97 protein-coding genes, 1 tRNA gene and 1 riboswitch (2 of these 99 running past the window's edge) are annotated in these 115,343 nt (G+C 71.2%); of the genes, 57 read left to right on the top strand and 41 right to left on the bottom strand.

Translation table 11 applies throughout. The features are described 5' to 3' along the window. From ACIO3P_RS20245 to ACIO3P_RS20235, 3 genes are all read right to left on the bottom strand, one after another. Positions 1 to 577, bottom strand: the 5' end (the start) of a protein-coding gene (locus tag ACIO3P_RS20245; RefSeq protein WP_329821604.1) for a beta-N-acetylhexosaminidase. The gene continues 1,355 nt to the left of window position 1, outside the view; 577 of the gene's 1,932 nt are visible here — the first part of the coding sequence; the start codon lies at positions 575 to 577; the stop codon falls past the left edge of the window. A gap of 124 nt (positions 578 to 701) precedes the next feature. After that, on the bottom strand, positions 702 to 1,703 hold the full coding sequence (locus ACIO3P_RS20240) for a hypothetical protein (protein ID WP_401852764.1): 1,002 nt from the start codon (positions 1,701 to 1,703) through the stop codon (positions 702 to 704). After that, positions 1,700 to 2,083 carry a PadR family transcriptional regulator gene (locus ACIO3P_RS20235; protein WP_329821606.1) on the bottom strand — a complete coding sequence of 128 codons (384 nt, stop codon included), beginning with the start codon at positions 2,081 to 2,083 and terminating at the stop codon, positions 1,700 to 1,702. The genes ACIO3P_RS20240 and ACIO3P_RS20235 overlap by 4 nt, the downstream gene beginning before the upstream one ends. A 155-nt stretch (positions 2,084 to 2,238) precedes the next feature. Between ACIO3P_RS20235 and ACIO3P_RS20230 the strand changes: the two genes are divergently transcribed. Beyond that, positions 2,239 to 3,042, top strand: a complete 804-nt coding sequence (locus tag ACIO3P_RS20230) for an exodeoxyribonuclease III (protein ID WP_401852762.1) — start codon at positions 2,239 to 2,241, stop codon at positions 3,040 to 3,042. Between the two features lie 19 nt (positions 3,043 to 3,061). Here the strand turns inward: ACIO3P_RS20230 and ACIO3P_RS20225 are convergent, their stop codons facing one another. After that, entirely contained in the window at positions 3,062 to 3,709 is a 648-nt protein-coding gene (locus tag ACIO3P_RS20225; protein WP_401853246.1) for a MerR family transcriptional regulator, read from the bottom strand. 177 nt (positions 3,710 to 3,886) lie between these two features. Between ACIO3P_RS20225 and ACIO3P_RS20220 the strand changes: the two genes are divergently transcribed. From ACIO3P_RS20220 to ACIO3P_RS20205, 4 genes are all read left to right on the top strand, one after another. Continuing rightward, complete coding sequence (locus ACIO3P_RS20220) at positions 3,887 to 5,437, top strand: NAD(P)/FAD-dependent oxidoreductase (protein ID WP_329821608.1); 1,551 nt, start codon at positions 3,887 to 3,889, stop codon at positions 5,435 to 5,437. Then, the gene (locus ACIO3P_RS20215; RefSeq protein WP_329821609.1) at positions 5,434 to 6,336 is read left to right on the top strand and encodes an alpha/beta hydrolase; all 903 of its coding nucleotides are present in this window, start codon (positions 5,434 to 5,436) and stop codon (positions 6,334 to 6,336) included. The genes ACIO3P_RS20220 and ACIO3P_RS20215 overlap by 4 nt, the downstream gene beginning before the upstream one ends. After that, positions 6,333 to 7,268 carry an SDR family oxidoreductase gene (locus tag ACIO3P_RS20210; protein WP_401852759.1) on the top strand — a complete coding sequence of 312 codons (936 nt, stop codon included), beginning with the start codon at positions 6,333 to 6,335 and terminating at the stop codon, positions 7,266 to 7,268. The genes ACIO3P_RS20215 and ACIO3P_RS20210 overlap by 4 nt, the downstream gene beginning before the upstream one ends. Before the next feature lie 103 nt (positions 7,269 to 7,371). Continuing rightward, the gene (locus ACIO3P_RS20205; RefSeq protein WP_329821611.1) at positions 7,372 to 7,551 is read left to right on the top strand and encodes a hypothetical protein; all 180 of its coding nucleotides are present in this window, start codon (positions 7,372 to 7,374) and stop codon (positions 7,549 to 7,551) included. 136 nt (positions 7,552 to 7,687) lie between these two features. Here the strand turns inward: ACIO3P_RS20205 and ACIO3P_RS20200 are convergent, their stop codons facing one another. Continuing rightward, complete coding sequence (locus ACIO3P_RS20200) at positions 7,688 to 11,209, bottom strand: S41 family peptidase (RefSeq protein WP_401852756.1); 3,522 nt, start codon at positions 11,207 to 11,209, stop codon at positions 7,688 to 7,690. A gap of 198 nt (positions 11,210 to 11,407) precedes the next feature. On the opposite strand from ACIO3P_RS20200, the gene ACIO3P_RS20195 reads away from it, so the two are divergent. Both ACIO3P_RS20195 and ACIO3P_RS20190 read left to right on the top strand, forming a co-directional pair. Then, complete coding sequence (locus ACIO3P_RS20195; protein WP_329821613.1) at positions 11,408 to 11,980, top strand: TetR/AcrR family transcriptional regulator; 573 nt, start codon at positions 11,408 to 11,410, stop codon at positions 11,978 to 11,980. 157 nt (positions 11,981 to 12,137) lie between these two features. Continuing rightward, positions 12,138 to 14,387: an MMPL family transporter gene (locus ACIO3P_RS20190; RefSeq protein WP_329821630.1), complete on the top strand. Its 2,250-nt coding sequence runs from the start codon at positions 12,138 to 12,140 to the stop codon at positions 14,385 to 14,387. A 75-nt stretch (positions 14,388 to 14,462) separates the two neighbouring features. Here the strand turns inward: ACIO3P_RS20190 and ACIO3P_RS20185 are convergent, their stop codons facing one another. Next, a complete protein-coding gene (locus ACIO3P_RS20185) occupies positions 14,463 to 14,912 on the bottom strand; it encodes an SsgA family sporulation/cell division regulator (RefSeq protein WP_329821614.1) in 450 nt (149 codons plus the stop codon). 347 nt (positions 14,913 to 15,259) lie between these two features. Between ACIO3P_RS20185 and ACIO3P_RS20180 the strand changes: the two genes are divergently transcribed. The 6 genes from ACIO3P_RS20180 (at position 15,260) to ACIO3P_RS20155 (ending at position 20,607) form a co-directional block, all read left to right on the top strand. Further along, complete coding sequence (locus ACIO3P_RS20180; protein ID WP_329821615.1) at positions 15,260 to 15,523, top strand: hypothetical protein; 264 nt, start codon at positions 15,260 to 15,262, stop codon at positions 15,521 to 15,523. Further along, positions 15,520 to 16,464 carry a hypothetical protein gene (locus ACIO3P_RS20175; protein WP_329821616.1) on the top strand — a complete coding sequence of 315 codons (945 nt, stop codon included), beginning with the start codon at positions 15,520 to 15,522 and terminating at the stop codon, positions 16,462 to 16,464. The genes ACIO3P_RS20180 and ACIO3P_RS20175 overlap by 4 nt, the downstream gene beginning before the upstream one ends. 119 nt (positions 16,465 to 16,583) lie before the next feature. Further along, positions 16,584 to 17,642 (top strand): energy-coupling factor ABC transporter permease, encoded by a 1,059-nt coding sequence (locus ACIO3P_RS20170; RefSeq protein WP_401852753.1) that lies wholly within the window; start codon positions 16,584 to 16,586, stop codon positions 17,640 to 17,642. Position 17,643: 1 nt separating this feature from the next. After that, positions 17,644 to 18,405 (top strand): cobalt ECF transporter T component CbiQ, encoded by a 762-nt coding sequence (cbiQ, locus tag ACIO3P_RS20165; RefSeq protein WP_329821618.1) that lies wholly within the window; start codon positions 17,644 to 17,646, stop codon positions 18,403 to 18,405. 41 nt (positions 18,406 to 18,446) lie between these two features. Next, positions 18,447 to 19,259: an ABC transporter ATP-binding protein gene (locus ACIO3P_RS20160; RefSeq protein ID WP_329821631.1), complete on the top strand. Its 813-nt coding sequence runs from the start codon at positions 18,447 to 18,449 to the stop codon at positions 19,257 to 19,259. Positions 19,260 to 19,389: 130 nt separating this feature from the next. Continuing rightward, on the top strand, positions 19,390 to 20,607 hold the full coding sequence (locus ACIO3P_RS20155) for a serine hydrolase domain-containing protein (RefSeq protein ID WP_401852751.1): 1,218 nt from the start codon (positions 19,390 to 19,392) through the stop codon (positions 20,605 to 20,607). 45 nt (positions 20,608 to 20,652) lie between these two features. Here ACIO3P_RS20155 and ACIO3P_RS20150 read toward each other — a convergent pair whose 3' ends face one another. Further along, a complete protein-coding gene (locus tag ACIO3P_RS20150; RefSeq protein WP_401852749.1) occupies positions 20,653 to 21,741 on the bottom strand; it encodes a DUF1259 domain-containing protein in 1,089 nt (362 codons plus the stop codon). 129 nt (positions 21,742 to 21,870) lie between these two features. After that, on the bottom strand, positions 21,871 to 22,278 hold the full coding sequence (locus ACIO3P_RS20145; RefSeq protein ID WP_401795498.1) for a Dabb family protein: 408 nt from the start codon (positions 22,276 to 22,278) through the stop codon (positions 21,871 to 21,873). 163 nt (positions 22,279 to 22,441) lie between these two features. On the opposite strand from ACIO3P_RS20145, the gene ACIO3P_RS20140 reads away from it, so the two are divergent. Further along, positions 22,442 to 23,071: a TetR/AcrR family transcriptional regulator gene (locus ACIO3P_RS20140; RefSeq protein ID WP_401795501.1), complete on the top strand. Its 630-nt coding sequence runs from the start codon at positions 22,442 to 22,444 to the stop codon at positions 23,069 to 23,071. Between the two features lie 122 nt (positions 23,072 to 23,193). On the opposite strand, the gene ACIO3P_RS20135 is transcribed toward ACIO3P_RS20140, so the two are convergent. Then, positions 23,194 to 24,783: a putative glycoside hydrolase gene (locus ACIO3P_RS20135; protein WP_401852746.1), complete on the bottom strand. Its 1,590-nt coding sequence runs from the start codon at positions 24,781 to 24,783 to the stop codon at positions 23,194 to 23,196. A gap of 320 nt (positions 24,784 to 25,103) precedes the next feature. Here ACIO3P_RS20135 and ACIO3P_RS20130 point away from each other — a divergent pair, with 320 nt between their 5' ends. After that, positions 25,104 to 26,111, top strand: coding sequence for a polysaccharide deacetylase family protein (locus ACIO3P_RS20130; protein ID WP_329821624.1), 1,008 nt, complete (start codon positions 25,104 to 25,106; stop codon positions 26,109 to 26,111). A 115-nt stretch (positions 26,112 to 26,226) separates the two neighbouring features. Here ACIO3P_RS20130 and ACIO3P_RS20125 read toward each other — a convergent pair whose 3' ends face one another. The 3 genes from ACIO3P_RS20125 to ACIO3P_RS20115 are packed head-to-tail and all read right to left on the bottom strand — an operon-like array spanning position 26,227 to position 27,922. Continuing rightward, positions 26,227 to 27,303, bottom strand: a complete 1,077-nt coding sequence (locus tag ACIO3P_RS20125; protein WP_401852743.1) for a protein-L-isoaspartate O-methyltransferase — start codon at positions 27,301 to 27,303, stop codon at positions 26,227 to 26,229. 11 nt (positions 27,304 to 27,314) lie between these two features. After that, positions 27,315 to 27,548, bottom strand: coding sequence for a hypothetical protein (locus tag ACIO3P_RS20120; RefSeq protein WP_329821626.1), 234 nt, complete (start codon positions 27,546 to 27,548; stop codon positions 27,315 to 27,317). Next, the gene (locus ACIO3P_RS20115) at positions 27,545 to 27,922 is read right to left on the bottom strand and encodes an ATP-binding protein (protein WP_401852740.1); all 378 of its coding nucleotides are present in this window, start codon (positions 27,920 to 27,922) and stop codon (positions 27,545 to 27,547) included. The genes ACIO3P_RS20120 and ACIO3P_RS20115 overlap by 4 nt, the downstream gene beginning before the upstream one ends. Positions 27,923 to 28,244: 322 nt before the next feature. Here ACIO3P_RS20115 and ACIO3P_RS20110 point away from each other — a divergent pair, with 322 nt between their 5' ends. Both ACIO3P_RS20110 and ACIO3P_RS20105 read left to right on the top strand, forming a co-directional pair. Then, the gene (locus ACIO3P_RS20110) at positions 28,245 to 29,126 is read left to right on the top strand and encodes a helix-turn-helix domain-containing protein (RefSeq protein ID WP_401852738.1); all 882 of its coding nucleotides are present in this window, start codon (positions 28,245 to 28,247) and stop codon (positions 29,124 to 29,126) included. A gap of 3 nt (positions 29,127 to 29,129) precedes the next feature. Beyond that, complete coding sequence (locus ACIO3P_RS20105; protein WP_401852737.1) at positions 29,130 to 29,348, top strand: DUF397 domain-containing protein; 219 nt, start codon at positions 29,130 to 29,132, stop codon at positions 29,346 to 29,348. Positions 29,349 to 29,355: 7 nt separating this feature from the next. Here ACIO3P_RS20105 and ACIO3P_RS20100 read toward each other — a convergent pair whose 3' ends face one another. Continuing rightward, the gene (locus ACIO3P_RS20100; RefSeq protein ID WP_401852734.1) at positions 29,356 to 30,660 is read right to left on the bottom strand and encodes a helix-turn-helix domain-containing protein; all 1,305 of its coding nucleotides are present in this window, start codon (positions 30,658 to 30,660) and stop codon (positions 29,356 to 29,358) included. A gap of 249 nt (positions 30,661 to 30,909) precedes the next feature. On the opposite strand from ACIO3P_RS20100, the gene ACIO3P_RS20095 reads away from it, so the two are divergent. Further along, positions 30,910 to 31,488, top strand: a complete 579-nt coding sequence (locus tag ACIO3P_RS20095) for a hypothetical protein (protein WP_401852732.1) — start codon at positions 30,910 to 30,912, stop codon at positions 31,486 to 31,488. Here the strand turns inward: ACIO3P_RS20095 and ACIO3P_RS20090 are convergent. The 4 genes from ACIO3P_RS20090 to ACIO3P_RS20075 all read right to left on the bottom strand — a co-directional run bounded on the left by ACIO3P_RS20090 (position 31,485) and on the right by ACIO3P_RS20075 (position 38,379). Continuing rightward, positions 31,485 to 31,889, bottom strand: coding sequence for a hypothetical protein (locus tag ACIO3P_RS20090; protein WP_401795516.1), 405 nt, complete (start codon positions 31,887 to 31,889; stop codon positions 31,485 to 31,487). The two genes, ACIO3P_RS20095 and ACIO3P_RS20090, sit on opposite strands and share 4 nt — an antisense overlap. Positions 31,890 to 31,943: 54 nt before the next feature. Further along, positions 31,944 to 33,596, bottom strand: a complete 1,653-nt coding sequence (locus tag ACIO3P_RS20085) for a penicillin-binding transpeptidase domain-containing protein (protein ID WP_401852730.1) — start codon at positions 33,594 to 33,596, stop codon at positions 31,944 to 31,946. Positions 33,597 to 33,734: 138 nt separating this feature from the next. After that, positions 33,735 to 36,524, bottom strand: a complete 2,790-nt coding sequence (locus tag ACIO3P_RS20080; protein ID WP_329823370.1) for a SpoIIE family protein phosphatase — start codon at positions 36,522 to 36,524, stop codon at positions 33,735 to 33,737. A gap of 130 nt (positions 36,525 to 36,654) precedes the next feature. Beyond that, positions 36,655 to 38,379 carry a phospholipid carrier-dependent glycosyltransferase gene (locus ACIO3P_RS20075; protein WP_329823372.1) on the bottom strand — a complete coding sequence of 575 codons (1,725 nt, stop codon included), beginning with the start codon at positions 38,377 to 38,379 and terminating at the stop codon, positions 36,655 to 36,657. A 101-nt stretch (positions 38,380 to 38,480) separates the two neighbouring features. On the opposite strand from ACIO3P_RS20075, the gene rsmI reads away from it, so the two are divergent. From rsmI to ACIO3P_RS20035, 8 genes are all read left to right on the top strand, one after another. Then, positions 38,481 to 39,401, top strand: a complete 921-nt coding sequence (gene rsmI / locus ACIO3P_RS20070; protein ID WP_401852729.1) for a 16S rRNA (cytidine(1402)-2'-O)-methyltransferase — start codon at positions 38,481 to 38,483, stop codon at positions 39,399 to 39,401. A 128-nt stretch (positions 39,402 to 39,529) separates the two neighbouring features. Beyond that, complete coding sequence (locus ACIO3P_RS20065; RefSeq protein ID WP_329823375.1) at positions 39,530 to 40,033, top strand: hypothetical protein; 504 nt, start codon at positions 39,530 to 39,532, stop codon at positions 40,031 to 40,033. 69 nt (positions 40,034 to 40,102) lie between these two features. After that, a complete protein-coding gene (locus ACIO3P_RS20060; RefSeq protein ID WP_401852726.1) occupies positions 40,103 to 40,972 on the top strand; it encodes a TatD family hydrolase in 870 nt (289 codons plus the stop codon). Between the two features lie 125 nt (positions 40,973 to 41,097). After that, the gene (locus ACIO3P_RS20055) at positions 41,098 to 42,291 is read left to right on the top strand and encodes a ubiquitin-like domain-containing protein (protein ID WP_329823548.1); all 1,194 of its coding nucleotides are present in this window, start codon (positions 41,098 to 41,100) and stop codon (positions 42,289 to 42,291) included. Between the two features lie 95 nt (positions 42,292 to 42,386). Then, a complete protein-coding gene (gene rsmA / locus ACIO3P_RS20050; RefSeq protein WP_401853243.1) occupies positions 42,387 to 43,232 on the top strand; it encodes a 16S rRNA (adenine(1518)-N(6)/adenine(1519)-N(6))-dimethyltransferase RsmA in 846 nt (281 codons plus the stop codon). After that, complete coding sequence (locus ACIO3P_RS20045; protein ID WP_401852724.1) at positions 43,229 to 44,164, top strand: 4-(cytidine 5'-diphospho)-2-C-methyl-D-erythritol kinase; 936 nt, start codon at positions 43,229 to 43,231, stop codon at positions 44,162 to 44,164. Before rsmA ends, ACIO3P_RS20045 begins: the two co-directional genes overlap by 4 nt. 148 nt (positions 44,165 to 44,312) lie before the next feature. After that, positions 44,313 to 44,927: a hypothetical protein gene (locus tag ACIO3P_RS20040; RefSeq protein WP_401852722.1), complete on the top strand. Its 615-nt coding sequence runs from the start codon at positions 44,313 to 44,315 to the stop codon at positions 44,925 to 44,927. A gap of 103 nt (positions 44,928 to 45,030) precedes the next feature. Further along, positions 45,031 to 46,407, top strand: coding sequence for a hypothetical protein (locus ACIO3P_RS20035; RefSeq protein WP_401852719.1), 1,377 nt, complete (start codon positions 45,031 to 45,033; stop codon positions 46,405 to 46,407). Between the two features lie 83 nt (positions 46,408 to 46,490). Here the strand turns inward: ACIO3P_RS20035 and ACIO3P_RS20030 are convergent, their stop codons facing one another. Further along, positions 46,491 to 47,582, bottom strand: coding sequence for a hypothetical protein (locus tag ACIO3P_RS20030; RefSeq protein WP_329823382.1), 1,092 nt, complete (start codon positions 47,580 to 47,582; stop codon positions 46,491 to 46,493). A 310-nt stretch (positions 47,583 to 47,892) separates the two neighbouring features. Between ACIO3P_RS20030 and ACIO3P_RS20025 the strand changes: the two genes are divergently transcribed. Further along, complete coding sequence (locus ACIO3P_RS20025) at positions 47,893 to 48,228, top strand: hypothetical protein (RefSeq protein ID WP_329823383.1); 336 nt, start codon at positions 47,893 to 47,895, stop codon at positions 48,226 to 48,228. Positions 48,229 to 48,571: 343 nt separating this feature from the next. Here the strand turns inward: ACIO3P_RS20025 and ACIO3P_RS20020 are convergent, their stop codons facing one another. Further along, the gene (locus tag ACIO3P_RS20020; RefSeq protein ID WP_329823384.1) at positions 48,572 to 49,453 is read right to left on the bottom strand and encodes a glycoside hydrolase family protein; all 882 of its coding nucleotides are present in this window, start codon (positions 49,451 to 49,453) and stop codon (positions 48,572 to 48,574) included. A 61-nt stretch (positions 49,454 to 49,514) separates the two neighbouring features. Further along, positions 49,515 to 50,267 (bottom strand): thaumatin family protein, encoded by a 753-nt coding sequence (locus tag ACIO3P_RS20015; RefSeq protein WP_329823386.1) that lies wholly within the window; start codon positions 50,265 to 50,267, stop codon positions 49,515 to 49,517. A gap of 608 nt (positions 50,268 to 50,875) precedes the next feature. On the opposite strand from ACIO3P_RS20015, the gene ACIO3P_RS20010 reads away from it, so the two are divergent. Continuing rightward, positions 50,876 to 51,520 carry a hypothetical protein gene (locus ACIO3P_RS20010; RefSeq protein WP_401852717.1) on the top strand — a complete coding sequence of 215 codons (645 nt, stop codon included), beginning with the start codon at positions 50,876 to 50,878 and terminating at the stop codon, positions 51,518 to 51,520. A gap of 9 nt (positions 51,521 to 51,529) precedes the next feature. Here the strand turns inward: ACIO3P_RS20010 and ACIO3P_RS20005 are convergent, their stop codons facing one another. The 3 genes from ACIO3P_RS20005 to ACIO3P_RS19995 all read right to left on the bottom strand — a co-directional run bounded on the left by ACIO3P_RS20005 (position 51,530) and on the right by ACIO3P_RS19995 (position 53,983). Beyond that, positions 51,530 to 51,994, bottom strand: coding sequence for a hypothetical protein (locus ACIO3P_RS20005; protein ID WP_401852715.1), 465 nt, complete (start codon positions 51,992 to 51,994; stop codon positions 51,530 to 51,532). An 83-nt stretch (positions 51,995 to 52,077) separates the two neighbouring features. Continuing rightward, positions 52,078 to 53,673, bottom strand: a complete 1,596-nt coding sequence (locus ACIO3P_RS20000; protein WP_401852713.1) for an alpha/beta hydrolase — start codon at positions 53,671 to 53,673, stop codon at positions 52,078 to 52,080. A gap of 10 nt (positions 53,674 to 53,683) precedes the next feature. Continuing rightward, the gene (locus ACIO3P_RS19995) at positions 53,684 to 53,983 is read right to left on the bottom strand and encodes a hypothetical protein (protein ID WP_401852710.1); all 300 of its coding nucleotides are present in this window, start codon (positions 53,981 to 53,983) and stop codon (positions 53,684 to 53,686) included. A 195-nt stretch (positions 53,984 to 54,178) separates the two neighbouring features. On the opposite strand from ACIO3P_RS19995, the gene ACIO3P_RS19990 reads away from it, so the two are divergent. The 8 genes from ACIO3P_RS19990 to ACIO3P_RS19955 all read left to right on the top strand — a co-directional run bounded on the left by ACIO3P_RS19990 (position 54,179) and on the right by ACIO3P_RS19955 (position 65,753). Continuing rightward, on the top strand, positions 54,179 to 55,993 hold the full coding sequence (locus ACIO3P_RS19990; protein WP_401852709.1) for an ABC-F family ATP-binding cassette domain-containing protein: 1,815 nt from the start codon (positions 54,179 to 54,181) through the stop codon (positions 55,991 to 55,993). 251 nt (positions 55,994 to 56,244) lie between these two features. Continuing rightward, positions 56,245 to 58,149, top strand: a complete 1,905-nt coding sequence (locus ACIO3P_RS19985) for a PQQ-binding-like beta-propeller repeat protein (RefSeq protein ID WP_401852707.1) — start codon at positions 56,245 to 56,247, stop codon at positions 58,147 to 58,149. Positions 58,150 to 58,230: 81 nt separating this feature from the next. Continuing rightward, positions 58,231 to 60,105 (top strand): PQQ-binding-like beta-propeller repeat protein, encoded by a 1,875-nt coding sequence (locus ACIO3P_RS19980; protein ID WP_401852704.1) that lies wholly within the window; start codon positions 58,231 to 58,233, stop codon positions 60,103 to 60,105. 252 nt (positions 60,106 to 60,357) lie between these two features. Beyond that, positions 60,358 to 61,086 carry a LuxR C-terminal-related transcriptional regulator gene (locus ACIO3P_RS19975; RefSeq protein WP_329823392.1) on the top strand — a complete coding sequence of 243 codons (729 nt, stop codon included), beginning with the start codon at positions 60,358 to 60,360 and terminating at the stop codon, positions 61,084 to 61,086. A 211-nt stretch (positions 61,087 to 61,297) separates the two neighbouring features. Next, entirely contained in the window at positions 61,298 to 62,341 is a 1,044-nt protein-coding gene (gene galT / locus ACIO3P_RS19970) for a galactose-1-phosphate uridylyltransferase (RefSeq protein WP_329823394.1), read from the top strand. Then, positions 62,338 to 63,315: a UDP-glucose 4-epimerase GalE gene (gene galE, locus ACIO3P_RS19965; protein WP_401852701.1), complete on the top strand. Its 978-nt coding sequence runs from the start codon at positions 62,338 to 62,340 to the stop codon at positions 63,313 to 63,315. Before galT ends, galE begins: the two co-directional genes overlap by 4 nt. 76 nt (positions 63,316 to 63,391) lie before the next feature. Next, positions 63,392 to 64,549 carry a galactokinase gene (galK, locus tag ACIO3P_RS19960; protein WP_329823550.1) on the top strand — a complete coding sequence of 386 codons (1,158 nt, stop codon included), beginning with the start codon at positions 63,392 to 63,394 and terminating at the stop codon, positions 64,547 to 64,549. A gap of 310 nt (positions 64,550 to 64,859) precedes the next feature. Continuing rightward, entirely contained in the window at positions 64,860 to 65,753 is an 894-nt protein-coding gene (locus ACIO3P_RS19955; RefSeq protein WP_329823551.1) for a response regulator transcription factor, read from the top strand. A 23-nt stretch (positions 65,754 to 65,776) separates the two neighbouring features. Here ACIO3P_RS19955 and ACIO3P_RS19950 read toward each other — a convergent pair whose 3' ends face one another. Then, complete coding sequence (locus tag ACIO3P_RS19950) at positions 65,777 to 66,274, bottom strand: MarR family transcriptional regulator (RefSeq protein ID WP_329823396.1); 498 nt, start codon at positions 66,272 to 66,274, stop codon at positions 65,777 to 65,779. 124 nt (positions 66,275 to 66,398) lie between these two features. Here ACIO3P_RS19950 and ACIO3P_RS19945 point away from each other — a divergent pair, with 124 nt between their 5' ends. Next, positions 66,399 to 67,241 carry a trans-aconitate 2-methyltransferase gene (locus ACIO3P_RS19945; RefSeq protein WP_401852698.1) on the top strand — a complete coding sequence of 281 codons (843 nt, stop codon included), beginning with the start codon at positions 66,399 to 66,401 and terminating at the stop codon, positions 67,239 to 67,241. A 133-nt stretch (positions 67,242 to 67,374) separates the two neighbouring features. After that, positions 67,375 to 68,010: a Uma2 family endonuclease gene (locus tag ACIO3P_RS19940; protein WP_401852697.1), complete on the top strand. Its 636-nt coding sequence runs from the start codon at positions 67,375 to 67,377 to the stop codon at positions 68,008 to 68,010. A 207-nt stretch (positions 68,011 to 68,217) separates the two neighbouring features. On the opposite strand, the gene ACIO3P_RS19935 is transcribed toward ACIO3P_RS19940, so the two are convergent. Further along, positions 68,218 to 68,913, bottom strand: a complete 696-nt coding sequence (locus ACIO3P_RS19935) for a TetR/AcrR family transcriptional regulator (protein ID WP_401795814.1) — start codon at positions 68,911 to 68,913, stop codon at positions 68,218 to 68,220. Continuing rightward, positions 68,913 to 69,902: a fatty acid desaturase gene (locus tag ACIO3P_RS19930; protein ID WP_329823400.1), complete on the bottom strand. Its 990-nt coding sequence runs from the start codon at positions 69,900 to 69,902 to the stop codon at positions 68,913 to 68,915. Before ACIO3P_RS19930 ends, ACIO3P_RS19935 begins: the two co-directional genes overlap by 1 nt. Positions 69,903 to 70,181: 279 nt before the next feature. Here ACIO3P_RS19930 and ppc point away from each other — a divergent pair, with 279 nt between their 5' ends. Then, positions 70,182 to 72,911 (top strand): phosphoenolpyruvate carboxylase, encoded by a 2,730-nt coding sequence (ppc, locus tag ACIO3P_RS19925; RefSeq protein ID WP_329823402.1) that lies wholly within the window; start codon positions 70,182 to 70,184, stop codon positions 72,909 to 72,911. Positions 72,912 to 73,074: 163 nt separating this feature from the next. On the opposite strand, the gene ACIO3P_RS19920 is transcribed toward ppc, so the two are convergent. The 7 genes from ACIO3P_RS19920 to ACIO3P_RS19890 form a co-directional block, all read right to left on the bottom strand. Beyond that, positions 73,075 to 73,599: a hypothetical protein gene (locus ACIO3P_RS19920; RefSeq protein ID WP_401795566.1), complete on the bottom strand. Its 525-nt coding sequence runs from the start codon at positions 73,597 to 73,599 to the stop codon at positions 73,075 to 73,077. Between the two features lie 76 nt (positions 73,600 to 73,675). Continuing rightward, positions 73,676 to 74,272, bottom strand: coding sequence for an aminoacyl-tRNA hydrolase (gene pth / locus ACIO3P_RS19915; protein WP_401795569.1), 597 nt, complete (start codon positions 74,270 to 74,272; stop codon positions 73,676 to 73,678). Positions 74,273 to 74,429: 157 nt separating this feature from the next. Continuing rightward, positions 74,430 to 75,014, bottom strand: coding sequence for a 50S ribosomal protein L25/general stress protein Ctc (locus ACIO3P_RS19910; protein ID WP_401852694.1), 585 nt, complete (start codon positions 75,012 to 75,014; stop codon positions 74,430 to 74,432). A 224-nt stretch (positions 75,015 to 75,238) separates the two neighbouring features. Next, positions 75,239 to 76,216 carry a ribose-phosphate diphosphokinase gene (locus ACIO3P_RS19905; RefSeq protein ID WP_329823405.1) on the bottom strand — a complete coding sequence of 326 codons (978 nt, stop codon included), beginning with the start codon at positions 76,214 to 76,216 and terminating at the stop codon, positions 75,239 to 75,241. Positions 76,217 to 76,346: 130 nt separating this feature from the next. Then, positions 76,347 to 77,795: a bifunctional UDP-N-acetylglucosamine diphosphorylase/glucosamine-1-phosphate N-acetyltransferase GlmU gene (glmU, locus tag ACIO3P_RS19900; protein WP_401852691.1), complete on the bottom strand. Its 1,449-nt coding sequence runs from the start codon at positions 77,793 to 77,795 to the stop codon at positions 76,347 to 76,349. Between the two features lie 109 nt (positions 77,796 to 77,904). Next, positions 77,905 to 77,976 (bottom strand) — tRNA-Gln (locus ACIO3P_RS19895). Between the two features lie 14 nt (positions 77,977 to 77,990). Next, a complete protein-coding gene (locus ACIO3P_RS19890) occupies positions 77,991 to 78,863 on the bottom strand; it encodes a hypothetical protein (RefSeq protein ID WP_401795575.1) in 873 nt (290 codons plus the stop codon). Positions 78,864 to 79,019: 156 nt separating this feature from the next. On the opposite strand from ACIO3P_RS19890, the gene ACIO3P_RS19885 reads away from it, so the two are divergent. Next, positions 79,020 to 80,360, top strand: coding sequence for a histidine kinase (locus ACIO3P_RS19885; protein WP_329823409.1), 1,341 nt, complete (start codon positions 79,020 to 79,022; stop codon positions 80,358 to 80,360). Between the two features lie 21 nt (positions 80,361 to 80,381). On the opposite strand, the gene ACIO3P_RS19880 is transcribed toward ACIO3P_RS19885, so the two are convergent. The 4 genes from ACIO3P_RS19880 to ACIO3P_RS19865 all read right to left on the bottom strand — a co-directional run bounded on the left by ACIO3P_RS19880 (position 80,382) and on the right by ACIO3P_RS19865 (position 86,327). Next, positions 80,382 to 81,398, bottom strand: coding sequence for an ImpB/MucB/SamB family protein (locus tag ACIO3P_RS19880; RefSeq protein WP_401852688.1), 1,017 nt, complete (start codon positions 81,396 to 81,398; stop codon positions 80,382 to 80,384). Then, positions 81,395 to 84,868: a DNA polymerase III subunit alpha gene (locus tag ACIO3P_RS19875; RefSeq protein ID WP_401852686.1), complete on the bottom strand. Its 3,474-nt coding sequence runs from the start codon at positions 84,866 to 84,868 to the stop codon at positions 81,395 to 81,397. Before ACIO3P_RS19875 ends, ACIO3P_RS19880 begins: the two co-directional genes overlap by 4 nt. 350 nt (positions 84,869 to 85,218) lie before the next feature. Next, complete coding sequence (locus ACIO3P_RS19870; RefSeq protein WP_329823413.1) at positions 85,219 to 85,734, bottom strand: SUKH-3 domain-containing protein; 516 nt, start codon at positions 85,732 to 85,734, stop codon at positions 85,219 to 85,221. A gap of 2 nt (positions 85,735 to 85,736) precedes the next feature. After that, positions 85,737 to 86,327 carry a YwqJ-related putative deaminase gene (locus ACIO3P_RS19865; protein WP_401852684.1) on the bottom strand — a complete coding sequence of 197 codons (591 nt, stop codon included), beginning with the start codon at positions 86,325 to 86,327 and terminating at the stop codon, positions 85,737 to 85,739. Between the two features lie 383 nt (positions 86,328 to 86,710). Between ACIO3P_RS19865 and ACIO3P_RS19860 the strand changes: the two genes are divergently transcribed. The 4 genes from ACIO3P_RS19860 to ACIO3P_RS19845 all read left to right on the top strand — a co-directional run bounded on the left by ACIO3P_RS19860 (position 86,711) and on the right by ACIO3P_RS19845 (position 92,316). Beyond that, positions 86,711 to 87,688 (top strand): SMI1/KNR4 family protein, encoded by a 978-nt coding sequence (locus ACIO3P_RS19860; protein WP_329823415.1) that lies wholly within the window; start codon positions 86,711 to 86,713, stop codon positions 87,686 to 87,688. 5 nt (positions 87,689 to 87,693) lie between these two features. Then, positions 87,694 to 90,336 carry an SUKH-4 family immunity protein gene (locus tag ACIO3P_RS19855; RefSeq protein ID WP_401853240.1) on the top strand — a complete coding sequence of 881 codons (2,643 nt, stop codon included), beginning with the start codon at positions 87,694 to 87,696 and terminating at the stop codon, positions 90,334 to 90,336. 156 nt (positions 90,337 to 90,492) lie between these two features. Then, positions 90,493 to 91,350 (top strand): cellulose-binding protein, encoded by an 858-nt coding sequence (locus ACIO3P_RS19850; protein WP_329823418.1) that lies wholly within the window; start codon positions 90,493 to 90,495, stop codon positions 91,348 to 91,350. A 732-nt stretch (positions 91,351 to 92,082) separates the two neighbouring features. Continuing rightward, positions 92,083 to 92,316, top strand: coding sequence for a hypothetical protein (locus ACIO3P_RS19845; RefSeq protein WP_401852681.1), 234 nt, complete (start codon positions 92,083 to 92,085; stop codon positions 92,314 to 92,316). A 27-nt stretch (positions 92,317 to 92,343) separates the two neighbouring features. Here the strand turns inward: ACIO3P_RS19845 and ACIO3P_RS19840 are convergent, their stop codons facing one another. Then, complete coding sequence (locus ACIO3P_RS19840; RefSeq protein WP_401852679.1) at positions 92,344 to 93,894, bottom strand: MFS transporter; 1,551 nt, start codon at positions 93,892 to 93,894, stop codon at positions 92,344 to 92,346. Positions 93,895 to 94,506: 612 nt separating this feature from the next. Here ACIO3P_RS19840 and ACIO3P_RS19835 point away from each other — a divergent pair. Together ACIO3P_RS19835 and ACIO3P_RS19830 are read left to right on the top strand one after the other, a co-directional pair. Beyond that, positions 94,507 to 95,295, top strand: a complete 789-nt coding sequence (locus tag ACIO3P_RS19835) for an ABC transporter ATP-binding protein (RefSeq protein ID WP_329823419.1) — start codon at positions 94,507 to 94,509, stop codon at positions 95,293 to 95,295. Further along, positions 95,292 to 97,874 (top strand): ABC transporter permease, encoded by a 2,583-nt coding sequence (locus ACIO3P_RS19830; RefSeq protein WP_401852676.1) that lies wholly within the window; start codon positions 95,292 to 95,294, stop codon positions 97,872 to 97,874. The genes ACIO3P_RS19835 and ACIO3P_RS19830 overlap by 4 nt, the downstream gene beginning before the upstream one ends. 203 nt (positions 97,875 to 98,077) lie before the next feature. On the opposite strand, the gene ACIO3P_RS19825 is transcribed toward ACIO3P_RS19830, so the two are convergent. After that, a complete protein-coding gene (locus ACIO3P_RS19825) occupies positions 98,078 to 99,181 on the bottom strand; it encodes a methyltransferase domain-containing protein (RefSeq protein ID WP_401852675.1) in 1,104 nt (367 codons plus the stop codon). 410 nt (positions 99,182 to 99,591) lie between these two features. Here ACIO3P_RS19825 and mfd point away from each other — a divergent pair, with 410 nt between their 5' ends. Next, entirely contained in the window at positions 99,592 to 103,140 is a 3,549-nt protein-coding gene (gene mfd, locus ACIO3P_RS19820; RefSeq protein WP_401852672.1) for a transcription-repair coupling factor, read from the top strand. 91 nt (positions 103,141 to 103,231) lie between these two features. Beyond that, the gene (locus tag ACIO3P_RS19815; protein ID WP_401852669.1) at positions 103,232 to 104,164 is read left to right on the top strand and encodes an aldo/keto reductase; all 933 of its coding nucleotides are present in this window, start codon (positions 103,232 to 103,234) and stop codon (positions 104,162 to 104,164) included. 33 nt (positions 104,165 to 104,197) lie between these two features. Here ACIO3P_RS19815 and ACIO3P_RS19810 read toward each other — a convergent pair whose 3' ends face one another. Beyond that, positions 104,198 to 104,722, bottom strand: coding sequence for a MarR family transcriptional regulator (locus ACIO3P_RS19810; protein WP_329823426.1), 525 nt, complete (start codon positions 104,720 to 104,722; stop codon positions 104,198 to 104,200). A 121-nt stretch (positions 104,723 to 104,843) separates the two neighbouring features. Between ACIO3P_RS19810 and ACIO3P_RS19805 the strand changes: the two genes are divergently transcribed. Together ACIO3P_RS19805 and ACIO3P_RS19800 are read left to right on the top strand one after the other, a co-directional pair. Continuing rightward, positions 104,844 to 106,070, top strand: coding sequence for an FAD-dependent monooxygenase (locus ACIO3P_RS19805; protein ID WP_401852667.1), 1,227 nt, complete (start codon positions 104,844 to 104,846; stop codon positions 106,068 to 106,070). Between the two features lie 62 nt (positions 106,071 to 106,132). Further along, a complete protein-coding gene (locus ACIO3P_RS19800; protein WP_401852664.1) occupies positions 106,133 to 106,939 on the top strand; it encodes an HNH endonuclease family protein in 807 nt (268 codons plus the stop codon). A gap of 49 nt (positions 106,940 to 106,988) precedes the next feature. On the opposite strand, the gene ACIO3P_RS19795 is transcribed toward ACIO3P_RS19800, so the two are convergent. Beyond that, positions 106,989 to 107,906 (bottom strand): class I SAM-dependent methyltransferase, encoded by a 918-nt coding sequence (locus ACIO3P_RS19795; RefSeq protein WP_401852663.1) that lies wholly within the window; start codon positions 107,904 to 107,906, stop codon positions 106,989 to 106,991. A 244-nt stretch (positions 107,907 to 108,150) separates the two neighbouring features. Between ACIO3P_RS19795 and ACIO3P_RS19790 the strand changes: the two genes are divergently transcribed. The 7 genes from ACIO3P_RS19790 to eno all read left to right on the top strand — a co-directional run. Then, positions 108,151 to 108,576: a GtrA family protein gene (locus ACIO3P_RS19790; RefSeq protein WP_329823429.1), complete on the top strand. Its 426-nt coding sequence runs from the start codon at positions 108,151 to 108,153 to the stop codon at positions 108,574 to 108,576. A 99-nt stretch (positions 108,577 to 108,675) separates the two neighbouring features. Continuing rightward, positions 108,676 to 109,332, top strand: coding sequence for a SurA N-terminal domain-containing protein (locus tag ACIO3P_RS19785; protein ID WP_329823430.1), 657 nt, complete (start codon positions 108,676 to 108,678; stop codon positions 109,330 to 109,332). Positions 109,333 to 109,464: 132 nt separating this feature from the next. Continuing rightward, the gene (locus ACIO3P_RS19780; protein ID WP_401852661.1) at positions 109,465 to 110,529 is read left to right on the top strand and encodes a MazG family protein; all 1,065 of its coding nucleotides are present in this window, start codon (positions 109,465 to 109,467) and stop codon (positions 110,527 to 110,529) included. Positions 110,530 to 110,650: 121 nt separating this feature from the next. Then, positions 110,651 to 111,916: a cytochrome P450 gene (locus tag ACIO3P_RS19775; RefSeq protein ID WP_329823433.1), complete on the top strand. Its 1,266-nt coding sequence runs from the start codon at positions 110,651 to 110,653 to the stop codon at positions 111,914 to 111,916. A 145-nt stretch (positions 111,917 to 112,061) separates the two neighbouring features. Further along, positions 112,062 to 112,907 (top strand): transglycosylase family protein, encoded by an 846-nt coding sequence (locus ACIO3P_RS19770; RefSeq protein WP_401795618.1) that lies wholly within the window; start codon positions 112,062 to 112,064, stop codon positions 112,905 to 112,907. 880 nt (positions 112,908 to 113,787) lie between these two features. Next, a riboswitch (cyclic di-AMP (ydaO/yuaA leader) is annotated at positions 113,788 to 113,960 on the top strand. Positions 113,961 to 113,968: 8 nt separating this feature from the next. After that, on the top strand, positions 113,969 to 114,712 hold the full coding sequence (locus ACIO3P_RS19765) for a transglycosylase family protein (protein ID WP_329823556.1): 744 nt from the start codon (positions 113,969 to 113,971) through the stop codon (positions 114,710 to 114,712). A gap of 224 nt (positions 114,713 to 114,936) precedes the next feature. After that, on the top strand, positions 114,937 to 115,343 hold the 5' portion of the coding sequence (gene eno, locus ACIO3P_RS19760) for a phosphopyruvate hydratase (RefSeq protein ID WP_329823435.1). Its footprint extends 886 nt past the window's final position; only the first 407 of its 1,293 coding nucleotides appear in the window; the start codon lies at positions 114,937 to 114,939; its stop codon lies beyond the right edge, outside the window.

Below are 115,343 nucleotides of genomic sequence, written 5' to 3'. Positions count from 1 at the left end.
TCTCCAGCCAGGCCGGGGTGATGTGGATGTAGCAGGCGCAGACGCCCGCGCCCCGCTCCTCGTACGCGGGTACGTCGACGGTGCGGCCCGCGGGGATCCGGTCGGCCGCGGCGAGGAGCTGGAGCAGGGTGCGGGTGCCGTAGAAGGCGCCGGCGGCGGTGGCTCCGGTGATACGGACCCGGTCGGTGACCTGGAGTTCGTACCCCTCGGCCTTGAGCGTCCCGCTCCGCCCGGGGTCGGTCCCGATGCTGACGTCCCCGGGGCGGCCGGAGCCCCGTACGGCGGCGACGGGGACGGCGCCCCGGCCCGCCGCGCGGAGGTCCTGCGCGAGGGTGTCCGCGGTGCGGCGGGCGGCGGGGTCGTCCGGGGCGACGATCAGCCGGGTGGCGGTGGTGAAGGTGAACTCACCTTGTTTCGCTGTCCAGTTGGTGAGGGCGGGGACGGTACGGGGCGGGGCGTCCGCAGTCGCGGCGGTCGCGGGCGGGGCTGCGGTCGCGGGCGGGGCGGCGGTCGCGGTGGGCGCGACCCCCGTGACCAGCAGCAGCGCTGTCACGAGGATCCCGGCGAGGCGGGCCATCCCTCGGATCTCTGATGAGGTGGATGTTGCTCTGGCGCGGTGGAGCATGGATACAGCACCTCCTGAGGAATCAGGTCATCCGATGTGTACCCGTCGGAGGTGGCTGATGCCCCGGTGCTCGCCCTCAGGATGACGGCTTGTCCGGTACCACCTTCGCGACCCAGAGCAGGGCGACGGCGGCCACCCCGGCCGTGTTGACCCAGAACACCCGGTCGATGTCGCCCTGGGCGAGGCGCACCGCCCAACTGGCGGTGATCAGTGAGCACATGACCGGCAGCCACCAGCCCGAGCGTGACCACCAGGTGCGGGGGCCCGCGTGCTCGGCCAGGTGGAGCGCGTACACCTCCACGGGGCCGAACTCCTCGGCCGGTGAACTCCCGCTCGCCGCCAGGTGGTCACGGGCCTCGGTGACCAGCTCGGCGGCGCGGCCGCGGGGCAGCTTGTGGCGTCCCCGCAGGAGCGCTTCGAGCCGGCGCAGCCACTGCTCGGGGTCGGTGGGGTCGGGCGCCGCGGTGGCGCGGGCGGCGTAGCCGGGCCGCAGGCGCACGGTCAGGGCGTGCAGCGCCACGCAGACCGGGATCAGCGCGAGGGTCGGGAAGCGGGCGATCCGGTCGTCCGGCAGTGACAGGAAGGCGACCGCGGAGCCGATGACCAGCGCGGCGACGGCGCCACCGGTGACGGCGGCGGCCCGTATCCGGCCGTCGGCGTGCAACCCCATGCCGAACCAGGCCAGTTGGACGAGCACGGCCATCAGCGCGACCCCGCTCAGGCCCGAGACCGTCACGTCGAACCAGAGGCCGTGACGGAAGAGGGCGAAGACGGCGAAGACCGCCAGCATCCCGGTGACGGTGATCAGGCCCGTGGGCCAGAACTCCGAGGGCGTCCGGAAGGCCCAGTCGCGCCGCGCCCGCTCCTCGACGGGCACCCGGTCGCGGGCCGCCTGGACGGCGAACTCCTCCGGCGAGCCGAACGCCTCCTCGGGGTGCCGGCCGGTCTCGGCGCAGTGCGCTGCGACCTCGTTCAGCACCTCGGTGATCGCGGCGCGGTCCATGCCGGGCTCGCCCGCCAGCCGGTACTCCAGCCGCTCCGACCACTGCGCCGCGGTCCTGCTGTGTGTCTCGGTCATCGTTCCCCCTGAAGCGATCGATCGGGTATGTGGGCCACGGGCGGCGCCTCGGACAGCAGCCCGTGCATGAGGACCGAGAAGCGCGCCCACTCCGCCCGCTGCTCCCCGAGCCGGTCCCGGCCCGCCGGTGTGAGCGCGTACACCTTCCGGCCGGGACCGCCCTCGCCCGGCTCCCAGTTCGCGGTCACCACGCCGTCCCGCTCCATCCGGCCCAGGACCGGGTAGAGCGCGGCGCCCTTGACCTGGCCGAAGCCGTGTTCGTCCAGTCGCTGGGCGAGCGCGTAGCCGTGGCCGTCGCCCTCGGCGAGGACGGCGGCGAGGGCGAGTTCGAGGGCGCCGCGCAGCCAGCCCGCCTGCCAGTCCACCGGTTTGCCCGGCATGCGGCCTCCCGTCATCCGTTTGTCGAGTAGCCGGTAACTCCGACTAGTTCGAATTCAGACTAGCAGGAGGTGCGGGGCCCTTCCAGGGGGCGGCCGGATAGGCTGCCCGTCTGTTCTGAGTCTGTTCTGTGCGACGTGCGACGGAAGATGATGTTTTGTACACCGTGACCAGCGTGAATGTGAATGGGCTCCGCGCCGCCGCGAAGAAGGGCTTCGTGGAGTGGCTCGCGGCCACCTCCGCCGATGTGGTCTGCCTCCAGGAGGTACGGGCGGAGCCCCAGCAGCTCCCCGACGCCGTACGGGCGCCCGAGGGCTGGCACGTCCTGCACGCCCCCGCCACCGCCAAGGGCCGCGCCGGGGTCTCGCTCTACGCACGCCGGGAGCCGGAGGCCACGCGGATCGGGTTCGGCGGCGCGGAGTTCGACGCGAGCGGGCGGTACGCGGAGATCGACCTGCCCGGGGTCACGGTCGCGAGCCTCTACCTGCCCTCGGGCGAGGTCGGCACGGAGCGGCAGGACGAGAAGATCCGCTTCATGGACGCGTTCCTGCCGTACCTGGAGGGGCTGCGGAAGCGCGCGGCGGCCGACGGGCGCGAGGTGGTGGTCTGCGGCGACTGGAACATCGCCCACCAGGAGGCCGACCTCAAGAACTGGAAGGCCAACCGCAAGTCCTCCGGCTTCCTCCCCGAGGAACGCGCCTGGCTGACCCGCGTCTTCGAGGAGCCGGGCCCGGGGTACGTCGACGTCGTACGCGCCCTGCATCCGGACCAGGCCGGCCCGTACTCGTGGTGGTCGTACCGTGGCCGCGCCTTCGACAACGACGCGGGGTGGCGCATCGACTACCAGATCGCGACGCCGGGGCTGGCGGCGCGCGCGGTGAAGGCGTACGTGGAGCGCGCCGCCTCGCACGAGGAGCGGTGGAGCGACCACGCGCCCGTGACGGCGGTGTACGACCTGTAGCCGCGGGCCCTCCGCCGCGTCAGGCGGCCGGCGGGTCCGGGTTCGTGTCCGGGTTCGTGTGGAGGCGGCGGTCCAGGGCCATGGAGAGTTCCGCCTCCACCACGCTCCGCGCCAGCGGGCGCAGCTTCGCCGGGTCCGCCGCGGGGGCGTGGGTGTGGAGGGTGGTGGCGAAGAGGTCGGCCATCGCGTCCGCGTGGGCGCGGACCCGGCGGGCCGCTGCCAGGACGGCGGCGAGGGGGACGCCCTCGCGGACCAGGGCCGAGGAGACGTCCAGCAGGCGGCGGCTGATGTGGACTATCTCGTCGCCGTCCGTGGCGAGGTAGCCGAGTTCCAGCGCCGCCGCCAGGTTCTCCGGGGTGACCTCGTCCTCGAAGTAGTCCGCCAGTTCCTCCGGGGAGAGGCGTACGGGGGTCTCCTCCGTCGGTTCGCCGAGGCCCAGGACCTCGCCGACGTCGCGTCCGCTCTCGAAGACGGCGGCGAGGTCCGCGATGCCGGTCAGGGTGTGGCCGCGTTCCAGGAGGGCCGCGACGGTACGGAGCCTGGCCAGGTGGTGGTCGTCGTACCAGGCGATCCTGCCCTCGCGCCGGGGTGGCGGGAGCAGGCCGCGTTCGCGGTAGAAGCGCACGGTGCGCACTGTGATGCCCGCCGCGCGGGCCAGCTCCTCCATGCGGTATTCCATGGCGGGAAGCCTATGTCGTACCGCCGGTAACTTGGTTCGGTCCGCCCCCTACCCATGGGTAGCCCGCTGCTCTACTCTCACCACCATGCCAGTGATTACTGGCGTGATGCGGGTGTGTGGACGCGTGTGTGACGGATACGGCGGGGAGGGGTGGTCAGGGTGGTCGTGGACCGACGTGACGGGACCCGGCACGTGCGGGTGGCGGTGATCGGATCCGGGTTCGGCGGGCTCGGTGCCGCCGTCCGGCTGCGCAGGGAGGGGATCACCGACTTCGTCGTCCTGGAGCGCGCCGACACCGTCGGCGGGACCTGGCGGGACAACAGCTATCCGGGGTGCGCCTGCGACGTGCCCTCGCACCTCTACTCGTTCTCCTTCGCGCCCAACCCCGACTGGCCGCGCACCTTCTCGGGGCAGCGGCACATCAGGGCGTACCTGGAGCACGTCGCGGACCGCTTCGGGCTCCGGCCCCATCTGCGGCTCGGGCACGAGGTGCGGCTGATGCGCTGGGACGGGGACGCCGCGCACTGGGAGATCGAGACCTCCCGGGGGACGTTCACCGCCGAGGTCGTCGTCTCCGCGACCGGGGCGCTCTCCGACCCGAAGATCCCGGACATCCCGGGGCTCGACGGCTTCCCCGGCACGGTCTTCCACTCGGCGCGCTGGGACCACGGCTTCGACCCGCGCGGCAAGCGCGTCGCCGTGGTCGGCACCGGCGCCTCCGCGATACAGATCGTGCCCGCGATCCAGCCCGACGTGGCACGACTGACCCTGTTCCAGCGCACCCCGCCCTGGGTGATGCCGCGCGTCGACCGCGCGATCTCCCCCGCCGAGCGCGCCCTGCACCGCGCCCTGCCCTTCACCGGGGCCGTACGGCGCGGAGTCCTGTGGGGCATCAGGGAGTTGCAGGTCCAGGCGTTCACCAAGCGGCCGGACGAACTCGGCCTCGTCGAGTCGCTGGCCAAGGCCAACATCGCGCGGGCGATCAAGGATCCGGCGCTCCGGGCCAAGCTGACGCCCTCGTACCGCATCGGCTGCAAGCGCATCCTGCTCTCCAGCTCCTACTACCCGGCGCTCGCCCGCCCGAATGTGGATCTCGTCGCCTCCGGGCTGGCCGAGGTGCGCGGCTCCACACTCGTCGCGGCGGACGGTACGGAGGCGGAGGTGGACGCCGTCGTCTTCGGGACCGGCTTCCACGTCACCGACATGCCGATCGCCGAACGGGTGGTGGGCGAGGACGGCGTCACGCTCGCCGAGTCGTGGAAGGACGGCATGGCGTCGCTGCGCGGCGCGACCGCTGTCGGCTTCCCCAACTGGATGACGATCGTCGGCCCCAACACCGGCCTCGGCAACTCCTCGATGATCCTGATGATCGAGTCCCAGCTCGCCTACATGGCCGACTACCTGCGGCAGTTGGACGGTCTGGCCGGACGCGGCGGAACCGGCCGCGCCGTCCTCACCCCGCGCCCCGCCGCCGTCGCGGCCTGGAACCGGCGGGTGCAGGAGCGCATGCGGCGCACCGTGTGGAACACCGGCGGCTGTACGAGCTGGTACCTGGACGCCGGCGGCCGTAACACCACCATCTGGCCCGGCACCACAGGGGAGTTCCGGCGCGCCACCCGCCAGGTCGACCTCGCGGAGTACGAGGTGGGCCGCGCCGGCCCGGGGGTGCCCGGACAGAGAGCCGCGACGACGAGGAAGAAGGAGGCCGCGCGATGACACGGCCGCACAAGGAACGCGAACTGACCGCCATATCCGCCGACGGCACCCCTCTCCACGTCGAGGTCCACGGCGAGGCCGGCCGCCCCGCCGTCGTCCTCATACACGGCTGGGCCTGCTCGGTCGCGTTCTGGTCAGCGCAGCTCGCGGAGCTGGCCGCCGACCACCGGGTGATCGTCTACGACCAGCGCGGGCACGGCCGTTCGGCGGTGCCCGACCCCGCGCACTCCGCCGGATACGGCACCGAAGCCCTCGCCGACGACCTGGAGGCCGTACTCCGCCTCACCCTCGGACCGGGCGAACGCGTGGTGCTCGCCGGGCACTCCATGGGCGGCATGACGCTGATGGCCGCCGCCCGCAGACCCGCCTTCCGGGAGCACGCCGCCGCCGTACTGCTGTGCAGCACGGGCAGTTCACGGCTGGTCGCCGACTCCCGGATCGTCCCGCTGCGCGAGGGACCCGTACGGACCCGGATCACGGCGGCCCTGCTCGCCTCCTCCCTCCCGCTGGGCCCCGTCACGCTGCTGTCGAAGAAGCTGCTGCGGTACGGGACGATGGGGGCGGGCGCCGCGCCCGCACGGGTCGCCGAGTGCGCCAGGGTCGTCCACGCGTGCCCGCGCGTCGTCCGGGTCGCCTGGGCGAAGGTGCTCGGCACGCTGGATCTCGACGACGAGGTACGCGAGCTGCGGGTACCCGCAGCCGTCGTCACGGGCGCCGACGACCGGCTCACCCCGCCCGTCCGCTCCCGCGCCCTCGCCGCGACGCTGCCCCACTGCACCGGTCTCACCGTGCTCACCGGGGTCGGGCACATGACCCCCGTGGAGGCGCCGGAGGCGGTCACCGCCGGCGTCCGCGCCCTGGTCACCACGTACCTGAGCGCCAAGGAGGACGTCGCATGAGGGAACAGGCCGGCCGCCTCGACGGGCGGGTCGCCGTCGTCACGGGTGCGGCGCGCGGCGTCGGGGAACTCCTCGCCCGCAAGCTCTCCGCGCGCGGCGCCACGGTGGTCCTCGTCGGCCTGGAGGCGGACGAGCTGAAGGCGGTCGCGGGCCGGCTGCACACCGCGTGCGGCCACTGGTACGCCGATGTCACCGACGACGCGGCGATGGCCCGGGTCGCCGAGGAGGCCGTCGAGCGCTTCGGGAAGGTGGACATCGTCGTCGCCAACGCGGGCGTCGCGACCGGCGGCCCCGTCGAAGGATCCGACCCGGAAGCGTGGCGCCGCGTGATCGAGGTGAACCTGATCGGCGCCGCGGTGACCGCGCGCGCCTTCCTGCCCGCGCTCAGGCGCAGCCGGGGCTACTTCCTCCAGATCGCGTCGCTCGCCGCGATCACCCCGGCGCCGATGATGAGCGCGTACTGCGCCTCCAAGTCCGGCGCCGAGGCGTTCGCGCACTGTCTGCGCGCCGAGGTCGCCCATCAGGGCGTACGCGTCGGCGTCGGCTATCTGTCCTGGACGGACACCGACATGGTGCGCGGCGCGGACCGCGACGACGTGCTGCGCGAACTGCGGCGCCGGCTGCCCTGGCCCGCGAACCGTACGTATCCGCTCGGCCCCGCCGTGGACCGGCTCGTCGCCGGGATAGAGCGCCGCTCGCCGCATGTGTACGCGCAGTGGTGGCTGCGCGGGACACAGTCCGTACGGGGCTGTCTCCCCGGGGTGATCGCCACGGTCGGCGGACGCGAGATGCGGCGCCTCGCGCCGCGCCTGGCGGGGCGGGCGCACGGGACGGGGCAGGGGCTGGGGCAGGGGCTGGTGGGCGCGGGCGGGGCCGCCGACGAGGCGGCGCGTGGCGGTGCCCGGTCCAGGGTCGACACGGAGCGTAACTGACCGAAATGCGCGGAATGTCCGGTCATGTCAGGCTGGTCGAGGCCCCACTCAGGGTGCCTTCACACGCAGACCTTCAGGTTCTCAGCTCAGGAGTTGACCTTTCATGGGTATTGCCGATCAGTTCAAGGACAAGGCACAGCGCATAGCGGACCAGGCCAAGGAGAAAGCGGGCGACAAGGACACGGCCGACCGCGCCCCCGACGCCAAGGACCGCGCGAGCGACCAGGCGAAGGACAAGGCGCGCAGCGCCCGCGACGAGATGGACGACCACTTCGACTCCTGAGCCCCCTCCGGAGCCGAGATGGACAGCGGAACCCTGTGAATGAAGAGGCGCACCCGGTCCGCCGGGTGCGCCTCTTCTGTGCCTCCCTTGCGCCTTCGGCGGCTGCCCCCTTGCGCTTGGTTGCGCTTCGTCGGGACTAGCGCGGCGGCAGCTTCGGGCGGCGCAGGTCCGGGACCGCCCCGTACCCCGGCGGGGTCGACGCCGGCTGTCCGGCCAGCAGGTCCAGCGCCACCCACACCGCGTCGTCGAGCTGCGCGTGCCGCCCCTCCGCCCAGTCGAGCGGGGTGCGCAGCGCCTCGATGTCCGGCTCCACGCCGCGGTTCTCGACGGACCAGCCGTACGCGTCGAACCAGGCGGCGTTCATCGGCACCGTGATCACCGTCCCGTCGCAGAGCCGGTGCCGGCCCGTCATCCCGACGACCCCGCCCCAGGTGCGCTGGCCGACCACGGGCCCCAGGTTGAGCAGCCGGAACGCCGCCGTGATCATGTCGCCGTCGGAGGCCGTCGCCTCGTCCGCGAGCGCCACGACCGGACCGCGCGGCGCGTTCGAGGCGTACGAGACGGGCTGCGCGTCCCGGGTCAGGTCCCAGCCGATGATCCGGCGGCTGAGCTTCTCCACGACGAGTTCGCTGATGTGGCCGCCCGCGTTGCCCCGTACGTCCACGATCAGCGCGGGCCGCGAGACCTCCAGGCGCAGGTCCCGGTTGAACTGCGCCCAGCCGGAGCCGCCCATGTCGGGGATGTGCAGGTAGCCGCACTTGCCGCCGCTGATCTCCCGTACGACCTCACGGCGCTTGGCCACCCAGTCCTGGTAGCGCAGCGGCCGTTCGTCGATCAGCGGCACGACGGCGACCCGGCGGGGCCGGCTCTCGTGGATGGCGGGCGAGCCCTCGCGCTCGGCGGGCCGGAAGGTCAGCTCGACCGTGGTGCCTCCGGCGGCGGCGAGCAGCGGGTACGGGCCGGCCACCGGGTCGACGGGGCGGCCGTCCACATGGGTGAGGACGGCGCCCTCGCGGATCCCCGTACCGGCCAGCGGCGAACGGGCCTTGGAGTCCGAGGAGTCACCGGGCAGGATCCGCTTGATCATCCAATCCCCGTCCCGGCGCACGAGGTTGGCGCCGAGCAGGCCCATGGGGCGCTGGTAGTGCGGCGGTCCCTCGTCGCGGCGGGCGGGGGTGACGTACGCGTGGGAGGTGCCCAGTTCGCCGAGGACCTCGCGGAGCAGATCGGCGAACTCGTCGGGGGAGGCCACCCGTTCGACCAGCGGACGGTACTGGTCGAGCACCCCGTCCCAGTCGATGCCGCACATCCCCGGCTCCCAGAAGAACGCCCGGATGATACGGCCCGCCTCCGCGTACGCCTGGCGCCACTCCGCCTCCGGATCGACATCGTGCAGGATCCTGCGCGGATCGAGGAAGACGGTCGAGTCGAGGTCCCCCAGCTCGGTCGCGGGTACGGCGCGCAGCTCGCCGTCGTCCACGACGACGAGCCGGGTGCCGTCACCGCTCGGCGCGAACCAGTCGAGATGGGCGACGAGTTCGCTCTTGCGGGCGCGGGCGATGTCGAAGTGTTCGAGGGTGGGGCGCCCCGACATGTCGGAGGGGTTCGCGAAGGTCTCGCCGAGCGCCCCGGAGATCGGCCAGCGCAGCCAGACCAGGCCGCCGCCGCTGACGGGGCGCAGGGCGGAGTACTTGGACGCGGTGACGGGGAACGGGGTCACCCGGTCCGCCAGCCCCTCGACCTCGACGGTCACCGCGAACGCCCCGTCGACCCCGCCGACCAGCTCCCCACCGGCCGGATCGAGCCCGCCGGCCGCCGGACGGCCGTCCGGGGAGAGCGCGAAGGGGGAGGGGGTCGCGGAGGAGAGGGGGACGAGATAAGGGCGGCAGCCGAGGGGGAACGAGAGGTCGCCGGTGTGGACGTCGTACACCGGGTCGAAGCCGCGCCAGGAGAGGAAGGCGAGATAGCGGCCGTCGCTGGTGAAGACCGGATTCTCGTCCTCGAAGCGGCCGTTGGTGACGTCGACGATGGTACGGGCGAAGCTTCCGGCGATCTTGGCGAGCTTGATCTGCCGGAGCGAACGGCCGATCCCGGGGTGGGACCAGGTGAGCCAGCCGCCGTCGGGGGAGAAGGCGAGGTCGGTGACGGGGCCGTTGATGGAACGGATGAGCTCGGAGACCTCGTCGGTGACCTCGTGGGTGACTTCGTCGGGGTCGGGTTCGGGGGTGCTCTCGTCGGCGGTGGCCTCGCCGTCCGCGTCCTGCGGCTCCGTATCCGCGCCCGCGCCCGCTTCGGGCTCCGCCGCCGGTGTGTCCGCCGTCCCGGCCTCTGGCCCGGTCTCCGCCCCCTCCTCCTCGTCCGTCACATCGACCAGCAGCAGCCTGCCGTCGTGCGCGGCGACCGCGATGGTGGTGCCCTCCGGATCCGCCACCATGTCCAGGACCCGGCCCAGCCGTCCTGAGGCCAGCCGGCGCGGGGGGCGGTCGCCGGTGGCCCGGGGGAGGTAGGCGATCTCGATGGCGTCCTCGCCGTCCGCGTCCGTCACGTACGCGACCTGGCCGCCGCTGCCGAGCATCACCGGGTTGCGGACCCGTACCCCCGGCGTGTCCGCGATCGTGCGGGCCGGGCCGTCGCGGTGGGTGAGCCAGTAGAGGCTGCCCCGTACGGAGACGGCGCTCGCCCGGCCCGTCAGGTCCACCGAGATGCCGTCGATGTGGCGGGAGGCCGGGACCTGGTAGCCGCGCCGCCCCGCGCGCGGGCCGCCCAGCCGTACGTCGAGCTTGCGCGGTACGGAGTCCGGGGTGAGCGCGTCCACCAGCCAGAGGTCGCCCGCGCACTGGTAGACGACCCGGCGCCCGTCGGAGGAGGCGTGGCGGGCGTAGAAGGAGTCGTGGTCGGTGTGGCGGGTGAGGCCCGTGCCGTCGGGGAGGCAGGAGTAGAGATTGCCGACGCCCTCGTGGTCGGAGAGGAACGCGATGCGCCCGCCGACGAACATCGGGCAGTCGAGATGGCCGCCCAGGTCCGCGAGCAGCCGTTTGCCGTGCAGCCAGAGCCGGCCCATGGCGCCGCCCCGGTACCGCTTCCAGGCGGCGGGCTCGTGCGGCGGCTTCCCGGTGAGCAGGAGCGTACGGCGCTCTCCGGCGTCGGGCCCGGTGCCGGACGCGGGCGCGGACGCGGACGCGGTCTCGCTGACCGGCAGGTCCGTGATCGCGATGTCCGTCACCGGGCCCCACGGCAGCGCCCCGCCCGGGGAGCCGTCCGTGGGCAGGCTGTACGCCCAGGCGAAGTACGAGAACGGCTGGCCGTGCGAGGAGACGGCGAGGATCTGCGACTCGCCGTCCTTGTCGGGCGGCGTCCAGCCGCAGACGCGTGTGTCGGTCGCCCCCCAGTAGGTGAGCCGGCGCGCGGGCCCGCCCTCCACCGGGGCGAGATGGATCTCGGGGTCGAGGCTGCGCCAGTTCGTGTAGGCGATGTGGCGGCCGTCCGGCGAGAAGCGGGGATGGCCGATGCGGGTACGGTCGACGGTCACCCGCCATGCGCGCTCCGGCCGCTGTCCGGGCGGCGCGAGGGGGGCGACCCAGAGGTCGTCCTCGGCCACGAAGCACAGCGAGTCGTCGTGAAGGTGCGGGAAGCGAAGGTACGCGGTCTCGTCACTCACCCCCCAATGCTGCCCTTTTGGTCCGCTCTTCGCCTCCGGGACGGCTCGTTTCCTCACCCCGCCTGGTGAGGTGGGGCGGGTGAGGGGAAGGTGGCGCGGAGTGGCGTGGCCCAGGCCACAAAGAAAACTCTTCCGTTTCGCTCAGCCCCGGCTTACATTCGTACTGTACGAAACCGTTTCGTTCGATGGAGGTCGATCGTGGCACGCAGCAGACTCACGCCGGAGCGGGAGTCCGAGCTGTACAACGCCGTGCTCGATCTCCTGCGCGAGGTCGGTTATGACGCCCTCACCATGGACGCCATCGCCACCCGCACCCGCTCCAGCAAAGCCACCCTCTACCGCCAGTGGGGGAGCAAGCCGGAGCTGGTCGCCCGTGCCATGCGGTGCGCGAAGCCGCATCAGGTCGGGCAGGTCGACACCGGTTCACTGCGCGGGGACTTCCTCGCGATCGCCGCGTTGGCCGAGGAACACAAGATGGAAGAGGACGCCGCGCTGATGCGGGCCCTGTTCTACGCCGTCCACAACAACCCGGACCTTCTCCAGGCGCTGCGGGAAGTGCTCATCGAACCTGAGATCGAGGCATTCCGCGCGATGCTGCAACGCGCCGTGGACCGGGGTGACATCGCCCAGGACAACCTGGCGGTGCCCTACCTCATCCACATGCTGGTCGGCGCGTTCGTCGCCCGGCAGCTCATCGAGGGTCTGCCGCCCGACCCGGCCTTCCTCCGGTCGTACCTCGATTCCGTGGTCTTCCCCGCCCTCGGTATCTGACCCGACCGGCCTTTCCCCGCCACACCTGTCACACCTGCTGTAACTCCACAGCACCACAGAACCCACAGCACCCGCAGCACCTGACGCGTACCGCTCTTCGCCGTCGGGACGGCTCCCCATGCCCTTGTTCCCTTCACAGACCCGGGAGTACGCCCTCGTGGCCACGTTCCTCTACAAGCTCGGACGGCTCGCCTTCCGGCGCCGCCACTATGTCGCCCTCGTGTGGGTGGCGCTGCTGGCGCTCGCCGGAGTCGGCGCGGCCTCCGCCGCCACCGCCACCTCCAGCTCCTTCTCCATACCTGGCACGGAGGCTCAGAAAGCCTTCGACCTGCTGGAACAGCGCTTCCCCGGAGCCAGCGCCGACGGCGCGACCGCCCGGGTCGTCTTCAAGGCCCCCAGCGGCGAGAAGATGACCGACGCCGGCCACAAGGCCGAGGTCGGGAAGATCGTCGACGAACTGAAGGCCGGTTCCGACCAGGTCGCCTCCGTCGCGGACCCGTACGTCGCGAACGCCGTCTCCCAGGACGGCGGGACCGCGTACATCCAGGTCTCGTACAAGGTCAGCTCGATGGAGCTGACGGACGAGACCAGGACCGCCCTCGAAGACGCCGGCGGTGACGCGCGGGACTCGGGGATGGCCGTCGAGATCGGCGGTGACGCGCTCCAGGCCGTGCCGGAGACCGGAACCACCGAGATCATCGGGGTGGCCGTCGCCGCCGTCGTGCTCGTCATCACCTTCGGGTCCCTGGTCGCCGCCGGACTGCCGCTGCTCACCGCGCTGATCGGGGTCGGTGTCGGGGTCTCCACGATCACGGCGCTCGCCAACGTGCTGGACCTCGGCTCCACCACCTCCACCCTGGCGATGATGATCGGCCTGGCGGTCGGTATCGACTACGCGCTCTTCATCGTCTCCCGCTACCGCGCCGAACTCGCGGAGGGCAGGGAGCGCGAGGAAGCGGCCGGACGCGCCGCCGGTACGGCCGGATCCGCCGTGGTCTTCGCCGGGCTCACGGTCGTGATCGCGCTCGTCGGGCTCGCCGTCGTCAACATCCCGATGCTCACTAAGATGGGCTTCGCCGCCGCCGGTACGGTCGTGATCGCGGTCCTCATCGCGCTCACCCTCGTCCCCGCGATGCTCGGCTTCGCCGGAAAGCGGGTGCACGGCCGCAAGGCGCGTACGGCCGCCGAGGCCGCGGCCTCCTCCGACGGGAAGCCCGCCGAGGAGAAGCCCAACATGGGCACCCGCTGGGCCCGCTTCGTGCTGCGCCGCCCCGTCGCCGTCCTGGTGACGGCGGTCGTCGGCCTCGGGGTCATCGCCGTACCGGCCGCCTCCCTGGAGATGGGCCTGCCCGACGACGGCTCGCAGCCGACCAGCACCACCCAGCGCAAGGCGTACGACCTGCTCTCGGACGGCTTCGGCCCCGGCTTCAACGGTCCGCTGATGCTCGTCGTCGACGGCAAGGCCGAGCACAACGCCAAGGAGGCGGCCACTCGGGTCTCCGACACGGTGAAGAAGATGGACGGCGTCGCCGTCGTCACCCCGCCCAACCTCGACAAGGCGGGCGACACCGCCACCATCACCGTCGTCCCCAAGGACCGTCCTTCCTCGGTCGGGACCGAGGACCTGGTCCACTCCATCCGGGACGCGGGCGGCACGATCAAGGCGGACGACGGGGCCGATGTCCTGGTCACCGGCGCCACCGCCATGAACATCGACTTCTCGGAGAAGATGAACGACGCGCTGATCCCGTATCTCGCGCTCGTCGTCGGCCTGGCGTTCCTGCTGCTGATGGTCGTCTTCCGGTCGGTGCTCGTCCCGCTCAAGGCCGCGCTCGGCTTCCTGCTCTCCGTGGTCGCCGCCCTCGGCGCGGTCGTCGCGGTCTTCCAGTGGGGCTGGCTCGCGGGTGTGCTGGGTGTCGAGCAGACCGGTCCGATCATGTCGATGATGCCGATCTTCATGGTGGGCGTGGTCTTCGGTCTCGCGATGGACTACGAGGTCTTCCTCGTGACCCGGATGCGCGAGGCGTACGTCCACGGTGAGCGGCCCGGCGAGGCGATCGTCACCGGCTTCAAGCACGGCGCGCGGGTGGTGGTGGCCGCCGCGGTGATCATGATCGCGGTCTTCGGAGGCTTCATCGGCTCCACCGAGTCCATGATCAAGATGATCGGCTTCGGTCTCGCCATCGCGGTCTTCTTCGACGCGTTCGTGGTCCGCATGGCGATCGTGCCCGCGGTGCTCGCGCTCCTCGGCCACCGCGCCTGGTGGCTGCCGCGCTGGCTGGACCGGGCGCTGCCCAACGTGGACGTGGAGGGCGAGACCCTGCGCAAGGAACTGGGCGACGGCACGGACGGGCCGGGCGGCCCGGACGGCGGCCCCGGGGGGAACCGGGAGCTGGCACGGGTCTGACACCCGGCCGGAGCAGGTGAGCGGCCCGGTCCGTACCCCCTGAGAAGGGGCGTACGGGCCGGGCCGCTCGCTGTGTCAGGTGTGGGGGAGTGGTCTGGCCTTGGTCAGCTCGGTGAGTCCGGTGAGTTCGGTCGCGGTCCCCGGCTCGATGTCGTGGCGCTCCTGCCCCGCCGGGACCATCGCGTACGAACGCTTCAGGAACCGGCGCAGCGCCGCGGAGTCGAACTGCACCACCGCGACACCGTCCGGCGAGTGGAACTCCACCACGGTCTGGGCCCGGCCGCAGGGCCACACCTGGACGTCGCCGTCACCGGACGGCATCCGCAGCCCGGAGTCGAGGAGGTCACGGGCGAAGGCCCAGACCACCTCGCCGCGGTCACGGTCCTGGGAGACCTCGGGCGGGAAAACGATACGCAGGGCGAGCGGATCAGCGCCGTCGTAGCGGAGGGTGACAGGGACGGTCCTGAGGTAGGGGGAGTCCGTGACGATACGGGCTTTGGCCGGCTGCTCGACGACGGGAGACATCGACTCGCGCCTCCTTCAGCACTATCGGACTTTTAACTCTTAAGCCTACATATCGCACTCCGCAAGTGGGGCGGGTCCGGGGTGACGAGACGGGATCGCGGGAGGGGTCGCCCGGTACTCGACGGGAGCCCGCGTCTGTCGTCGGGCCCAAGGCTGCTCCGGGCCGCGAGGCCGCCGGGTGACGCGGCGAAGGTGCTGACGAGCCACCGTTTCGGTTGCCGGACCCCGGAATGTGCACAGTGCCCATTTCAGGTTTATCCAGCGCGGTTGCGGGCTGGGGCGTGGGTGTTTCAATGGAATTGATACCGAATTGAGGACGTCAGGGCAACCACCTGGAGGTGTTCGCAATGTCGGAATTCAAACTCGGGGACACGGTCGGCAAAGATACGAGAGGATTCAACGAAAAGCCGCCTCCCGTCGTCTTCCAGGTTCAACCCGACTCGTACGTGGCTCTGCAGACCCCGGAAGAGCTCCGGTCCTGGGAGCAGGCTGTCCGGATGACCACCGGCCTTGAGATCGACGCCGATTCCCTCAAGGCGGCGGTGTGCGGATCCGAGTCGTGCAGAAACTGTTGCACCATCGACAGTTGCGTGGATTCCGCAGAGCAATGATCCTCACCGTTTCGGTCAAGGACGATTTGCATGCTCTCTTCATCCGTGACACGGCGCTGCGCCGCGGATACCGCGATTTCCACATAGTCGAATGCGACCGGATCAGTGGACGTCCCGACGGTGTGTCCTGGTCCTCGGACCGGACCTCGCCCAGCACGGTTCCCACATCGGACGGCCGAACGGTGGGTCTGGAGGACGCGTCGGTGCTGTGGTGGCGGCGCATGCAGGCGAACCAGCAGGCCGTGGCCGGTGCCGGGAACGACCATCAGCGACGCCTCGTCAACAACGACTGTCGTGGAGCGCTCGACGGCGTACTCGCCGCGGCGTACCGGGGCGAGTGGATCTCATCGCCCGAGGCGACCGATCGCGCCGCGGACAAGCTGTACCAGCTTGCCGTGGCGCGGGAAGCCGGATTCCGTGTGCCACGGACACTCGTCTCGCAGTCGCGTGAAGAGGTTGTTGCGTTCGCCAATCAGGTAGGGCGAGTCATCGTCAAACCGGTGGTCGGCGCGAGCGGCCCTCTGATGTTCACGCAATACGTGGACGACCCGGCTTCGATTGCGGAAGAGTCCTTCGCGGCATGCCCCGCGGTGTATCAGGAATATGTCTCCGGCAGTCGGCATGTGCGACTGAACTGCTTCGGTGACCGTATGTACGCGGGGTTGATCGAGACCGATGCTTTGGACTGGCGCCCTGATCTGAATGTCCCCATAACCAAGTGGGCCGTGCCGGAGGATGTGTCCACACGGGTGACGCGGGTGCTCCGCACGCTCGGCCTGCGCATGGGAATCATCGACATCAAGCTCACGGCCGACGGGGAGCCGGTATGGCTGGAAGTGAATCCGCAGGGGCAATTCCTTTTCCTTCAGCCCCTCCTCAAGGAGCCGCTCGCCGATCATTTCGTGGACTTTCTGCTGTCGTGCGACGGAGCGGGCGGGTAGCGGACTCCGGGCAGCCGTCACCCCCTCCGACCGCCGAGGGCGGCTGAATCGCGCAGCATCCGATCGCACAGCATCCGCTCTTGCAAGTAGTTCGCAAGAAGGCGCTATCATCAGGCGCCATGCATGTCCCCGACGGATTCATCAACCTGCCCGTCTCCGCCGCCACCGGTGCCGTCGCCGCTGCCGCCGTCGCGGTCAGCCTGCGCGGCGCGCGCCGTGAACTGGACGAGCGCACCGCACCGCTCGCCGGACTCGTCGCCGCCTTCATCTTCGCCGTGCAGATGCTGAACTTCCCGGTCGCGGCCGGGACCAGCGGCCATCTGCTGGGCGGGGCGCTGGCGGCGATACTCGTCGGTCCGTACACCGGCGTCCTCTGCGTCTCCGTCGTACTGCTGATGCAGTCCATCCTCTTCGCCGACGGCGGGCTCACCGCGCTCGGCGTGAACATCACCGACATGGCCGTGGTGACGACCGCCGTCGCGTACGTCCTCTTCCGCGCCCTGGTCACCGTCCTGCCCCGCACCCGCCGCTCCGTGACCGTGGCGTCCTTCGCCGCCGCCCTCGTCTCCGTACCGGCGGCGGCGCTCGCCTTCACCGGTCTGTACGCGATCGGCGGCACGTCGGACGTACCGCTCGGCAAGACGCTCACCGCGATGGTCGGCGTGCACCTGCTCATCGGGATCGGCGAGGCCGCGATCACCGTGCTGACGGTCGGCGCGGTCATCGCCGTACGCCCGGACCTGGTGTACGGGGCGCGCGGGCTGACCGCGCCGCTGAAGCTGCGGGTGGGCGGGGAACTGGTCGACGCGGCGCCCACGGCCCCCGAGGTCCCCTCGCCCCGCTCGTCCCGTACGGTCTGGGCGGCCGGCCTGGTCACCGCCCTCGTGCTCGCCGGTTTCGTCTCCTTCTACGCCTCCGCCGACCCCGACGGCCTGGAGAAGGTCGCCGCCGACCAGGGCATCGACAAGAAGACCGAGGAACACCACACCGCGGACTCCCCGCTCGCCGACTACGGCGTCAAGGACATCTCCGACGCCCGGATCTCCGGCGGTCTCGCCGGGGTGATCGGGGTGGGCGCCACGATCGCCGTGGGCAGCGGCGTCTTCTGGGCGGTACGCTGCCGCCGTACCGCCGCAGTCGACGGAGGCGCCGCCTCCGTACCGCCGGAAACCGTCTGACATGGGCGCCGGCCACGCGCACCGGCTCTACCGGCACGGCGACTCGCCGGTGCACGCCCTGCCCCCGCACTGCAAGCTCGCCGCCGTCTTCTGCTTCGTCCTGGTGGTGGTCTCGACGCCGCGTACCGCCGTCTGGGCGTTCGCGCTGTACGCGGCGCTGCTGGCCGGCGTCGCCGCCGTGGCCCGGATGCCCGCCGGACTGCTGCTGCGGCGGATGCTGATCGAGGTGCCGTTCGTGGCCTTCGCTGTGCTGATGCCGTTCGTGGTGCCCGGGGAACAGATCCGGGTGGCGGGCGTCCCGCTGAGCGTGCCCGGCCTCTGGGACGCCTGGAACGTCCTCGCGAAGGGCACGCTGGGCGTCGCCGCCTCCGTACTCCTCGCCTCCACGACCGAACTGCGCGCCCTGCTGCTCGGCCTCCAGTGGCTGCGGCTGCCGCCGCTGCTGGTGCAGATCGCGTCCTTCATGATCCGGTACGGCGATGTCATCACCGACGAGATGCGCCGGATGTCGATCGCGCGGCGCTCGCGCGGCTTCGAGGCGCGCGGCGTACGGCAGTGGGGCGTGCTGGCCAGGTCGGCGGGGGCGCTCTTCATCCGCGCGTACGAGCGCGGGGAGCGCGTGCACCTGGCGATGGTGAGCCGGGGGTACGCGGGGAGCATGCCGGTCATCGACGAGGTGACGGCGTCGCGGGCGCAGTGGACGTACGCCGCCGTCCTCCCGGTGACGGCGCTCGTGGTCTGTCTGCTTGGCTGGACCCTATGAGCCCGGACCCTATGAGCCTGGACCCGATGAGCGCGGACCCGATGAGCGGCGGCGAGGACCGTACGACTCCCTCCTCGGAGACCCCCGCGTCCCTGGAGACCCCCGCGTCCCTGGAGGTCGCCGGGCTGGCGTACGCCTACCCCGACGGCCACCAGGCCCTCTTCGGCGTCGACCTGCGGGTGGCGCGCGGCGAGCGGGTGGCGCTGCTCGGCCCCAACGGCGCGGGCAAGACCACGCTCGTCCTGCATCTCAACGGCATCCTCGCGGCGGGCGCGGGGAGCGTCACGGTCGCGGGACTGCCCGTCGGGAAGCGCCACCTCGCCGAGATCCGGCGCCGGGTCGGCATCGTCTTCCAGGACCCCGACGACCAGCTCTTCATGCCGACCGTACGGGAGGACGTGGCCTTCGGCCCGGCCGCCGCAGGGCTGCGCGGCGCCGAACTGGCCGCCCGGGTGGTGACCGCGCTGACCCGGGTGGGGATGGAGGCGTACGCGGACCGGCCGCCGCACCACCTGTCGTTCGGGCAGCGGCGGCGGGTGGCGGTGGCGACCGTCCTCGCGATGGAGCCGGAGATCCTCGTCCTGGACGAGCCGTCGTCCAACCTCGATCCGGCGTCGCGGCGCGAACTCGCCGACATCCTGCGCTCGTTGGACATCACCGTGCTGATGGTCACACACGATCTTCCGTACGCGCTCGAACTCTGCCCGCGCTCCGTGATCCTGAGCGACGGCGTCATCGTCGCTGACGGTCCCACGGGTGAACTCCTCGGTGACGAGGAGCTGATGGGGGCGCATCGGCTGGAGCTGCCGTTCGGTTTCGACCCCCGGTCCGTACGGGCGCGCACGCCAGGTTAAGAGTCGGTTTCGCGGCGGCTTTCCGCCCCGGGGCCCGTTGTGCCGGATCGTGTCGCACCCCGCTCCCGATGCACCATAGAGGGGGTCGTGCCGACGGGGCGCGACGCGATACACGGGCAGGGGTACGGGCGTGGACGTCCAGGGCACGGTGGCGGCGGGCTTCGAGCCGGTCAGGGACGCTTTCGTACGGAACTTCGAACGGCTCGGTGAACGCGGCGCGGCCGTCGCCGTGTACCGGGACGGACAGAAGGTCGTCGACCTGTGGGCGGGCACGCGCGACGCCGCCCCCGAGGACGGCGAGGACCATGGCGAGCGGAGGCCGGCGGCCCCGTGGGCGCTGGACACCGCGCAGGTCGTCCACTCCGCGACGAAGGGCATCGCCGCCTCCGTACCGCTCCTGCTGCACCAGCGCGGACAGATCGACCTGGACGCGCCGGTCGGCACGTACTGGCCGGAGTTCAAGGCCGCCGGCAAGGAGCGGGTGCTCGTACGGCATCTCCTCGCGCACCGCGCCGGGCTGCCCGTGCTCGACCGTACGCTCACCCCGGCCGAGGCCATGGACGGCGAGTCCGGCCCGCGCGCGCTCGCCGCGCAGCGCCCCCTGTGGGAGCCGGGCGCCGACCACGGCTACCACCCGCACACCTACGGCTGGCTCGTCGGTGAACTGGTCAAGCGCGTCACGGGGCGCGGCGTCGGCCGCTGGATCGCCGAGGAGATCGCCCGCCCGCTGGGCCTGGACTTCTGGATCGGGCTGCCCGAGGAGGAGTCCCACCGGGTGGGCAGGACCGCCCGGATCGAGGAGCCGTCGGTGGTCGGCGGGGCGCTGCGGCTGCGGCCCAAGCGGTCCGTGACGGAGGCGTACCGCAACCCGGAGTCGCTGACGCGGCGTGCGTTCGACATCGTGGAGCCGCGCTTCGACGAGAACGACCCGGTGTACCGGGCCGCCGAACTCCCCGCCTCCGGCGGCATCTCCACCGCCCGCGCCCTGGCCCGCTGCTACGCGGCGATGATCGGCCCGGTCGACGGCCACCGGCTTTTCGCCCCGGCCACCCTGACCCTGGCGCGTACGGAGGAGTCCGCCGGCCCGGACCGCGTCCTCGTCGTCAACACCCGCTTCGGCCTGGGCTTCATGCTCCACGGCCCGGCCGCCCCGCTGCTGGCCCCGGGCTCCTTCGGCCACCCGGGCAGCGGCGGCTCGCTCGGCTTCGCGGACCCGGAGTCGGGGATCGCGTTCGGTTACGTCACCAACGGCCTGCGCAGAGGGGTGACGGCGGACGCCCGGCCCCAGGCACTGGTGCGGGCGGTACGGGCGGCGATCTCCTCGCCGGACGGGGCGGCCGGGGAGTGACGGGTCTCAGGTCCCACCACGGGCCTCAGCCCTTGGAACGGGGCCTCAGTTCTCGGCCGGTACGACCTGGGTGGCGTCCACCGCGGGGCGCAGCGCCTTGGCGAGTTCGACGCCGTCGCCCACGCCCCAGAAGTGGGTGAAGAACAGCCGGGGTTCCTCCGAGAGCCCGTGATTGTGCAGTTCGACGAGGCTGATCCCGCCGTTCCGCAGCAGTGAGTGCACGGTCTGGATCTCCGAGGCGATCATGACGAAGTCGCCGTTGACCGCGGCCTGTCCGCCTCCCAGGGGCTGGAAGTTGAAGGCCGACGTCGAACCGAGCCCCGCCGGGAGCACCATGCCGTGCTCGATGATCGTCTCGCGGCGGGCGAAGACGGACTTGTAGATCCCGCCGTCGTTGAGGCCCTCGGTGCCCAGCACGTCGTCCATCGCCCTGACGTCCAGATCGAGGGGCGGTGGTGGCTTCATCGGCCGTGCGGGTGGCGTGGCGGTGGCGTCGAACGCGGCGCGGAATCCGCGGGCCATGGCCATCGGATCCCGGCCGTGGACGTGCACATGGGTCCACCAGATGTCGGGGTCGTGCGCGAGAAGGTGCTTGTGGATCGCCGTCTGGGCGATGCCGTGCTCGATCAGCGTGTCGCTCACCCGCTGCAACTCGTCCTCGGTGACGGCCATGTCGCCCATGGCGAGCGTGCTGCCGTCGGCGTAACGGATGAACCCGATGTGCGAAGCGAGGGCGAGACCGGGGGACACCCTGACCCCCTGGGAGACCACGTTCAGGTCGTGGCGGGGGAAGCGGGTGCGGTACATGACGTCGTTCAGCACACTGCCCGGCCGGCCCATGGCCTTGGCGACGCCCTTCCAGTCGGCCAGGGTGGTGGCCACGGGCCGCACCGGCTCCGGCGCGGCCCCGGCGGTGGCGCCCGTGCCGTACCCGCGGCCCGCGTTCGCCCCGGCCCCGGACCCGGCCTCCTTGATCCCGGACTCCCCGGCCCCGGCCGACGTCGCCCCGGCCGAGGCGGGCCCCGTACCGGCGACGGCCAGCAGCGGGGCGAACGCGGCGGCGGCCAGCAGCCGGCGCCGGGGTGTGGCTGCCCGGTCGTGTCCGGACTCGTTCTTCTGTGATCTTCTGTACATCACATGAACACCTCCGTGTCGGATGAGAACACGGCGGAGGTGAGGAATCGCGAACCCTCGGGCGACACGTCAGACGCGGGGCGAAAGTGCCGCCGAACGGACCCGGGCCGGGCGACCGCTACACGCGGCTCACCGGGTGGTCGCGATCGAGGTGTCGGGGATCGTGTCGAGGAGCCGGGCCCACTCGGGCGACCGGGCCACCCGCGCGAGATGCAGCTCCGTGATCTTCTCGGCCAGGCCGGGGTCCATGTCGTCCGACAGCCGGACGGGCGAGAGCCGCTGAAGGTGCGGGAAGACGCCGAGATCGCCTTCGATCAGCACCCGGTCGTTCATGTACCGCTCCAGCGCGGCCAGATCCTCGACGCCCACGCAGTAGGTGTGGGTGTAGCCCTCGGCGGGATCGCCCAGGTCCTGGCCGACGACGCCGAACGACGTCGATTCGAGGGTCGAGATGCGGCGCATGGTGGCCAGGACGGCGGCCTTCTCGTCCTCGGTCGTGCCGTCCTTGAAGCTGAAGCGAAGGATGTTGACGATCACGGGATCCCCTCTCGATCTGAACCAGTTGGTTCAATCTGATGGCTCATTGAGTTAATCACAGGGCGGTCCATGGAAGTGAACCGATGAGTTCAATCAGTTCGGGGGGAACGGCCCGGACGAGGTACCGCGATGCGGCCTGGGGTACCTTGCGGAGGTGACCGGAGTGGCAGCCTCGCGTGGGCGTATCGACAAGCGACAGGCCATCCTGGACGCCGCCTTCGCGGTCTTCGCGCGCCAGGGGTACGAGGGCGCGTGCGTGCAGAGCATCGCCCGGGAGGCGGGCGTCGCGAAGCCGACGGTGTACAACCACCTGACGGACAAGGAGAACCTGTTCCGTCATACGGTGATGGCCGCGGCCGACGCGGTGATGGCGGACAACCTCGCCGTCATGGACCGGATGCGCGCCCCCGGCGCCGATCTGCGCGCCGCGCTGGAGGACATGGGGTACCGCCTGCTCCAGGTCTGCTGCGGCGAACGCGCCCGCGCGCTGCGCTGGCTGACGTACGCCCAGGTCGCGGGGTTCCCCGACCTGATCGAGATGGTCCAGGACCGTACCGCCACCCGCCTCACCGAAGCCCTGGCCGACCGCCTCGCCCGCCTCTCCCTGGCGGGCCGCCTGCGCCCCTGCGACCCGGCCGTGGCGGCGGAACAACTCCTCGCGCTGCTCACGGCCCCGATGGAGGCGCGTACGCGGCTGGGCACGCGCAAGGTTCCGGCGGCGGAGACCCGGACGGTGGCGAGGTCGGCGGTCGACACGTTCCTGAGGGCGTACGGCCCGGAGCCGGGCCAGTAGGACGGAGCCTGGCCCAGTAGGACTGAGCCGGCCCAGCAGGGCAGCGCCCCGGTGACCTGGCAGGTCACCGGGGCGCTGCCCCGGGTCACGGCCCCGGGGTGATGCGCGTCTCGCGCGCCGCGTCAGCGCGCGGCGATCTGCTGGAGCGCCGCGCCCTGGTAGCGGGCACCGGCGTTCCAGAGGATGAAGGAGTGCATCTTGTTGGCCTCCGCGGCCTTGATCTGTTCGGCCACCTGGGCCGGCCCGTAGGTGCTGCCCATCGAGAAGTCCTGGAGCCACGGGACGATCTCGGTCTGCGTGCCCTTCGCCTGGCGGGCGAAGTCGGCGAGCGAGCGCTGCACGATCGCGTACGGGGCGGTGTCGGGGTTGGCGACGCCGTACTCGCCCGGACCCCAGTGGGACGGGTAGACCATCGGCGCGATGTAGTCGCTGACCTTGACCAGGGCCCCGATGTCCTGGGCGATCTCGGTGGGCCGGGTGGCCGCTATGCCGAAGACCGAGACGCCGAGGTACGTGGCGTGCGGGCGCAGCGCGGTCCGGGTGTCCGCGACGAACGAGGTGATGGACTGCTCGGGCGTGGCGGACCCGATGCCCGGGAACCGCATCTTCGACAGCGGGCCGTCGGGGCGGCGCACGTAGTCGTAGAGGATGTCGTCGAAGCCGAGCTGAGCCGCTTCGACGGCGAGGTCCCGGTTGTACTTGCGGACCGCCGGGTCCGCGAAGTTGGTGAAGGACAGGTTGCCGTAGTGGCCGCCGTTGTACGCCTGTCCGTCGGGGGTCTGCACGACCTGACTGCGCTTGCCGGCCTTCCAGGCCGCCGCGCCGAGCTTGGGGTCCCGGAAGGCGACGATACGGCCGATGACCTGAGCGCCCGCCGCGTGCAGCTCCGCGATCGCCTTGCGGGCGTCGTAGTAGCCCTTGGCCGCGCCGATCTCACGGGCCATCGCCACCTGGGAGGCGTAGCCGACCTCGCCGTCCTCGTCCTTGATGTCCAGCTCCACGGCGTTGAGCTTGCCGCTGCGGACCAGCGCGAGGATGTTGTCGTGCAGGGTCTTGTCGCCCCAGCCGATGGCGGTGATGTGCGCCGCGCGGATCATGGGGCGGCGGCCCCGGGTGGACACGGTCCTGGTGGTGGCGTTCCCGGCACGGTCCACGGCCTTCACCGTCACGGAGGGGGTGCCCTTGGGCACCGTGATCGTGAACGCCCCTGACTTGTCGACGGAAACCTCCTTGCCGTCGACGGTCACCTTGGCGTCGCCGGAGGCCCTGCCGGTGACGGTCACCTTGGCGTCGGCGGCGGCGGAGGTCTTGCCGCCTGCGGACACCGTGGAGGCGGCGTTCTTGACCTCGGGTTCGGCCACCTTCAGGGCGGGCGCCTTGGTGTCCACGGTGAACCCCACGACCTTCTGGTACGAGGCGAAGGGGAGACTGCTGTCACCCGCCACCACCAGGGTGTGCTTGCCCTCGGCCAGACGGGGCAGGGCGAGCTTCAGCCGGCCGCCCTCGGCCGTGACGGGGACCACCGTGCCGTCGAGCGTGGCGCGCACCTTGTCCTGACGGCCGGCCGCCTTGGCGTTGAGGTACGCGGTGACCTGCGCGGCCTTGCGCCCGTCGAGGAAGGCGCCGTCCGCGAGACCCTGCACGCGCGGTCCCGGCGTGAGGACGGTCCAGGCACCGACGCCGGCTCCGGCCAGGGCGAGCGTCCCGGCCATCGCTATCAGGGCGCGGCGGCGGGCGGGACGGGGGGGACGGTAGGAGGAGGCGGAATTCGATATGTAACGCGTTTTCGTGACCATCATGCGCCCTTCGTGCTGTGTCCGGGCCTGCCGCCGCTGCGGCGACGCTCGGTGGTGCTCCATTGATTGCCCACCGGCGCGTCACCCCTCCTGCCTTCGGCCGGATTTCACACGAACGGCCGCGACGGGCCCGGCGTGGTGGCTGCGCCATCCAGGCGACGATGCGGTACGGGGGCCTCCGCCGCCGGTAAGGATGCCGCGACACATCCGCCCCGGAGGCCGCCTTGGAGGCCCTCATGCGCCACCCGCTCGTCCCGCTCTGCGCCCTGGCGGGCGCCGCTCTGCTCGCCTCGGGCTGTTCCCCGGGGTCGTCCCCGGCCGCCGGAGGGCGGCAGGCGGCCTCACCGGCGGCGGCCAGCGCCATCGCCGCGAAAAACCCGGCGGAGGTCGGCGCCGATGAGCTCGGCCAGGTGCCGGTGCTGATGTACCACCAGCTCACCGAGAAGCCGGCGAGCGTCTACGACCGCACCCCGGCCGATTTCCGGGCCGAGCTGGAACGCCTCGCCCGGGAGAAGTACGTTCCGGTCACCGCCCGGGACTTCCAGACGGGCCGCATCGACATCCCGGCCGGGACGCACCCGGTGGTCCTCACGTTCGACGACTCGACCAACAGCCAGGTCCGCCTGGGCCAGGACGGCAATCCGGTGGCGGGCACGGCCGTCGCCATCCTGGCGGAGACGGCGAAGAAGCACCCCGGGTTCAAGCCGGTGGCGACCTTCTTCGTCAACGCGGACGCCTTCTCGGCCACCGGCTCCGCCAAGGCGCTGACCTGGCTGAAGAAGCACGGGCACGAGGTCGGCAACCACACCGACCGCCACCAGAACCTGGCCTCCCTGGACCAGGCGGGCGCCGCGAAGGCCATCGCCGCCGGACAGCAGGCGATCGCGAAGGCCGCGGACGGGGCCAAGGTCACCTCCCTCGCCCTGCCCTTCGGCGCCATGCCCCAGCAGGCCGGGGTCGCCGCGAAGGGAACGGGCTACCGCTACGACGGCGTGTACCTCGTGGGCGCCAACCCCTCGGTCTCCCCCTTCGACAAGGCATTCACCCCCGGGGCGATCCCGCGGATCCGCTCGGCGGGGCCCAAGGACCAGGACGCCGAGTTCGGTTCGTCGCGCTGGCTGGACAAGCTCGCCGAGGGCAAGAACTGGTACGTCTCGGACGGCGACCCGAACACGGTCGCCTTCCCCCGCGCCGCACAGGACAAGGTGGCCCCGGCCTTCGCGAAGCGGGCCCGGCCGTACTGAGGCCCGTTGTTCCGTGTCGGGAGGGGCCACTCGGACGCGTCGCGAGTGCCCCTCCCGGTTACGAGCAGTGGGGGCAGCGCTCCTTCACCCGCTTTCCGTCGTACGTGCGTTCCCTTCATTTCCATGTGTACGAGAGGGGTACCGCGGGGTCGTCCAGCCAGACGAACTGCTCCTCCGGCGTGACGGTGACGCCCATCCGCTCCAACCCGGGGCGGCCGAGGCCCAGCCACGCGTCGTAGATCCGCTCAGCCGTGTCCCACAGGTCGCGTGGCCCGGTCTGGGTGACCTGGTCGCCGCGTACGGTGGCCCGCGAAAGTCCGTCGCCGAGCGGGGTGATGACGCCGTCCTCGGTGCCCCAGGGCGTATCGCCGACCACCGTGTCGAAGAGCACCTGCAACCCCGGCGGCGGATGGAGCAGCGTCGCGGGATCGCGGTTCAGTTTCCGTACGCGCGGCGGTGCGTCCACGTGTACGTCTCCGCCCGCCGGGCGGCCCCGTTGGCCACGGAGCACCATGAACGCGCACTCCTCGTGGAACCGGCCGACCGCCGTGCCGTCGTCCCGGACCTTCAGGCGCAGCAGCCGCATGACCGGCGCGTACGGCATCACGATGACGCCACCCGGCCGGGTCTGCTCCACCCAGGCGTACGGGATCTCCCGTACACCGCAGGTCACATGCGTCCGGTCGAACGGGGCCAGGCCCGGAACACCGGCTTCCCCCTCCCCGACGACCAGGCGCGGCGCGAGCCCGGCCGAGCGCAGGTTGGCGGCAGCGGCGGCGGACAGCCCGGCGTCGATATCGACCGACACCACCTGCTCCGGGCCTCCGGTCAGGTACGACAGGAGGCCCGCCGTCCAGCCGGTGCCCGTGCCCACTTCGAGCACCCGGTCCCCGGACCGGGGCGCGAGATGCCGCAGAAACGCGTTGACGAGGAGCGGGCTGGACGCCGAACAGGTGGGCGTGTACGTCTTCGCCGCGTTCCCCGGGGTCAGTTCGGTACGCCCGTCGTCGAGCTGGGTGAAGACGACGGTGTCCGAGCAGACCGCCCGCCACCAGGTCGCGGGATCGGCCTCGCGGTCGATCCAGTGACCCGCCCCGGTTCCGGCGGGCTTGGCCCACGCCTGCGCGGGGATGAAGAGGTGTCGCGGTACATGGATCAGCGCGTCGGCGGGACAGCGGGTGTGCGGGGCCAACAGGGCCCGCCTCACATTCGGGTCGCGGGTGGGCGGCCGTAGCCGCGTCGGTATCGGGTCCGTGGATGGCGGACGGTGACGAGGACCGGGTCGCGATAGCAGTAACAGGTGTACGTGTGCCCCTCCTCGGCATCCACCGGCACGGGGGCCTCGGGGCGGCCCGCCCACGCGTACAGGATGCCCAGCACCAGCACGACAAGGCTTCCGGTCAGGGCGACGACGCCCCACAGGACGCGGTCGTTCACCGCGTCCACAGTTCGCACCAGACCGTTTTGCCGACGGTACGGGGCTCCACGCCCCAGCGGTCCGCGACCTGCTCCACGATGAGCAGCCCCCTGCCGAAACACTCCTGGTCGGTGGCGGCCCGCACCACCGGCATCCGCTCCCCGCGCGGATCGGTGACCTCGATACGGAGCACTGTGGCCGTCAGGGCGAGCCGCACCCGGAAGAACCGGTCCCGCAGACACCCGTGCAGCAGCGCGTTCGTCGCCAGCTCACTCACCAGCAGCGCGGCCGACCACGACCACTCCGGGCGCCCCCACTCCGCCACCAGACGCCCCGTATGACACCGCGCCAGCGACACGCTGCCGGCCACCGGCGTGTAATCCAGCGAATCCACCTTCAACACGGGCCCGAACTCAGGCCCCGGGGCCGGAACTTCCTGCGCAGCGGTCATGAACACGCACCTCCGTGTGCGGTCGGGATCTGCCCGTACGAGGACGCGCATGGCAGTGGCGATGCCACCGGGCCGCACCCCTTCCAGGGCACGGCAGGGCGGTGCACTTCCACCAGGCAACTCCACAGTGCGAGCGGTTGCGCACCGACAGTAGCGGTAGATTCTGAATGCCATCAAGCGGTAAGGCATTGAATTCTCTGTCATCGAGTTGTGTTCGAGCTGCTCAGGTTCCAGACTGGGGCGATTCGCCAGGAGGGAGCAGGGCATGGGTGGTACCGATCCGGATCGCGGAAAGACGGTCTCGACCGTTCTCGGACGTCGGCTCGGCGGGGAGCTGTTGCGGATGCGCGAGGCTCTTGGCCTGCGTCAGTCGCATGCGGCCAATGCACTGACGGCGTCCGTCGCCAAGGTCGCCAAGATGGAACGTGGCCTTGTCCCGATGCGGGATCCGGACATCCGGGCGCTCTGTCACCTGTACGAGGAGAATGACGCGGCGGTCATAGACCGGCTTCTGGGATTGGCCAAGGCTGACCGGGACCGGCGCAAGGCCAAGGGCTGGTGGAACCAGTACCCCGAGTTGCGCGCTCTCGTGGAATACGTGGCCCTTGAGGACATCGCTACCGGAGTTCGCACCTGGCAGGGGTCGTTCGTGCCAGGTCTACTGCAAACTCCGGACTACGCAAGGTCCTTGGCGGTCGGCAATGCCGACTGGGACAACCCTGACGAGGTGGAGAGGTTTGTCGAGGCGAAGATGGCGCGCCAGGGCCGACTGACGGACAGCGGCCCGCTGGGTGTGTGGGCGGTGGTAGGCGAGGCATCATTGCGACAACTGGTCGGTGGGCGCGACATCATGCGTTCGCAACTTGCCCGCCTGACCCAGGTCGCGGCCCTCCCGAACGTGACCCTCCAAGTCGTTCCATTCAGCGCGGGCTCGCATCCCGGGATGACCAGCGCATTCAGCATCGTTTCGTTTGCCGAACCTGGCGCGATGGACGTGGTCTACATGGACACCACGTCGTCTACGCTGTGGCTGGAGAGCGAGGCTGATGCCGCGCGCCACAACCTTAAGTTCGACCGGATCGTCAGGAATGGACTCGCTCCGCAGGACTCCGTCGCTCTGATTGAGCGCATCCGCAAGGAGCAGTAGACCGTGCCGCACTTCGAGTTCGCCAAGTCCAGCTACAGCAGCGGCGATGGCGAGTGCATAGAGGTCGCCCTCAACGTCCCCAACGCCGTCGCTGTCCGCGACTCCAAGAACCCCACGGGCCCGCTGCTCCAGCTCACCCCCGCCGCCTGGTCCGCCTTCACCTCAGCTCGCGTGCGGCACGAGCCAGATGCCGGACGGCCCCTGCCACCGCGCCCACGGTGATTGAGCTTCACGCGCTCCGTTGGCGTCCACGCTGAAGCACGGCGGTGTGCAGTTCACGAACGCCGCTGGTGCGCGGATGCCGTTCCGCCAACTCGTGGACGATGCCGCGGATGGCGGGCCGGTCCTGGACCTCTCCAGGGCTGGCTCGGTACGCGGACAGCAGCGCCTGGGCGGTCTGCTCGGGTCGCTGCCACGCCCACCAGGCTCGCGCCATGTCCGTGCCCAGCCGGGCTTTGCGTTCGGAGGTCGTGAACTGCTCGGGGCGCAGATCCTTGCCGGCTTCCAGAGCGGCGCCCGCGTCTCCGAGTGCCCAGTGCACACCGACCGCATAGAGACTGACGGCGGCCGGGCTGATGGGGAACAAGCGGCCCGCAGGGGCGGTCCGCGGCAGTCGGCGGGCAGAGAGACGGGCCTCCTCGGCCATCGCCAGGGCCTCGGTACGGTGTCCGCCCCGAGCGGCGGTGTAGGCCAGGGTGCAGAGCATCTGCGCGTACGCGGACGCCGACGCGTCGGTCCGTAGGCCCGTCGCCTCCACGCCGGAGGCCGCGGCGGACATGAGGCGCTGTGCCTCCTCGTTGCGGTCCTGGTGGCGCAGCACGATCGCCAGTTCCCTGGCGGCGGCGGCCGATGCGAGCGGGGAGCCGGACACTTCGGCCCAGGTGCGCGCGCGGTCAGCGGTGAGCCGTGCCTGATCGTAGGAGCCGAGCTTGCTCAGCACTGCGGCGGCCAGGCTGTAGACGGAGGAGAGCCGGGCCTGATCGAGTTCGCGGCGGGAGACGGCGGCTGCGTGGCCGTCCGCGATGAGGCCGGGCAGGGTGGCGAGCAGACGTCCGTGCGTGCCTCTGTCGTACAGCTCGCGCGCGGTGGCCAGCCGCGCGTCCAGTGGTCCGGCGCCGGTCGGTGCGGGAGTTTCGGCCAGGGCCTGATCCAGTCCCAGCAACAGGGCCGCCGGTCCGGCGGCTGCCGTGGCGGTGAGCAGCGTACGGCGGCGCATCGGGTCCTCCTCGACGTGCGGACTGGCCGTCACTCTAGTGGCCGCCGGTGCTGTCGGGGCGGGTGGCGCCAGGGAACTCACCAGGATGTGTCGCGGAACGCCGACTTCGAGTGCGGCGCGGTGCACCAGGGCCAGGTCTACGACTCTGGTGCGGCGCTCCAGCCGGGAGACCGTGGCCGGTGAACAGCCGAGCCGGTCACCGAGGGCCGCGAGGGTCCAGGCGCGGTGCTCGCGGCCGAGGCGGATCAGCGCACCGGGGCGCCGTTGCGCGGCAAACTCGTGCGCTCTCGCGCTGTTCCAGAGCGGGTCAACGGGCACAGGTCCCTCCCACGCCGCACGACCGGGGGCTTTCACGGTACGCATGCCTGGTAGAGCCGTCGAGGCCGCTTGCACGACGCGCAAAGTCCTTGCGTGGCAAGCCAGTTGATCACCACGGGCCCGTTCGTCGCGGTGTGCTGGGTGCAGCGCCCCGAACTGCGGGGGCACCGTCCATCGGAGGCATCGGTCCGTTCCGTGCGGGACGTCGTGCCGGCCGACCTGTGGGACAGCCGACAAGGAGAGTGCAGAGTGAGCGACACCATTTCCCGGCCCACACCCGAACGGGTGGCGGACCGGGCCCGAGAGATCATGTCGGCGATTCAGGCCGACCCCGAGTTCGACGCCTTCACCGCCGCTGCGCTGAAGTACGACGAGGCATGGACCTGCTTCACGGGCTTCCCGGTCATCAGTAACTGGGACCTCGACATCGACAAGCGCCCGCTGCTCACCGAGGGACTTCGGGCCCTCGCCCTCAAAGCCGCTGTCTACGAACTCGGCGGGCAGGACGAGGACATGACGGAAATCCCCGTCGCTGTTCCCGTGGACGAGATGATGCACGCGATGATTGCGCAACCGCAGCTTCTCGCGAGGATCGCGGAGCGGGTCGGAGTCTCGGTCATCCACCAGACCGACAAGGAACACCACGAGTACTCCGCTGGTGACTACACCCACACCGCGTACGTCCACGCATGGGGAACGCCGCCCAAGCGCTACTGGGTGGAGCACGGCGAGGCGGAACGACGCCTGGCCATCCTGGAGAGCACGTACGAGGCGGCCGGATTCCGCCGTTCCGGTAAGGCGCACTCGATCGACTTCAGCGCGGCCTAACCGAGGGCACGGCGCAGCGTCTCGACCACATCCGCTTCCGGGAACACTCGCGGAATCTCGGACGAGGCTTGCTCGATGATCCGTTCAAGCAAGACCGGCGCTGCGCCGTGCAACACGTTCCGGAGATACGGGACCAGGTCGGGCAGGGTGGGGGGCAAGTCCAATTCGGCGGTGAGCGCTTCGTTCTCGCTCTTGTACCGGCCGACCGGTAACCCCACCTTGTCCGGGTGCACACACACCGGGACACGTTCGGCCGTGTACCGGTGCCCGTCCGCAGGATCGAAAGGACATTCCTTGGAGGGGCGTTCGAATACGTCGAACTCACCCAGCGGAAAACGTCGTGACGGGCAGATGCCGCACGCCGCATGGTGTCCGTCGCCGGTGACCAATGCCGAATCCACGATCTGACCCTAGTGCCGAAGCCGACGTGGACCACGACGTTCCCACGCTCAACATCACCCCGCCGCCAGCACCGCCGCCACCACCGGGCCCGCCGCGTCGCCGCCGTGGCCGCCGGCCTCCACGACCGCCGCCGCGGCGATGTCGTTGTGGTAGCCCGTGAACCAACTGTTCGACGTTTCCTGGCCGTCGACCTCCGCCGAGCCCGTCTTCGCGCCCTTGTCGCCGCCGAGCCCGGCCATCGCCTTCGCGCCCGTACCGCTCGTCGCCGTCAGCCGCATCATGGAGCGCAACTGCTGCGCCACACCGGACGGCAGGGAGCGCGCCGCCGTGGCGATCTCCCGGTCGTCCAGGGAGGGGGCGACGATGACCGGCTGCTTGAACGTGCCGTTCTTCGCGGTGGCCGTGACGGACGCCATGTTGAGGACGTTCATCTGGACCGTGCCCTGGCCGATGTACTGGGCCGCCGCCTCGCCGCCCGACGACGACGGGATGGAGCCGTCGAAGGACGCCACGCCGGTCTTCCAGTTGTCGAGGCCGATCCCGAAGACCTCGGCGGCCTCCTTGGGCAGCGCGCCGTCGTCGCCCACGTCGTCGATCAGCTTGATGAAGGCGGTGTTGCAGGAGCGGGCGAAGCTCTGCGAGAAGGGCTGGCCGTCGATGGAGAAGTCGTCCAGGTTCTTGAAGGTGCGGCCCATGTAGATCGCGTTCTTCGGGCACTCGGCGGTTCTGTCCGCGCCGATCAGGTCCTTCTCCAGCAGCATCGCGGCCGTGACGATCTTCATGGTGGAGCCGGGGGCCTGCTTGCCGAGCATCGCCGCGTTGAAGCCGTCCTTGCGGTTGTTCGCGACGGCCAGGATCTCGCCCGTGCTGGGCTTGACGGCCGCGACCGACGCCTCGCTGTACTTCTTCACCGAGGTCTCGGCGGCGGCCTGGACGGCCGCGTCGAGCGTCGTTTTCAGCGTGCCCTCCTTGCCCTTGGAGAGGGTCAGGAGCGATTCGTCGGCGGAGCCGGTGGTGGCGTCCGGATCGGCGTCGCTCTTCAGCATCAGCTCTACGCCGGCCGAGCCGCCCGCCTCCTTCCCGTACCGCTCGCGGAGCTGGTCGAGGAGGGACCCGAGCGACGGGTACTTCTCCTTCGTCAGCTCGACGCCGTTGCGGTCGACCGCCTTGATGGGCGGTACGGACGCCTCCGCCGTTTCGAGGCGGGTCGTCTTCGTCAGCTTCGGGTGGATCACGGACGGCGCCCAGGAGACCAGCGGCCGGCCCGTCGACAGGCCGCGCACCACGGTCAGTTCCGAGGTGTACGTCCACGGCTTGCTCGCGCCGTCCAGCTCGACCTTCGCCTTGACGGTGAACGGCACCTTCGCGCCGACCGCCGGGCCCGGAGTGATCACCGCGTCGGTGACATGGGCCTCGGTGCGGTACGCGCCGATGACGGGCGTCGCGCCGGTCGGGTCGTTGGTGAGCTGGGCGACGGCCGCCGCGTCACCGCCCTCCGCCCACTTGGTCAGGAAGTCCTTGGACGCCTGGTCGATCTCGGCGGCGCTCAGCGGTCCGGTCTTGACCTCACTGGTCGCGGACTTCGTCTGCGCGTCCGTGCCCCCGCCGGACATCCCGTTGTAGACGTTGTACGCGCCGTAGCCCACTCCACCGGCGAACACGAGAAACACTCCGCCTATGACGGCGGTCTTCGCTCCACTGCGCATGAGTGGCGGTCACCCCTCCCCAGGAGCCCCCTCGAACATCTGAACACGTTCAAGGAAGTCATCGACTCGGAACTCTACGGGACGGTTGAGTCACGGGAGGCGGGCGTTACCGGACTGCTACAGAGGCCCGGACGCCCGTCAGAACGGATGCGGGCCGCCGCCGCGCGGCAGCGCCGTCTCCGTCCAGATGACCTTGCCGTGCGCCGTGTACCGCGTCCCCCACCGGTCGGCGAACTGGGCGACCAGGAACAGCCCCCGCCCGCCCTCGTCGGTGGCCGCGGCGGCGCGCAGATGCGGGGAGGTGGAGCTGGTGTCGGAGACCTCGCAGATCAGCGTACGGTCGCGCAGCAGCCGTACCCCGATGGGCCCCGAGGCGTACCGGATGGCGTTGGTGATCAGCTCGCTCAGCACCAGCTCGGTGGTGAACGCCGCCTCCTCCAGGCCCCATGCGGTGAGCCGGCGGCTGACCTCGGCGCGTACCGCGGCCACCGCCGCCGGGTCGTGCGGCACGGTCCACTCGGCGATCCGGTCCGTGTCGAGCCGGCGGGCGCGGGCGACGAGTACGGCGATGTCGTCGCTCGGCCGGTCGGGGACCAGCGCGTCGAGCACCGCCCGGCAGGTGGCCTCCGGGTCGTGCCCGGGGCGCCCGGAGAGCGCCGTCCGCAGGTGTTCGAACCCCACGTCGATGTCCCACGCCCGGTCCTCGATCAGCCCGTCCGTGTAGAGCACCAGCCGGCTGCCCTCCTCCAGCGTGAACTCGGTCGTCTCGTACGGCTGCCCGCCGATCCCGAGCGGCAGCCCGGCCGGCAGGTCCAGGAACTCGGCGGTGCCGTCCGGGTGGACGAGGGCGGGCGGCGGGTGCCCGGCGCGGGCCACCGTGCAGAGCCCGGAGGCCGGGTCGTAGACCGCGTACACGCAGGTGGCGCCGGTGACGGCGGTCCTGCCCCCGGACGGGCGGGCCGCCGCGTCGTCCTCGCCCCGCCCGTCCGCGCCCTCCTCCTCTTCGTCGATCCGGCTGACCAGCTCGTCCAGGTGCCCGAGCAGCTCCTCGGGCGGCAGGTCGAGCGCCGAGAAGTTGGCGACGGCCGTCCGCAGCCGCCCCATCGTGGCGGCGGCGTGCAGCCCGTGCCCGACCACGTCGCCCACCACCAGCGCCACCCGCGCGCCCGGCAGGGCCAGTACGTCGAACCAGTCGCCGCCCACGCCCGACTCGGCCGGCAGATAGCGGTAGGCGAGGTCGAGGGCGCTCTGCTCCGGGAGGCGGTTGGGCAGCAGGCTGTGCTGGAGCACGACGGCCATGGTGTGCTCGTGCGTGTAGCGGCGCGCGTTGTCGATACAGACGGCCGCGCGGCCGGCCAGCTCACCGGCCAGGGAGATGTCGTCCTGCTCGAAGGGCTCGGGGCGCTGCGCGCGCCAGAAGTTGACCATCCCCAGCATGACGCCCCTGGCCAGCAGCGGAACGGTGATGAAGGAGTGGAACCCGTACGCCATCAGGAGCTCGCCGCGCTCGTGGTCGTGCCGTCGCCAGGTGTCCGAGGAGCGCAGGTCGGTGGTGAGTACGGGCTCCCCTTCGGCCAGGCTCGCGCTCTGCGGGGTGGACGGCATCAGGCTGAACTCCACGCCGACCCGGTAGAGCGGCGACTCCTCCGCGATCCCGTGGACGGCGATCCGGCGCAGCCCCGAGCCGGTCGCGGTCGCCGGGCCCGGCTCCTCGCCGCGCAGGACGGGTTCGGCAAGGTCGACGGTGACGAAGTCCGCGAAGCGGGGCACGGCCACCCGGGCGAGCTCCTCGGCCGTACGCGTCACGTCCAGGGTGGTGCCGATCTGCGTACTCGCCTCGTAGAGGAGGGTGAGCCGGCCGCGGGCCCGCTCGGCCCGTCCGGAGAGCGCGCGCAGCTCGGTGGAGTCGCGCAGCGTGGTCACCCAGCCGGGCGGCCCGCCGGCCCGGTCGGTGGGGCGGCGGTTGACGACGAGCTGCCGCTCCCCGGAGTTGACCACCTCGTCGTCGGCGACCTGCTCGGAGGTGAGCAGCCGCGCCGTCTCCGGGGCGAGCCCCAGCTCCGAGACGTACCGGCCCTCCGGGTTCGGGGGGAGGCCGAGGAGGAGGGCGGCCTCGTCGTTGACGAGCAGCAGCCGGCCGTCGCCGCCGACGATCAGCACGCCCTCCCGTACCGCGTGCAGGACCGCGTCGTGGTGCTCGTACATCCGGGTCATCTCGGTCGGGCCGAGACCGTGGGTCTGCCGGCGCAGCCGGCGGTTCATGAACGCCGTCCCGGCGGTGGCCAGCAGGAGGCCGCCGGCCGCCGCGCCGAGGAGCACCGGAAGCTGCTCCTCCACGGCGGTGCTGACCTTGGCGATGGTGATCCCGGCCGAGACGAGGCCGACGACCTTGTGGCCGGGGCCGAAGACCGGCACCACCGCGTACACGGCGGGGCCCAGGGTGCCCGTGTTCCTCGCGGTGAAGGGGTGACCGGCCTGCGCGGGCTTGAGGTTCCCGACGAAGTGCTGGCCGATCCGGGCGGGGTTGGGGTGGGTGTACCGGATGCCCTGCGGGTTCGTGACCACGACGAAGTCGACGCCGGAGATCTTGCGCGCGGCCTCCGCGCGCGGCTGGAGGATCGCGGTCGGGTCGGGGGAGCGCAGCGCGGCCACCATGCCCGGGGAGTTCGCGAAGGCCCCGGCGACGGCGAGGGAACGGTTCGTCGCCTCCTGCTGGCTGTCCCGGTGGGCCTGGAGGACGACGGCGGTCGCGGCGGCGGCCACCAGCAGCAGCACGATCACGGCCTGGAAGAGGAAGACCTGCCCCGCGACACTGCTGTTCCCGATCCGCAGCCAGGATCCGCCGCGCGACCGGGACCCGGCCCGCCACCAGGACCGGGGACCGGCTGAGGGCCGGGGCTCGCCTGGACGTCGGGCCAATCGGGCCATAGGGACAGATTTACACCAGGATCCGGGGCGGGGCGACCGCTGTCCGACCGCCGGATCCGTCCCCGCGGCCCCGCTGTCCGACCGTCGGATCCGTCCCCGCGGCCCCGCCGGACGGGGCCGGACGGGCGGCCTACACCCAGGTGTCGAACCACATCCGGTTGCGCCACGACTCCAGTGGGATCGCCGTCCCCGTGTACAGCGGCCAGAAGTAGATGAAGTTCCAGACGATCAGCAGGACCAGCACCCCCGCGCCGACCGCGCCGATCGTCCTGCGTCGTTCGTCCGAACCTTGTGGGCCGAGGATCGCGCCGATCATCATCGCCACCGCCAGACAGAGGTAGGGGACGAAGACGACCGCGTAGAAGAGGAAGATCGTCCGCTCCTGGTAGAGGAGCCAGGGGCCCCAGCCCACCGCCACCGCGCAGGCGATCGCGCCCGCGCGCCAGTCGCGGCGGAAGAACCACCGCCACAGGACGTAGAGCAGCGCGAACGCGCCCGCCCACCACAGCATCGGCGTACCGATCGCCAGCACCTCGCGGGCGCACTTGCCGGCGGTCGACGCCGGGCAGCCGTCCTGGCCGGCGGCCGGGTCCTCGTAGAAGTACGAGACCGGGCGGCCCAGGACGATCCAGCTCCACGGGTTGGACTGGTAGGTGTGGCCGGACGTCAGGTTGATGTGGAACTGGTACACCTCGTACTCGTAGTGCCACAGGCTGCGCACCCAGTCGGGCAGCCAGGTGAAGTTGCCGCCCTGGCCCGCCGTCGTGGCCCAGTTCCGGAAGTAGCCCTTGTCCGTGACGATCCAGCCGGTCCAGGAGGCGATGTACGTGGCGATCGCGACCGGCACCGTCGAGAAGAACGCCGGGACGATGTCCCGCTTCAGCACCGCCCGGTACGGCCGTACCGCACCCGCCGTACGCCGCGCGCCCACGTCCCACAGGACCGCCATGACCGCGAAGGCGGCCAGGATGTAGAGCCCGTTCCACTTCGTCGCGAAGGCCAGGCCCAGCATCAGGCCGGCCGTCAGCCGCCAGGGCCGCCACCCCAGGCGCAGCCCCTCCGCGACCGAGGCGTCCGGGCGCAGGACGCCCTCCTCCTCGTCCACCGGGAGCGCCGCCGCCAGCCGGGCTCTGGACCGGTCGCGGTCGATCAGAAGGGCGCCGAACGCGGCCAGCACGAAGAACATCAGCACCAGGTCGAGCAGGGCGGTGCGGCTCATCACGAAGTGCAGGCCGTCCACCGCGAGCAGCGCGCCCGCCAGGCACCCCAGGAAGGTGGAGCGGAAGAGCCGCCGCCCGATCCGGCAGAGCATCAGCACGGAGAGCGTGCCGAGCACCGCCACCATGAAGCGCCAGCCGAACGGGGTGAAGCCGAACATCTGCTCACCGAGGCCGATGACCCACTTGCCGACCGGCGGATGCACCACATAGCCGGGGTCGGTGGGCACCGGGACGGAGGACGGGTCCTTGAGGATCGACGTGTCGACGTCCTTGGGCCAGCTCCCCTCGTACCCCTGGTTGATCAGGGCCCAGGCGTCCTTGGCGTAGTACGTCTCGTCGAATATCACCGCCTTGGGGTTGCCCAGGTTCCAGAACCGCAGCACACCCGCGACCAGCGCCACGAGGGCCGGGCCGCCCCACGCCGACCAGCGGACCAGCCGCGCGGTGAGCGGGGCCGGTACCCCGAGCACGGCCCACAGCCGGTCCGAGGGCCGGGTGTACGGCGGCACCAGGCGTTCGCGCAGGCCCGTCACCGGCCGCGGGGCATGGCCGAATCGGCGCAGCCGCTGAGGCCATGAGGGCTGCTTCTCGTCGGCGTCGTGCCCCTGGAGGGCTTCTGGCGCAGTACTGGTCACCGCGCCATCGTAGGGAACGCCGCTGTGCGAGGCGCGCGTCCCGTCCTGCGAGGATGGCGGATGTGACTGGAACGCCTGGAACACCGCCCCCGACAGCCCCCGTGACGCACCCCTCGGCGGGTGGCTCGAAAACCGCCCCGGCATCCCCCGGAACGCTGGTCCTCGCGGGCACGCCCATCGGCGATGTCGCGGACGCGCCGCCCCGGCTCGCCGCCGAGCTGGAGACCGCCGAGGTGATCGCCGCCGAGGACACCCGGCGGCTGCGCCGGCTCACCCAGGCGCTCGGGGTGCACACCCGGGGGCGGGTCGTGTCGTACTTCGAGGGGAACGAGTCCGCCAGGACGCCCGAGCTGGTGGAGGCGCTGACGGGCGGGGCGCGGGTGCTGCTGGTCACGGACGCGGGCATGCCGTCCGTCTCCGACCCCGGGTACCGGCTGGTGGCGGCGGCCGTCGAGCACGGCATCCGGGTCACGGCCGTACCGGGGCCCTCGGCCGTGCTGACCGCGCTGGCGCTCTCCGGGCTGCCCGTGGACCGTTTCTGCTTCGAGGGGTTCCTGCCGCGCAAGGCGGGCGAACGGCTGGGCAAGCTCCGCGAGGCGGCCGGCGAGCGGCGCACGCTCGTCTACTTCGAGGCCCCGCACCGGCTGGACGACACGCTCGCCGCGATGGCCGAGGTCTTCGGCGCCGACCGCAGGGCCGCCGTCTGCCGCGAGCTGACCAAGACGTACGAGGAGATCAAGCGCGGCCCGCTGGGCGAGCTGGCGGCGTGGGCGGCCGAGGGCGTACGGGGCGAGATCACCGTCGTCGTGGCGGGCGCCCCGGACCCGGTGCCCGGCGATCTCGACCCCGCCGAGCTGGTGCGGCGGGTACGGGTGAGGGAGGAGGCGGGGGAGCGGCGCAAGGAGGCGATCGCCGCCGTCGCCGTCGAGGCGGGGCTGCCCAAGCGCGAGGTGTTCGATGCTGTCGTCGCATCAAAAAACGCGGCGCGCACGGCCCCCTCGGAAGGTAAAGGACTATCGTGAAATGTAAAGCGCAGACCGCGTGCCGGGTCATTGGGACATGAGAAGGCCAAGACCCATCCAATAATCGACAGGCGCTGATGCGCTCCCGCCTTCGAAGGCGTCCACTGGGTCAGTGGAGAGGAGCTGGCATGAGTGAGATCACGGGCACCGCTGTAGTTCACGAGGCATATGCCTTTTGTTGCATGCGTTGTGGACACGGCTGGGAGCAGGCGTACGACATAGAGCATCATGTCGACGGCTCGGGCCAGAACGTCGTCGTGTACAAGGCGGAGGGGGTGCGGGTTCCCTCCCCGCTCTCCAGCCCGACCTGTCAGAACTGCGGCGGCCATGTCGTACGCATCATGAGGTCCGGACAGGTCTCGTCGGTCCGGGCGCTGATGACGGAACAGCACCACCCGGCGAAGACGGCCAAGGCGGCCAAGGCCACCAAGACGGCCAAGGCGTCGAAGGCCGCCGGGACCGCCGAGGACGAGGGGGGCGCGGGCACGGAGGCGCAGCCGGGCGAGGAGATACCCGCCCAGGCGCCGGGCGGGGAGATACCCGCGGGATCCGCCGGGAAGACCGCCGAGGGGCACCACCACTGGCACCTCTCCGACCTCCTGCACCCGTTCCAGCACCACCACCGCCCGTGAGCGCGCGGGACCGGCCCCCGGGAGATCCTTCCGGACCCCGGCGGACCGGTCCCCCGTAGGATCGCGCCCATGAGTTCGAAGCAAGCCCCGCCGCCGCTGCCCGAGCCCCTTCGGGTGGCGGTCGCGGACGCGCACACCCACCTGGACATGCAGGAAGGCGCCGTCGCTGAGGCCCTGGAGAAGGCCGCCTCGGTCGGTGTGACGACGGTGGTCCAGGTGGGGTGCGACCTCAAGGGGTCCCGCTGGGCCGCCGAGACGGCCGCGGCGTACGACGCCGTCCACGCGGCGGTCGCGCTGCACCCCAACGAGGCGCCGCGCATCGTGCACGGCGACCCCGACGGCTGGTCGCGCCAGGGCGCCCGCGCGGGCGGCGGCGACGCGGCGCTGGACGACGCCCTGACCGAGATCGACGCGCTGGCCGCGCTGGAGCGGGTACGGGCCGTCGGCGAGACCGGGCTGGACTACTTCCGTACGGAGCCCGAGGGCAGGGCGGCGCAGGAGCGCTCGTTCCGCGCCCACATCGAGATCGCCAAGCGCCACGGGAAGGCGCTGGTGATCCACGACCGCGAGGCGCACGCCGACGTGCTCCGTATCCTCGCGGAGGAGGGCGCTCCGGAACGCACCATTTTCCATTGTTATTCCGGCGACGCCGAAATGGCCGGGATTTGTGCCGCGGCCGGTTATTACCTGTCCTTCGCAGGAAATGTCACCTTCAAAAACGCTCAATTGTTGCGTGACGCGCTCACCGTAGCGCCGCTCGACCTTCTGCTGGTCGAGACCGACGCACCCTTTCTCACCCCGGCCCCCTTTCGCGGGCGGCCGAATGCGCCCTACCTCATTCCTGTCACCCTGCGGGCCATGGCCGAGGTGCGGGGGATCGGCGAGGACGCGATGGCGGAGGCGATCGCGCGGAACACGGCCCGGGCGTTCGATTACTGAGCCGCTGCCGAACCGCTGCTGGGCCACTGCTGGGCCGTCACGTCATCGCATGTCCGTGCGAGTGGGTACGCTGGGTAGTCGAGCCGCTTTGGAGAGTGACCGAAGCTCCGCTAGGGTCCGGGGGCATCCCGCACCGGATCCCGTGGAGCGTCGTGAGCAATGCACAGGGCAGTCACCGTGCGACACGCGGCGGGCGCCGACGCCGGAGCCCCGACGCCCCCGCGGCCCCCGAGACCCTGCGCCGGCTGCTCCCGCAGGCCCTCGTCGTCGCCTTCCTGGCGGGCGGCACCTCCGCCTTCGTCGTCCACGACAAGGGCGTACGGCTGAGCGTCGACGGTGAACCGCGCACCCTGCACACCTTCGCCGGTGACGTCGGGGAACTCCTCGCCCACGAGGGCGTCGCCGTCGGCGCGCACGACATCGTCGCCCCCGCGCCCGGCGCCCCGCTCGACCACGGAGACGAGGTCGTCGTCCGTTACGGCCGCCCCGTCCTGCTCACCCTCGACGGGCAGCGCCGCCGCGTCTGGACCACGGCGCGCACCGTCGACGGCGCGCTGCGCCAGCTCGGGGTGCGGGCCGAGGGCGCGTACCTCTCCGTGTCGCGCTCCGCCGCCATCGCCCGCCACGGCCTGGCGCTGGACGTACGCACCGAGCGCACCCTGACCTTCCTGGCCGACGGCCGCGAGCACCCGCTCCGTACCAACGCGGCCACCGTCACCGAGGCGCTCGCCGAGGCCGGGATCACCCTGCGCGGCCAGGACGCCACCTCCGTACCGGGCGACAGCTTCCCGCGCGACGGCCAGGTCGTCACGGTCCTGCGTGTCACGGCGGGCGAGGAGACCCGGGAGGAGGCCGTCCCGTACGACACGGTGCGTACCGCCGATCCCGCGCTGCCGCGTGGCACGGAGGTGGTCGAGCGGGCCGGGCGCGCGGGCGCCCGCCGGGTCACGTACGCCCTGCGCACCGTCAACGGCGTACGGCACAAGCCCCGCAGGATCCGTACGGAGACGGTGCGGGCGCCGGTCACCCAGCGGGTCAGGGTCGGCACGAAGGTGCTGCCGACGTCCGTCGCCGGCGCGGACGGGCTCAACTGGAGCGGGCTCGCCGCCTGCGAGTCGGGCGGCCGGCCGGACGCCGTCGACGCGTCGGGGAACTACGGCGGGCTGTACCAGTTCGACACCGGGACCTGGCAGGCCCTCGGCGGCAGCGGACGGCCCCAGGACGCCCCGGCCGGTGAGCAGACGTACCGGGCGAAGAAGCTCTACGTACAGCGGGGGGCGAGCCCGTGGCCGCACTGCGGCCGTAGGCTGACCGGGTGAGCACCACTGAGCCCGACGTACCGGACGCCGCCTCCGACGTCCCCGCCGACGTCCCTTCCGACGCCCCCTCCGCCCCTCCCGCCGCGTCCGACGCGCTGCTGGGGCCCGCCGACGTCCGCGAACTGGCGGCGGCGCTGGGCGTACGCCCGACCAAGCAGCGCGGGCAGAACTTCGTCATCGACGCCAACACCGTCCGCCGGATCGTCCGCACCGCCGAGGTGCGCCCCGACGACGTGGTCGTGGAGATCGGCCCCGGGCTCGGCTCGCTGACCCTGGCGCTGCTGGAGGCGGCGGACCGGGTGACGGCGGTGGAGATCGACGACATCCTCGCGGGCGCCCTGCCCGCGACGATCGCCGCCCGGATGCCGGAGCGCGCCGACCGGTTCGCGCTGGTGCACTCGGACGCGATGCGGGTACGGGAGCTGCCGGGCCCGGCGCCGACCGCGCTGGTCGCGAACCTGCCGTACAACGTCGCCGTCCCCGTGCTGCTGCACATGCTGGAGCACTTCCCGACCATCGAACGCACCCTGATCATGGTCCAGGCCGAGGTCGCCGACCGGCTGGCCGCGGCGCCGGGCAACAAGGTGTACGGGGTGCCGTCGGTCAAGGCCAACTGGTACGCGGACGTGAAGCGCGCGGGCGCGATCGGCCGGACCGTCTTCTGGCCCGCGCCCAACGTCGACTCCGGACTGGTCTCGCTCGTACGCCGGACGGAACCGGTGAAGACGACGGCGTCCAGGGCCGAGGTCTTCGCGGTCGTCGACGCGGCCTTCGCGCAGCGCCGCAAGACCCTGCGCGCGGCGCTCGCCGGCTGGGCGGGCTCGGCCCCGGCGGCGGAGGCGGCGCTGGTCGCGGCGGGCGTGTCGCCGCAGGCGCGCGGGGAGTCGCTGACGGTGGAGGAGTTCGCGCGGATCGCGGAATCGAAGGGAGCGGGCGCGTGACCCCTTCTGAGCGGACGCGGGTACGCGTACGGGTCCCGGCCAAGGTCAACGTCCAGCTCGCGGTGGGCGCCGCGCGCCCCGACGGCTTCCACGACCTGGCCAATGTCTTCCTCGCCGTCGGCCTGTACGACGAGATCACGGTGACGCCCGCCGACACACTCCGGATCACCTGTGAGGGCCCGGACGCCGGCCAGGTTCCCCTGGACGCCACCAACCTCGCGGCGCGCGCCGCGCTCGCGCTGGCGCAGCGGCACGGCATCGACCCGCACGTCCATATCCACATCGCCAAGGACATCCCCGTCGCGGGCGGCATGGCGGGCGGCAGCGCGGACGGCGCTGGCGCCCTGCTGGCCTGTGACGCACTCTGGTCGCTGAACTCCTCACGGGACGAACTCCTCGCGATCTGCGCGGAGTTGGGCAGCGACGTACCGTTCAGCCTGATCGGCGGCGCGGCGCTGGGCACCGGGCGGGGCGAACAGCTCACCCCCCTCGACACGGACGGCGCCTTCCCCTGGGTGTTCGCGGTCGCGGACGGCGGGCTCTCCACACCGACGGTCTTCCGGGAGTTCGACCGCCTCACCGCCCATGCCCCCGTACCGCCCCCGGCGGCCGACCCGGCGCTGCTCGACGCGCTGCGCACCGGCGACGCCACCGCGCTGGCGGCCACCCTGTCCAACGACCTCCAGCCCGCGGCGCTCTCCCTGCGCCCGTCCCTGGCGGACACCCTGACGGCGGGCAGGGCCGCGGGCGCGCTGGCGGCCCTGGTCTCGGGCTCGGGCCCGACGACGGCGTTCCTCGCCAAGTCCCCGGAGGCGGCGGACGAGGTGGCCGAAGCCCTGCTGGCCTCGGGGACCTGCCGCACGGCCCGGGTCGCGACCTCCCCGGCCGAGGGCGCGACCGTGGTGGAACACACGGGCCAGGGCCGTAACTGACGAGGTGTTACGGCCACCCGTAGGCAGTTGTCCGCTAATGGCTCAAGATCCATTGCGGTCGGCTGGCAGAGCCACGCGGGGTGCCGGAGTCTGACGGCGGTGGCCGCGGCGTCAGGCGGCCACCGGCCCCCTGACGACAAGGAGTTCCATGCGTGTTCTCTGCGCGCGCCTGCTGCCCGCCCTCGCCCTCGCCGGAATCGTGGCCGTGGCGGGCCTGGTCGCCCTAGGCCCCGGACTGTCCCCCGTCGCCGCCTCCACCCCGGCCCCCGCTGTCGCCCCCGCCGCCTTCGCCTCCGTCGCCACCCCCCAGCCGCAGCACGGCGCAGGGCCCGCCGCCCTCGCGGTGGCTCCCACCCCGCCGATGCCCGCCCCCGAGCCGCCGTCCCCCGGGAAGCCCTCACCCCCCGCCGTCCCCTCGGCCAAGCCGGTGCCCGAGGCTCCGGGGACCGACCCGTGCGGGGCGATCAACGGCATCCCGGCGAGCGAGTCCTGCAAGGGTGTGGGCAAGAACCAGGCCGCCAACGACAAGTGCCAGTCGGAGAGTTTCCACGACTGCAACAAGCCGATGACGGGCAAGGCGCAGGGCGCCTGGCAAGAGAGCCAGAGCGCCCACACCCAGGCACAGCAGGACTTCCACGCCGTCCCCCGTGACCAGTCCCCCGCGGCCGGCGCGGCGGAGCTCTGCCACTCCTCCTCCGGCATGCGGGAGCGGCTGACCGACGCGGATGTGATCGTCCCCCCGTCCACCTGGTGGTCCTGCTGACCGGACCGCCCCGGCCCTCCCCGGCCGGTGCGTCCGCTGACCGACACGCCCGGCCCCACGCTCCGGACGCGGGGCCGTCCTGCTCCAGACCAAGGAGGCATCCGTGCTACGACGCCGTGCCCGATGCTGCATGACCGCCCTGGTCGGCGGTTCGCTCGTCCTCATCGCCCCGCCCGCCCCGGCCGCCGCCGCCGAGCCGGTCCCCACCCCCGTCGAGAACGCCGATCACGCGGAGCCCCTGGTGGCCACCGGGACCGCGACGAAGCCCCCGGACCGGTGGACGGCGGCGGCGACCCAACTCCTCTCCGCCACCACCGCGGGCCACCCGGACACGCTCCAGGCGACCGCCCTCAACCGTGACGTGAGCCCGAAACAGGGCACCCTGATCACCCGGCTGTGGCGGGTGCAGAAGGGCGCGAAGGTGACCGTGTCCTGGGACGACAGCCCCAGCTCCCTGACCGAGTGCAAGCCGGACGAGGTCGCGAACGGGCAGGTCTACGACGTGACACCGGAGGGGACGGCGAGCGACCAGCCCGGATCCTTCACCACCAAGAGCACCGAACCGGGGAAACCGAACTGGCGGCACGGCCCGGAACGCCGCTCCTACTCCTTCACCGCGGGCGAGAACAATCCGAAGATCACCTTCGCCGCGAAACCCGCGGAGAAGGCGTCCAAGTGCGGCCCGCTGCTCACCCGGTTCACCGCCACGCAGGAACCCGCGCCCGTGCCGTACGACGACAAGAAGGCGCGGCTGCCGATGCCCCAGGCGTACAAGGCACACGAGAAGGTCCTCCCCAAGGACGCCGTGTCGGCCTGCAACTCCGCGGGCGCCTGCCGTTTCGAGAAGGACGACCGCTACTCCTTCCAGTACTACGACCGGCCGCGCATGGTGGGCCAGGCGTACATCAACTGCACCCGGAACCCGATCACCGATCAGCGCCCGCTGAAGTGGAAGGAGTTCCCCTACGACAACCTCACCCAGTACTTCGTGCAGGAGGAGAAGAAACCGCTCAATCCGCGTGACCCGATCAACCTGAGTCTCAAAGAGATCGCCGCACAGATCGAGACCGGCTTCACCGGCTCGGACGGCAACCCGCTCGGCATGGCCACGACCAACCCCCTCCTGTGGAGCCGCGATGAGGACCGGACGCTCTCCGTCACCGTCCAGCCCGGCGAGGTGAGCTGGATCGAGGTGCAGGCCGCCCGGGAGCGTGTCGTCGGCACCCTGGTGCACGACAGGAACGTCACGCGCCTCGACACCACCGTGGACGTGCCGTCGGGATCGTTCGGCGACCGCTTCTACCAGCGCACCGGCCCGATGAGCAAGGTCGAACTGACCCGCTGCGCCGACGCCCGGGACAACGCGCGGACCCCGGACAACACCATCGGCTCCCCGACCCTGCGCTCCGGGGGTTCGGCGGCGCCCGGACTGCTGCCGGTGACCATGAGCCCCGCGGACCTCGCGAGACGGCTCCCGTAACCCCGTACGTACGACAAAGGGAAGGGTGACCGGACATCGAGTCCGGTCACCCTTCCCTTTCCGTGCCAGGCGGATCAGGAGGATCAGGCGGTCCGCCGCCACGTCCCGTTCCGCTCCAGCACGTACTGCCCGGTCAGGACCCGCTTCCCGGGGCGCGGGACCGCCCGCCGGCCGCTCGGCTCGTCGTCGGGCTGACGGGCCTCGGCGCCCTTGGGCCGCAGCGTCTGGCACTTGTCGGGGTTGGTGAAGGTCTGCGCCACGATGGTGGAGGAGTTCACCGTCGAAGGCCCGTCCACGGTCACGTTCTTGACCAGCTTGCCCGTGCCGTTCACGACGAGTTCACCGACCGTACGGGTCATGGCGTTCAGCGCGCCGAACTGCAACTCGTCATTGGCCTTGATGGTGAACGTCACCTGGGTCGTCTCGGTGTTGGTCATGGACCAGGTGTGGTTCCAGGTGCCCTTGAACGCCGCGGTGAAGGCGCCCCGCAGCGCGAGATGGATGTTGCTCTTGGACGCGACGGTCGTGCTGCCCATCTCCGTCATCTGCTCGGTGGTCGTCGAGGTGTGCTCCACCGTGGCACTGGAGGTGGCCGTCCCCTCCACCGTGGTCTCCTGGTTGGGGCCCTTGTCCTTGGGCGCGGTGTGATTGGTGGTGCTGAGCTTGGCGCTGCCCGTCTGGGTCGCGCTGCCCTTGTCGCTCTCCTGCTGCGTCTGCTGCGCCGTCACCTGGCCCGTGCCCGACCCGCTGACCTCGTTGTCGGTCGCGGCCGTCCCCTCGATGGTGCCGCTGCCGGAGATCTCCCCGCCGATGTTGTCCGTACTGCTCGACTGGAGCGCCACCGTACGGGAGACGGTCATCGGCTCGTTGGTGCAGTTGATGGCGCCGTTGGCCACGGAGTGCACGGCGCTGGTGAATTCCCGCGAGCGCGCCGGATCGATCCGGAACGAGCACGCGTACCGCTGCGTCTGGCCGCACAGCTCCGTCACCTCGGACACGGTCGGCAGCGCCTTGTCCCGGTCGAACGCCTGGGCCTTGGGCATCTTCTCCTTCTCCGCACCGGAGGCGGCGGGCACGCTCACGGTCAGGGTGAGGGCGGACAGCGCGGGAAGGACCACGGCGGTACGGCGGACCAGCCGTCCCCGGGCACCGGATGATCGTGCGGGATGGACCATGGAGTTCTCTCCTTGTCATCGCCCGAGCCCGGGGCGTGGACCGTCGGGATGACATGTCACACCGGTTCCGGGCCGACTGCACCACGGGCGGCGTGCCCGGGGCCGATGCCGTCATCGTCGGTGGCCCGGGCGGGTGTTGCGACCGGTGATCACTTAACTCTCCGCCAATCGGGCCGTGCTGTAGGGCATTTGGGTGGTAGGGCGTCCACGCACGGCCCTAACGCCCCGGGTGCCGGACGGGCTCGTGCCACGGTGTCCGGGCGGCGGTGCGATCACGCCACCGTCTTCCCTGAACACAAGGAGTTCGGCCATGGCCGACAAGACCAAGACACGCCTGAGGCTCCGGAACGGCACGGGCCATGTCGTCGGCGCGAGGGGCAGTCTCATCGCCACCCTGACGAAGGTGCCCGACGGCGACCCGATCGACGGCGAGGAGATCCACTTCTACACCGGAGACGGTAACCAGGAGCTGGGTACGGCGATGACGAACGACCGCGGTGAGGCGGAGTTCGAGAGCGGCAACACCTTCGGCTCGCCCCTCACCTGGGGCTCGGCGCTCGGCTCCGGCATCGCGGCCGACTACCAGGGCAGCAAGGAGTACCTGTCCCACCCCAAGGTGAAGGCGGCGCTGAGCCCGTCCATGTGACCGGCGACACACCACGGGGCGGCAGCAGGCGCCCGCCGACCAGGCCCACCCCCGGTGGCAGCCGGTCCGGCGCGCCGCTGCCGCCCCGGCCCCTGTCCGGCCGTCCCGGACCGACCGATCCACTGGGAACGTCTGTTCGGAGTGAGGGTCGGAGCTGCTTCTGCTCGGCACCGGGCGGGAGGGGACAGGGGGTGGTGACGATCAGTCTCGGGCTGGATCTCCGAGTTGGCGGTGCGGGCCATGGATCCGGTCCGGTGCATGGCCCACTCCTCGCTTTCTCCCCGCTCATGCGGGGCAGGGGATCGTCACATCCCGGACGCGGACCACCGGAGTGTCTGCTGACCTATCGGCCGACGGCGCGGTAGACGAGACCCGAGGCGTTCGGGGTCGTACCGTTGTAGAGACCCGTCGGGCTGACCTGGGTGGACAGGGTGAACCAGGAGTAGCGCTCCACGTAGGACTGGCTCTCCAGCATCGCGGTCGACGACCGTACGAAGTCGGCTTGCTGCTGCGAGCTGGGATAGCGCGGTGCGCTGCCGGAGAAGTCGATCAGGGCGTACTCGGTCAGCCAGATCGGCTTGTGATAGCGGTCGTACACGGCCTGGAGATATCCGCGCAGTTGCTCGGCCGCGGCCGAGCTGAAGTCGCCTCCGTACCAGTGCAGCGGGATGAAGTCGACGCGGTAGCCGCGCGCCGCGGCGCCGGACATGAACCGGTCCAGCCAGCCGCCCGGTGTGTTTCCGCCGAACGCGACGGCGGGTGCGCCGAGGCGCATGCCGGTCGACTGCAGCCGCGGCCACAGGTTGAGCGCCTGCTCGACGGACATGTTGGCCTGTCCCGCCATGTCGGGCTCGTTGAAGCCGAGGAGCTGGGTGCCCTGTGCCTTGGCCTGGGAGAGCTGGGCGTCGGTGACCGAGCCGGCGCCCCAGATCATCGGGACGAATTCGGTGCCGGCGGGCTTGGTGACACCGGCTGTGCTCGACGCCCAGTTGTAGTACCAGGCCGCGCCGACATCGGCGAGGGCCTGCGAGGTGCCGGTCACGGTGTTCACGCTCACGCCCTTGCGTGACGACGCGGCGACCTCTGCGTTGGCCGCGGGGCTGAAGAAGGCTGTGACCAACAGGGCCAGCAGGGACGCGAGGACGAGGAACGGACGGCGCGCGGACGACGCGCGTCGGCGCGACGACGGGGGTGGGAGTGGGGACACGGACAGGGGTTCAGTCATCGTGCGTGCTCCGTCGGTGTGGGGGATCGGGGAGATCGGCCCGGTCCGTTGGGCGCGGGAGTCAGTGGAAGGTGACCGTGAAGCCGGTGCAGGCCCGGCACTGGCGCACCACCGAGTTGCCCGGGATGGTGTCCTGCTTGGACCACGCGTAGGCCTTGGGGCAGTGGGCGTTGATCGCCGCGCTGTAGCTGGTCTGGGCGTCACGGTTGGGGTTCGTGCAGACCAGCGGGGCGCCCGTGGCCGGGTCGGTGGTCAGGTTCTGGGGCGGGCAGTACCGCAGCAGGTCCTCCGGACAGCCCATCTGGGCACACTCGCCGCCGTCCGACGGAGGCGCCACCCCGACGGGGGTGATGGTCACCGGGAACGAGACCGCGTTGACGTAGCTGACGTTGTACCAGGGCGCCAGGCCGTCCGCCGGGTCGAAGTTGAACTCCGCGAGGCTGGTGGGCTGTTCACCGAGGGAACAGCGGTCGACGTGCGGCCCGCAGTCACCGACCTTGCAGCGGAACGTACTGCCCGCGGTGCCGCTGCAGCCCTGCCGCGCGAAGAACTTGCCCCGCCAGTGACGGGCGCCGGAGTTCTCCGGGATGGTGATGGTGGCCGACTGTCCGTTGTTGAGCGTCGGCAGCCCGGTGAGGGCGGCCGAGCCGTCGGCGTTGTGCCCTTCGCCGATCCATATGCGTTCGCCGGTGTTGTTCACGAACGTAACGGTGTGCTCGGCGGCGACCGCCGCCTGCGCCCCGGGCCCGGAGGCCCCGGCCAGGACGCAGGTGAAGGCCAGGAGGACGGCTGACAGTGCGGAGCGGACGTTCACGCGGAAATAGGTACGGAGGTTCACATCTGTCGCCTTTCGAGAGCCAGGGAGTATGATCATGTTCATGTCAAATTTGAACGATGGGTAGCTGTGGCCAGAATGGTCTGTACCAGGACCCTCGCGCCAGGCGCTTTTGAGACCAGTTCGAGCCTGCGGGACGTCGGGTCGCCCCTTGCCATGGGTTGTTCGGCCCGGACACCCGCCCCGGCGCATCCGGGGTGGCCGAAAGCAGTTGTGCGAGGAGCCTCGCCGCGGCTCGCCCGCGCCGAGGGCTCCCGGGGTCATCGCATCGGGCGGGAAGTGGTTGGGGCCGTGCGTGGATGTCTGCCCGGCGTACGCCGACGTGTCCAGGAGTCCGGGGGCCGGCACCGTCTGCCACTCGCGGATGAACGTCGCTCCAGCCGAGTGGCCCGAAGGCAAGGTAAAGACAAGCTCGTGTCGGCGTTCCGCGTCGCCGCGCTCCTCGATGTCGTTCTGTGCGGGCTCGGCGGAGGTCGTTGCGGAGCGTTGCCCCATGACACATATCAGTCATTTCCGTTACTGGAATAATGATGGACATGGACACAGGGTGATGGGAATCCTGTGTGCGACTTGTGAACGTGGGGGTGATGACGCGACGGACGAGAACGACCGCCACGGCGGTGGTGCTATTTGCCCTTGCCGTCTTTGGCGCGGGGTGTAGTCCTGCGCCGAAGGGGATCCTTGCCGTGGAGCGGGCGGAGGGTGGTGGGGTCCGGTTGCTGTTGGCTTCCTGTCCTGGCTATTTGGCGCAGAACTTCTCCGTGCTGGCCGATGTCCCCGGCGACACGTTGGTGAACTGGATGGTGAGTAATACGAGCTGGACCGAGTCTGTCGGCAGCATGCGGGTCTTCGGGCCTCTGCCCAAGGGGTGGAGGAGCGCCAGTGGGAACCTTCTCACCGAGCTGCGCGGTGGAGTGCCGTACAGCGCCTCGGTTCGTGGCTCGATGGGCAACCGGGGTCTCGACGACATGGTTGATTTCACGCTTGCTGATCTTGATGGTCTCAAGGATGAGCAGGTGTTGATCGCGGAGGACGGGGGCGGGAACAAGACGGTGGACCGTGAGGACTTTCTGCGTGCGGATTCCGACAAGTGTGAGCCCCGACCGCCTCCTTGCGGTGGTATTGAGATGACGCGGGCCCCGGTCGGACCGGGTGGCAGCAGGCACCCGTCGACCAGGCCCACCACCGGTGGCAGCCGGTCCGGCGCGCCACTGCCGCCCTGGTTCGCGTAGGGCCCCTGATCAGAACTGCTTCTGCTCGGCACCGGGCGGCAGGAGACAGGGGGTGACGACGATCAGTGTGAGGAGTTCGTCGGTTACGTCGCCCGCCGAGACGAACTGGTGGTCCTTCGGGTGGGTAGCATCCACCAGATTGGCGGGGTCCTTGGTGGGGTCCGATCGGTAGCCCTGGATCTCGAAGCCCTTTTCCTTGAGCGTGTCTCTGATCGCGCGGATGGCCTCCGGGTGTTGTGCCTTGGGCAGCTTGGCGCGCACGCTGTAGCGCAGGGTGAACCGGCCGTCGTCAACGACCTCGTTGTTCTTGCCGACGCAGTCAGTGAATTTCGCTGCGGGCAGCTCAGGATCAGTCTCGGGCTGGATCTCCGCGTTGGCGGTGCGGGCCATGGATCCGGTCCAGTGCATGGCCCATTCCTCGGCTTTCTCCCTGCTCATGCGGGGCAGAGGATCGTTGATCGCGCCGTCGGACATGCAGCCTCCCAGGAGCAGGGCGAGAGCCAGGGCCGTGGCGCCCCGACGCATTACGGATGAGGAATGAGGGTGCTTGAGGGCCATCAGCCCGGTCCTCCGTCTTTCGGGGTCTTACCGGCGATGATGCGTCCCTGGTTCTCCAGGCTCTGGCTGCCGTCGTCCCAGTAGCCGCTGTGCCCGCTGGTGTCCACGTACATTCTTTGGGCGCCGAACTCCGACTTCTTTGGGTCGGCACCCAACGTGAGGTCTGAGGCCACGTTGGAGATCGGGTCATTGCCGGCGGCGCCCACCCAAAGGTGCTCGGGGTCGATCTTGAGCTGATCGGCCCGGTCGACGGTCAGCCCGGGACTGCCGAGCACCACCATGTCGTCCGCGTCCAGTCCTTGGCCCCCGGCGTTTGCGGCCCCTGCGATTGTGGAGCCGTAACTGTGCGCGAGAACGGTCAGATGGGTGCGTTCACCTTCATGAGCGGCGCGGAGACCGTGTGTGAAGCCGCGCAGGTCTTCGGCCCCGTCCAGTGCTCGTCCGTCGGTGATGACGCTGTTGTTCAACTCCGGAGCGTCGTAGCCCAGCCAGGCAATGACCGAGACGTCTTTGCCCGTTCCCGCGCTCCAGTCACCAGCCGCATCCTGCAACTTATTGGCCCGGCTGATCTGGCCGTCAAAGTTGTCCAACTGATTGTCCGTGCCCGGTACCTGCACCGCCGTGTGCTTGGCCGTGTCCGGGTTACCGATCGCCACGATCGCACGCCCGTCCCCCTTCGTGCTCAGGCCGAGCAGATACTGCTGCTTGTGGGCAGGGCCGACATCTGCTATTTCCAGGCGGTCCTTGAGGGCGCTCAGGGACCGGTAGTTACTCCGGTCGTGGTATCCCAGCCCTCCCTCCCGCAGCGCGTAGTCGTTCAGCTTCACGTCCAGCACCGTCCGGTTGGCCTGGTCCCGGGTGGTCGCGGGCAGGCCGTCCAGCGGGCCGAGCTGGTCCGGGAACGCGGCCAGGTAGAAGCGCTGGTCGTCCTCGTCCAGGTCGGCCCACCAGGCCGCCGCCTGTTTCGGGTTTTTCCCGTCCGGGATGTCCTTCTGGTTGATCCCGGCGAACTCGGCGACCTGGGCGGCGTCCTCCTGGGCGTTCGCGCTGCCGTACCGCTTGTCCAGGTCGAACGGGTCGATCTGGTGCAGGAGTTCGGCCGCCTCGTAGCTGGCGGTCTCGGCGTCGTTGAGGGCCTCGTCGATACGGGCGCGGAAGCCGCCGAGCCCGGCGTTGGCCTCCTGCTGAAGGCCTTCGTAGTCCGGGTCGTTGCGGTACGTGGGGTCGAGGGCCTGTTTCGGCTCCACCCAGCCGTCGGCCCGGACCGTGTGCCCCGCTGCCTCGGCGTCGGCCACCGCGTTGCGCAGCCTGCGCTGGGCCGCTTCCATTTTGGTCTCGAAGGTGTCCAGAACGGTGGTGATCAGCTGGGCGTCGATTTGCGCCGTGCCCAGCCTGCTCTCGGTGGCCTCCATCGCCTCGAAGCCATGGGTGGCGCTGAGGCCTGTCCACCCTGCCTTGTGGAGCGGGCCGGTCACCCGCTTCCCGCTGTCGGTCCCGGTCTTTCCCAGCGCCTCGGCGAGTTTCTTCCAGGAAGAGACGGCTGCTTCCAGATCCGAGAAGTCCTGCTTGAACAGGCGCGTGAAGCTCTCCGTCATCGCGTCCGACTCACCAGCCCCTGAAGGAGCTGAGAACTTCCTGTTCCATGATGTCGCGGCCATTCGCGAGCATGCGCAGCCCCTGCGCGTGCTGCGAGAGATCGTCGCGCAGCGTGCCGAGTGCACTGCCCCAGCCTTTGCTGGTCTCCTCCATCCGGGGACCGGCGGTCCAGCCGCGGAAGGAAGCCGAAGCGGTGGCCAAGTCGTCCACCGCCTTCTTCAGGAGTGGGCGCAGATCCGTTACCAGACTGTCCGCCGCCCCGGCCGAGGCTCTCAGCTCGCCTGCGGAAATGTTGAGGTCATAAGCCACGCGTTCCCCCCTCGACGCCGTACCGCGGCTTCGCGGTGCGCACGATCATATTCGCGAGAGCGTTCCCTTGAGTAAAGAGCGGCCGGAAACGGGAGCGGCAGCCATAAACCACCGCAGACCGACGCCCCGGGCCGGGCGACTACGCTGGGACGTCGGTCGGCCCACCGGTCGAGTTTCCCCCGTACAGGAGCGTTGATGGCCGTCAATCTGGTCAATGTCGAGGCAGTCACCAAGGTGTACGGCACCCGTGCGCTGCTCGACGGTGTGTCCCTCGGCGTCTCCGAGGGGGACCGGATCGGCGTCGTCGGGCGTAACGGCGACGGCAAGACCACCCTCATCCGGATGCTCGCCAAGCTGGAGGAGGCCGACACCGGGCGCGTCACGCACAGCGGCGGGCTGCGGCTCGGGGTGCTGACCCAGCACGACTCGCTCGACCCCACCGCCACCGTCCGGCACGAGGTCATCGGCGATCTCGCCGACCACGAGTGGGCCGGGAACGCCAAGATCCGCGATGTGCTCACCGGGCTCTTCGGCGGGCTCGACCTGCCCGGGTTCCCGCAGGGGCTCGACACCGTCATCGCACCGCTCTCCGGTGGTGAGCGGCGGCGGATCGCACTCGCCAAGCTGCTGATCGGCGAGCCGGAGCTGATCGTTCTCGACGAGCCCACCAACCACCTCGACGTCGAGGGCATCGCCTGGCTCGCCGAGCACCTGCGCGCCCGCCGCTCCGCGCTCGTCTGCGTCACCCACGACCGGTGGTTCCTCGACCAGGTCTGCACCCGGATGTGGGACGTCCAGGGCGGGACGGTGCACGAGTACGAGGGCGGCTACTCCGACTACGTCTTCGCCCGCGCCGAGCGCGAGCGCATCGCGGCGACCGAGGAGGTCAAGCGGAAGAACCTGGTCCGCAAGGAGCTGGCCTGGCTGCGCCGCGGCGCCCCCGCCCGTACGTCCAAGCCGCGCTTCCGCGTCGAGGCGGCCAACGAGCTGATCGCCGACGTGCCGCCGCCCCGCGACACCTCCGAGCTGATGAAGTTCGCCAACGCCCGGCTCGGCAAGACCGTCTTCGACCTGGAGGACGTCACCGTCCAGGCCGGCCCGAAGGTGCTGCTCACCCACCTCACCTGGCAGCTCGGCCCCGGCGACCGGATCGGCCTGGTCGGGGTGAACGGCGCGGGCAAGACCTCCCTGCTGCGCGCCCTCGCCGAGGCCGCGCGCAGCCAGGGCGACGTACAGCCCGAGGCGGGGAAGGTCGTCGTCGGCAGGACGGTGAAGCTGGCGTACCTCTCCCAGGAGGTCACCGAGCTGAAGCCGACGCTGCGGGTGCTCGAAGCGGTCCAGCAGGTACGGGACCGGGTCGACCTCGGCAAGGGCCGCGAGATGACCGCCGGGCAGCTCTGCGAGCAGTTCGGCTTCACGAAGGAGAAGCAGTGGACGCCGGTCGGTGACCTCTCCGGCGGCGAGCGGCGCAGGCTCCAGTTGCTGCGGCTGCTGATGGACGAGCCGAACGTCCTCTTCCTCGACGAGCCCACCAACGACCTCGACATCGAGACGCTCAACCAGTTGGAGGACCTGCTCGACGGCTGGCCGGGCTCCATGGTCGTCATCTCCCACGACCGGTTCTTCATCGAGCGGACCACCGACAAGGTGATGGCCCTCCTCGGGGACCGCGCCCTGCGGATGCTGCCGCGCGGGATCGACGAGTACCTGGAGCGCCGCCGCAGGCTCGTCGAGACCGCGGTCCCGGCGTCCTCGTCCGCCGCGTCGGCCGGGCCGGCCGACGGGGGAGCGGTTTCGGCCAAGGACAACCGCGCCGCGAAGAAGGAGCTCCAGAAGATCGAGCGGCAGGTCGCCAAGATGGACGGCCAGGAGAAGACCCTCCATCAGCAGATCGCCGATAACGCCACAGACTTCGGGAAAGTGGCGAAACTGGACGCACAGCTCCGTGAACTCAAGGCCGAGCGCGACGAGTTGGAAATGCGCTGGCTGGAGCTGGCGGAGGACGCGTAGGAGGAAGCGTAGAGACGGTGTGCAGAGCGCATAACAAGCGCGTCACGGGCCGGTCCTCCCTTGGGAACAGGGGCGGACCGGCCCGTCCCGTACAGCGGTCCGAGTGATACAAAGAAGCCCCGCTCGACTGATGTGACGATGCGGAATCCACGCCCGAATCGCTCCATTCCGGCCGACCGCTCCGTTCGGCCGCCGGGATCGCGGGGGAGTCCGACCGGGCCGTGCTCCGCAGCAACAGGGGGAAAGCGCTGATGACCCAGCCACCCAGCCAGCAGCCGCCGCAGGGGGGCTTCGGCGCTCCACAGGATTCGCCTCAGGTTCCGCCGCAGAGTCCGCCTCCGGGGCCGCCTCCGGGGCCGCCGCAGAACGCGCCGTACGGGGGCGCGCAGCCGCCCGCCCAGCCGCCGGTGCCGCCCGCCCAGCCGCCGCAGGCACCCGCGCAGCCGCCGGCGCCGCCGGCCCAGCCGCCGCAGGCGCCCGCCCCGCAGCCCGGGTACGGATACCCGCAGGCGGCGGGTCCGTACGGCCAGCAGCCCGGCCCGTACCAGCAGCAGCCGGGCCCCTACGGCCAGGCGCCCGGACCGTACAACCAGCAGCCGGGTCCGTACGGTCAGCAGCCCGGTCCGTACAACCAACAGCCCGGATACGGCTATCCCGGCCCGCCCACCGCGCCCCTCGGCAGCGGTCCCGGCGGACCTGGCGGCCCCGGCGGCAAGAACTTCCTCAGGGGCAAGCCCGGTGTCATCGTCGCGGCGGCCGTCGCCGGGCTGCTGGTCATCGGCGGCGGTACGTGGTTCGCCCTCAGCGGTGACGGCGGCGGCCAGAGCAAGAAGCCGGTCGCGGGCGGGAGCGACAGCGCCGAGCCGACCACGTCGTCCGACGACGACGTCGACCAGGGCGACGGCAGCGGCAGCGGCCGGGAGGCGGAGGACGACCTCAACGCCGGGCGCAAGGACGGCGAGTCCAAGGTCACCTGGCTCCAGACCAACGACGTGGACCTGCCCCGGGGCGGCGCCGACGTGTACGGCCCGTGGCTCGTCGGCGACACGGTCGTCAAGGCCATGTACAAGGGCGTCGTCGGCTACTCGGCGAGCGACGGCAAGAAGAAGTGGACGGTCCCGACGGCCGCGCCCGTGTGCGCCGCGCCCAACGCGCCCACCACCGACGGCAAGATCGTCATCGCGTTCAAGGACGACAACACCGACAGCGCGAAGTGCACACAGCTCCAGATGATCGACCTCACCACCGGCAAGGCCGGCTGGAAGAAGGCGGTCACCAAGCACGGCAACTGGGACTTCGTCAGTGAACTGACCCTGGCCATCAGCGGGGACACCCTCGCCGTCGGCCGCTCCAGCAACTCCGACGGCTACCGCGTCAGCGACGGCGAGGAGCTCTTCGGCAAGCAGGACGGCGACTGCCAGCCCGAGTCGTTCGCGGGCGGCGCCAAGCTGATAGCCGGCATGGACTGCGGTCTGGAGGACAAGCGGGTCTCGGAGCTGGACCCGACCACCGGCAAGGCCAAGTGGTCGTACCAGCTCAAGAAGGGCTGGGACCTCCAGAAAGTCTACTCCCTCGACCCGCTGGTCATCTCGGTGGAGAACAGCGACGAGAAGACCTGGAGCATCCTCGGGCTCACCCCGAACGGCACCCTGCGCTCGCAGCTCGCCGGCGGCAAGGACAAGTTCCAGCCGGACTGCGGCGGTGGCTTCATCGTCTTCGGCCAGCACCTGGAGGGCTGCGTCGGCGTCGCCGCCGACGCGAGCAACTTCTACATCGCGACCGCGCCCGACTCGGGCTCCACCTCGCGCACCAACGAGGTCGTCGCCTTCAGCCTGGACACCGGAAAGCCCAAGTGGCGCTCCAAGGCGCCCGAGGGCCGCACGATGACGCCGCTGCGCATGGAGGGCGGCAAGGTCCTCGTCTACATGGACGCCTCGTACGACAAGGGCGGTACGGTCGCGACGATCGCGCCGACCGGCGGCGCCCCGAAGACGATCCAGCAGCACCCGACCTCGACGTCCGAGATCGAGAGCTCCTTCTACTCGGCGAAGTACCTCTACGCGGACGGCCGGTTCTACCTGGCCAGCGGCCGGGTCAGCGCGAGCAGCGACGAAGAGGAACTGCAGACGAAGACCATGATGGCCTTCGGTGACTGACCACCGTCCCGCGCTCCGTTCCCCGTCCCTCGCTCCTCGTTCTTCTCCCCTTCCTCCTGACTGCCCCGAGGTACGTACGCCATGACGCAGCCACCTCCGCCGCCGCCCAACCAGCCGCCCAACCAGCCGCCCAACCAGCCGCCCAACCAGCCGCCCAACCAGCCGCCCCCGCCGCCGCCGGGCCAGCCCCCGCAGGGCGGGTTCGGCGCCCCGCAGGAGCCCCCGGCCGGTGGTTTCGGCGCCCCGCAGGACCCGCCGCCCGGTGGTTTCGGCGCGCCCACGCCGCCCCCGCAGAACCCGGGGTACGGATATCCGCAGGGGTACGGGTACCCGGGGCAGCCCGGCCAGCCGGGTCAGCAGCCCACCCAGCCCGGGCCGCCCGGATACGGGTATCCCGCACCGCCCACCCAGCCGCAGGGCCCGTACCAGCAGCAGGGTCCGTACGCGCAGCAGCCCCCGTACGGGACCCCGGCCGGCCCCGGCGGGACCCCCGGCCCCGGCGGCGGCAGGAAGCCGAACCGCCAGATGCAGATCATCATCGCCGCGGCCGTCGCCGTGGTGCTGATCGTCGGCGGCGGTGTCTGGTTCGCGTCCTCCGGCGACGGTGACACGAACAACGACGCCAAGGGCGGCTCGTCCGGCTCCACCGAGGGCTCCACGGGCGGCAGCGAGAACCTCGGGGGCGGCGGCACGGAGAAGGCGCCGTCCGACCCCAAGGCCACGCTCGGCTACCAGGTCCCGGTGCCCAAGGTCGTCGGCATCACCGACGTCAGCGGCTCCTGGCTCACCAGCACCGCCTACGTGAAGACGGGCGTCAACCAGATCGTCGCGTACGACCGGGACAAGGGCACCCAGCTCTGGACGATCCCGCTGCCCGGCCAGGTCTGCGCGGCGTCGAAGCACGCCACCAAGGACAACCGGGCCGCGATCGCGTTCGAGCCCGCCAAGCGCGCCAACTCCAAGGACTACCAGCAGTGCACGGAGATCGGCGCGATCGATCTGACGGCCGGCAAACTGCTCTGGAGCAAGTCCGTCACGGGCTCCAACTCCGGTGACAGCAAGTCGAGTTTCGACGAGGTCACGCTCAGCGGCTCGACGGTCGCCGCGGGCGGTACGGACGGCGGCGCGGCCTTCGACATCGCCGACGGCACGATCCGCTGGAAGCCCGAGGTCAGCGCCGAGGGCTGTTACGACATGGGGTACGGCGGCGGCGAGGGGCTGGTCGCGGCCCGCAAGTGCGGCTCGTACGACGACCCGCAGGTCTCGATCCAGAACGTGAACCCGGTCACCGGCGCCGTGCTCTCGACGTTCAAGATGCCGGTCGGGGTCAAGTACGCGGGCATCATCTCCACCAAGCCGCTCGTCGTCGCGGCAGACGTCGGGGAGACCGCGACCGGCGGCAGCAGCATTTCGGACTTCTTCTCGATCGACGAGAAGACCGGCAAGCTGCGCGCCAAGTTCCCGGCCGGGAACATGGCGGCGGAGTGCGGCGCCACCGAGGTCGAGAAGTGCCTGCACCTGACGGTCGGCAACGACCGGCTCTACCTGCCGACCGCGGAGCACGACGCGGACGGCGAGGACTACGGCGAGACGAACGAGATCATCTCGTACGACCTCGCCACCGGTAAGACCACCTCGGACCGGGCCGACGCGGGCGGCACGTACACGATCTCCCCGCTGCGCATGGACGGCGGCAACATCATCGCCTACAAGCGGCCCCCGTACGGCGAGGGCGGCCAGATCGTCTCCGTCGACGGCAGCACGTTCAAGCAGACGGTGCTGATGCGCAACCCGTCCGACGAGGCGGTCGACGACGTGGAGTCCAACTTCAGCGAGGACTACTCGGAACTCCTGTACAGCGACGGCCGGCTGTTCATCTCCGACACCATGCTGAGCGAGCCGTCCACGACGAGCAGCCGGAAGGAATACCTCGCGGTGATGTTCGCGGCACGCTGACCCACGCCGATTCGTACGACATGCTGAGCGGCCCCGCCGGGTGAACGGCGGGGCCGCTCACGCGTGATCAGGGAGTGATCCCTTCGCGTTCCCGGAGCGGCTGAATGTGAGGTCAACTTGCCCTGAACAGGACGAATTTCGCTGATCCGGGGGGCTTCTGACCGGTAAGGGGCGCGCGATGTCGAACAAGCGTGTAGCTTGCCGGGGCAAGAGGCCGGGGGGTCAGGACCAGCGGGGGATGGGGGTTGCTCGATGGGCGTGCGGCTCATGGTGGTCGACGATCACAGATTGCTTGCCGAGGCGCTCGCCTCCGCGCTGAAGCTGCGCGGGCACCGGGTGCTCGCGGCGGCGGCGCCGACGGCGGGCGTCGCGGAGCTGGTGGTGAGCAGGGCGCCGGAGGTGTGCCTGCTGGGTACGGCGGCACCGGCGGAACCGGGCGCGTTCGACCCGATCGTCCGGATCAAACGGGACCGCCCGCAGGTGGCGGTCGTGGTGCTGGGCCCGGTGCCCAGCCCGCGCGGCATCGCGGCGGCGTTCGCGGCCGGCGCGTCCGGCTACGTACGGCACGACGAGCGCATCGAGGGCGTCGAACGGGCCATGGTCAAGGCGCGGGCGGGCGAGGCGGCGGTCGCGCCGCAGCTCCTCCAGGGCGCGTTCACGGAACTGCTCAACCCGGCGGCGCAGCCGGACGACGAGGGCCAGCGGCTGCTGCGGATGCTCACACCGCGCGAGATCGAGGTGCTCGTACGGGTCGCGGAGGGCGAGGACACGCGGCTGATCGCGGCGGGCATGGGCATAGCGCCGAGCACGGCCAGGACGCATGTGCAGCGGGTCCTGATGAAACTGGGCGTCGGCTCCCGCCTGGAGGCCGCGGCCCTGGCGGCCCGCACGGGCCTCCTGGACCGCGCGGCCGTCCTGACGACGCGCTCGGGGCCGGGGGCGACGGGGCCGGGGGCGACGGGGGCGGACCCGGCCGGGTAGGGACCCGGTCCGACGTGCGGCCGAAGGCGGCGTGCGGCCGAAGGTGGCTGTTCGTTGTCTTTCACGAGGGCGGCAGGCGGTGCGTGTACGCGCCGCCTGCCGCCCTCGTGTACGCGCCGCCTCGCCCGTCTTCTCCCTCCCTTGACCTCTACTGTCGATTGATGATTTATTGTGTTTGCTTTTGTTTGATTGGAGTGCGAGGGAGTCCGTAGTGAAGAAGACGTCGACCCGACTCGCCGACGGGCGCGAGATCGTCTATTACGACTCCCGGGACGACGCCGTACGCGACGCCCCCGACCGTCGTCCGCTCGGCCCCGTCGCCACCACCTCCGAGGTGCGCCACGACCCCCTCCTCGGCGACGCCGTCGCCATCGCCTCGCACCGGCAGGGCCGTACGTACCACCCGCCCGCCGACGAGTGCCCCCTCTGCCCCTCCCGGGACGGCCGGCTCAGTGAGATCCCCGAGCCGGAGTACGACGTCGCCGTCTTCGAGAACCGCTTCCCCTCCCTCGCCGGGGACTCCGGGCGGTGCGAGGTCGTCTGCTTCACCTCCGACCACGACGCCTCCTTCGCCGACCTCACCGACGAACAGGCCGCCCTCGTCCTCGAAGCCTGGACCGACCGCACCGCCGAGCTGGCCGAACTCCCGCAGGTCGAGCAGGTCTTCGCGTTCGAGAACCGCGGTGCCGAGATCGGCGTGACGCTCGCCCATCCGCACGGGCAGATCTACGCGTACCCCTTCGTCACCCCGCGCTCCGCGCTGATGCTCCGCTCCGTGGCCGCGCACCGGGAGGCGACCGGCCGTAACCTCTTCGACGACCTCGTGGAGAAGGAGGTCTCGGACGGGGCCCGGATCGTGCTCGACGGTGAGCACTGGGTCGCGTTCGTGCCGTACGCCGCGCACTGGCCGTACGAGGTCCACCTCTACCCCAAGCGGCGCGTCCCCGACCTGCGGGCGCTCGACGACGCGGCGCGCACAGAGTTTCCACAGATGTATCTGGAACTCTTGAGGCGCTTCGACCGGATATTCGGCGAAGGTGAACCGCCCACGCCGTACATCGCCGCCTGGCACCAGGCCCCCTTCCGGGCCGCCGGACGGGACGATTTCGCGCTCCACCTTGAGCTTTTCACCATCCGCCGCACTTCCGGCAAGCTGAAATTCCTCGCGGGTTCCGAATCCGGCATGAGTGTGTTCATCAACGATGTGCCGCCGGAGGCCGCGGCCGAGCGACTGCGAGAGGTAGCGAGCGAGTGAGCGCGAAGAAGTACCTGGTCACTGGTGGTGCGGGATATGTCGGCAGCGTGGTCGCCGCCCATCTGCTGGAGGCGGGGCACGCGGTGACCGTGCTCGACGACCTCTCCACCGGCTTCCGCGCCGGGGTCCCCGAGGGCGCCGAGTTCGTCGAGGGCCGTATCCAGGACGCCGCCAAATGGCTCGACCCCTCCTACGACGCCGTGCTGCACTTCGCCGCGTCCTCGCAGGTGGGCGAGTCCGTCGCCAAGCCCGAGAAGTACTGGGACAACAACGTCGGCGGCTCCATGGCGCTGCTCGCCGCGATGCGCTCCGCGGGCGTGCGCAAGCTGGTCTTCTCGTCCACCGCCGCGACATACGGCGAGCCCGTCTCCTCACCCATCACGGAGACCGACCCGACCGCCCCCACCAGCCCGTACGGCGCCACGAAGCTGGCCGTCGACCACATGATCGGCGGCGAGTGCGCCGCGCACGGCCTCGCGGCCGTCTCCCTGCGCTACTTCAACGTCGCGGGCGCGTACGCCGCGCGCTCCGGCGCGACCGCCGGCGAGCGCCACGACCCCGAGTCGCACCTCATCCCGCTCGTCCTCCAGGTCGCCCTCGGCACCCGCCAGTCGATCTCCGTCTACGGCGACGACTACCCGACGCCGGACGGCACCTGCGTCCGCGACTACATCCACGTCGCGGACCTCGCCGAGGCGCACCTGCGCGCGCTGGACGCCGCCACCGGGGGCGAGCACCTGATCTGCAACCTCGGCAACGGCAACGGCTTCTCGGTCCGCGAGGTCATCGAGACCGTACGCAAGGTCACCGGCCACCCGATCCCCGAGGTCATGGCCGCGCGCCGGGACGGCGACCCCGCCGTCCTCGTCGCCTCCGCCGAGACCGCGCACCGCCGCCTGGGCTGGACCCCGAGCCGCGCCGACCTGACGGGCATCGTCGAGGACGCGTGGGCGTTCGCGCGCGCCAAGTACTAGAGCACGACCGCAGAAACGAAGGAGAACCAGGGTGAGCGAGAGCGGCACCAGCGTCACCGGCGAGGTCGGTGAGCGCATCGACGCGGCCGTGGCCGAGCAGTTCCAGCGGCTGTACGGGACCGCCCCCGAGGGCGTCTGGGCGGCCCCGGGGCGCGTCAACCTGATCGGTGAACACACCGATTACAACGACGGCTTCGTCATGCCGCTGGCCCTGCCGCACCGGGCCGTCGCCGCCGTGTCCCGCCGTACGGACCATGTCCTGCGCGTGCACTCCGCCGACATTCCGGGCGGCATCGTCCAACTCGACGCCGCCGCGCTCGTCCCGCTCTCCGACAGCGGCTGGGCCGCCTACCCCGCGGGCGTCGTCTGGGCGCTGCGCGAGGCGGGCCACCCCGTCGCGGGCGCCGACATCCACCTCGCGTCGACCGTCCCGACCGGCGCCGGGCTCTCCTCCTCCGCCGCGCTGGAGGTCGTCACCGCGCTCGCACTCAACGACCTGTACGAACTCGGCCTGAGCGCCACCGAGTTGGCCGTCCTCGCACAGCGCGCCGAGAACGACTTCGTCGGCGTGCCGTGCGGCGTCATGGACCAGATGGCCTCGGCCTGCTGCGCCGAGGGCCACGCCCTCCACCTGGACACCCGCGACCTGACCCAGCGCCAGGTGCCCTTCGACCTCGCCGCCCAGGGGCTGCGGCTGCTCGTCGTGGACACCCGTGTCCAGCACGAACTGGGCGACGGCGCGTACGCCGAGCGGCGCGCCGGGTGCGAGGCGGGCGCGCGGGCGCTCGGGGTGCCCGCGCTGCGGGACGTCCCGTACGGGGAACTGTCCGCCGCGCTCGACCGGTTGGCGGCGGCGGGCGAGAGCGGGACCGTACGCGCCTACACCCGCCATGTCGTGACCGAGAACCACCGGGTCGAACGGGTCATCGCCCTGCTCGACGCGGGGGACGTCCGCGCGGTCGGCCCGCTCCTCACCGAGGGGCACGCCTCGCTCCGCGACGACCTGCGGGTCTCCTGCGCGGAACTGGACCTGGTGGTCACCTCGGCCACGGCGGCCGGCGCGCTCGGCGCCCGGATGACGGGCGGCGGCTTCGGCGGCTCGGCGATCGTCCTGGTCGAGGCGGACACGGCCGACGCGACGGCGAAGTCGGTCACGGAGGCGTTCGCGGCGGCGGGGTACGCGGCGCCGCGCATCTTCCCGGCGATCCCCTCGCGGGGGGCGTACCGCCTCTAGGGTCTTCCGTCCGCCGAACGAACAACAGGCGTCGATATTTGTCGACTTCTGTCTCGATACGAAACATCAAGCGCACCGTAAACAACCAGGCCAACGAGTTCTGCGAAATTCCTTCCCCTCCCGGCGGACGCCCGTACGCTGATGCACATGCACCGGTGGGGGCCGGTGCTGTTCAGGGGTGGAGACAAGCGGGTACGACGCTCGGGGCGGGGTATCAGTCAACACGCGGCGGCGGCCGTGCCATTGACGTATCACCCGCACACCGGGCGTTGTGCCCGCACCGTCCGCTCCCCACCTTGAGGGGGTGTCCATGGTACGTATCCGGGTTCTGGTGGTGGACGACCATCGCATTTTCGCGGAGTCGCTGGCCGCGGCGCTCGCGGCCGAGCCGGACGTCGACGTCGCGGCGGCCGGCAGCGGTCCCGCGGCGCTGCGCTGCCTCGACCGCGCGGCGGCCGAGGGGCGCAGATTCGATGTGATGCTGGTCGACGCCGACCTCGGCGCGGTGGCGGGAGGCGTCGTCATGAACGGCGCGCAGACGGGCCATCCGGCCGGTCACCCGACCGGTCACCCGACCGGCCATCCGGCCGCTCACCCGAACGGTCACGCGAACGGCGGCCCTGTCCCGCTGCCCGCCGTGCCCGCACTGCCGGCGCCGGTCGCACGCGCCGTGCCGGACCACGGCGAGAGCGCGCCCGTCGACGGCATCTCGCTGGTCGCCGGGGTCCGCTCGGGCCAGCCGTCCGTCCGTACGGTCGTACTCGCCGAGAAGGACGACCCGCGCCGCGCCGCACAGGCGCTCCAGGCGGGCGCGTCCGGCTGGGTCGCGAAGGACTGCTCGCTCCAGCGCCTGCTCACCGTCGTACGGGGCGTCCTGCGCGACGAGACGCATCTGCCGCCCGCGCTGCTCACCGGCGTCCTGCGGGAGCTGACGGCCGCGCGCAAGCACCGTACGGAGAGCGAACGCCTGGTCGAGTCGCTGACCCCGCGCGAACGCGAGGTACTGCGCTGCATGGTCGCGGGCCTGGGCCGCAAGGCCGTCGCGGAACGCCTCTTCCTCTCCCCGCACACCGTGCGGACACACATGCAGAACGTCCTGGGGAAGCTGGGCGTGCACTCCACGCTGGCGGCGGTGGCGCTGGCCCGCAGGGCGGGCGTCGGACCGGTCGACCTGGTGCCGCGCCAGATCACCTCGGCGGGCTGAGGCGCTCCGGTCCGGCTTCGGACCTAGCCGGGAACGTTGTCGAACGGCGCCGTCAACTGCCTCAGCAGCCCCGCCAGTTCGCCTCGTTGTGCGCCGGACAGCTCGGCGAGGATCGCGCGCTCCTGGGCGAGCAGCCCGGCGAGCGACTGGTCCGCGCGGTCCCGTCCCTCGGGTGTGAGCCGGACCAGTACCCCGCGCCGGTCGCTGGGGTCGGGCAACCGCTCGACCAGGCCCTTCTGGGCCAGCCGGTCGATCCGGTTGGTCATGGTGCCCGAGGTGACCAGGGTCTGGGTCAGGAGCTGGCCCGGGGAGAGCTGGTACGGGTCGCCGGCGCGGCGCAGCGAGGTCAGTACGTCGAACTCCCACGGCTCCAGGCCGTGCTCGGAGAAGGCGATCCGGCGCGCGCGGTCGAGGTGCCGGGCCAGCCTGCTCACGCGGCTGAGCACCTCCAGCGGTTCCACGTCGAGGTCGGGGCGCTCTCGACGCCATGCCGCTACCAGTCGGTCGACCTCATCCTCCATGTCGATCAGTGTAGAGGGTCCCTCGACATGAAGTCTCTTGACGTCAAGAGACTTCGCGGTGCAGGCTGGAAAGAGCCCATCGGGTCCCGCCCGCCCGCTTCCGCACCAGCGAGGGAACACCGCCATGCCGTCGTCGTCCCCGTCCACCACGCCGACCTGGGACCCGTCCCAGTACCTCCGGCACGCGGGCCACCGCACCCGCCCCTTCCTGGACCTGCTGGCCCGCATCCCCGACCTGCCCGGCGGCCCCGGCGGCGCGCCCCGGATCGCCGACCTCGGCTGCGGCGCGGGCAACGTCACCGCGCTCCTCGCCGACCGCTGGCCCACCGCCCGTATCACCGGCTTCGACAACTCGCCGGAAATGCTGGCCCGCGCGACCGCCGAGTACACGGGCCCCACGCCCGGCGGCGGCACCCTGGACTTCCGGCCCGGCGACGCCGCGCACTGGACGCCCGGCGAACCGTACGGCCTGATCGTCTCCAACGCCGCCCTCCAGTGGGTCCCGAACCACCCCGACTCCTTCGCCGCCTGGATCGACGCCCTCGCCCCCGGCGGCACCTTCGCCTTCCAGGTCCCCGGCAACTTCACGGCCCCCAGCCACACCCTCCTCGCCGACCTGTGCGCCACCCCACGCTGGCGGGACCGCCTGAACGTGCGCGCCGTGGGCGTCCTCACCCCCGAGGACTACCTCACGCGCCTCATGGACCTCGGCTGCGAGACGGACGTCTGGGAAACCACCTACCTGCAACTCCTCCCCGGCGAGGACCCGGTCCTCGACTGGGTCAAGGGCACCGCCCTGCGCCCGGTCCTCACCGCGCTCTCCGACGACCCGGCGGCGGCCCAGGAGTTCACCGCCACCTACCGGGACCTCCTCAGGGACGCCTACCCCCCGGGCCCCCACGGCACGGTCTTCCCGTTCCGCCGCATCTTCGCGGTCGCCCGCAAGGCCGCCCACAAGGCAGCGTGAACCGCCGCCGACATCACTCCTTCTGATGATCGACACGGATTCCCGCGCGGTGGGAAGGCCGGGCTCGTAGCGTCCGGGTGTCGCTTGTGCCGTGGTGGTACCTGCGCCCACACTGAGGAGGAGGTGCTTCACGATGACCGCTCTCGCACACGAGGTGACGCCGGTGACGGACCACACGCAGGCTTCCGTGCCGGTCTCCGACCTGGACGAGTTCCTGTGGCAGACGTGGAAGAGCATGGAACTCCCCGAGGGCTACCGCGCCGAGATCATCGAGGGGTCCATCGAAGTGTCGCCGACCGGTCGCCGTCGTCATGGCGTGCTCATCAACCGTCTTCGCCGGGCGCTGGAGGCCCGTCTGGCGGGCGGTGACGTCGCTCCGTACCAGGACGTCAACGTCATCCACCGCCGGAAGGTCTGGATTCCGCACCTCCTCGTCGCGCCTCTGGACCTGGACGAGATCCCCGACGAGGAGGATCTCGGCGTGGACGCCGCAGGCGTCGCCATGGTGGTCGAGGTCGTCTCGCCCGGGCACCGGAGCACCGTCCGCGACCGGGCTCGCAAGCGTCGCGAGTACGCTCGCGCCGGCCTCCCGCTCTATGCGCTCGTCGATGATCACGACGGCGAGGGAACGGTCGTCATCCTGACGGCGCCCAACCCCGAGAAGGCCACCTACGCCGATGAACACCGCGTCCCCTACGGCACGGACGCGGTCATCCCGGACGGCCCGGTCAAGGGCTTCGCCATCGGCGAGGCGATCACCCGGGCGTAACGGCCCCCGCGGGTCCGGATCCCGCGGGGCCCCCGTGGGTCCGGATCCCGTGGGCAGGCCGGAAACGCGTGGCACCCTGCGGCCCCGGCCCCCTCCTACCGCCCGCACCGCATCACGGTGAGGAAGCCCGCCCAGGGGCCGCCCAGGGGCCGTCCCCGCAGAGCTCCTCTGAGCCACCGGAACCCCTGGGGACCCCGGAGCCCTCGCTCAGACCTTCCGGTGGCCTATCAGGCGCGGCTTCGGCTCCAGGTTCTCCAGGCCGTGCCACGCCAGGTTCACCAGGTGCGCCGCCACCTCCGACTTCTTCGGGCGGCGCGCGTCCACCCACCACTGGCCCGTCAGCGCCACCATGCCGACCAGGGCCTGCGCGTACAGCGGGGCCAGCTTCGGGTCGAAGCCGCGGTTCTTGAACTCCAGGCCGAGGATGTCCTCGACCTGCGTGGCGATATCGCTGATCAGCGACGCGAACGTGCCCGTCGACTGGGCGACCGGGGAGTCACGGACCAGGATGCGGAAGCCGTCCGTGTACGTCTCGATGTAGTCGAGCAGGGCGAACGCCGCCTGCTCCAGCAGCTCCCGCGGATGGCCCGCCGTCAGGGCGCTCGTGACCATGTCGAGGAGCTGGCGCATCTCCCGGTCCACGACCACCGCGTACAGCCCCTCCTTGCCGCCGAAGTGCTCGTACACGACGGGCTTGGAGACCCCGGCCTTCGCCGCGATCTCCTCCACCGACGTCGCCTCGAAGCCCTTCTCGGCGAAGACCGTACGGCCGATGTCCAGAAGCTGCTCGCGCCGTTCCGCTCCGGTCATACGGACCCGGCGGGTCCGCCGGCCCGTCGCGGGACGGGCCTTCTCCGTGCTGCCCTGCTTGCTCGTACCGCCGTCGATCGCCACGGTGCCCATCATGCCTTGGCGGGTGCGCTCTTGCGGCGGGAGTCCAGGCGGGAGGCGCTCGGCCAGCGGGCGTCGCTCGCCCACCCCAGCTTCTCGAACCAGCGGATCAGCCGCGCGCTCGAATCGAGCTGCCCCCTGAGCACGCCGTGCCGCGCGCTCGTCGGGTCCGCGTGGTGCAGGTTGTGCCAGGACTCGCCGCAGGAGAGCACCGCCAGCCACCACACATTGCCCGAGCGGTCCCGCGACTTGAAGGGCCGCTTGCCGACCGCGTGACAGATCGAGTTGATCGACCAGGTGACATGGTGCAGCAGCGCCACCCGCACCAGCGACCCCCAGAAGAACGCCGTGAAAGCCCCCCACCAGGACATCGTCACCAGACCGCCCACCAGCGGCGGCACCAGCAGCGAGACGAGCGTCCACATCGCGAACTGACGCGACACCGCGCGGATCACCGGATCCTTGATCAGGTCAGGGGCGTACTTCTGCTGCGACGTCTGCTCCTCGTCGAACAGCCAGCCGATGTGCGCCCACCACAGCCCCTTCAGCAGCGCGGGCAGCGTCTCGCCGAACCGCCACGGCGAGTGCGGGTCGCCCTCCGCGTCCGAGAACTTGTGGTGCTTACGGTGATCCGCCACCCAGCGGACCAGCGGGCCCTCCACGGCCAGCGAACCCGCCACGGCGAGCACGATCCGCAGCGGACGCTTCGCCTTGAACGCGCCGTGCGTGAAGTAACGGTGGTAGCCGATCGTCACACCGTGACAGCCGATGTAGTACATCGCCACCATCAGGCCCAGGTCCAGCCAGCTCACACCACCCCACGACCAGGCCAGCGGCACCGCCGCCAGCAGAGCCAGGAACGGCACCACGATGAAGAGGAGCAGCGCGAACTGCTCCAGGGAGCCCTTGCTCTCCCCTCCGATCGTGGCGGAAGGTAGCGGAGTGGACCCGGAGGGTGACGGGTAAGGGGAATCGTTCATCACGTCAGGAGGCGTGGGCATGGGGGATCCCTGGGGTGAGGAGTGAAGAGGGGGGAGGGGAGCGAGTGGGGGGGGGGGAAGTGGGGGAGCGGAAAGGCGTCGTACGGGGAAATCGGACAGAAGCCCGGATACAGGTGCGTAACCTACGGCAACGTAAGTATGGCAGCGCCGAACCACGAGGCAAGAGGGCTGTGGATAACGTCAGGCGAAGGCCACCTATCCTTGGACCGTCGGACAGCGCGGTCCGTAAAGTCTCCAGAACCCTCCAGACGTGCTCAAACACTGCAAGGAGCCGCACCTGTGAGCAGTGCCGACCAGACCCCATCCGCCAACACGGAGCTCCGCTCGGACATCCGCCGTCTCGGTGACCTCCTGGGCGAGACCCTCGTACGGCAGGAAGGCCCGGAGCTCCTCGAGCTCGTCGAACGGGTCCGCGCCCTCACGCGCGAGAACGGTGAAGCCGCCGCCGAGCTCCTCGGGGACACCGACCTGGAAACCGCGGGCAAGCTGGTCCGCGCCTTCTCCACCTACTTCCACCTTGCCAACGTCACCGAGCAGGTCCACCGGGGCCGCGAGATGCGCGAGCGCCGCGCCGCCGAAGGCGGCCTCCTCGCCCGTACCGCGGACCGCCTCAAGGACGCCGACCCCGAGCACCTGCGCGCGACCGTCAAGAACCTCAACGTACGGCCCGTCTTCACCGCACACCCCACCGAAGCCGCGCGCCGCTCCGTACTCAACAAGCTCCGCCGCATCGCGGAACTCCTCGAAGCCCCCGCCCTCGCCTCCGACCGGCGCCGCCACGACCTGCGGCTCGCCGAGTCCATCGACCTGATCTGGCAGACGGACGAGCTGCGCGTCGTACGGCCCGAACCCGCCGACGAAGCCCGCAACGCCATTTACTACCTGGACGAACTGCACATCGGTGCCGTCGGCGACGTACTCGAAGACCTCGTCGCCGAACTGGACCGCGTCGGCGTCGAGCTGCCCCCCGGCACCCGCCCCCTCACCTTCGGCACCTGGATCGGCGGCGACCGCGACGGCAACCCCAACGTCACCCCCGAGGTCACCCGCGAAGTCCTGATCCTCCAGCACGAGCACGGCATCACCGACGCCCTCGAACTCGTCGACCAGCTCCGCGGCCAGCTCTCCAACTCCATCCGCTACACCGGCGCCACCGACGAACTCCTGGACTCCCTCCAGAACGACCTCGTCCGGCTCCCCGAGATCAGCCCCCGCTACAAGCGCCTCAACGCCGAAGAGCCCTACCGCCTCAAGGCCACCTGCATCCGGCAGAAGCTCGTCAACACCCGCGAACGCCTCGCCAGGAACATCCCCCACGAGAACGGCCGCGACTACCTCGGCACCGCCGAACTCCTCGACGACCTCACCCTCATCCAGACCAGCCTGCGCGAACACCGCGGCGGCCTCTTCGCCGACGGCCGCATGGACCGCACCATCCGCACCCTCGCCGCCTTCGGCCTCCAGCTCGCCACCATGGACGTACGGGAACACGCCGACGCCCACCACCACGCGCTCGGCCAGCTCTTCGACCGCCTCGGCGAGGAATCCTGGCGCTACGTCGACATGCCCCGCGACTACCGGCAGAAGCTCCTCGCCAAGGAACTCCGCTCCCGCCGCCCCCTCGCCCCCACCCCGGCCCCGCTCGACGCCGCCGGCGAGAAGACCCTCGGTGTCTTCCACACCGTCCGCCAGGCGTTCGAACGCTTCGGACCCGAAGTCATCGAGTCCTACATCATCTCCATGTGCCAGGGCGCCGACGACGTCTTCGCCGCCGCCGTCCTCGCCCGCGAAGCCGGACTCCTCGACCTCCACGGCGGCTGGGCCAAGATCGGCATCGTGCCGCTCCTCGAAACCACCGACGAGCTGCGCGCCGCCGACATCATCCTCGACGAGATGCTCGCCGACCCCTCCTACCGACGCCTCGTCTCACTCCGCGGCGACGTCCAGGAGGTCATGCTCGGCTACTCCGACTCCTCCAAGTTCGGCGGCATCACCACCTCCCAGTGGGAGATCCACCGCGCCCAGCGCCGACTCCGCGACGTCGCCCACCGGCACGGCGTACGACTCCGCCTCTTCCACGGCCGCGGCGGCACCGTCGGCCGCGGCGGCGGCCCCTCGCACGACGCGATCCTCGCCCAGCCCTGGGGCACCCTCGAAGGCGAGATCAAGGTCACCGAACAGGGCGAGGTCATCTCCGACAAGTACCTCATCCCCTCCCTCGCCAGGGAGAACCTGGAACTGACCGTCGCCGCCACCCTCCAGGCATCCGCCCTGCACACCGCGCCCCGCCAGTCCGACGAAGCCCTGGCCCGCTGGGACTCCGCCATGGACACCGTCTCCGACGCCGCACACGGCGCGTACCGCACCCTCGTCGAGGACCCCGACCTCCCCGCCTACTTCTTCGCCTCCACCCCCGTCGACCAGCTCGCCGACCTCCACCTCGGCTCCCGCCCCTCCCGGCGGCCCGACTCCGGCGCCGGCCTCGACGGCCTCCGCGCCATCCCGTGGGTCTTCGGCTGGACCCAGTCACGGCAGATCGTGCCCGGCTGGTTCGGCGTCGGCTCCGGCCTCAAGGCGCTCCGCGCCGCCGGACCCGACACCGTCCTCGACGAGATGCACGAGCACTGGCACTTCTTCCGCAACTTCCTCTCCAACGTCGAGATGACGCTCGCCAAGACCGACCTGCGGATCGCCCGCCACTACGTCGACACCCTCGTCCCCGACCACCTCAAGCACGTCTACGAGGCCATCGAGGCCGAGCACGCCCTCACCGTCCAGGAAGTCCTGCGCATCACCGGCGGCGAGAAGCTCCTCGACTCCAACCCGGCACTCCAGCAGACCTTCGCCATCCGCGACGCCTACCTCGACCCGATCTCCTACCTCCAGGTCTCGCTGCTGGCCCGCCAGCGCGCCGCCGCCGAGAAGGGCGACCCCGCCGACCCGCTGCTGGGCCGCGCCCTGCTGCTCACGGTCAACGGCGTCGCGGCCGGACTCCGCAACACCGGCTGACCGGCCCCACCCCGTAACGACGTCTGCCCCCGCACCGGGTTTCCGGTGCGGGGGCAGACCCCGTCATACGGGCGCGGACAGACCTACGCGGACAGACCCACGCCGTGCCTCACAGGACTCACAAGGTTCACAGGACTCACAGGACTCACAGGGCTCACAGGGCTCACAGGGCGAAGAACGTCGCCACCAGCAGCACCCCGCCCGCCACCGCCGCACCCCACGCCGTACGCGTCAGCCGCAGCCCGCCCCCGATCACCAGCGACGCCAGCAGCAGCGCACCACCCAGCGGCACCCACGCGTACAGCAGACCCGCCGTATCCGTACGCACCAGCTCGTTCGTGCCGGGCTTCACCACCACCCGGAGCTCATCGCCCTTCCGCACGGCGACGGACTCCTCGATCGTCATCCGCCCCGGCTCACCCCCCGGACCGTCCGCCACGTACCGCCCCGAACACGCGCCGTCACGGCACCCCGTCACCGTCAGCGTCCCGTGCTCGCGGCCCTTGGCCAGCACCACATGCTGCGCGTCGTTCCACGACGTCCAGACGGCCGCCACGAGCAGCAGCAGGACGACCGCGCCCATCGCCGCCCGATGGCCGAACGAGACGATACGGGCGGACGGGGCGGGCTTCCGCTTCCCCTTGCCGGCCGCCCCCTTCTTCCGTTTCCCAGGAGTCACAGGGCTCATAGGGCGGGATCCTTGGCCATGGGAACGCGCCCGGTCAAACCACGGGCAGGGGAAAGCACGGCAATGCGCGGGCTTGTCAGGAGTTGTACGTGCTCTGCGCGCGCTCCAGCCCGTCCATCACCAGAGCCTCCACCGCGTCCGCCGCACGGTCGACGAAATACGCCAGCTCCTTGCGCTCCACCGACGAGAAATCCTTCAGCACGAAATCCGCGACCTGCATCCGCCCCGGCGGCCGGCCGATCCCGAACCGCACCCGGTGATACTCCGGCCCCATCGCCTTCGTCATCGACTTCAGCCCGTTGTGACCGTTGTCCCCGCCGCCCAGCTTCAGCCGCAGCATCCCGTAGTCGATGTCCAGCTCGTCATGGACCGCCACCACACGCGCCGTCTCCACCTTGTAGAAATCCCGCAGCGCCGTGACCGGACCGCCCGACAGGTTCATGTACGACGCCGGCTTGGCCAGAACCACCCGCCGGCCCGCAGGGCCAGGACCACCGAGCCGGCCCTCCACCACCTGCGCCTGCGCCTTCTGCGCCCGCCGGAACGAGCCGCCGATACGCTCCGCCAGCAGATCGGCCACCATGAACCCGACATTGTGCCGGTTGGCCGCGTAACCGGGCCCGGGGTTCCCCAGGCCCACGATCAGCCAGGGGGCAAGGGCATCCGTGGTCATCCGCGCCGTCTCTCCTCGCGCACTCGTACAGCTACAGGGACATCTACAGGGGCATCTACAGGGACAGCTACAGCTACAGGCCGGTGGGTGTGCGGATACAGCGAACGGGGTGGCCGGCCCGACAGGCCCGCCACCCCGTGAAACGCCGTCCGCGGGATCAGCCCTCGGAACCCTCGGCCTCGGCCTCGTCCGCCGGCTCCTCGGCCTGCGCGGCCAGGACCTGGATGACGACCGCGTCCTCGTCCGTCACCAGCGTCGTGCCGGACGGCAGCGGGACATCCTTCGCCAGGATCGACGCACCGGCGTCCAGACCCTCGATGGAGACCGTGACGGACTCCGGGATGTGCGTGGCCTCGGCCTCGACGGTCAGCGTGTTGAGGACGTTCTCCAGCAGGTTCGCACCCGGCGCCAGGTCATCCTCGGTGTGCACCGCCACCTCGACGGTGACCTTCTCGCCGCGCTTCACCGCGAGCAGGTCGACGTGCTCGATGTGACCCTTGATCGCGTTGCGCTGCACGGCCTTCGGGATGACCAGCTCGCTGCGGCCCTCGATGTCCAGGCTGATCAGCGCGTTCGCCGTCTTCAGCGCCATCATCAGGTCGTGACCCGGCAGGGTGACGTGGACGGTGTCCGCACCGTGGCCGTAGATGACCGCGGGGACCTTGCCGGCGACGCGCGTACGGCGGGCCACACCCTTGCCGAACTCGGTACGGACCTCGGCGCTGATCTTGACTTCAGCCATGGCTGACGCACTCCTCGTAAGTTAACGCGGGTACCCCGGTAACCGGGACACGAAATCGGGCCGTCACCCGGCCACAACGGGCCTGCTACGAAGAGCGCGTCGATAACGGACCAGCCGCACACAGGTGCGGCCTCCCTCGCCGAGCAACCCGATGAGTCTACCCGGCGGGGAGGCCGCCCCAGAAATCGATCTTCCAGCAGGCCACCGGCCTCAGCGGCCGGCGGTCACGCCTGCTCCTCGAAGAGGCTCGTCACCGAACCGTCCTCGAACACCTCACGCACCGCCCGCGCGATCGTCGGCGCGATCGACAGCACCGTGATCTTGTCCAGATCCAGATTGCCCGGATCCGGCAGCGAATTCGTGAACACGAACTCACTCACCTTCGAATTCTTCAACCGGTCCGCCGCCGGACCCGACAGCACCCCGTGCGTCGCCGTCACGATCACGTCCTCCGCGCCGTGCGCGAACAACGCGTCCGCCGCCGCACAGATCGTGCCACCGGTGTCGATCATGTCGTCCACCAGCACACACACCCGGCCCGACACATTGCCGACGACCTCGTGCACCGTCACCTGATTCGCGACATCCTTGTCCCGCCGCTTGTGCACGATCGCCAGCGGCGCACCCAGCCGGTCGCACCAGCGGTCCGCCACCCGCACCCGGCCCGCGTCCGGGGAGACCACCGTCAGCTTCGACCGGTCCACCTTCCCCGCCACGTAATCCGCCAGCACCGGCAGCGCGAACAAGTGATCCACCGGACCGTCGAAGAAGCCCTGGATCTGGTCCGTGTGCAGATCCACCGTCAGGATCCGGTCCGCACCCGCCGTCTTCATCAGATCCGCGACCAGCCGCGCCGAGATCGGCTCCCGGCCACGGTGCTTCTTGTCCTGACGCGCATACCCGTAGAACGGCACGATCACCGTGATGCTCCGCGCCGACGCCCGTTTCAGAGCGTCGATCATGATGAGCTGCTCCATGATCCACTTATTGATCGGAGCGGTGTGGCTCTGGATCAGGAAACAGTCCGCACCACGGGCCGACTCCTGATAACGAACATAGATCTCACCATTGGCGAAATCGAAAGCCTTGGTCGGCACGATCCCGACGCCGAGTTGTTGCGCGACCTCCTCGGCCAGCTCGGGGTGGGCGCGGCCGGAGAAGAGCATCAACTTCTTCTCGCCGGTCGTCTTGATCCCGGTCACAGCACTGTCTCCTCAGACGTGTTGATGGCCGCCGAGCCCGCGCGTCCCTGCGAGGCGTCCCTGCAAGCCAGCCGAATCGTGCAGATGTGCAGTTATCACGGTACGCCGTGATCGGTGCGCCTCTTTCCGGTCAGCTTTCCCCCGCGCCGCCCCCGGACGCCGACGCCGCCGCCTGCGCGGCAGCACTCCCCGGACGCTTCCGCGCCACCCAACCCTCGATATTCCGCTGCTGGCCACGGGCCACAGCCAGCGAACCCGCCGGCACATCCTTCGTGATCACCGACCCGGCGGCGGTGTAAGCACCGTCCCCGACCGTGACAGGCGCCACAAACATGTTGTCCGAACCCGTCTTGCAGTGCGAACCCACCGTCGTATGGTGCTTCGCCTCACCGTCGTAGTTCACAAACACGCTCGCCGCACCGATGTTCGTGTACTCACCGATCGTCGCGTCCCCCACATACGACAGATGCGGCACCTTCGTACCCTCACCGATCGTCGCGTTCTTCATCTCCACATACGTACCCGCCTTCGCGCGCACGCCCAGCCGCGTACCCGGCCGCAGATAGGCGTACGGACCCACCGTCGCGCCCTCACCCACCTCCGCGCCGTCCGCCACCGTGTTGTCCACCCGAGCGCCCGCACCCACAGCCGTGTCCTTCAACCGCGAGTTCGGCCCCACCTCCGCGCCCTCCGCCAGATGCGTCGACCCCAGAAGCTGCGTCCCCGGATGCACCACCGCGTCCTGCTCGAACGTCACCGTCACATCCACGGACACCGACGCCGGATCCACCACCGTCACCCCCGCCAGCATCGCCCGCACCAGCAGCCGCTCGTTCAGCAGCCGGCGCGCCTCCGCGAGCTGTACGCGATTGTTGATCCCCAGGATCTCCCGATGATCACCGGCCACCGACGCCCCCACCCGGTGACCCGCCTCACGCAGGATGCCCAGCACATCCGTCAGGTACTCCTCGCCCTGACTGTTGTCCGTACGCACCTTGCCCAGCGCGTCCGCGAGCAACTGCCCGTCGAACGCGAACACCCCCGAGTTGATCTCCCGGATCGCCCGCTGCGCGTCCGTCGCGTCCTTGTGCTCGACGATCGCGGTCACCGCGCCGCTCGCCCCGTCCCGCACGATCCGCCCGTACCCCGTCGCGTCCGGCACCTCGGCGGTCAGCACCGTCACCGCGTTGCCGTCGGCGGCATGGGCCTCCGCGAGCGCGTTCAGCGTCGCGCCGGAGAGCAGCGGGGTATCACCGCAGACGACGACCACGGTGCCGTGCGGCGTGCTCCCCAACTCCTGGAGCGCCATCCGCACCGCATGCCCGGTGCCGAGCTGGGTGGCCTGATAGGCGGTGCGCACGCCGTCGTACGCCGTGGAGAGATGGCCCTCGACCTGCGCGCGGGCGTGGCCGACGACCACGACGAGCTGCTGCGGTTCGAGCTCTTGCGCGGCGGACACGACATGTCCGACGAGCGAGCGCCCGCAGACCTCGTGCAGGACCTTGGGGGTCTTCGACTTCATGCGGGTACCTTCACCCGCTGCGAGGACGACGACGGCTGCCGGGCGGTTGGCGCTCACGGGGATGCCCTTCGGCTTCGGGTGATGGTCAATCGCAGGATACCGGGGGGTAGCGGGGCGTAAACGAGGACGGGTCCCGACCGGTGAGGTCGGGACCCGAACTTAGATGCTCCCCTGCCAGGACTTGAACCTGGAACAAGTTATCCAAAGTAACCCGTGTTGCCGATTACACCACAGGGGATGGCAAGCCCAGTATCAACCGGACATTTTCCTATCGGTCGAGCTGGTGGCTCCTACTATGCCGTACCACCAGCCCTCGATGCGACGGTAAAGCTCTGCGCTTTGAGAGACCCGGATGACCAGGCAGCCCCTGTAGGTCTCGCCCACGTTCTTTCGTACGGTCTTCGGGTTGTGCTTCTTGAGGGTCGTCTTCCGGAAGGTGGCTGGGTCGACACGGACCTGGTCCGCCCAGTACCGCTCCGCCGCCTCCGTGTCGGCGGATTCGTGGATCATGACCCGGTAGCTCAGGCGCTCGCTTCCCACTCCGACCAGCTTGAGCCAGGCAAGGAAGAGCTGGATCACGCCCGCGTCACTGTTGACGAATATGACGCTTTCGCGACGTGAGTACGGCTTGTCCTTCGTGCCCTCGGCCCAGTACAGCGCGACCCCGGCGATGAAGAGATCCCGGTCGCTCAGGGCGCCGATCTCGCGCGTCGCGGCCGCCTTCGTCTCCTGGCGGGCCTCATCACGTATGGCCAGCTCGTGATCCCACCGCTTTCGGGCCGCCAGCTTCGCCTGTTCTTTCGCGTCGCGCCGGTCCGGCTTCGGCAGGTCCCGTACCCACAGGGAGATCGAGCCCTTCGAGCAGCCCAGCTCCACCTGGATCTGGTCGTACGTGAGCCCCTTCAGACGCAGCTCGCGGGCCTGGTCGCGTAAGTCGTCCTTGGCGTTGGGGCGCTTGGTCCATTCCGGGGGTGGTTCGCCCTCCAGGAGGCGGTTGAGGAGGTCGTTGTTGTCGATGTGGACGCGGTCGCGGATCTGCCGGCGGCTCAGGCCCTCCCTGCGCAGGGCCACCACCTGGGTGCGAAGTCCTTCGAAGTCGGCGTATTTGCCGGGAAGTGTCGTCATGCCTCGTATCGTCCTGCGGAATCCGAGCCTCCGGCTCGAATGCGCGGGCGATTCACCAGTTCGAGTGATCGACTCGTGTTCCCGGTGTGGCGTGCCGTGATTCGGGGTCCCGAGGTCGCCGGATATTGGGGTGCGGGCCCCCTTAGGCTGGGAGACATGACCACAACGGGGGCACACCGGGACTCTGCGGGCATGGCTGCTCGTGGCTACTGGTGGTGGGAGCGGCGGCGGAGTGTCGTGCTGGATGTGGGGCTGGCGATCGTGTCGGCCCTGGAGTGCGGGTTGCAGGGGGTGCAGTTCGCGGAGACCGCGGTGCTGCCCGTGCCGGTGGGGGTGCTGTTCGGGCTGATCGCCGGGTCGATGCTGCTGGTGCGGCGGCGGTGGCCGTTCGCGGTGGTGCTGGTGTCGATCGCGATCACTCCGGCGGAGATGGGCTACCTGATGGGCCTGGTGGGGCTGTACACGCTCGCCGCGTCCGAGGTGCCGCGCCGGATCATCGGGGCGCTGGCCGGGATGTCGTTCGTCGGGACGCTGATCGTGACGGCGGTACGGATGTCGCGGAACGTGGTGGACACGGGGATCGATTCGACGCGCTGGTACGTGCCTCTGGTCGCGGTGCTGATGTCGGTGGGGCTGACGGCGCCGCCGGTGCTGCTGGGGTTGTACGTGGGGGCCAGGCGGCGGCTGATGGAGAGCCTGCGGGAGCGGGCGGACAGCCTGGAGCAGGAGTTGTCGCTGCTGGCGGACCGGGCGGAGCAGCGGGCGGAGTGGGCGCGTACGGAGGAGCGGACGCGGATCGCGCGGGAGATGCATGACGTGGTGGCGCATCGGGTGAGTCTGATGGTGGTGCATGCGGCGGCGTTGCAGGCGGTGGCGTTGAAGGATCCGCAGAAGGCGGTGAAGAACGCGGCTCTGGTCGGGGACATGGGCCGGCAGGCGTTGACGGAGTTGCGGGAGATGTTGGGGGTGTTGCGGGCGGGGGAGCAGGTGGCGGCGCGGCAGGCGGACGGGGTGGCGGGGGCGTCTGCGGGGGTGCCGTTGGCTTCGGTGGGTCTGGCGGCGGCTGCGGCGGCGGCTGCGGCGGCGGAGGACGGTCCGGGGATGGGGGACATCGAGGCGTTGGTGGGGGAGTCCCGGGATACGGGGATGGTGGTGGAGCTGATGGTGCAGGGGGAGTCGCGGTCGTATGCGCGGGAGGTGGAGCAGACCGCGTATCGGGTGGTGCAGGAGGCGTTGACGAATGTGTTGAAGCATGCGGCGGGGGCGAAGGTGATGGTTCGGCTCGCGCATCGGGAGGCGGAGGTGGCGATGCAGGTGGAGAACGGGCCTTCGGATGGTGGTGCGCAGGACGCGGGGTTGCCGAGTGGGGGGAATGGGCTGGTGGGGATGCGGGAGCGGGTGGTGGCGCTGGGTGGGGTGTTTGTGTCGGGGGAGACGGATGCGGGGGGTTTCCGGGTGTCGGCGGTGTTGCCGGACCGGCGGGGTGCGGCTGTCTGAGAGTGGTTTCCGGGCCGGCGGTCATCCGGTGAGCTGGGTGGCGTGGTGGTGGTGTCGGTCGTCGGCGAGGGTGGCGGGGTGTACGGCGGTTGTTCCGAAGCGGTGGCGGGCGCGGTCGGCGGCGGCTTCGGCGGCTCGGGCGCGGTCTTCGGTGGGGTCCAGGGAGAGCTGGCGGTGGGTGTGGTGGGCGGGGCGCAGGTCGTCGGCGCGGAGGGTGAGGGCGCGGACGCGGGCGCGTTGGAGTCCGAGGGTGTGGAGGAGTTCGAGGGCGGTTGTGGTGAGGGCGGGGGAGTGGTCGGTGGGTTCGGTCAGGGTGCGGGTGCGGTGGGTGGAGCTGTGGTCGGCGTATCGGACGGTGAGGGTGAGGCGGCCGGTGGTCCGGTGTTCGCCGCGCAGGCGTTGGCCGATGCGGTCGGCGAGTCCGAGGACGGCTCGGTGGTGCCGGGCGGGGTCGAGGCAGTCCCGTTCCAGTGCGAGGTCGGCGGCGAGGTGTGCGGCGGGTTCTTGTGGGGTGACGGGGTGGGGGTCGTGGCCTTGGGCGCGTTCGGCCAGGAGGCGGGCCGGGGCTGCTCCGACGATGCGTTGGAGGGTCGCGGTGGGGGTGGTGGCGATCTGGCCGATGGTGTGCAGGCCGTATCGGCCGAGGGTGGTGGCGGTGGTGTGGCCGATTCCTGGTAGTGCGGTGAGGGGGCGGGGGTGGAGCCAGGTGGCGGCTTGTCCGTCGGGGATCCAGGTGGTGTCGCCGGGGGCGGAGGCGTCGGCGGCCATGGCGGCCAGGGTGCGGTTGGCGGCGAGTCCGGCGCTGCTGTCGATGTCGTAGAGGGCTTTCAGCCGGAGTTTGGCGAGTTGGACGAGGTCGTAGGGGGAGAGGTCGAAGTAGCGGAGTGCGGAGGTGAGGTCGAGCCGTACGGCGTGGGGTGGGAGGGCTTGGACGTGGGGGGTGATGTCTGACATCAGTTCGACCGCGTCGTCGTACCGCTTTTTGTCGGGTACGGCGTGCAGGTGGAGGTGGGCGATGTGCCGTGGGCGGGTGGTCATCCGGCGCTCCCGGGGCTGCGGTGGCCGAGTTTTCTGAGGTCGGCCGGGTGGCTGCCGGCCGGTCGCAGGTCGGCGTAGGGGTGGAGGCGGGCGCCGGTGGTGCCGTCGGCCAGGGTGCGTCGGGGCTGGGCGGGGGTGGGGTGCGGGTGGTCGGCGCCGAGGAGGGCGAGGGCGGCTTCGGGGCCGTGGTCGCGGCGGGTGGCGGCGATGAGGTCCAGGTTCCAGGCCATGGTGCCGACGATGGTGCGGCGGGTGCCGCGTACCTGGACGGTGCCGCGGACGAGCAGGAGTCCGCTGTGGAAGACGGTGTGGGCGCAGGCGGGGTGGGAGTCTTCGAAGAAGGCCAGGTCGATGAGGCCGGAGCCGTCTTCCAGGGTGACGAAGATGATGCGTTTGCCGCTGGCGATGGGCGGGGTCTGGGTGGCGGCCCGTACTCCGGCGACGAGGACTTGCCGGCCGGCGGTCAGGTCGGTCAGGTGGGCCGCGTCGGTGGCGCCGATCTCCCGTAGCAGTCGGTGGTGGTGTTCCATCAGGTGCTGGGAGACGTCGATGTGGAGGGTGGTCAGTTCGGCGTTGAGGGCTTCGCGTCCGGTCATTTCGGGGAGGCCGCTCGGTTCGGCTCCGCCGACGGCGTCGGTTCCGAGGGGCAGTTGGCCTTCGGTCGCGGTGCGGGTGCGGGTGGCGCGGTGGAGTTCGGTGATCTGGAGCAGCAGGTCGCGTCGGGTGAGGCGGCCGTCGTGGAGGGGGTTGAGTGCGCCGATCTCCGCGAGGCGTTCGGCGAGCGGTCGGCTGGGCCGGGCCCGTTGCCAGAAGTCCGACAGTGATCCGTAGGGTCGGCCTTCGTCGATCCGGGTGGCTTCTTCTTCGCTGATGCCGTGGACGGCGGTGAGTGCGAGCCGTACGCCCCATCGTTCGCCGTCGGTCCGTTCCACGGTGTGCCGTGTGGTGGAGTGGTTGACGTCGACGGGCAGGAGGGGGACGCCGCGGCGGCGGGCGTCGGCGACGATGACGCGTTTCGGCCACATGCCGGGGTCGTGTTCGAGGAGGCCGGCGAGCAGGAACGCCGGGTAGTGGGCTTTGAGCCAGGCGCTTTGGAGGGCGGGTACGGCGAAGGCGACCGCGTGGGCCCGGCAGAAGCCGTAGGCGCCGAAGGATTCGACGGTTTTCCATACTTCGTCGCGGACGGTGGCGGTGTAGCCGCGGGCGGCGGCCTGCTGGTGGAACCAGGTTCTGATGCGGGGGAGCCGGTTCTTCTCCCCGAGTGCCCGTCGGGCGATCTCGGCCATGGCGCGGTCGCAGCCGGTCAGTACGGTCAGGGTTTCGATGATCTGTTCGTGCCAGATGGTCACGCCGTAGGTGTCGGCGAGTACCGGTTCGAGGTCGGGGTGGGCGTACTCCGGTGTGCCGCCGTGGCGGGCGGCGATGTACCGCTCGGGCATGCCGCCGGCGACGGGTCCGGGGCGGAAGAGGCTGATGTCGGCGATGACGTCCTGGGGGTCGCGGGGCTGGAGGCGGGAGAGGAGGTCCTGCTGGCCGGGGGATTCGAGCTGGAAGAGGCCGATGGTCTGGCTCTCCTGGATGATTTTGAACGCGAAGACGTCGTCGAGGGGGACTTGTTCCGGGTCGTCGAGGTCGATGCGGTTGCCGGTCGTCCGTTCGATCTCGGTGACGGCGTGGGCCATCGCGGACTGCATCCGTACGCCCAGGACGTCGAGTTTGATGTTGCCCAGCGCTTCGATCTCTCCCTTGGCGGCCATGGCCATGGGGTAGTCGCCCTGGGGGGTGGGCTGGACCGGTAGCCGGTCCAGGAGCGTGGCGTCGCTGATGATCACTCCGCAGGGGTGCATGGCCATGCCGTGGACCAGGGAGTCGAGTCCTTCGGCGAGTTCCCACAGCGGTCCGTACCGGTCGGCTTCGGCTGCCAGTGGGCGCAGTTCGGGGAGTTCGGCGAGTGCGCTCGTGATGTCGGAGGCCCGCAGGTGGGGGAAGCTCTTGGCGATGCGGTCGATGTCGGCGGGGGCGATGCCCAGCGCCAGGCCGGTGTCGCGCAGGGCGCGGCGGGCCCGGTAGGTCTCGGGCATGGCGGTGACCGCGACCCGTTCGGGGCCGAACCGGGCGAAGATCGCGTCGTAGCACTCCAGTCGCCGGGCGGACTCCACGTCGATGTCGATGTCGGGGAGGGTGTCGCGGCGAGCGCTGAGGAAGCGTTCGAACAGCAGCCGGTGGTCGAGGGGGTTGGCGGTGGCGATGTCGAGGGCGTGGCAGACCATCGAGCCGGCGCTGGAGCCGCGGGCCGCGACGCGGATGCCCAGTTCGCGGATGTCGGTGACGACCTGGCCGACGGCGAGGAAGTACGAGTCGTATTTCTTCGCCGAGATCACGGTCAGTTCTTCGTCCAGCCGGTCGAGTGCGGCCCGGTCCCGGTCCAGGCCGCGCCGGACCAGGCCGGCCTCGCAGCGTTGGCGCAGCAGGCGTCCGGCGCCGTCCGCGCCATCTGCAGGGGGGCCGGCGCCGAAGACGGCCGGTTCCGGGAAGTGCGGGGTGCCCAGGCCGAGGTCGGCCGCGGGGTCGACGGCGCACGCGTCCGCGGTGGCGGCGGTCTCCGCCAGCAGCCGGGCCGCCCGCCGGGTGTCGGCCCCGGCGCACGCGGCGATCCGCTGGGCGAGGTCCGCCATGGCCGTCCCGTCCTTGAGCCAGCGCTGACCGCCGTCCAGGCTCCGCCGGTCGACGGGCCGCAGCAGCCGGGCGGCGTCCAGGACATCGGCCAGCCGGTGCTGGTCGGGGTCGGCGTAGCGGACGGCGTTGGAGAGCACGGCGGGGGTACGGGTGCGGTCGGCGAGCGCCAGGGTGCGGGCGGCGAGCCGCAGTGAGCCGGGGGCGGTGCCGGGCCTGGAGTGCAGGACGGTCTCCAGCCGTACCCCGTCCCCGAAGATCTCCCGCCACGGTGCCAGCAGCCGCTCGGCGACGTCCTCGCGGCCGGCCGCGAGCGCCCGTACCGGTTCGGAGACCGGACCGAGCAGGACGGTCAGGCCGGGGCCGCCGTGTTCGCGCAGCGCCTCCCAGCCCACGGTCACCTGCGCCGCGCCGGTAGTGGTCCCGGTGGGCGCGGCGTGCGCGGCGGAGGTGATGCGGCACAGCCGCGCCCAGCCGGCCCGGTCCTGGGCGAGCAGGACGAACCGCAGGGCGGGTTCGACGACATGGGCGCCGCCGCGGGCGGGGGTACGGGTCCGCCGCGCGGGAGGGGGCGGTGCGAGGGCTTCCACGGCCAGGTCGATGCCGAAGAGGGGGCGGATCCCGGTGGCGGCGCAGGCCCGGGCGAACCGCACGGCTCCGGTGACGGTGTCACGGTCGGTGAGCGCGAGCGCCGCCATGTCGCGCTCCGCCGCCCGCCGGACGAGGTGCTCGGGGTGGGCGGCGCCGTAGCGGGCGGAGTATCCGGACGCGACGTGCAGATGGGTGTGGCCCGCCATGCCGCACCTCCGTCACTCCACCCCGTTCAGCCACCCGACCGATGCCTGTCTCGTACTCTCGTTCGATTACTCTAGCCGCGTTGTCCCCGGTCAGCGACTTTTTTCGTACAGGTGATCGAGAGTGGGCGGGTGTGGTGTGCGGGCCGGGCGGGCGTCCCTCCGTCACATCCGTGCCCGGGCAGCGGAGTTGGGTGCGGTCGCGCTCCGCGTCTCGCGGGTGGTGGCGTACGTCACCACGCGGTGGCCCGCGGCGGGATCGGGTACCACCCGCCCGTCGTTACTCTCGGTGATGGCGGGTGGGGCTCAGGGGACGGCTCAGGAGGAGGTCAGGGGGAGGGCTCAGGGAGAGGTCAGGGAGAGGTCAGCCGGGCCGGTTCCAGGCCGGTGATCAGTGTCTTCAGCGCCTGGTCGATGTCCGGCCCCACGTACCAGTCCCCGGTGTGGTCGATGCTGTAGACGCGGCCCTCGCTGTCGATCGCGAGGACGGCCTGCCCCTCGCCCTCCTCGCCGAGCGGGCTCAGCTCCGTCTCCAGCGACCGGCCGAGGTCGGTGAGGGTACGGGCATGGTGGAGCCCGGCGGTGGGGTCGATACGGAGGGTGGCCGGGGCGATCTGGCGGCCGGGGCCCGGGGCGGTGATGTGCAGGCCGCCGAATTCGGCCCATGCCTCGACCGCGGCCGGGAAGACGCTGAGCCGGTGGCCGGCCGGGGTGATGTGGGCGCGCAGGACGTCCGCCCACCCCTCGGCCTGCTGTATGTCCCAGCGTCCCGGCAGCCAGCCGGCGTCGCGCAGCGCGGCGTCGACGGGGACGGGGAAGCGGGTGCTGGTGTGCGGGCGCGGGTGGCCGGCGGCGTGCGGGTCGGGCATGGTCAGCCGTTCTCGGTGGGGTCGACGGGCCGTACGCCGAAGTGGGCGAGCAGCGCCGTACAGGAACGGCAGGGCGGGGCGTAACTTCCGTGCAGCGGGTCGCCGTCCTCGCGGATGCGGCGCGCGGTCAGCTTGGCGTGCTTGAGGGAGCGCCGTGCCTCGCCGTGGGTCAGGGGTTTTCGCCGGGCTCTCTTGGAGCGGGCGGCCTCGGCGGCGGTGAGGTGACGGGAGAGCAGTATGGCCTCGGGGCAGCGGCCGGTGAACCGTTCGCGCTGGCCGCTCGTGAGGGTGTCGAGGAAGTCCTGCACGAGGAAGTGGAGGGCGGGCGGCTGGTCGGCCTTGCCCGCGGTGCAGGTGAGGGTCTCGCCGCGGACGGAGAGCGCGGCGGCGACGGCCGGCAGGATGCCGTCCCTGCGCCGCCGGACGGTCGGCGGGAGCTGCTCCTCGGTGGCACGCCAGCTCAGCCGCGGGTCGCCGGAGACTCTCGGCTCGCCGGAGGCTCTCGGAGCGCCGGGGACGCCCGAGGCGTCGGTCCTGCCGGTGGTGCGTGGAGCGGTGTACTCGGCGAGCTCCGTGTGCTGTGCGGTGTGCATGGTGCTGGTCCCCTCCCCTCACCGGCGGCCGGTAGCCGCCGGTGTCACGCCCCCCATGTTGCTGGGACAGCCTGCCAAATGTGACGCACTGTGGGGAAGCTGGGGAGCCGATCCGCGTAGATCGGCGTGGATCGGTGTAGATCGTGACGTGGAATCGTCACTGGGCCACGCGGGGAGTGACCGTTCGTCACCGGGTGCGAGGGGCGGTGCCGGGGCGCCCGCCGCCGTGGGGTGGACGTAGCTGACTGTCACCGGCCGGAGGCGGGGCGCGGGGCGGGATCCGGCCGGGGGAGGAGCGTCGCGGGCACCTCTTGCCCCACCGCATAGGCTGTGCTGGACCAGGGCTGTGGAACCAGCCGGAAGCGCAGCAGGGGGCAACCGCCATGACGACAGGTCGGCTCGGGCAGCAAGCCGCGCCACCGAACGCGGCCTATGCCGGGCAGGTCGTGCATTTCCCGGACCCGGTCCGGGCCTCCCGGCATCCCAGAGGTGTACGGGTGGGTGCCGACGGCTACCCGGATTTCGCGCCGTACGCGCGCGCCGCCGCCGAGATAGCCGAGCCCCCCGAGGGGTTCGGCGTGGACGAACTGCGGCTGACGGACTACGTGTCCGCGAACGCCGCGCTGGCCGCGGCGGGCCATGAGCTGTGGGACACGATCGCGCCGGTGGCGACACCGCACGGCTGGACCTGGCACCACGTGGCGGGTTCGCGCCGGATGGAGCTGGTGCCGGTCGAGGTGAAGGCGCTGCTGCGGCACCACGGCGGTCTGGCGACGGCGCCGGTGGACCACGGCAAGCGCGGCACGCGTCCGCTCCAGGAGACCCGGCCGGTGCACTTCGGGCTGCCGAAGGCGTCGGTGTCGGTGAGCGAGCAGCAGGTGCTGGGCGTGGAGGAGGACCTGGGCTACCGGCTGCCGGGCTCCTACCGCTCGTTCCTGAAGGCGGCGGGCGGCTGCGCGCCGGTGGGCGCGGCGCTCGACGCGGAGCTGGGGCTGCTGGTGGACCAGCCGTTCTTCACGGTGCGGGACGAGGCCGCGGTCAACGACCTGGTGTACGTCAACAAGTGCCTGCGGGACCATCTCACCAAGGACTATCTGGCGGTCGCCTTCGTGCAGGGCGGGCTGCTCGCGGTGAAGGTGCGGGGCGAGCGGGCCGGTTCGGTCTGGTTCTCCGCGTACGACGACGCCCGGGACCAGGACGGCTGGGGTGTCCAGGAGCGGGTGGAGCGGCTGCTCCTGCCGTGCGGCGACGACTTCGACGCGTTCCTGCTGCGGCTGGCGGGCAGCCCGCCGGAGCTGGAGACCGTGGCGAACCTGATGGTGGACGGCGGCTTCGCGCGCGCCGTCCCGGTGGAGGGATGAGCGCGGTGGTGACCTTCGCGCAGGCGCAGGAGCGCGCGGAAGACTGGGTGAACGGCGAGGTACCCGGCTACCAGCACCGTGAGGTGCGGGTGCGGGAGTTCGAACTCGGCTTCGTGGCGTGGGCGGAGGACCGCGAGAACGGTCCGACGTCGGACGGCGGCCGGCAGCGGCTGGTGATCGCGCGGGACAGCGGTGAGGCGACGCTGTGGCCGGGGCTGCCGGTGGGCGAGGTCATACGCCGGTACGAGGAGGAGTACGGGACGCGGGGCGAGCCGCAGGCCGCCGCGGCGCCCGAGGCGCCGGCGCGTATCGATCTGAACCAGACGTCGTTCCTGCTGACGCCGCCGGAGTGGCTCCAGGACGCGGCGGACAAGATCGGCATTCCGGACCGCAGGAAGCCGGCGGACCCGTCCGCCGCTCCGGCCGCTCCGGGCGCCGCGGCGTCCGGCGGTCCTGGCGGCGGCTCGCTCGGCGGTGGCGCTTCCCTCGGCGGTGGCGGCGGCTCGCTCGGTGGTGGCGCTTCCCTCGGGGGCGGTTACGGCACGGGCCCGGCCGGGGCGCCCGGCACGGGCGCCTCGCAGGGCAGCTCCGCCCGCCCCGCCGCGTACGAGCCCACGGCCAACGACGGTGTGCCCGCCCCGGTGTCCGCCCCGCCGCCCGGGGCGACGCCCTGGACCGGGATCGACACCAGCGAGACGTCCACCTCGCCCGACGAGGGCTCCGTACCGCTGCCCGCGACGGTCTTCGCGCCGCCGCTCGCCGGTGCCGACGACGATGACACCCCGCCGCCGAGCGTGCCCGCCGAGGCGCCGACCGCGCTGATGTCCGGCGGCAGCCAGTTGCCCCGTACGACGCTGGCGTCCGCGCTGAGCGCCCCGGAGACCGGGACTCCGGCGCCGGGTACGCCGGGCGCCCCTGCTGCTCCCGGTGCTCCCGGTGCTCCGGGCGCTCCCGGCGCTCCTAGTGCTCCTGGCTCCGGCAGCGGTGACATCGCCGACGCCGCGACGAGCAAGGCCGCCGTACCGCCGCGTGGCGCGCGCGGGAGCGGCTCCGGCGCGGTACCGCCGCCGCCCGGCGCGCCGGGCGTTCCCGGTGCGACCCCGCCGCCCGCCGCCCCGCCCGCGCCGTCGGGTCCGGGTACGCCCGGTGCCCCGGCCGGTGGCTACCTGCCGACGCAGCTCGCGCCGAGCATCGGCTCCCAGATCCCGCAGCCACCCGGACCGCCCGGTCCGCCCGGTCCGCCTCCCGGCACTCCGCCGGGCGGTGTGCACCAGGCGGCCACGATGTTCGCCGACCCCAGCCAGGGCCAGGGCATCCCGGGCGCCCGGCCCCCGCAGCCGCCGGGCCCGCCCGGCGCCCCGGGAGCCCCAGGAGCGCCCAGCGCCCCGGGAGCCCCAGGAGCACCCAGCGCCCCGGGTGTCCCGGGTGCACCGGGTGCCCCCGGTACGCCCCCCGGTGGGGTCCATCACGCCGCGACGATGCTGGCGGGACCGGACCGGACGGGTGGCGGTTCCGTACCGCCGCCGTCGGCCCCCCGGCCGCCCGGTGCCCCTGGCATGCCGCCGGGCACGCCGCCCGGCGGTATGCCAGGAGGGATCCCCGGCGGCCCCGGTGTCCCCGGCGGCCCCGGCCCCGTGCCCCCGTCGTACGGTTACCCGCCGCAGCCCTCGGGGCTGCCGACCGTCGGCCCCGGCTACCAGGCCGTGCTGCGCTACCGCGCGCCCGACGGCTCCGAGGCGCAGATCATCCGGCGTTCCGCGCCCGGCACCCCGCACCCCGAGTGGCAGATCCTGCACGAGCTGCGCGGGATGAACGTGCCGCCGCAGCAGGTGCTCGAACTCCACACGGAGCTGGAGTCGTGCGAGCTGCCCGGCGGCTACTGCGCGCGGATGATCCGGGAGACCTGGCCGCAGGTGCGGATCACCAGCGTCGCCCCGTACGGTCAGGACCACGCCAGCCGGCAGCAGGGCATGCAGCATCTCCTCACCCACCAGGGCGAGTTGCACCAGGTCGCGGACGGTCCCGCGCGCCCCGCGCCGGTCCGGGCACCGCTGCCGCAGGTGGCGCCCGCGCCGCCGGTGCCGCCCGAGGGGATCGCGCAGGAGCTGGCGGGGGCGTTCGGCCCGCAGGGCATCTGCCGGTTCGACCAGCGCGCCGTGTCCCGGCAGGGCGTGCCCGACCTGGTGGCGCGCACCCTGGTGTGGGCGGGGCTGCCGGCCGACTTCGGGCCGTTCTTCTGGGCGCAGCCCCCGCAGCCGGTGGTGCCGACGCTGGCCGAACTGGCCGCGCAGCGGCAGGTGCAGCCGGCCCCGGACGCGGGTTCGTACCTGGTGATGGGCAGCGACTTCGGGCGGGCGCTCTGCGTGCAGTACGGTACGGCGCACATCATGGCCGTACCGGTGGAGGCGGGTCCCGGCGGGCAGCCGGTGCCGCCGCAGTTCGTGAACACCGGGCTGCCGGAGTTCACGCGCTCGCTGGCGCTGCTGGGACGGATGTGGCGGCTGCGCTTCGGGCTGACCCCGGAGCAGGCGGGCCGCTGGACCGTCGACTTCCAGGCGCAGTTGGCGGCGCTGGACCCGGCGGCGCTGTCGTCGCCGGAGAACTGGTGGTCGGTGCTGCTGGAGCAGATGTGGGACGGATTGCTGTGACGGTTCGTTAGAACACACGCGTCGGTACGGATGACCGAGGCGCCCACCGCATGGCGGTGGGCGCCTCGCTGTACCCGACCTGACTCTCTGATTCTGTGGTCTGCCCGAGAGGGGCTTTCAAGAATGGGTGGTGCACCGTTGTCGGATCATGGCTTCGTGCCCGTACGTGGTCGTGGTTACCGTCCCGAACAGGTCGACCGGGAGTACGCCGCGCTGACCCAGGACCGCGACGACGCCCTGGAGCGGGTCGCCCGGCTCACCTCCCTGGCCGACCGGATGGTGGGCGAGGCGGAAACGCTCGCGGCGCGGGTGGCGGCGCTGGAGCCGCCGACGTACGAGAACCTGGGCCGCCGCGCCCAGCAGATCCTGGCGCTCGCGCGGCTGGAGGACGAGACCCTGCGGGCCGAGGTGCGCGAGGAGTGCCGGGCCGCGCTCGCGGCGGCGGAGTCCGAGGCGAGGAACATACGCGACGCCGCGCGCGAACAGGGCGACGGCGTACGGGCGGACGCGGAGGCGCACGCCGAGCGCGTGATCGGGGCGGCGCGGGACGCGGCCGACGAGGCGCTCAACGAGGCGCGCAACGAGGGCGCGGAGCACCGGGCTGAGGCGCTCGCGGAGCTCCAGGAGGTGCGTCGGCGTACGGAGCGGCTGCTGGAGGAGCTGGAGCAGAAGCACGCGGACCGGCTCGCGGCGGCGGATCGCGAGATCGCGGCGCGGGAGGCGGCGCTGGAGGCCCGGACGGCCGAACTCACCGAGCGGGCGCAGGCGAAGCTGACGGAGGCGCAGCGGGGGCTCTCGGCGGCGGGCGAGCAGGCGCGCCACCGTGAGGAGGACGCGCAGGACCAGGCGGACGAGCTGAAGGCACAGGCCAGGGTGCGCGCGGACTCGGTGGCGCGGGAGACGGAGCGGCTGGTACGGGCCCACGAGGAGGCGCGCGAGGAGATGCGGGCGCACATGGCGCACGTACGGAACAGCCTGGCGGCGCTGACCGGGAGGGCCCCGACGGAGGAGTGAGAGCGGGCCGGCGGCGGGCCGACGGGGGACCGGCGGAGCCCGTACGGGGGACGTCAGGTCGTGGCCGCTTGACTTGGAGAGCGCTCCAATTCGTAGCTTTCGCGACATGACCACGCACCAGAACCAGAACGAGAACCGGAACCGGAACCGGAATGAGAACGAGGGCCGGGGCTCGCACCGGGGCCAGCACAGGATCGGCTCCGGTTTCGGGGCACGGAGTACCACGGACGACGTGCTGCGCGGGATCGATCTCACGGGCAGGCTCGCGCTCGTCACCGGCGGATACTCGGCCTCGGCCTGGAGACCACGCGGGCGCCGGCCGCCGCCGGCGCCCGGGTCGTCGTACCGGCGCGGCGGCGCTCGACGGCCGAGGAGGCGGTCGAGCGCCTTCGGCACGGCGGGCGGGGCCGGGGGCGTCGAGGTGGACGAGCTGGACCTCGGGGATCTGGAGAGCGTACGGTCCTTCGCCGACCGCTTCCTCGCCTCGGACCGCCCGATCGACCTGATGATCAACAGCGCGGGCGTCATGGCCTGCCCGGAGACCCGGGTCGGCCCCGGCTGGGAAGCCCAGTTCGCCACCAACCACCTCGGCCATCACGCCCTGGTCAACCGCCTCTGGCCGGCGCTCGCCAGGGGCGGGGCGCGCGGCGGGGCGCGGGTCGTCTCGGTGTCGTCCCGGGGGCATCAGTTCTCGGACATCCGCTGGGACGACCTGGGGAACAGGGCAACCTGGTGGGAACGTTCAAGACGCCCGAGCAGGGCGCGGCGACCCAGGTGTGGGCGGCGACGTCTCCGCGGCTGGCGGGGCTGGGCGGCCTCTACGCCGAGGACTGCGACATCGCCGAGCCCGCGGTGGCCGCCCCCGAACTGGTCCCGGGTGTGCGCGACTGGGCGACGGACCCGGTGGCGGCGGCGCGCCTGTGGGAGCTGTCCGCCGAGCTGACGGGCGTCAACGCCTTCGCCTGAGCGCCGAGTTCCTGATGCTTACGGGGCTTACGAGTCCTGGTGGTCCTGGTGGTCCGCCGGATCGTCCGTGAGCACCGGGAAGCGGCGCGGCGCGAGGAAGAGCAGGGCGAGGAGGGCGAGCGCGCCTGCCCCTGCCGCGCCCACGTAGACATGGTCGACGGCCGTGTCCATCGCCCGGCGCAGATAGTCCGCCGCCTCGGCGCTCAGGGACGCCGGATCCTCCAGGGCCCGCGCGACCCCGTCCACGTCCTCGGGCAGGCCGGGGGTGGGCGCGCTCGCCAGCCGCGCGGAGAGCACGGAGTTGGCGACCGCGCCGAACACCGCGGCGCCCACGCTCTGGCCGATCAGCCGGCAGAAGAGGATGGACGCGGTGGCCGTGCCCCGCTCCGACCAGCCGACCGTCGACTGCACCCCGATGATCAGCGGAAGCTGGAACAGCCCCAGCGCCGCGCCCAGCAGCAGCATGATCAGCGTCGGCTGCCAGGCGTGCCCGGGGTAGGGGAGCAGGGGGAAGGCGAGCAGGACCAGTGTCGCGAGCGAGATGCCGATGACGGCGGTCTGCCGGAAGCCGATGCGGTTGTAGACCCGGTTGGAGAGGGCCGCGCTGACCGGCCAGCTCAGGGTCATGGCGGAGAGCACGAACCCGGCGGCGATCGGGCCGAGTCCGAGGACGGACTGCGCGTACGTCGGGAGGAAGACGGTCGGGGCGACCATCAGCAGCCCCAGGGCGCCGAGCGCGAGGTTGACGGCCGCGATGGTGCGGCGGCGCCAGACCCATCCCGGGATGATCGGCTCCGCGGCCCGGCGTTCGATGACGACGGTGAACGCGGCCAGGACCGCGCTGGAGCCGAGGAACGCCAGCGACGGTACGGAGAGCCAGGGCCAGGCGACACCGCCCTGGACGAGCGCGGTGAGCAGGAGCGCGCCGGTCGCGAAGACGCCCACGGCGCCCGCCCAGTCGGTACGCGGCCGGGACCGGGGCGCCCGGCCCGTACCCGACGCCGTACCGCTCCCGGGAGCCGTACCGGCACCGCTTCCCGCACCGCTTCCCGCACCGCTCCGTGCGCGCTGCGGCTCGTGGAGGTACCTGACGACCAGCCAGAGCGCCACCGCCCCGACCGGCAGGTTGATCAGGAAGATCCAGCGCCAGTCCGCGTACCCCGCGATGAACCCGCCCACCGCCGGGCCCGCCACGGACGACGAGGCCCAGACCGTCGACAGCCTGGCCTGGATCTTCGGGCGTTCCTTGAGCGGGTAGAGGTCGGCGGCGATGGTCTGCACCGTGCCCTGGAGCGCCCCGCCGCCCAGCCCCTGGACGACGCGGAAGGCGATCAGGGAGGCCATGTTCCAGGCGGTGGCGCAGAGCAGCGAGCCGATGAGGAAGAGGATGATGCCGGCGACCAGCACGGGCTTGCGGCCGAGGGTGTCGGAGAGCTTTCCGTACACGGGCAGGGTGACAGTGACGGCGAGCAGATAGCCGGAGAACAGCCAGGAGAAGACGGCGAATCCGCCGAGGTCGCCGACGATCTGCGGGACGGCCGTGGAGACGATGGTGCCGTCCAGCGCGGCGAGCGCCATCCCGAGCATGAGCGCGGCGACGACGGGGCCGCGCCCGCGAGGCGCGCGCGGCCCGCCGGGTATCGCCTCCGGTATGGCCTCCGGTATCGCCTCCGTACGTCCCGTGCCCTTGGTGCGAGCTGTGCGATCTGTGCGATCCGTGTGATCCGTGTCCTCGGTACTTCCTCCGGCGCCGCTCACAAGATCCCTTCCCCGTACACGTATCTCGTCGGGGACACCTTCTCACCCGCACCTCGTACGGCGGGAGGGGACGAAACGGAGCTTCGGCCGCTCCTCCCACGGTCGTAGCCCCCTAGGGGGACCTCCCTACTTCTGCCCAGGGGCCGTTCGTCCCGGTGGAGGACGTACGGGCTCTCCCCGCTCCTTAGGTTGTTCTTACGTACACGGGAGCCCCCGCCACGGGGCCCGCGCCGGGGGCTTCCCCACAACAGGGGAGTGGGGAAACCCGGGCGAAGACGGTGCCGGGCACCCACCGACGAGCACCCGTCGACGAGCACATCCGGCGCCCGCCTTCCCGTACGCAACGCACAGACGCACGCACAGACGAACGCACACGCTCACGCGGTGCATCAAGCATTATCAAGAACTATCAAGCGACATAGGAGACTTACCGTGACAACGGCTGTGACCATCCCCAGGCACGGGGGTACTGGAGGGCCTACGGCCGTCGCGGCGCGAGCGCGGCGGGTCGTCAAGGCGTACGGCTCCGGGGACACCCGGGTCGTCGCGCTGGACCATGTCGATGTGGACATCGCCCGGGGGGAGTTCACCGCGATCATGGGCCCGTCCGGCTCCGGCAAGTCGACGCTGATGCACTGCCTCGCGGGTCTGGACACGGTCTCCTCCGGCGAGATCCACCTCGCCGAGACCGAGATAACCACGCTCAAGGACAAGCAGCTCACGCGGTTGCGCCGGGACCGTGTCGGCTTCATCTTCCAGGCGTTCAACCTGCTGCCGACGCTCAACGCCCTGGAGAACATCACGCTCCCCATGGACATCGCGGGCCGCAGGGCGGACAGCGCGTGGCTCCAGCAGGTCGTGGACACGGTGGGGCTCGCCGACCGGCTCCAGCACCGTCCGGCACAGCTCTCCGGCGGCCAGCAGCAGCGCGTCGCCGTGGCCCGCGCGCTCGCCGCGCGGCCCGAGATCATCTTCGGTGACGAGCCGACGGGGAACCTGGACTCGCGGGCCGGCGCCGAGGTCCTCGGCTTCCTGCGCCGCTCGGTGGACGACCTGGGGCAGACGATCGTGATGGTCACGCACGACCCGGTGGCCGCCTCGTACGCGGACCGGGTGCTGTATCTCGCGGACGGCCGGATCGTCGACGAGATGACCCGCCCGACCGCCGAAGCCGTGCTCGACCGGATGAAGGACTTCGACGCGCGGGGGCGTACCTCGTGACCGTCCTCAAGACCTCGACGCGCAACTTCCTCGCGCACAAGGGACGCATGGCGCTCTCCGCCGTGGCGGTCCTGCTGTCGGTGGCGTTCGTCTGCGGCACGCTCGTCTTCACCGACACGATGAACACGACCTTCGACAAGCTCTTCGCCGCGACCTCCGCGGATGTCACCGTCAGCCCGAAGGAGGCCGAGGACGCCTCGGAATCAGGCGGTTCGCAGACGGGCCGTCCCGGCTCGCTGCCCGCCTCCACGATCGAGACCGTACGGAACGCGGAGGGCGTACGGTCCGTCGAGGGCGCCGTCAGCAGCATGAGCGTGACCGTCGTCGACGACGCGAACCAGGACGTGGGCGGCAGCAACGGCGCCCCGACGATCGCCGGCAACTGGACCCGTAACGACCTGCGGTCGATGCGGATCACCTCCGGCCACGCGCCGCGCGGCCCGACCGAGGTGATGGTCGACGCCGACACCGCCGAGAAGCACCACCTCGCGATCGGCGACGAGTTGCGCACCATCGCCGTCACGGGCGACGTCACGGCGAAGATCTCCGGCATCGCGACCTTCACCGTCACCAACCCCGGCGCGGCGGTCGTCTTCTTCGACACCGCCACCTCCCAGCGGGTCCTGCTGGGCGCCACCGGCCGCTTCACCCACCTCAACGTCACCGCCGACCAGGGTGTCGGCGACACGCGGCTCAAGCAGGACGTCGCGGCGGCGCTCGGGGCCGGCCCGTACCAGCTCCGGACGCAGCAGGAGGCCGCCGACGCGAACCGTTCCGACGTGGGCTCCTTCCTCGACGTCATGAAGTACGCGATGCTCGGCTTCGCCGGGATCGCCTTCCTCGTCGGCATCTTCCTCATCGTCAACACCTTCTCGATGCTGGTCGCGCAGCGGACCCGGGAGATCGGCCTGATGCGGGCCCTCGGGTCCAGCCGTAAGCAGGTCAACCGCTCGGTGCTGCTGGAGGCGGTGCTCCTCGGGATCATCGGCTCGGTGGCGGGCGTCGCCGCCGGGGTGGGGCTGGCCGTCGGGCTGATGAAGGTCATGTCCTCCATCGGCATGGACCTGTCCACCGACGATCTGACGGTGAAGTGGACGACCCCGGCGCTCGGCATGGTCCTCGGCATCGTCGTCACGGTCGTCGCCGCGTACGTACCGGCGCGGCGGGCCGGGAAGATCTCCCCGATGGCCGCGCTGCGCGACGCGGGAACCCCGGCGGACGGGCGTTCCGGATGGGTACGGGCGGTCATCGGCCTGGCCCTGACGGGCGCCGGCGGAGCCGCGCTGCTGCTGGCGGCGAACTCCGGCAAGGCGAGCGAGGGTTCCCTCTACCTCGGCGTCGGCGTGGTCCTGACCCTTCTCGGCTTCGTCGTGATCGGCCCGCTCCTCGCGGGCGGCCTGGTCCGGGTGCTCGGCGCGGTGGTCCTGCGGATGTTCGGCCCGGTCGGCCGGATGGCGGAGCGCAACGCGCTGCGCAATCCCAGGCGTACGGGGGCGACGGGCGCGGCCCTGATGATCGGGCTCGCCCTGGTGGCCTGCCTGTCGGTCGTCGGCTCCTCGATGGTGGCGTCCGCGACGGACGAGCTGGACCGGTCGGTCGGCGCGGACTTCATCATCCAGAGCGGCAACGGCCAGCCGATCGTGCCGCAGGCCCAGGCGGCGCTGGAGAAGGCGCCGGACATCGCGCACTTCACCGAGTACAAGTGGGTCGAGGTCCGGATGACCGCCCCGGACGGGAGGACGGACAGCGTCGGCCTGGTGGCGGCCGACCCGACGTACGCGACGGACCTGCGCCGCGAGACGGTGAGCGGTGAACTCACGGCGGCGTACGGCAAGGACGCGATGTCGGTGGGCGACGACTACGCGAAGCGGCACGGCGTCAAGGTCGGCGACGAGATGGCGGTGACCTTCGACGGCGGGCGGACCGCGAAGCTGAAGGTCGCGGCGATCACCTCGGACGACGTGAACGTCGACAAGGGAGCGATGTACGTCAACATCACGACCGTCGAGCGGTATCTGCCGGCCGACAAGCTCCCCAAGAACATGATCATGTTCGCGGCTGCCGAGGACGGTAAGGAGAAGCAGGCGTACACGGCCCTCAAGGACGCGCTGGCCGCCTACCCGCAGTACAAGGTGCAGAACCAGACGGACTTCAAGCAGGACCTGAAGGACCAGATCGGCCAGCTCCTCAACATCGTCTACGGTCTGCTCGCCCTCGCGATCATCGTCGCCGTGCTGGGCGTGGTGAACACCCTGGCCCTCTCGGTCGTCGAACGCACCCGCGAGATCGGCCTGCTCCGCGCCATCGGCCTCTCCCGCCGCCAGCTCCGCCGCATGATCCGCCTGGAGTCGGTCGTCATCGCCCTCTTCGGCGCACTGCTGGGCCTGGGCCTGGGCCTCGGCTGGGGCACATCGGCCCAGAAACTGCTGGCCCTGGAGGGCCTGGGCATCCTGGAGATCCCCTGGCCCACCATCGCCACGGTCTTCGTGGCCTCGGCCTTCGTCGGCCTGCTCGCGGCCCTGGTCCCCGCGTTCCGGGCGGGCCGCATGAACGTCCTGAACGCGATCGCGACGGAGTAGGACGCACGAGGCGCACACGCAAGCGCACACGTACCCGCACCTCGCACGTGTGCACGCCAAGGACGGTACGGTAGTCCTTCCGGCCCCGGTGAACGTCCTCCAACGTCCATCGGGGCCGGAGTGCGTTCGGCGAGGCATGGCGGGGTGGGCCGGGTTCGAGGGGTGCGGGCGGTCCGCCATCACCCACCCCCGGCCCACCCCGATTACGTGACGAGCAGCGACACCTGTTCGCCGTTGCGCGTGACGCTCAGGCCGGCCTGGTCGCGCTTCGGGCGGCCGCGCTTCTCCCAGCGGCGGTAGGAGCGTTCCGCCTCGTCCCACAGGGAGCGCGGCCCGTACTGCGTGACCGCGTACTCGCCGGCCCCCGGGACGTGGTCGGCCGCCGCCCAGGAGCTTCGGTCGTCCGCCAGGATCCAGAAGGTCGCTTCGCCGCTGTCGTCGTCCGCGTCGACCCTCACGTACCAGGCGTCGGGCAGGTCGAGGCCGATGAAGAACAGGGCGTCGGGGTCGCCGTCGAAGGTGAGGGGCGACAGGTCCGTACGGGACTCGGCGGCCTCCTCCCGATGGTGCAGGAAGTCGGCGAGGTGGCCCCGGTGCGGGCGGTTGTGGCGGGTGCGCATGAAGGCGGGGTATCCGGTGAAGCGGCCGTGTGCCTCGCCGTCGGTCACCTCCAGCACGGCGAAGCTGTACGGGAAGAAGCTTCCGCCCCAGGGGGTGATGATCCGGCCCGTGGGCGCCTGCTCGACCCAGGCGTACGGGACCTCGGGCACGGTGTACGTCGCGATGACGCGATCGTAGGGGGCGTTGTCAGGCCATCCGTACTCGCCGGGTCCGCAGAACACCTGGGGGTGGAAACCGGCCGCCTCAAGATTCCTGGCGGCCTGCTCGGCCAGTACCGGATCGATGTCGACGCTGGTGACCTGGTCCGATCCCAGGCGGTGGGCGAGCCAGGCCGCGTTGTAGCCGGTGGCCGCGCCGAGCTCCAGGACGCGCTGTCCCTCCCGTACCCCCAGAAGTTCCAGCATCTCCAGCATGATGCTCGGCAGAGAGCTGGAGGAGGTCGGCAACCGATAGGTGCCTTCAGGGGTTTCCCGGCCGTCGTTGATCTGGGTGATGATGTGCAGGTCGTCGTAGACGGCGGCGAGCCACTGCTCCGGGCTCTCGTCCCGGGAGAGAGTGGAACCCCCTGCCTCGATCGTGTCCGGCAGGAACAACTCGCGCCGGACAGCGCCCACTGTGTCCGCCCATCCGGTGGGGACCGCCCCCTGGGAGGTCAGGATCTCCAGCAGGCGCGCCGGTGTACTCACGTCAGGTCACTTGTCCTTCTTCTTCGGGGGATTGGTGACCGGCTTGGTCCACCTGCCGTCGCCTTCGCGGGGCGACTGCTTCTTGTCGCCCTCGGCGCCGCCCTTGCCGTCGCCATGCATGCCCATATGTCAGCTCCTTTCGGGAAGCATCCCGAACTTTCGTTACGCAAAGCAGTCTGGCATATGCGCAACGTCACGGTAAAGGGCCACCGTTGACCCCATCCGCGCGGAGCCCCGCGCCCCCGTACCGCCGGGAAACAGCCACCCCCGGCCGCGTACCCCCGCTCCGGCCGCGGCTGTCGTAGCGGCGTCGTACGCTGGAGAACCCCGGCCCGTGCGACGTGTCGGGCCCTTCGTGTTGCCCCTCACGCCCCACCACACCTCACCGGATCTGGACGGAAACCCCCTTCATGAGCCTGCACGGTCTGCTCGACGCCGTCATCAAGGACCCGGCGCTCGCCGAAGCGGTGAAGGCCGCCACCGACGGTCACCGCACGCATGTCGATCTGGTCGGGCCGCCCGCCGCCCGGCCCTTCGCCGTCGCGGCGCTGGCGCGGGAGGCGGGGCGGCCCGTGCTGGCCGTGACCGCCACCGGGCGGGAGGCGGAGGATCTGGCCGCCGCCCTGCGGTCGCTGCTCGATCCGGACACCGTCGTGGAGTACCCGTCCTGGGAGACGCTGCCGCACGAGCGGCTCTCGCCGCGTTCCGACACCGTGGGCCGGCGGCTCGCCGTGCTGCGCCGGCTCGCGCACCCCGTGGCGGACGATCCGTCGGCCGGGCCGGTCAGCGTCGTGGTCTCGCCGGTACGGTCGGTGCTCCAGCCGCAGGTCAAGGGGCTCGGCGAGCTGGTGCCGGTCGCCCTGCGCAGTGGGGAGAGCGCCGATCTGGGCGAGGTGACCGAGGCGCTGGCCGCCGCCGCGTACGCGCGGGTCGAGCTGGTCGAGAAGCGCGGCGAGTTCGCTGTACGCGGCGGCATCCTGGACGTCTTCCCGCCCACCGAGGAGCACCCCCTCCGAGTGGAGTTCTGGGGCGACGACATCGAGGAGATCCGTTACTTCAAGGTCGCCGACCAGCGCTCCCTGGAGGTCGCCGAGCACGGACTGTGGGCGCCGCCCTGCCGTGAGCTGCTGCTCACGCCGGAGGTACGGGAACGGGCCGCCGCGCTCGCCGAGGACCACCCCGAGCTCGGTGAACTGCTGGGCAAGATCGCCGAGGGGATCGCCGTCGAAGGTATGGAATCCCTCGCTCCGGTCCTGGTGGACGACATGGAGCTGCTGCTCGACGTCCTCCCCAAGGGCTCCATGGCGCTGGTCTGCGACCCCGAGCGGGTCCGGACCAGGGCCGCCGACCTCGTCGCGACCAGCCAGGAGTTCCTGGCGGCGTCCTGGGCGGCCGGCGCGGGCGGCGGCGAGGCGCCCATCGACGTCGGCGCGGCCTCCCTGTGGTCCGTCGCCGACGTCCGGGACCACGCCCGCGAGCTGGGCATGATGTGGTGGTCCGTCTCCCCCTTCGCGGTCGACGAGGAGCTGGGCGACGAGGCCATCACGCTCGGCATGCACGCCCCCGAGTCGTACCGGGGCGACACCGCCCGCGCCCTCGCCGACACCAAGGGCTGGCTGGCGGACGGCTGGCGGACCGTCTTCGTCACCGAGGGGCACGGCACGGCCTCCCGTACGGTCGAGGTGCTGGGCGGCGAGGGCATCGCCGCGCGGCTCGACACCCCGGGCGCGCGCACGGCGGGCGGGCTCGCCGAGATCGTCCCGGCCGTCGTCCATGTGGCGTGCGGCTCGATGGACCACGGCTTCGTCGACCCGGCGCTCAAGCTCGCCGTCCTCACCGAGACCGACCTGTCCGGGCAGAAGGCGGCCGGCAAGGACGGCGCCCGGATGCCCGCCAAGCGCCGCAAGACCATCGACCCGCTGACCCTGGAGCCGGGCGACTACATCGTCCACGAGCAGCACGGCGTGGGCCGGTACGTGGAGATGGTGCAGCGTACGGTGCAGGGCGCGACCCGCGAATACCTGCTGGTGGAGTACGCGCCGGCCAAGCGCGGCCAGCCCGGCGACCGGCTGTACATCCCGACGGACCAGTTGGAGCAGGTCACCAAGTACGTCGGCGGCGAGGCCCCGACCCTGCACCGCCTCGGCGGCGCGGACTGGACGAAGACCAAGGCGCGCGCCAAGAAGGCCGTCAAGGAGATCGCCGCCGACCTGATCAAGCTCTACTCGGCGCGGATGGCCGCCCCCGGGCACGCCTTCGGCCCGGACACCCCCTGGCAGCGCGAGCTGGAGGACGCCTTCCCGTACGTGGAGACGCCCGACCAGCTCTCCACCATCGCCGAGGTCAAGGAGGACATGGAGAAGACGGTCCCGATGGACCGGCTGATCTGCGGCGACGTCGGCTACGGCAAGACGGAGATCGCCGTACGGGCGGCCTTCAAGGCGGTCCAGGACGGCAAGCAGGTCGCGGTCCTCGTCCCCACGACACTGCTGGTGCAGCAGCACTTCGGGACGTTCTCCGAGCGGTACGCGCAGTTCCCCGTCTCCGTGAAGGCGCTCTCGCGCTTCCAGTCGGACGCGGAGGCGAAGGCGACGCTCCAGGGGCTGCGGGAGGGCGCCGTCGACATCGTCATCGGCACGCACCGGCTCTTCTCCTCCGAAACCAAGTTCAAGGACCTGGGCCTGGTCATCGTGGACGAGGAGCAGCGCTTCGGCGTGGAGCACAAGGAGCAGCTCAAGAAGCTCCGCGCCAACGTCGACGTGCTGACCATGTCAGCGACCCCCATCCCCCGCACGCTGGAGATGGCGGTCACCGGCATCCGCGAGATGTCGACGATCACCACGCCGCCGGAGGAGCGGCATCCGGTGCTCACGTTCGTCGGACCGTACGAACAGAAGCAGATCGGCGCGGCCGTACGGCGTGAGCTGCTCCGTGAGGGCCAGGTCTTCTACATCCACAACCGGGTCGAGTCGATCGACCGCGCGGCGGCGAAGCTGCGCGAGATCGTCCCCGAGGCGCGGATCGCGACGGCGCACGGACAGATGGGCGAGGCCGCGCTGGAGAAGGTCGTGGTCGACTTCTGGGAGAAGAAGTTCGACGTGCTGGTCTCCACGACGATCGTCGAGTCCGGCATCGACATCTCGAACGCCAACACCCTGATCGTGGAGCGCGGCGACAACTTCGGCCTCTCCCAGCTCCACCAGCTCCGCGGCCGGGTCGGGCGCGGGCGCGAGCGCGGCTACTCGTACTTCCTCTACCCGCCGGAGAAGCCGCTCACGGAGACCGCGCACGAGCGGCTGGCGACCATCGCCCAGCACACGGAGATGGGCGCGGGCATGTACGTGGCGATGAAGGACCTGGAGATCCGCGGCGCTGGCAACCTGCTGGGCGGCGAGCAGTCGGGCCACATCGCGGGCGTCGGCTTCGACCTGTACGTACGCATGGTGGGCGAGGCGGTCGCGGACTACCGGGCGGCGCTGGACGGTGGGGAGCAGGAGGAGGCCCCGCTGGAGGTCAAGATCGAACTCCCGGTGGACGCGCACGTTCCGCACGACTACGCCCCGGGCGAGCGGCTGCGCCTCCAGGCGTACCGGGCGATCGCCTCCGCGAACACGGAGGCCGACATCGCCGCCGTACGGGAGGAGCTGACCGACCGTTACGGGAAGCTCCCGGAGCCGGTGGAGAACCTGCTGCTGGTGGCGGGCCTGCGGATGCTGGCTCGGGCCTGCGGTGTCGGCGAGATCGTGCTCCAGGGCTCCAACATCCGCTTCGCGCCGGTGGAGTTGCGGGAGTCGCAGGAGCTGCGCCTGAAGCGGCTGCATCCTCGTACGGTCATCAAGCCAGCCGCTCACCAGATCCTGGTGCCGCGCCCGACGACGGGCAAGATCGGTGGAAAGCCGACGGTGGGGCGGGAGCTGCTGGCGTGGACGGGGGAGTTCCTGACGACGATCCTGGGCTGAACCGCTACGGCGATCCCGGGCCGCCGGGGCCGGCCGGCAAGGTTATCCACAGGCTCGGCGGGCGGGTGGCCGCCGGTGGCAGACTCCGTCCATGACCACTTCGGAGAAGATCACCGCGTCCGACGCGGGCACGTGGCGGCTCGGTGACCTGACGGTCAACCGGATGGGGTTCGGCGCGATGCGCCTGCCGCAGCACGGCGCGGCGTTCGGGGCCGACACCACCCCGAGCGACCGCGGCCGGGCGGTCGGCGTGCTGCGCCGCGCGGTGGAGCTGGGCGTGAACCACATCGACACGGCCGCGTTCTACTTCTCGCCGCTGCGCTCCGCGAACGAGCTGATCAACCGGGCGCTCGCGCCGTACCCGGAGGACCTGGTCATCACGACCAAGGTGGGTCCTGGGCGGGACCACACCGGCGAGTGGGTGTGGGCCGACACGCCGAGGGAGCTGCGCGGCCAGGTCGAGGAGAACATACGCCAGCTCGGCCGGGACCATCTCGACGTGGTGAACCTGCGCACCCGGGGGAACCGCTCGATCGCGGAACTCTTCGGCACGCTGGCCGAGTTGCGGGACGCCGGGCTCATCCGCCACCTCGGGGTCTCCAACGTGACAGCGGAGCAGCTCGCCGAGGCGCGGGCCATCGCGCCGGTGGTCTGCGTCCAGAACCCGTACGGCATCGGCGCCCTGGACGGCGACGCGCTCCTGCGGCTCTGCGGTGAGGCGGGCATCGCGTTCGTGCCGTTCTACGCGATAGCGGGGCAGCGCCGCGAGGCGGGCGCGGGCGCGGCGGCGGAGGAGAGCGCCGAACTCCTCGCCGTGGCACGGGCGCACGACGCCTCGCCCGCGCAGATCCGCCTCGCCTGGACCCTGTCCCGAGGTCCTCACGTCCTCGCCATCCCGGGCACCGGCGACCCGGACCATCTGACGGCGAACGTGGCGGCGGGCGCGCTGAAGCTCACGGACGAGGAGCTGGCCCGGCTGGAGGCGGCGCACCAGGGAGGGGAGAGCGAGGGCGAGACGTCCTGACCCGACGCGCCTCGGCCGGACGGCGGTCGGGCTTCAGTCGGACGGCGGCGCGTCGTCGAGGGTCGACAGGTGGGCCGTCACATCGTCGGCCAAGCGTGACAGCAGCCGACCGAGGTCCTGGCGGTCCTGCTCGGGCCAGTGGGCGACGGCTCCGGTGAACCAGCCGACGAGGGTGCGCGTGTAACGGTCCGCGGCCGTCGCCCCCTTGGCCGTCGGCTCGATCAGGCTGACGCGCCGGTCGTTCGGGTCGCCGATGCGGTGCACCAGGCCCCGGCGTTCCAACTGCTGCACCTGCCGGGTCACATGGGGCTGGACCACCTGCATCTTCTCCGCGATCTGGCTGATCCGCAGCGGCTTGTCGGCCAGGTGCAGGGCGATGAGCGTGGAGAGGGCGGGCCGGTCCAGGGTGATCCCGGCGGTCTCGATCACGTGCTCGATCAGTCGGCCGCGGGTGATGGCGTTGCTGAGCTGCGCGATGCGGGGCATCACGGCCAGGATGTCGTCGCCGTCGCCGGGGGTGCTGCGGTCGTCGCGGTCGTCCGGCGGTGGCGTGCTCATCACAGCTCCATTTACATACTTAAGAAAAGTATCTACAGTGTAGTGGTCGGCGGTGCGCACAGGTGCACCCTGTGCCCAATAAACATACCTACAGTAAGTATCTATCGCAGGAGGTCCTCTGATGAACCACCGTACGATCCTCATCTCCGGCGCCAGTATCGCCGGTCCCGCCCTCGCCCACTGGCTGGTCCGCCACGGCTTCGAGGTCACCGTGGTCGAGAAGGCCCCCGCCCTCCGGGGCGGCGGATACCCCGTCGATATCCGGGGCACCGCGCGCGACGTCGTCGAGCGCATGGGGCTGCTGCCGCGGCTCCGCGAGGCCCACGTGGACAGCCGCAGGCTGTCCTTCGTCGACCCCGACGGGGCCGTGCTGGCCACCATCCGCCCCGAGGCCGTCACCGGCGGCACGGAGGGGCTGGATCTCGAAGTACGCCGGGGGGACCTCGCCGACAGCCTCTACAGCGTGGTCGGCGAGCGGGCCGAGTTCCTGTTCAACGACTCGATAGCCACCCTCCACGAGCACGCCGACCGTGTGGAGGTCACCTTCGACAGCGGCGCCCGGCGCGTCTTCGACCTGGTGATCGGCGCCGACGGACTGCACTCCCACACCCGCGGGCTGGTCTTCGGCCCCGAAGAGCGGTTCCACCGCTACCTCGGCTACTGCTTCGCCGGCTTCACGCTCCCCAACGACCTGGGCCTCGAACACGAAGGGGTCACCTGGAACGTCCCGGGCAGGGCCGCGATCCTCTACGCCCCCACCCCCGGCAAACCGGTGCACGGCTTCCTGACCTTCGCCCGGGACGAGCCCCCCTTCAGCGCCTTCCGCGACCCGCGGGCGCAGCGCGACCTGGTGGCCTCGATGTTCACCGACACGCGCTGGGAGATCCCCCGGATGGTGGCGGCCATGCGCGACGCCGACGACCTGTTCTTCGACGTCGTCAGCCAGATCCATATGCCCGCCTGGTCCGCCGGCCGTGTCGCCCTCGTCGGGGACGCCGCCCACGCGACCTCGTTCATGTCGGGCCAGGGGTCGAGCGTCTCCCTGGTCGGCGCCTACGTCCTGGCCGGCGAACTGGCCACCCACGCCGACCACACCGCCGCCTTCACCGCCTACGAGAAGAAGACCCGCGCGTTCGTGGAGCTGAACCAGGCGCTCGCCACGGCGGGCGGGGGCGTGGTCGCGCCCCGCACCCAGGAACAGCTCGACGCGCGCAACGCGGCGCTGCGCGCCCCCTCCCGCCGTCTTCCCTCCGGTGACCTCGGCCATGAGGCCAACACCGCGCTCGTCCTGCCGGACTACGCTCCCACCACCCGGCCGTACGCCCCCGGCCTCCCCCAGCAGAACTGACGCTCCGTCATATGTGCACGTGGGGGGCGGTCCTGACCCCTGGGTGACGTTAAAGTGCCCGGGTGAGCAGAGTTGGGGAACACATAGCGCGGACCTGTCGTCGCGGAGGGGCTCTCGCCCTCTCCGCCCTGGTGCTGGCGGGGTGCGCGGAACCGTCGGGACCCGACGCCAAGCCCTCGCGGTCGGCGACGGGAAGCACGACCGGCGGCGGCGGTGGCGGCGCCGACGCCGGTACGTTCGGCGTCAGCCCGCTCGACAACAGCGACGGTACGAAGCCGGGGCTGGCGCCGATGGCGTCCGACGCCGACAAGAAGGCCGGGCTGAAGATCGTCGAGCAGGTGACCACCAAGGGCCGGGGGCCGAAGACGGGCTACGACCGGAAGAAGTTCGGCTACGCCTGGATGGACACGGCGGACGGCGTGCCGCTCGCCAGGAACGGCTGCGACACCAGGAACGACCTGCTCGCCAGGGACGGGAAGGACCTCGAATACCGCTCGGGGTCCGACTGCGTCGTCATCTCCATGAGCCTGAACGACCCGTACACGGGCAAGGAGATCGACTGGCGCAAGGAGGCGGCGGCCAAGGTCCAGATAGACCATGTGATACCGCTCTCCTACGGCTGGCAGATGGGCGCGTCCCGGTGGGACGAGGCCAAGCGGAAGCAGCTCGCCAACGACCCGCTCAACCTCGTTCCCGTGGACGGCCCGACCAACGGCTCCAAGAGCGACTCGGGCCCGGCGTCCTGGCTGCCGCCGAGCAAGGGGATCCGCTGCTCGTACGCCGTACGGTTCGCACAGGTCGCGCTCAAGTACGAACTGCCGGTGACCACGGCGGACAAGAAGACGATGCTGGCCCAGTGCGGCGGCTGACGTCCCCGTACGCCGGACAACGGACAACGGACGGGTAGAAGCGGCCGGGTCAGGCGCGGGCCCGGAGGAAGGCCGACGTGGAGACCTGTCCCAGCATCTCCAGCCGTGAGCCGCCGCCGGCCAGATGCTTCTCGGTGGCCGACTGGACGCCCTGCCAGTGGGCGTCGCCGTAGTCGTCCAGGACGACGATCCCGCCGGGCGCCACGATCTCCTCGGCCCACTCCAGATCCGCGAGGACCCCGGCCTCGGAGTGGTCGCCGTCCACGACGATCACCCCGTACGCACGGTCGGAGACCGCCGCCCGCACCTCGGGGTCGCCCGAGAAGCCCTGCTGGACCCGGGCCTCGACGCCCGGCCTGCCGCTCAGCGCGAGGTTGGCGCGTACGACGTCCATCCGCACCGGGGTGCCGGTCGGGTCGGCCGCCTGCTTCGTGCCCGGCTGGAGCTGGCTGCCCGCCAGCGGGTCCACGATGGTCAGCCGGGGTTCCGTCCCCGCGCGGTGCAGCATCCGCGCCAGCGAGGCCGAGAACAGGCCGTACAGCGTGCCGATCTCCAGGACGTCCCGGTTCGGCGGGCCGAGCAGCGGCACCGTGGCGAGCTTGCCGCACACGTTCGACGTGGACCCGGCGAGCCGGCCGAGGGCCAGCGTCTCCAGGGCGATCACCTGGCGGAAGGCGACGGTGACGTTACGGCGCGCGGCCGTGGCATCCTCGCCGGTCACCGCGACGATCTGGCGTACGAGGGTGTCGATCTGGCCGGGGGTCGGCACCCGGGAGCCGTTCCGGCCCGTCTTGTCGAACAGCAGACTGAACGCGTAACTCTGACCACGCAGTTCCGTGATCTCGCGCCGGAGGGTGTCGAGGTCGGAGCGCAGCGGTCCGGTGGATCGCCCGATGCGCCGGTCGACCAGGGCGGCGGCCGGACGAAGGATCCGCTTCGTCAGCCGGTTGCTCAGCAGAGAGGACATGCGCGGAAACTACGCCTCGTCAGGTCGCGGCGGACCACACCGCCGTGCTCAATGGGTGAAGGGTTGATGGCGCGCGGGCGACGCGGATGTGGCGTGACGGCGGTCGGTACCCGTGACGGCGGTCGGTACCGGCGGGCGGGATGCCGTGGTGAACGGGGGCGGTCCACCCCGCTGTGTCACACTCCTGGAGATGCGGCACCCCGCCGCAGTCTGCCGTAGCCAGGGGGGAGGAGCCCGTACGCGGATGACGGTCCGTAGCCAGATGGTGCGATTCGCGCTCGTGGGAGCGGCGAACACGGGCACGTACTACGCCTTCTATCTGCTCCTGCTGACCCGGCTGCCGTACGTCGCCTCGCACCTCGTCGCGTCCGGGCTGAGCATGATCGGCTCGTTCTTCCTGAACAGTTGGTTCACCTACCGGACCCGCCCGACCTGGCGGAAGTTCCTGCTCTTCCCGCTCACCAACGCGGCGAACCTCCTCATCACCACCGTCGGCGTCTATCTGCTCGTCGACCTCGCGCACCTCGGCAGCCGGTACGCCCCGCTGATCGCGGCGGCCGGAGCGGTCCCCGTCACCTTCGTGGTCTCCCGCGCGATCATGCTGCCCCGCGACCCGGCTCCGGACGGACGCGCCGGCCCGAGCAGGCCGCGTACCCCAATCTCCCGGTGAATCGTTGGTCGAAGCAGTGGCCCACACCACGTCCACTGCCTACCATCGATCACTGCAAGGTCTTGTGCATCGCCGCACAATCACGCCGGGAGGCCCCCTTTGCACCGCCGCCGTCGCACCGCGCTCTCCTTGTCCGTCGCCCTGCTCGCCGCGGCCCCGCTGCTCACCGCCTGCGGCGGTGACGCCCATCCCGGAGCGGCGGCGGTCGTCGGCGGGCAGCGGATCGAGGTGGCCACGCTCCAGTCCGCGGTACGGGACGTACGGGACGCGCAGCGGGCCACACCGGAGTCCGCCCAGCTCATCAAGGACACCGCGCAGCTCAGCCAGGCCAAGCTGAACGGCATGATCTTCGACCGGGTGCTCCAGCGCGCCGCCGACGACGCCGGGGTCGGCGTCAGCCGCAAGGAGATCCAGGACACCCGTGCGCGGGCCGCCGCGCAGTCGGGCGGGGAGAAGCGGTTCGCCGCGATGCTGCTCCAGCAGGGCGCGCTCTCCTCCGGGCAGATCGACGCCGCGATCCGCCGCGAGGTGCTGCTGACCAAGGTGGCGGGGGCGTTCGGCGCGAACACCTCGACCCCGGAGGGGCAGCAGAGGGTGCTCGCCGAACTGACGAGGACGTCGAAGCAGATGGGTATCGACGTCAATCCGCGGTACGGAAGCTGGAACGACCAGGAGGTGCGGCTCGGCGAGACGAAGACGCCGTGGATCACCCAGGTCACCCGCCAGGCACCGGAGCAGCAGCCCTCGGACGCCTGACGCGCCACGGCTGACGTGCCACGCCTGGCGTCCGACCGTCCGTGGCGCCCGTACGTTCGGGTGGGGCGCCTGTGCGTTCGGGTCGTGATGCCCGTGCGTCGGGCGGGGTCCGACCGGAGGTAGGTTCGAGAGGTGACAGACGAAGCTTCCGCAGCCCCCGGCCGTATCGTCCTGCTGACCGCCAGCCACCGGGTCGCGCCCGGTCTGCTGTCCTGGCCCGCCTGGCGGACGCTGCACGCCGCCGACCGCGTGGTGTGCGCCGACGCCGGCCATCCGCAGTTGCCGTATCTGCGCGAGGCCGGCGTCACCGTGGAGCACATCGCGCCCGGCGCGCAGGACCTGGTCGACGCGTGCGCCGACGGCCGTACCGTCGTGGTGATCCCCGCCGCCGTCGGGGACGGGACCGACGCGCGGCTGACGGACGGCCTCGCGCGGCTGGCGGGATCGGGCCGGGTCCGGATGCCGGACCTGGAGCTGCTGCCCGGATCGTACGACCTGCCGGGCGCCCGGCTCCTCGACCTCGTCCAGGTCATGGACCGGATCAGGGAGGAGTGCCCCTGGTCGTCGGGGCAGACGCACGAGGGGCTCGCGAAGTACGCCATCGAGGAGGCGTACGAACTGGTCGAGGCGATCGAGGACGGCGACGCCGACGAACTGCGCGAGGAGCTGGGGGACGTCCTCCTCCAGGTCGTCTTCCACGCCCGGATCGCCCAGGAGGGCGCGGTAGGAGAAGAAGGGGACGACGGGGAAGAAGGGGACGACGGGGACCTCGGGGAGGAGGACGGGAAGAGCGGGGCGTTCTCCATCGACGACGTCGCGGCCACGATCGTCGAAAAGCTGATCCACCGCCACCCCCATGTCTTCGGTGAGGAGAGCGCCGACACCCCCGAGGAGGTCAAGGCGCACTGGCTCCGGATGAAAGCGGTCGAGAAGCGGCGCGCGTCGGTCACCGACGGCGTACCACTCGGTCAGCCGGGGCTCGCCCTCACCGCGAAGCTCGCGAACCGCGCCCGTACCGCCGGTCTGGAGGTCGCGCTCCCGGAGGGCGAGTCCATCGGATACGAGTTGCTGGCCCTCGCCGTACGGGCGGACGAGTCGGGCGTCGACCCGGAGACGGCGCTGCGCGCGGCGGCGCGTGTATATAGGGACAGGATCCTGGCCGCCGAGCGTGCGCCCGAGGGCACACCGGGCGCGTAAGGCGCGTAAGGCGCGTAAGGCGGACGGGGCGCGTGGGGGCTGCCCCTAGGGCGCCGGGCTCACTCTTCCCGTACGCGCCCCTCCGGCCGTGACCCTACGGTGCAGCGGTTACGGTCGGGGCGTGCCCGATACGTCCGAGAATCCCGCTGCCAGCGCCGCTCCCACCCTCTTCACCTGGGAGTTCGCCACCGACCCTTACCCCGCGTACGCCTGGCTGCGCGAGCACGCGCCGGTGCACCGCACCGAGCTGCCCAGCGGGGTCGAGGCGTGGCTCGTGACCCGGTACGGGGACGCTCGGCAGGCGCTCGCCGACGCGCGGCTCTCCAAGAACCCCGCGCACCACGCCGAGCCGGCGCACGCCCGGGGGAAGACGGGCATCCCGGGGGAGCGCAAGGCGGAGCTGATGACGCACCTCCTGAACATCGACCCGCCCGACCACACCCGGTTGCGGCGGCTGGTGTCCAAGGCGTTCACGCCCCGCCGCGTCGCCGAGTTCGCCCCGCGCGTACAGGAGCTGACCGACCGTCTGATCGACGGCTTCGCCGAGCGGGGCAGCGCGGACCTGATCCACGATTTCGCCTTCCCGCTGCCCATCTACGCGATCTGTGATCTGCTCGGGGTGCCGCCCGAGGACCAGGACGACTTCCGGGACTGGGCGGGCATGATGATTCGCCACACGGGCGGTCCGCGCGGTGGGGTCGCCCGTTCGGTGAAGAAGATGCGCGGCTATCTGGCCGAACTCATCCACCGTAAAAGAGAGAATCCGGGCGACGATCTGATCTCCGGTCTGATCCGGGCGAGCGATCACGGTGAGCATTTGACCGAGAATGAGGCCGCGGCGATGGCCTTTATCATTCTGTTCGCCGGTTTTGAGACCACGGTGAATCTCATCGGTAATGGCATGTACACGCTAATGCGAAATCCGGCCGAGCGTGAGCGATTGCAAAGTTCGCTCGCGGCCGGTGAAACCGGGCTGCTGGAGACCGGGGTCGAGGAACTGCTCCGCCATGACGGACCCGTGGAGATGGCGACCTGGCGGTACGCCGTCGAGCCGCTGACCCTGGGCGGGCAGCGGATCGCGGCGGGCGACCCCGTGCTGGTCGTGCTGGCCGCCGCCGACCGCGACCCGGAGCGCTTCCCCGACCCCGACGTGCTCGACCTCGGGCGGCGTGACAATCAGCACCTCGGGTACGGGCACGGCATCCACTACTGCCTGGGCGCGCCGCTCGCCCGCGTGGAGGGGCAGACCGCGCTCGCCACCCTGCTGACCCGCCTTCCCGACGTGCGGCTTGCGGAAGATCCTTCCGATTTGCGCTGGCGCGGCGGGCTCATCATGAGGGGATTGCGCACGCTTCCGGTGCAGTTCACGCCATTGTCCGGCCGGTAAATTGCCTGACGGTTCGTCAATACTGTGACTTTCACGTGATCTCCGCTGCATCGACTTGTGACAAGCATTCGAGTACCGCTACGTTCACGTCGACTCGGCAACACCATGCCGGAGTTGAATTGACAGTCACACGGAAGGCAACCGCATGTCCCGGAACGGCCGACACCGTCGACCTCGTCAGGCCCCTGCTCTTCTCGTCGCCGCCGGGGTGGCCGGATCCGCGATCGCGATCCCGTTGCTCGGCGCCGGCGCCGCCAACGCGGCGGACGGCTCCACCTGGGACCACGTCGCCGAGTGCGAGAGCGGCGGCGCCTGGAGTGCCGACCTCCGCAACGGGTACTACGGCGGGCTCCAGATGTCCCAGGAGACCTGGGACGAGTTCGGGGGCGCGGACTACGCCGCGCGCCCCGACCTGGCCAGCCGCTCGCAGCAGATAGCCGTGGCCGAGAAGGTGTTCGAGGCCCAGGGGGCGCAGGCGTGGTCCAGTTGCGCCGGTGTCTCCGGGCTGACCAAGGCGGTCGGCGGCGCCGTCTCCGGCGTCGTGGAGGGGGTGACGGGCGGCGGCGAGAGCACCGACCCGTCCGGAACCCCGTCGACCGACCCGTCCGGGAGCACGTCGCCGTCGGCTGACGGTACGACCGGCAAGGGCGAGAGCGCGGGGACGGAGCAGGACGGGGACGGGTACCCGGACGCCACCAGCCCGAGCCCCGGAGCCACCGGTTCCGCGACCGGCGAGGACGACGCCGACGGCAAGGGCGGCACGTCCAAGGGCAAGCACCGCGGCCAGGCGGCCGACGAGAGCGCCACGCCGGGCGGTACGACGGAGGAGCGCGGGGCGGACAGCCGCGCGTCCCGCGGGGCCGGAGGGACGCGTGACGCCGGCAAGCTCACGGAGGGCGTGGAGCGCGAGGTCGAGCGGGTCGTCACCGCGGTCGGCGGCCACCTCTCCCTGGCGACCGGCGGGCAGAAGGTCGTCGGCGGCTGGGTCTGAGTCACCCCGCGCCGGGGGGTCGGGCCGGCGGTTCTGTCCGACCGGGCCGGTGGCCCGACTGACCGGGGCCGGCGGCGCCCACTGACCGGGGCTGGCGGTCCTGTCCGACTGCGGTCGGCGGCCCTCGCTGACCGGAGCCGGTGGCCCGCACCGAGCGGAGCCGGTGGTTCCGACTGACCGGAGCTGACGGCCCCACCGGCCGGAGTCAGCGGTCCGACCGACCGGAGTCAGCGATTCCGGGGCCGAAGCCGAAGATTCCGGGGCCGGAGTTGAAGTTTCCGGCGACCGGATCCGAAGTTTCCGGCGACCGGATCCGAGGATTCCGGGACGGGAACGGGCGGTTCCGGGATCGGCGCGCACGGATTCCGGATCGGCGTGCACGGGTCCGGCGACCCGGAACGCACGGTTCCCGGATCGGCGTGCACGGATCCGGCGACCCGGAACGCACGGATCGCGGATCGGCGCGTACGGATCCGGGACCCGGACACCTACGGATCCGGCGACCCGGAACGTACGGATCCGGAGCGGGCGGGCGAGTGCCGTTGAACGGCGCCCCGTTGACGCCTCCTCGGCCGCGTCCGTCCTGGCCAGCGCCTCCGATCTCCGGCCGGAACGCGGTCAGTTAGCGACCGTATGTCCCCTTCTGTGCAAGTGAGACAAGGGTCTCTTCACCGCAACTCGGGCTCTGCGCCCCGGCCGTTGGGCGAATCCGGTTCCCACCTGCGGAAACGTATTGTCCGTCGGAGGAGGTAAGGGCGTTTTTTCCGGGATGTGCTTCTTTGAACAACCGGCAGGGCTGTGATTACGGTCTGAACCGCTCGCACCGCGGGCCTCGTCGACCGTCACGCCGAATCCTGCCGTCGGTCGGGGGGAGTAATCGTCGCTTCAAGCGCCGAAGGCAGGAGCGGGGGACCCATAGGTTCGTGCCGGGCCCGGCCGTCGAGAGACGGGCGGAGACCGGCTTGGGGTGAAGCCGCGTGTGAGAGCACGCGGCCGGGCAACTCATTGGCCCGAACCCGACAGCTCACCTCGTAGGCGTCGGTGAGGAGATGTGTTCCATGCTGCTGCGTTCCAGCAAGGCCAAGCACCGTCGCGCGTCCAAGGCCGTCCGCTACGCGACGCTCGCCGGGATCACCGGTGCCGCCGTCGCGGCCCCCCTGCTCGGTGCCACCGCCGCCTCCGCCGCCACCGCCTCCGAGTGGGACCAGGTCGCCCAGTGCGAGTCCGGCGGCAACTGGTCGATCAACACCGGCAACGGGTTCTACGGCGGTCTGCAGTTCACGCCCTCCACCTGGGCCGCTTACGGCGGTACCTCCTACGCCCAGCGCGCCGACCAGGCATCCAAGTCGCAGCAGATAGCCGTCGCCGAGAAGGTCCTCGCGGGTCAGGGCAAGGGCGCCTGGCCGAACTGCGGCGTGAACCTCTCCGGCGCCTCGTACGGCGGCGGATCGACCGGCTCCGGTTCCGGTTCCGACACCGGTTCCTCCAGCTCCAACAACTCCGGTAGCTCCAGCAACTCCGGTAGCTCCAGCAACTCCGGTACGCAGAAGTCCGCCCCGAGCCAGCAGGCGCAGCCGCAGCAGTCGAGCCGTGACGAGGCGCAGCCGGCCTCGCGTGGCCAGAGCCGTCCCGCGACGATCAAGAAGGGTGACGGCGAGTACAAGGTCAAGTCCGGCGACACCCTCTCCAAGATCGCGACCGCCCAGAAGGTCAAGGGCGGCTGGGAGAAGATCTTCGACCTGAACAAGGACATCGTCCCCGACGCGGACGTCATCTACCCGGGTCAGCAGCTCCACCTGAGCTGATCCGTCCTTCCCGGCCCGGCGCGTCACCCCCGTACGCGCCGGGCCGGGGCCTTTTCCGGGCACCGGGCACGGATAACGGGGCACCGGACCGGGCCTCATGTCGCCCGGGAGGGTCCACGGCGGCGTCTTAGGGGCGGGCACCGGCTGGCCGATGACCCGGAGCCGGTTAGGCTCATGTCGCAAGGCCAAGAGACCCTGCACCCACGCGTCACATCCAGAAGGAGATGCTCGTGCCGTCCATCGACGTCGTCGTAGCCCGGGAAATCCTCGACTCCCGAGGCAACCCCACGGTCGAGGTCGAGGTCGGCCTCGACGACGGCAGCACGGGTCGTGCTGCCGTCCCCTCCGGTGCCTCCACCGGTGCGTTCGAGGCCGTCGAACTCCGCGACGGAGACGCCAACCGTTACCTGGGCAAGGGTGTCGAGAAGGCCGTCCTCGCCGTCATCGAGCAGATCGGCCCGGAGCTGGTCGGGTACGACGCCACCGAGCAGCGCCTCATCGACCAGGCGATGATCGACCTGGACGCGACCGAGAACAAGGGCTCGCTGGGCGCCAACGCCATCCTCGGTGTCTCCCTCGCCGTCGCGCACGCCGCCTCCGAGGCGTCCGACCTCCCGCTCTTCCGCTACCT

The sequence above is a fragment of the Streptomyces sp. NPDC087310 genome (assembly GCF_044744405.1).
In the GTDB taxonomy this organism is placed as follows: Bacteria; Actinomycetota; Actinomycetes; order Streptomycetales; family Streptomycetaceae; genus Streptomyces.
The sequence above is the reverse complement of the archived record's forward strand: the minus strand, read 5'-3'. Positions and strand labels throughout refer to the sequence as shown.

Coding starts and splice junctions, on each gene's coding strand:
- ACIO3P_RS20240 (WP_401852764.1), bottom strand. CDS start 1,703: ATGACCGAGACACACAGCAGGACCGCGGCGCAGTGGTCGGAGCGGCTG.
- ACIO3P_RS20235 (WP_329821606.1), bottom strand. CDS start 2,083: ATGCCGGGCAAACCGGTGGACTGGCAGGCGGGCTGGCTGCGCGGCGCC.
- ACIO3P_RS20225 (WP_401853246.1), bottom strand. CDS start 3,709: ATGGAGGAGCTGGCCCGCGCGGCGGGCATCACAGTGCGCACCGTGCGC.
- ACIO3P_RS20215 (WP_329821609.1), top strand. CDS start 5,434: ATGACACGGCCGCACAAGGAACGCGAACTGACCGCCATATCCGCCGAC.
- ACIO3P_RS20210 (WP_401852759.1), top strand. CDS start 6,333: ATGAGGGAACAGGCCGGCCGCCTCGACGGGCGGGTCGCCGTCGTCACG.
- ACIO3P_RS20205 (WP_329821611.1), top strand. CDS start 7,372: ATGGGTATTGCCGATCAGTTCAAGGACAAGGCACAGCGCATAGCGGAC.
- ACIO3P_RS20185 (WP_329821614.1), bottom strand. CDS start 14,912: ATGTCTCCCGTCGTCGAGCAGCCGGCCAAAGCCCGTATCGTCACGGAC.
- ACIO3P_RS20180 (WP_329821615.1), top strand. CDS start 15,260: ATGTCGGAATTCAAACTCGGGGACACGGTCGGCAAAGATACGAGAGGA.
- ACIO3P_RS20175 (WP_329821616.1), top strand. CDS start 15,520: ATGATCCTCACCGTTTCGGTCAAGGACGATTTGCATGCTCTCTTCATC.
- ACIO3P_RS20170 (WP_401852753.1), top strand. CDS start 16,584: ATGCATGTCCCCGACGGATTCATCAACCTGCCCGTCTCCGCCGCCACC.
- cbiQ (WP_329821618.1), top strand. CDS start 17,644: ATGGGCGCCGGCCACGCGCACCGGCTCTACCGGCACGGCGACTCGCCG.
- ACIO3P_RS20160 (WP_329821631.1), top strand. CDS start 18,447: ATGAGCGGCGGCGAGGACCGTACGACTCCCTCCTCGGAGACCCCCGCG.
- ACIO3P_RS20150 (WP_401852749.1), bottom strand. CDS start 21,741: ATGTACAGAAGATCACAGAAGAACGAGTCCGGACACGACCGGGCAGCC.
- ACIO3P_RS20135 (WP_401852746.1), bottom strand. CDS start 24,783: ATGGCCGGGACGCTCGCCCTGGCCGGAGCCGGCGTCGGTGCCTGGACC.
- ACIO3P_RS20130 (WP_329821624.1), top strand. CDS start 25,104: ATGCGCCACCCGCTCGTCCCGCTCTGCGCCCTGGCGGGCGCCGCTCTG.
- ACIO3P_RS20110 (WP_401852738.1), top strand. CDS start 28,245: ATGGGTGGTACCGATCCGGATCGCGGAAAGACGGTCTCGACCGTTCTC.
- ACIO3P_RS20085 (WP_401852730.1), bottom strand. CDS start 33,596: ATGCGCAGTGGAGCGAAGACCGCCGTCATAGGCGGAGTGTTTCTCGTG.
- ACIO3P_RS20080 (WP_329823370.1), bottom strand. CDS start 36,524: ATGGCCCGATTGGCCCGACGTCCAGGCGAGCCCCGGCCCTCAGCCGGT.
- ACIO3P_RS20065 (WP_329823375.1), top strand. CDS start 39,530: ATGAGTGAGATCACGGGCACCGCTGTAGTTCACGAGGCATATGCCTTT.
- ACIO3P_RS20060 (WP_401852726.1), top strand. CDS start 40,103: ATGAGTTCGAAGCAAGCCCCGCCGCCGCTGCCCGAGCCCCTTCGGGTG.
- ACIO3P_RS20040 (WP_401852722.1), top strand. CDS start 44,313: ATGCGTGTTCTCTGCGCGCGCCTGCTGCCCGCCCTCGCCCTCGCCGGA.
- ACIO3P_RS20030 (WP_329823382.1), bottom strand. CDS start 47,582: ATGGTCCATCCCGCACGATCATCCGGTGCCCGGGGACGGCTGGTCCGC.
- ACIO3P_RS20025 (WP_329823383.1), top strand. CDS start 47,893: ATGGCCGACAAGACCAAGACACGCCTGAGGCTCCGGAACGGCACGGGC.
- ACIO3P_RS20020 (WP_329823384.1), bottom strand. CDS start 49,453: ATGACTGAACCCCTGTCCGTGTCCCCACTCCCACCCCCGTCGTCGCGC.
- ACIO3P_RS20010 (WP_401852717.1), top strand. CDS start 50,876: ATGACGCGACGGACGAGAACGACCGCCACGGCGGTGGTGCTATTTGCC.
- ACIO3P_RS20005 (WP_401852715.1), bottom strand. CDS start 51,994: ATGTCCGACGGCGCGATCAACGATCCTCTGCCCCGCATGAGCAGGGAG.
- ACIO3P_RS20000 (WP_401852713.1), bottom strand. CDS start 53,673: ATGACGGAGAGCTTCACGCGCCTGTTCAAGCAGGACTTCTCGGATCTG.
- ACIO3P_RS19990 (WP_401852709.1), top strand. CDS start 54,179: ATGGCCGTCAATCTGGTCAATGTCGAGGCAGTCACCAAGGTGTACGGC.
- ACIO3P_RS19985 (WP_401852707.1), top strand. CDS start 56,245: ATGACCCAGCCACCCAGCCAGCAGCCGCCGCAGGGGGGCTTCGGCGCT.
- ACIO3P_RS19980 (WP_401852704.1), top strand. CDS start 58,231: ATGACGCAGCCACCTCCGCCGCCGCCCAACCAGCCGCCCAACCAGCCG.
- ACIO3P_RS19975 (WP_329823392.1), top strand. CDS start 60,358: ATGGGCGTGCGGCTCATGGTGGTCGACGATCACAGATTGCTTGCCGAG.
- ACIO3P_RS19955 (WP_329823551.1), top strand. CDS start 64,860: ATGGTACGTATCCGGGTTCTGGTGGTGGACGACCATCGCATTTTCGCG.
- ACIO3P_RS19950 (WP_329823396.1), bottom strand. CDS start 66,274: ATGGAGGATGAGGTCGACCGACTGGTAGCGGCATGGCGTCGAGAGCGC.
- ACIO3P_RS19945 (WP_401852698.1), top strand. CDS start 66,399: ATGCCGTCGTCGTCCCCGTCCACCACGCCGACCTGGGACCCGTCCCAG.
- ACIO3P_RS19940 (WP_401852697.1), top strand. CDS start 67,375: ATGACCGCTCTCGCACACGAGGTGACGCCGGTGACGGACCACACGCAG.
- ACIO3P_RS19935 (WP_401795814.1), bottom strand. CDS start 68,913: ATGGGCACCGTGGCGATCGACGGCGGTACGAGCAAGCAGGGCAGCACG.
- ACIO3P_RS19930 (WP_329823400.1), bottom strand. CDS start 69,902: ATGCCCACGCCTCCTGACGTGATGAACGATTCCCCTTACCCGTCACCC.
- ACIO3P_RS19920 (WP_401795566.1), bottom strand. CDS start 73,599: ATGAGCCCTGTGACTCCTGGGAAACGGAAGAAGGGGGCGGCCGGCAAG.
- pth (WP_401795569.1), bottom strand. CDS start 74,272: ATGACCACGGATGCCCTTGCCCCCTGGCTGATCGTGGGCCTGGGGAAC.
- ACIO3P_RS19910 (WP_401852694.1), bottom strand. CDS start 75,014: ATGGCTGAAGTCAAGATCAGCGCCGAGGTCCGTACCGAGTTCGGCAAG.
- ACIO3P_RS19890 (WP_401795575.1), bottom strand. CDS start 78,863: ATGACGACACTTCCCGGCAAATACGCCGACTTCGAAGGACTTCGCACC.
- ACIO3P_RS19885 (WP_329823409.1), top strand. CDS start 79,020: ATGACCACAACGGGGGCACACCGGGACTCTGCGGGCATGGCTGCTCGT.
- ACIO3P_RS19880 (WP_401852688.1), bottom strand. CDS start 81,398: ATGACCACCCGCCCACGGCACATCGCCCACCTCCACCTGCACGCCGTA.
- ACIO3P_RS19875 (WP_401852686.1), bottom strand. CDS start 84,868: ATGGCGGGCCACACCCATCTGCACGTCGCGTCCGGATACTCCGCCCGC.
- ACIO3P_RS19870 (WP_329823413.1), bottom strand. CDS start 85,734: ATGCCCGACCCGCACGCCGCCGGCCACCCGCGCCCGCACACCAGCACC.
- ACIO3P_RS19865 (WP_401852684.1), bottom strand. CDS start 86,327: ATGCACACCGCACAGCACACGGAGCTCGCCGAGTACACCGCTCCACGC.
- ACIO3P_RS19860 (WP_329823415.1), top strand. CDS start 86,711: ATGACGACAGGTCGGCTCGGGCAGCAAGCCGCGCCACCGAACGCGGCC.
- ACIO3P_RS19840 (WP_401852679.1), bottom strand. CDS start 93,894: ATGGCGCTCGCCGCGCTGGACGGCACCATCGTCTCCACGGCCGTCCCG.
- mfd (WP_401852672.1), top strand. CDS start 99,592: ATGAGCCTGCACGGTCTGCTCGACGCCGTCATCAAGGACCCGGCGCTC.
- ACIO3P_RS19815 (WP_401852669.1), top strand. CDS start 103,232: ATGACCACTTCGGAGAAGATCACCGCGTCCGACGCGGGCACGTGGCGG.
- ACIO3P_RS19810 (WP_329823426.1), bottom strand. CDS start 104,722: ATGAGCACGCCACCGCCGGACGACCGCGACGACCGCAGCACCCCCGGC.
- ACIO3P_RS19805 (WP_401852667.1), top strand. CDS start 104,844: ATGAACCACCGTACGATCCTCATCTCCGGCGCCAGTATCGCCGGTCCC.
- ACIO3P_RS19795 (WP_401852663.1), bottom strand. CDS start 107,906: ATGTCCTCTCTGCTGAGCAACCGGCTGACGAAGCGGATCCTTCGTCCG.
- ACIO3P_RS19790 (WP_329823429.1), top strand. CDS start 108,151: ATGACGGTCCGTAGCCAGATGGTGCGATTCGCGCTCGTGGGAGCGGCG.
- ACIO3P_RS19770 (WP_401795618.1), top strand. CDS start 112,062: ATGTCCCGGAACGGCCGACACCGTCGACCTCGTCAGGCCCCTGCTCTT.